The sequence below is a fragment of the Hymenobacter glacialis genome (assembly GCF_001816165.1).
Lineage (GTDB): Bacteria > Bacteroidota > Bacteroidia > Cytophagales > Hymenobacteraceae > Hymenobacter > Hymenobacter glacialis.
Genome location: NZ_MDZC01000010.1, coordinates 57,672 through 155,241, shown reverse-complemented (window position 1 = coordinate 155,241; position 97,570 = coordinate 57,672). Strand labels below are relative to the sequence as shown.

Below are 97,570 nucleotides of genomic sequence, written 5' to 3'. Positions count from 1 at the left end.
TTTTTTCGATGAGTTCCACGGCGATGGGCAGGGCCAGCTCGCCGGCCTGGTAGAGTAGGCTGACGAAATTGAGGCCCTTGACGAAGCGGCCCTTGCTATGGTCCCAGTGGGTGCAAATCAACGCACTCGGGTCCGTGTGGGCCTTTTCCAGGATGGAATCATCCACGAGTAGCACCGCAAAGTCGTCGTCCGCCCGCTGCTGCTCGGCCGCGCGAATCACCGGCTTGGCCTGCTTCCAGACCTGCTCAGAGTCCAGATACGAACTACTCAGCCAGCGCGTGACCTGGTCGTGACTCACGGCCCCATCCAGCAGCCGTGATAAACCCGTGGCCGACGTTTGACCCGTCGAACTAATCAGGTAATCTGTGTACAAATCCAGTGTGCAACTCATCACCAAACGTAAATCACTCCCCTAAATATCCGCGTAACATCAGTCATTAAGTAAACATGCCAAGCTGAAAAAGGCTCATTTAAAGCTTAATGACATTTTATTCACTAACCGCGGTTCTAATGTTGGTGCTATTGGTTTGGTGAATAAAGAAATAAGCAGTGGGAATATTGGCCCACAACTTACTCTTTTAAGGTCTAATCAAGAGGTTTATTACTTGTACCTTAAGAGCATCATGTCATCTCCTATTATTGAGAAACAAGTATTATCTCAGAATAGCGGAAGTGCGATGAATTTCTTTGGTATTGGTGATACATCTAAATTCAAGTTGCCAATACCGCCTCTCCCCGAACAGCAAAAAATAGCCTCTTTCCTAACCGCCGTTGACACCAAAATCCAGCAGCTCACCCAAAAGCAGGCCCTTTTAACCGACTACAAGAAAGGCGTCATGCAGCAGCTGTTCTCCCAGCAACTCCGGTTTCAGGATGAGAATGGGCAGGAGTTCCCGGCGTGGGAGGAAACCCAGTTGAGCCAATTGATGAGCATTCCTAAAAAAATGCAACCTGCTGAGATAGACAGCAATAAATTGTTGACTGTAAAATTGCACCTTAAAGGTGTTTTAAAAAATAATAATACCGAGTCACTGACTTTGGGAGCAACGAATTATTTTGTCAGAAAAAAGGGGCAATTTATTTTTGGAAAGCAAAATTTATTCAATGGCGCATTTAGTATTATACCTGATGAATTTGATGGGTTTTTATCATCAGGTGATATTCCTGTTTTAGATATTAATCCAGGAAAGATGAATCCAAGTTTCTTTCTTTTCTACTTGTCAAGAGAGAGTTATTACAAAAAGCTGGAGAGTATAGCCAGTGGCTCAGGCAGTAAGCGGATTCATGAAAGCACCTTTCTAGGTATTTTAATTGATTTGCCATCTCTTCCTGAACAAACCAAGATTGCCAGTTTCCTTACTGCCATCGACGATAAAATAGCCCTCGTAACCAAGCAGCTCCACCACGCCCAGCAATTCAAGAAAGGCTTGCTGCAACAGTTGTTCGTTTGATTTATTCGCCGCCCCCATGTCTACCCAATCGGAGCAGGTTCTTGAAGACAACCTGGTAAAGCAGCTGCAGGCGCTGGGCTACACCTACGTGGCCCTGCCCGACGAGGCGGCCCTGCTGGCCAACCTCAAAACCCAGCTCGAAGCCCACAACCGCGTCACGCTCACCGCCCCGGAGTTCGGCCGCGTGCTCAACCACCTCCACAAGGGCGGCGTGTTCGACCGGGCCAAAACCCTGCGCGACAAGCTCCAGCTCACCAAGGACAACGGCGAGAGCATCTACCTCGAATTTATCCAGCAGGAGCACTGGTGCCAAAACCGCTTCCAGGTCACGCAGCAGGTGCGGCAGGAAGGTGCCTACAAAAACCGCTACGACGTCACGCTGCTCGTCAACGGCCTGCCCCTGGTGCAAATCGAGCTCAAGCGCCGGGGCCTGGAGCTCAAGGAAGCCTTCAACCAGATAAACCGCTACCAGCGCCACTCCTTCGGGGCCTCGTTCGGCCTGTTCCAGTACGTGCAGGTGTTCGTCATCAGCAACGGCGTCAACACCAAGTACTACGCCAACAACCGCCACCAGACCTTCAAGCAAACCTTCTACTGGGCCGACAAGGCTAACAAGCTCATCACCCAGCTCGAAGCATTCAGCCAGGCGTTTCTGGAGCCCTGCCATCTGGCCAAGATGCTCACCAAATACATCGTGCTCAGTGAGACGCACAAGGTGCTCATGGTGCTGCGGCCCTACCAGTTCTACGCCGCCGAGGCCATCATCGAGCGGGTGCGCACCTCCGACAAGAGCGGCTACATCTGGCACGCCACCGGCTCGGGCAAAACCCTCACCTCCTTCAAGGCCAGCCAGCTGCTCGTGGCCCTGCCCAAGGTGCACAAGGTCGTGTTCGTGGTCGACCGCAAAGACCTCGACTTCCAGACCACCAAGGAGTTCAACAGCTTCTCGGCCGGCAGCGTCGACGGCACCGACAACACCAAAGCCCTGGTGCAGCAGCTGGCCGACGACGGCACCAAGCTCATCGTCACCACCATCCAGAAGCTCAACACCGCCATCAGCCAGTTGCGCTACCTGCCCCGGCTCGAAAAGCTCCAGACCGAGCGCGTGGTCTTCATCTTCGACGAGTGCCACCGCAGCCAGTTCGGCGACACCCATCGGCGCATCAAGGCCTTTTTCGGGGCCGCGCAACTGTTCGGCTTCACCGGCACCCCCATCTTCGCCGACAACGCCGTGCGCAACGAGCTGGGCAAGCGCACCACCCGCGAGCTGTTCGACGAGTGCCTGCACAAGTACCTCATCACCGACGCCATCAAGGACGAGAACGTGCTCCGGTTCTCGGTCGAGTACATCGGCCGCTACCGCGAAAAGGAGGGAAGCCACACCGCCATCGACATTGAGGTGGAGGACATCGATACCAAAGAGCTGCTCGAAGCCCCCCAGCGCCTGGAGAAAATCACCGACTACATCATAGACAACCACGCCCGCAAAACCCACGGCCGGGAGCTCACCGCCCTGTTTTGCGTGAGCAGCGTCGATACCCTTATCCGCTACTACGAGCTGTTCCGGCAGCGCAAGGCCGAAGGCCGCCATCAGCTGAAAATCGCCACCATTTTCAGCTACACCGACAACGAAGCCGACAAGGGCGCCAACGGCCTGCTGCCCGACTTCGACGACGATGACCTGGCCCTGCCCATCGCCGCCGAGCCCGGCCCGGCTCTGGCCTACACCGCCCACAGCCACACCCGCGAAAAGCTCGACGCCTTCATCCAGGACTATAACACCCAGTACAACACCAAGTACTCGACCAAGGATAGCCAGTCGTTCTACAACTACTACAACGACCTATCAAAGCGCGTGAAAAACCGAGAGGTCGACATTCTGCTGGTGGTGAACATGTTCCTGACCGGTTTCGACAGCAAGCCCCTCAACACCCTCTACGTCGACAAGAACCTCAAGCACCACGGCCTTATCCAGGCCTTCAGCCGCACCAACCGCCTCTACACCGAGCAGAAGTCACAGGGCAACATCGTCTGCTTCCGCAACCTCAAGCAGGCCACCGACGACGCCATCGCCCTGTTCTCGAACAAGGATGCCCGCGACATCATCCTCATGGAGCCCTACGAGGACTACGTGGAGAAATTCAACGCCGCCGTGGCCGAGTTATTGAAAGTCGCGCCCACCGTGGCCAGCGTCGATGCCCTCCCCAGCGAGGACGAGGAGCTGGCCTTCGTGAAAGCCTTCCGGGAGCTGATGCGCCTCAAGAACGTCCTCACCTCCTTCGCCGATTTCAGCTTCGACCAGCTGGATATGTCGGCCCAAGGCTTCGAGGACTACAAAAGCAAGTACCTCGACCTCTACGACAAGGTAAAAAACAGCACCCCCAAGGAGAAGGAGTCCATCCTCGAAGATGTCGATTTCGAGCTGGAGCTTATCCACCGCGACGAAATTAACGTGGCCTACATCCTCAAGCTGCTGGCCAAGCTCAACGGCGCCACCGCCGCCGAGCAGCAGCAGCAGAAACAGGCCATCCTCGACATCCTCACCGGCGAGGCCACCCTGCGCAGCAAGCGCGAGCTCATCCAGAAGTTCATCAACGAAAACCTTCCCCACATCGACGACGCCGAAGACGTGCCCGCCACCTTCGAAGCCTTCTGGGCCCAGGAGCAGCAAAAAGCCCTCGACGCCATCAGCAACGAAGAAAAGCTCGACCCCCTCAAGCTCCAGGCCCTGCTGGGTACCTACCTCTTCACCGAGCGCAAGCCCCTAATCGACGAAGTAATCAACATGGTGGAAGAAAAGCCCAAATTCCTGCAGCGCCGGCCAGTCTACGAGCGGGTAGTAAACAAGGTCATCGGCTTCGTCGACACCTTCATCAACGGCATGGGTGCTTAGCCAAAGCTCCTCCCTAAGCTGGCTGACCTACCAATTCACCGCGCTCAGGCTTCATTTTTGCTGCCTCCAATTGTGCTACGGGGCATGCGTAGCCCCCGGCCGCACTACCGCGCAATAAAGCCTGCAAAGCCTACATCAGGTAGCCCGGCGAAACCAGCCGTCAGTTGAACACTATTCCGCTTGCTCAGTCGCTTTCGCCGCTTGAGCTGAATACCAAGGCGAGAGAACGCCATTTCGGAATTTCACCAGCACCCTGGTCGTCAGAAGTGAGGCACTCGAATTCAATGCTCAAAGTAGTTTCCCAGTCATATCCGGCCGTCCGCCAGTGAAAAAAACGAAAAAGGCCATTTCCGATGAGGAAATGGCCTTTTCTTGCAAACTGGCGGTCTGGACGGGACTCGAACCCGCGACCTCCGCCGTGACAGGGCGGCATTCTAACCAACTGAACTACCAAACCGTTTGCCTTGGTGGAGAAGCCGTGTGCTTTTCCGTTTTGGTGATACAAAGGTAGGGCAATAAAACCGCGCCCTGCAAGCGCTGGGCCAAAGTTTTTCTAAAAAGGGGAGGCTGGGAACGGTTGTATGTTGTTTTTCAGGCTCATTAATTTTTGTGGGTTGCTGCTGCGATGGATGTTTTACCTTTGCCATCCGCCTGATGAAAGGCTTTTGCAGGTGAGGGATGTGGTTTTCCTTTGCAAAAGCTTTCCGTGGTGTTCTTCTTTCGTCTTTCCATTTGAAATAGTCCGTATTCCATGCTCCTTGATTTTGAACAACCCATTGCTGCGCTAGAAGGCAAGCTTCTCGAAATGCAAAAGCTGGCCGATGAAAGCGACGTAGACGTGAGCGAGGCCGTGGCGGCGCTGCAAGCCAAAATAAAGGCTCTCAAGAAAGAAACGTATGCCAACCTCACCCGCTGGCAACGGGTGCAGCTTTCGCGCCACCCGGAGCGGCCGTACACCCTGGATTACATAGAGGGCATGGCCGACAAGTTTGTGGAGCTGCACGGCGACCGTACCGTGGGCGACGACAAGGCCATGGTGGGCGGTTTCGGCGAGATAAACGGCCACCCGGTGATGTTTATTGGCCAGCAAAAGGGGCATAACACCAAACAGCGTCAGTTTCGCAATTTCGGCATGCCCAATCCCGAAGGCTACCGCAAGGCTTTGCGTCTAATGAAGCTGGCCGAGAAATTTAACGTGCCGGTGGTGACGCTGATAGACACGCCGGGCGCTTTTCCGGGTTTGGAGGCCGAGGAGCGGGGCCAGGGCGAAGCCATTGCCCGCAACCTCAAGGAGATGTTCATGCTGAAGGTGCCCGTCATCTGCGTCATAATTGGTGAAGGGGCCAGCGGCGGGGCCCTGGGCATTGCCATCGGCGACCGGGTGCTAATGCTGGAAAACACCTGGTACTCGGTGATTTCGCCCGAGTCGTGCAGCAGCATTCTGTGGCGCTCCTGGGATTATAAGGAGCAAGCTGCCGAGGCGCTCAAGCTCACGGCCATCGACATGCAGAAAGCCGGCTTGGTGGACGGCATTGTGAAAGAGCCGCTGGGCGGGGCACACACAGCGCCCGAGCAAATGATTGAAACCCTGAAATACACGCTGCTCAAGACGCTAAAGGAACTGGAAGCCATTGCGCCGGCCGACCGAATTTCGCAGCGCATCGACAAGTTTTCGGCCATGGGCGTGGTGGTGGAATAATTTATTTTAAGCTATTAGCTTATAGCCGTTAGCTGTTAGCAGCTAGTGGTTTTAATGAGGCTAATAGCTATCAGCCAGCAGCCAATCGCTCAAATATGAAAATCCATCCCCTCGACACCGGTCTTTTCAAGCTTGACGGAGGCGCCATGTTTGGCGTGGTGCCCAAGAGCATGTGGCAGAAGCTCAACCCGCCCGACGCAAACAACATGTGCACCTGGGCCATGCGGTGCCTGCTTATCGAAGACGGAGGACGCTTGCTGCTGATTGACAACGGAATTGGAGAAAAGCAGGACGAGAAATTTCGGGGCCATTTCTACCTGCACGGCGACGATACGCTGGAAAAATCGTTGCGGAAGCTGGGGTTTACCAGCGCGGACATTACCGATGTTTTTCTTACACACTTGCACTTCGACCACTGCGGTGGCTCAGTGCAGCGCCAGAGCGACGGCAAGCTGGCCCTGGCATTTCCAAACGCTACGTACTGGAGCAACGACGCGCACTGGCAGTGCGCGCTGCAGCCCAACCCACGCGAGAAAGCCAGCTTTCTGCAGGAAAACATTTTGCCGATTCAGGAGAGCGGGAATCTGAAATTCCTGGACGTGCAAGCCGGGAACTCCTCCGAGCTGCCGCAGTTTCGGGAAATCATAATGGCTGACGGGCACACCGAGAAAATGATGGCGCCATTGATGGACTACAAGGGCCGCACGCTGGCTTTTATGGCCGATTTGCTCCCCAGTACCGGCCATATTCCGTTGCCCTATGTGATGAGCTACGACGTGCGCCCCCTGGTGACCATGACCGAAAAGGAGGCGGTGCTGCGGCGGGCAGCCGATGAAAACTGGGTGCTGGTCCTTGAACACGACCCCATCAACGAGGCCTGCACTGTGCAGCTCACCGACAAAGGCGTCCGCCTGGCCGAAACGCTGCGAATCGCCGACTTATAGCCTTGGCGAGGGGTGCGTAACAACGCGCCTGCGAAGGATGCGGCCGTGGACCAGGGTTGCGAAATCGAATAGAACAGAAAAAAATTAAACTACACCATGGCCCAGCTGGGGTTGGCATTGTCGGGAGGTGGCGCGCGGGGCATTGCCCACCTCGGGGTGCTGGCGGCGCTGGATGAGCTGCAGCTGCCGGTAGGGGAGCTGGCCGGGGTAAGCTCCGGGGCCATTGCCGGTGTTTTTTATGCCGCGGGGTTTGCGCCGCGCGAAATTTTAAAGTTGCTGCTGACCACCAACCTGTTTAGTCTCACGCGGCCTGCTTTTAGCCGCTACGGCTTACTGCGGCTCGATGCCGTGGCCCAGCTTATTGCCCGGCAGCTGGGGAGCAGGGTGAACTTCGAGGACTTGGACGTGCCGATGACGTTGGTGGCAACCGACCTGCTGGCCGGCGAGTCGGTGTATTTCAACTCCGGGCCGTTACTGGCGCCGTTGCTCGCCTCCTCGGCGGTGCCCATTGTGTACCGGCCGGTGGAGTACCAGGGCCGGCAGCTGGTGGATGGTGGCCTACTCAACAACCTGCCGGTGGAGCCGCTGCTGGGCAAGCCGGAGCTACGGGTGGTGGGGGTGAACTGCAACCCAAGCCACGCGGAAACGCATATTCCCAACTTTAGGCGGCTGGTAGAGCGTACCCTGCACCTGGCAATAAATGCAAATACGGCCGCCCGAAAGGGCCAGTGCGCGCTGGTGCTGGAACCCCAGGAACTGCGCCACCACCGGCCCCTGGGCTACAAGCGCGGGGCGGAGCTGTTCGATATTGGCTACCACTACACCATGAGCCAAGCGGCTGCTCTACAGGCGCTGCTTTAGACGGAGCGGCGGGCAATAGCAGCCGGCAGCGCTTACAGTTGGCTGCAACTGCCCATCTTTGCAGATAAATGGAGCGGTACCGACCGGCTACCACTCCCGCTAATTGTTTTTGTCTCATCACCAGTACTGCCTCAATGCCCGCGCGCAAAACCTCTACAACCTGGTACTACATTGCCAAATTCGTGTTTTGGATTTCGGGCTGGAAGCTCGGCGAAATTCGCAATCCGGAAATTAAGAAAAGCATGATGATTGCGGCCCCGCATACCAGCAACTGGGACCTCATCATGGCCCGCGCCGCTTTTTACCTGATGGATGTGGACGTGCGCTTCACCGTGAAAAAGGAATGGACCGAGCACTGGCTGCTGGGGGGCATGGTGCGGGCCGTGGGCGCCCTGCCCGTAGACCGCAGCAAAAACAACAGCCTCGTGGATGGCATGGTGAAGCTATTCGAGCAGCACGAAGAGCTGGTGATTCTCATTACGCCCGAGGGCACGCGGGCCTACCAGCCGCGCTGGCGCAAGGGCTACTATTTCGCCGCGTTGGGTGCCAATGTACCCATTCGGCTGGGGTACTTGGACTACAAAAACAAAGAAGCCGGCATCGGCGAAGCCGTGTACCCAACGGGCGACTACGCGGCCGATGAGGAAAAAATCAAGGCTTTCTATCGCACAAAAACCGGCCGCTTTCCCCAAAAAGGTATCCGGTAATGAGTTGTTAGCTGCTCGTTGTTGGTGCAGATATAGTTCGATGTCTGATAATAGATGGCGAATAACTGCCAATGCGTATGTTGTTAGACTGCTAAGCGAAGTCCCACCATTCCGTACCTTACACCCATGGACGAGTTCAAAACCCTGGTTTGGATACTGCTTGCCATCGGTGCTTTTGTGTACCGAATGATAAAAAAAGTGCAGGAAAACAGTGCACGCGAAAGTCGTGAGCGGCCCGCTGGCGGGGTGGTGCCGGGCTTGCCCACGGCCAGCTTCCAGGAGCTACTGCAGCAAATGCAGGCCCGCAATGCCCCCATGCCAGCTGCGCCGGCCCCGCCAAATTCCACCTTGGCTCCGCTGGCGCCAGCGGAGCGCACGCTGGGCGGGCGCCTGATGCCCCGCGAAATTGCCCGTCCCACGTTTTCAAAGGAGCGCGTCGCGGTGCGCCAGGCCTCATTGGAGGCTCCGGCCACTGCCCGTTCGAGGGCGTTTACCCCATCGGTGGTGGTCCGTCGGGCATCGGACCAGCCGCGAGCGTATACCGAGTCGCTGCTGGAATCCGATAAGCAGGGCAGTGTAGGGCGCTCGGCCGCGCCGCTGAACGAAACCGTACGCCAGATGCTCCAGCAGCCCGATGGGGTGCGGGCTGCGTTTGTACTCAGCGAAATATTCCAGCGCAAGTACTAGCCTTGCGCTCTGCCCCTACGGACGAGCAGGGGCCCAAGCCGTCAGCAAATAATATGAATTTGGGTAGGCGTTGGGATTAATCCTGGGTGAGGGCGTACGCCACCAGGTTGGCGCCCATGCGCAGGGCCGCATCGTGTGCGGCGGGTGTGTCTTCGGGGTAGGTGCCGAGGTCCTCCCAGCCGTTGCCCAAGTCGGATTCGTAGCTGTAGAAGCACACCAGCCGGCCTTTGTAGAGCAGACCGAAGCCCTGCGCGCGCTTGCCGTCGTGCTCGTGGATTTTGGGCAGGCCCCGCGGAAAATCGAACTTCTGGTGGTAGACGGGGTGGGAGAAAGGCAACTCCACAAATTCGAGCTCGGGAAAAACCTTCTTCATTTCGGGGCGAATGAATTTATCCAGCCCATAGTTATCATCTATGTGCAAAAAACCGCCCCCGATGAGGTAGCGGCGCAGGTTTTTGGCTTCGGCGGCCGTGAAGGTCACATTGCCGTGGCCAGTCATATGCACGAAGGGGTAAGTAAGCAGTTCAGGCGCGTCGAGCTCCACGGTCGCTTCGTCGGGAGCGATGTTCGTTTTGAGCGTCTGGTTGCAATATTGGATGAGGTTGGGCAAGGACGTTTTATTGGCGTACCAGTCGCCGCCACCGCCATAGTGCAGCTTGGCGATTTTGAAGCTGTAGGAGGCCGGGCCAGCGGAAGTGCTGACCAGCAGGGCAATCAAAAGGAGCAGGTTTTTGAACATGGGACAGGTGGGCAGTTTCAACAGCCGCCGGCAAAGTAAAAGCGAGCAGCAGGAAGATGGTTCCGTTGGCTGCATGAGGTACACCGTGCCGGCCGTCAGGTTGCAGCCGGTGCAGGAGTTGTTGACTGACCGTGTAGCAGGAGCAGGGAAGAATAAGTCGCAACAGCCTACCGCTCCCGGCTCAGGTGCACGGTGAATGCCGCCGCCAGCGCAGCCGTTTCGGTGCGAAGCCGGGAAGCCCCCAGCGTCACTGGCCGGATGCCACGCTCGCGCGCCTGAGCAATTTCGGCCGGCGTGAAGTCTCCCTCCGGGCCAATGAGCACGCAGCAGCCCGCGCCCGTAGCGGCCACACTAGAAAGGGCGGTGCGCTCGTCATCGGCCAGGTGGGCAATGTAGGCTGTGTCGGGCGCTACATTCTTCACAAAGCCAGCGTAGTCGGCAAGCTCATCGAGTTGCGGCAGCCAGGCCTGGCCCGACTGCTTCATGGCGCTAATGGCAATCTTCTCCAATCGCTCCAGCTTCAGCTCGCGGCGCTCCGAGCGGGCGCAGCGCAGAAAAGTGATGCGCTCGACGCCAACTTCCACGGCCTTTTCCACGAACCACTCCATGCGGTCAAGGTTTTTAGTTGGGGCCACGGCAATGTGGGTGAAATAGGGGCGGGGAGCTACGGTTTCCTGCTGGGTGATGCGCAGCTGGCAGCGTTTGGGATTTGCATCGGCCACGGCCGCCGCGTAGCGACTACCGCGGCCGTCGAGCAGTTCCACGGCATCGCCGGCGCCCAAGCGCAGCACGCGCACGGCGTGCTTGCTCTCGTCTTCGGGGAGGGTGTAAGTGGTACCGCTAAGCTTGGGCGCGTAGAAAGTGTGCATGTGGCAAAGTACGGGCCGAAGCCGTCATGTTCAGGTGGGGTTCCAACTGCGCGGACGCTAGATGAGCATGACCGCCTCGTTTGCTAAGGCTACTTTTTGGTCTACTACTTAACTCGGTCGGCTAGGTGATTGGTTAAAAGCAAAAGCCCCATCAGAGATAACTGACGGGGCTTTTGGATAATAAACGAGTTGCGTTACGCTACCTCAGCAGCTGCCGTTACCTTGGGGGCGCCGGCAAGAATTTCTTCGTTGGCGAAGTCCGCGTATTTCTTGAAGTTCTCCACGAATTTCTCGGCCAGCGAGGCAGCCGTTTTGTCGTAGGCGGCTTTGTCGGCCCAGGTGTTGCGCGGGTCCAGGATTTCGGTGGGCACGCCGGGCACGGCGCCGGGCACGGCTACCCCGAAGGTGGGGTGCTTAGTAAATTTCACTTGGTCGAGCTGGCCGTTGAGGGCAGCCGTAATCATGCCGCGGGTGTAGCTCAGCTTCATGCGGTGACCGGTGCCGTAACTGCCACCGGTCCAGCCGGTGTTGATGAGCCAGACGTTGACGTCGGGGTTCTCATCCATTTTCTTGCCCAGCATCTCCGCGTACTTGGTGGGGTGCAGGGGCAGGAACACGGCGCCGAAGCAGGCCGAGAACGTGGTCTGCGGCTCGGTTACGCCCATTTCGGTGCCGGCCACCTTGGCGGTGTAGCCCGACATAAACAGGTACATGGCGTGGCTCTTGTCGAGCTTACTGATGGGAGGCAGCACGCCAAAAGCATCGGCAGTGAGGAAGAAAATGTTCTTCGGCGCATCGGCCACCGACGGCTCGATGGCGTTGTCGATGAAGTTGATAGGATAGGCGGTGCGGGTGTTTTCCGTCACCGACTTGTTGGCGTAGTCCACGGTGTGGGTGCCGGGGATGAAGCGGGTGTTTTCCACGATGGAGCCGAAGCGGATGGCGTCCCAAATCTGGGGCTCCTTTTCCTGGCTCAGGTCAATTACCTTGGCGTAGCAGCCGCCTTCAAAGTTGAAGATGCCGGCATCGGGCGTCCAGCCGTGCTCGTCGTCGCCGATGAGACCGCGGTTTGGGTCAGCCGAAAGGGTAGTTTTGCCGGTGCCCGAGAGGCCAAAGAAAATGGCCGTGTCACCGGAGTCCCCTACGTTGGCCGAGCAGTGCATGGGCAGGGTTTCGCGCTCGTGGGGCAGCAGGTAGTTCAGCACGCCGAAAATGCCTTTCTTCATCTCGCCAGCGTAGCCCGTGCCGCCAATCAGAATCATCTTCTTGGTGAAGTTGAGGATGGCGAAGTTGGGCTGGCGGGTGCCGTCCACGGCCGGGTCGGCCTCGAAGCCGGGGGCGCAGATGATGCTGAAGTCGGGCAGCCAGCTGGTGTCCGCACCTTCGGCGGGACGCAGGAACATGTTGTAGCAGAACAGGTTGTGCCAGGCCTGTTCGTTCACGATGCGCAGCTTGAGCTGGTAATCGGGGTTGGAGCCGGCGTAGGCTTCGCGTACGTACATCTCCTTATCGGCCAGGTAGGCCACCATTTTCTGGTGCAGCTGGTCGAATTTATCCGCGTCGAAGGGGATGTTGATATCGCCCCACCACACGCTGTTTTCGGTGTTGGCGTCCTTCACCACGAACCGGTCTTTGGGCGAGCGGCCGGTGAACTTGCCGGTGTCGGCCATCAGGGCACCGGTGTCGGTGAGGTGGCCTTCCCCGTTGCGCAAGGCGTGCTCAATGAGCTCAGCAGGCGTCAAATTGAGGTGGACAGTGGCCGTTTCGTTGAAGCCCAGGGCCTGCAAACGATTGGGGGAATCGGAGGCAAGTGTGGAAGGTTCTTGCATGGCAGTTGTGGTGTTGGGTGGGAATTCCCGTGAGTGAGGAGACAAAGGTAGAATTATTCAGCCCAATGGCAGTGAAACAATTCGTTTGTTTAACGGGACAAATTAAACCATGTTTGATTTCTCAGTTATTTTTAAGGCTTGAAGCCCCGGCAGCAAGCCAACTGAGACCCTTGTGGTTTTGTTTGGGCCCCCGCTTAGGTTTGCTTTGTCCCTGCCCCAACCGTCAGTTCGATGACTTCCAACATCGCCAGCTACAATGGCATTTACGGCGATAGCAAGGCGCTGCTCTCGCACGACTACCTGCAGAGCCAGCTCATTGTGCCGCGCCTGCGCCTCACCGACTGGGGCCTCAAGCCGCACCTGCACGAAAACCTGTTCCAGCTGTTTTTTCTCGAAGCCGGCCGGCCGCGTTTGAGGCGCCCGAAATGGTGGAGCTGGTCACGCCCTGCCTGGTCATCATTCCGGCCAACACCGTGCACGGCTTCACGTTTAGCCCGCAGGTGAAGGGCCGCACGCTCACGCTTTCCGAGGCCCTGCTCGATACCATTCTGCAGGCCACGCCCGGCGTGCTGGTCGAGCTGAACAGTGTGCACATTCTGTCGGACTTCAACTCCGAAGTAACCTTTGCCGACCTACAGGCTCTGGAGCAGCAGATTCACGAGGAAATCTACTCAGAGCTGCCCGGCAAGCAGCTGGCGCTAAATGGCTATTTCAAGCTGCTGTTTGTGAAGATATTCCGGCTGCTGCACCACAACCGCCGCAAGGAAGAAAGCCCCAACCGCGCCCTGCACTACTTCCGCGAGTTCCAGAAAGCCATTGCACGCACCGCTCCGTTCGAGAAGAAAATATCGGAGTTTGCCCAGGAGCTCAAGATTACCCAGGTTCACCTCAACCGCATCTGCCAGGCCGTGAAGGGCAAAACGGCCCAGCAGATTGTGCAGGCCCACACCATTCGCAAGGCCCACAACTACCTGCTCTACACCTCGCTTTCCGTAGCCGAAATTGCCTACGAACTGCAGTTCATTGACCCCGGTTATTTCACCCGGTTCTTTCGCAAGCAGACCGGCCTATCGCCCGTAGCCTACCGGGCCAAAGCCTACCGGAACGACTCCGTAGCGCACAATTCGGATGAACGCGCCTTGGCGCGTTCAATAACCGGGCGATGACCAGCTCATGCACCAACCCGTTTGGACTGCATGCCGCCGGGACCCGGTTCAACCATTGCTCGTGCCAAGGCGCGTTCCTATGATAATGGCGAATCTTTCCTAGATTTACCGTGCCCGTACTGCACTAATTCGCGTCCAGGGCCTCATTTCCCGCTAGTTGCCTTCTCACCCCTCACTCTAATTTTGCTCATGCAACCACTTTCTGCCCAGTCCGGGCAACCGCTTTCCGCGGACTCCACGAGCCACCCCCGCGGGCTATACCTGCTGTTCGCCACCGAAATGTGGGAGCGGTTCAGCTACTATGGCATGCGGGCCGTGCTGGTGCTGTTCCTCACCAAGGCCATGATGATGGACAAGGCCTTTGCGTCCAAATTCTACGGCGGCTACACCAGCTTGGTGTACCTCACGCCGCTCATCGGCGGCTTCATATCGGACCGGTACTGGGGCAACCGGCGCTCCATTATCACGGGCGGCCTGCTGATGGCATTGGGCCAGTTCACACTGTTTTTCTGCGCTTCCAACTACGGGCCGGCCGAATCCCACGCCCTTAGCCACTGGCTGCTGTACCTGGGCCTGGGCGTGATGATTGTGGGCAACGGCTTCTTCAAACCCAATATTTCGTCGATGGTGGGCACGCTTTACAGTGCTACCGATAAGCGCAAGGACGCGGCTTATACCATCTTCTACATGGGTATTAACCTAGGTTCCTTTATTGGCAACACCGTCACCAGCCTCATCGGCGACACGGGCAACCCGTCGGACTTCCGCTGGGCCTTCCTGGCCTGCGGCATTGCCATGCTATTGGGCACGGCGGTGTTTAACTGGGGCAAAGACAAGCACTTGCACACGCCCACCGGCGAGCAGGTGGGCCTGACCCCCGTGGAGTCGGGCGGCATCATGGGCGTGTACGCGCTGCTGCCGGTACTGCTGGCCCTCATTCTGGGCATCCTGTGGCTGGACTCGGCTAAGTTTCCCACCATTGCGCCGCTGTTGGGCGTTGCCGTGTTGGGTATCTCCTACATGATTTTTAGCGATAAGTCGCTAAGCGGTGCCGACGTAAAAGGCATCATGGTTATTTTCATCGTGTCGTTCTTCGTGGTGTTTTTCTGGGCGGCTTTCGAGCAGGCCCCGGCTTCGCTCACCTTCTTCGCCGATGAGCAGATGGACCGCATCATTTTCGGCTACACTTTGCCGGCCAGTATCTTCCAGAACCTGAACGCCATTTTCGTGGTAATTGGGGCCCCGCTCATGGCCATGGTCTGGACGGCTCTGGGCCGCCGCGGTGCCGAGCCACCGTCCCCCCTCAAGATGGCCATTGGCCTGGCCTTCCTGGCCGCTGGCTACCTCGTAATGTGCTTTGGCGTAACCAACCTGCAGCCCGGCGTGAAGGTGAGCATGTTCTTCCTGGTGGCGCTTTATTTCCTGCACTCCGTGGGCGAGTTGTGCCTCTCACCCATTGGCCTGTCGCTGGTAAATAAGCTGGCCCCGGTCAAATTCGCTTCCCTGCTGATGGCCGTGTGGTTCCTCGCCAACGCCGCCGCCAACTACCTTGCCGGCTACATGAGCAGCCTCTATCCCGACCCCGCATCCACCGGCCCCGCGCCTGAATTGCTGGGTTTCCAAATCAACAACCTCTACGACTTCTTCATGGTGTTCGTGGTGTCGGCATCCGCCGCGGCAATTATCCTCTTCCTCATTAGCGGTAAGCTGGCTAAGATGATGGACGCCCGCAACTACCCCGCGCCTTTGCCTAAGGCGTAAGGAGCAAGGTGCTGAAAAAAGAAGCCCTGTCGCGTAAGCGGCAGGGCTTCTTTTATGCGCTGACGGTAACCTCACCCCCTGACCCCTGCCGGGCACGGCCCCTCTCCAAAAAAGAGGGGGCACCTGAATTGCTCCCGGCGGGTTCAGTAGAGACAATGCCCTCACGAACCGGTGCCCCCTTGTGCTGGCCGCAGTTTAGCGCGCAGCGCGTAACTGTAGGCCGCCAAGTAAAAGCGAGTTTGTAACTCGCTGTCCGATTAGATGGCGTGGCCGCTCATAGCAGTCACACGGCCGTGAGTCACAGATTCACCTCACCACAGGCTCGCAGTTACGCGCTACGCGCTAAACTGCGGCCAGCTTACGCGAGGTTACCAACAGCCCACAAAAAAAGCCCCGCCGGCTAATGCCAGCGGGGCTTCTATAACTCACAGCAAAGCTGCGAGCAGCTTGATTACATCATGCCGCCCATGCCACCCATACCGCCCATGCCACCGTCGCCGTGGCTATGGCCAGCATCTTTGGGCTCAGGCTCGTCCGAGATAACGGCTTCGGTCGTCAGCAACAGGCCGGCGATGGAAGCAGCGTTTTCGAGGGCCAGACGGGTCACCTTGGTGGGGTCGATGATACCAGCGGCCACCAGGTTCTCGTACCGGTCTTCGCGGGCATTGTAACCGAAGTCACCGCTGCCTTCGCGCACCTTCTGCACGACCACCGAGCCTTCGCCACCGGCGTTCTGCACGATGCAGCGCAGGGGCGCCTCGAGGGCCGTACGGATGATGTTTACACCAGTGCGCTCGTCAGCATTGCGGGTGTCTACCGCGGCCAGTGCCTCCAGGGCACGCACCAGGGCTACACCGCCGCCGGGTACCACGCCTTCCTCAACGGCGGCACGGGTGGCGTGCAGGGCATCGTCAACCCGGTCTTTCTTCTCTTTCATTTCCACCTCGGTGCTGGCACCGATGTAGAGAATGGCCACACCGCCGCTCAACTTGGCGAGGCGCTCCTGCAGCTTCTCCTTGTCGTAGTCCGACGTGGTGGTCTCCATCTGGGCCTTAATCTGGCTGATACGGCCGGTGATGGCCTCTTTCGAGCCCTTGCCGTTCACGATGGTGGTGTTGTCCTTGTCGATGATGATTTTCTCAGCCGTACCGAGGTATTCCAAGGTAGCGTTTTCGAGCTTGTAGCCCTGCTCTTCGCTGATAACGGTACCGCCTGTGAGGGTGGCAATGTCTTCCAGCATGGCCTTGCGGCGGTCGCCGAAGCCGGGAGCCTTTACGGCCGCGATTTTCAGCGAGCCGCGCAGCTTGTTTACCACTAGGGTAGCGAGGGCTTCGCCGTCCACATCTTCCGAGATGATTACCAGGGGCTTACCAGTCTGCAGTACCTGCTCCAATACGGGCAGCAGCTCCTTCATGGTGCTCACTTTCTTGTCGTAGATGAGAACGTAAGGCGAGTCGAACTCAACCTCCATTTTCTCGGGGTTGGTCACGAAGTAAGGAGAGAGGTAGCCGCGGTCAAACTGCATGCCTTCCACCGTTTTAACTTCGGTTTCGGTGCCACGCGCTTCTTCCACGGTGATAACGCCTTCCTTGCCCACTTTCTCCATGGCATCGGCAATCATCTGGCCGATTTCGGCGTCGTTGTTGGCCGAAATGGTGCCCACCTGGGCAATCTCTGCCGAGTTCTCAATTTTCTTCGACTGCGACTTCAGGTTGGCAACTACGGCGATTACCGCCTTGTCGATGCCACGCTTCAGGTCCATCGGGTTGGCACCAGCTGCCACGTTTTTCGAACCAGCCGTGTAGATGGCCTGGGCCAATACGGTGGCAGTAGTGGTGCCGTCGCCGGCCTGGTCGGCCGTCTTCGAAGCCACTTCCTTCACGAGCTGGGCGCCCATGTTCTCGATGGGGTCGCGCAGCTCAATTTCCTTGGCCACGGTCACACCGTCCTTGGTGATGGAGGGCGCACCAAATTTCTTGTCGATAATGACGTTGCGGCCTTTGGGGCCCAGGGTCACTTTCACGGCGTTCGCCAGTTTGTTCACACCGGCCTGCAAGCGGGCGCGGCCTTCGGTGTCGAATTGAATGTTCTTAGCCACTTCTGGAGGGAATTAAGAATTAATAATTAGGAATTTGGGTTTTCGACGGGCTAGAGCACCGCGAAAATGTCCGACTCGCGCATGATAAGCAGGTCCTCGCCGTCAACAGTGATTTCGGTGCCGGCGTACTTGCCGTACAGTACCTGGTCGCCTACCTGCACCTGGGGCTTGATGAGCGAGCCGCTGTCAGCGGTTTTGCCTTCGCCTACGGCTACAACTTCACCGCGCTGGGGCTTCTCCTTGGCCGTGTCGGGGATGATGATACCGGATTTGGTTTTCTCCTCGGCGGCGGCGGCGCGTACAATGACGCGGTCGGCCAGCGGTTTCATGCTAAGTGCCATTCTGTGTGTGTTTGGGTTTAGTAAGATGAAAAATCAGCGTTTACGCCCTAGTCACACTTCCCGTGCCAGCCCCGTAAACCTGACAAAATGGGCACTTTTTGCAGCCACTTGGTGGCAAAAGTGGCGGATAACGGCAGGGCCCTGAGTCAATCGGCCAGTTAGGCCAAATGCAATAAAGCCGGTGGCTCCCTCAGGAACCACGCTTTACGGGTAGCGTAGCGCAAAAAGCGCCGTTACTCTTGTACTGGCGTAGCAGGAGCCGGGGCTGGCTGCGCGGGCGTGGCGGCAGGAGCCGTAGCTGGGGCCGTAGCACCACCTGGGGCAGCAGCCGGAACCGGTGCGCCAGGAGCGGGGGCCGGGGCCGGCAGGCGGGTTTCCAATGCACGCTGCTGGTTCACGCTGCGCACGGGGCCGGAAGTAGTGCCCGTAACCATGTGCGTGCCGAGCGACAACACCACCAAGCCAATGGCGAAGCCCCAGGTGAGTTTTTCGAGCAGGTCGCCGGTGCGCTTCACGCCCATCATGCTGGCGGCACCGCCACCGGCACCAAACTGGCTGGAGAGTCCGCCGCCCTTGGGGTTTTGGGCCAGCACCACCAAGGCCAGCAGGAAGCACACAATGAGAATCAGAACGATGATGAAAATGTACATGACGAACAAAGAAGCTAAAAAGGCGGATTATGCCGGAGGTTGCAAAGACTGTATTTGGGCCGCAAAGTACGCCATTTTTTCCGGCTGTCTCACCATGAGCTTTTCATAAATCTCAATGGCGCGGGCCGTTTTGCCTTGCCGCACAAGGATGCGGGCCAGACTGTCGGATACCAGGTCGGCTTCCGGGCGGGTGCTGCGCACACTCAGGTCGGCCTGGGCGCCGGCCGTGGGCGGCAGCATAGCGGGGCGCGTGAGGCGGGGCTGGCGCCGCAGAAAGTTGTTGATGAGGTCGAGCGACGAGGGCAGCGCGGGGGCCGGCGGGCAATGCGTGGCCCAGTGGTCGAGTAAAAGCGGGTCGGGCTCGAAAAAAGTGCCTGCAGGTGGCAGCGGCGTGGCCGGAGGCTGGGCCGCTGCTATTGCATCGCTGGCGGTACTGGTGCCCATGGCCTTGTCGGTCAGCAGGTTCAGGAGCTGCATGGAAAAGCCCAGGCGGCTGCTTTCGCCAAACCCATAGCCAATGGCCTCATCGCCGGTAAAAGCTGCGGGAGTGAGTGCGGGCTGGGTTGCGTCGCTGGCAATGTGGGCCAGTACTTCCGGGATGGGTTCCAGGCTCCCCAGGCTGCGCGTAACCGCTGAGGCCGCCCACTCATCAACCAAGCCAGGTAATTCGTAGGTGGGCGAAGCCAGCGGCGGCGCATCGGCCAGGCCGAACTCAAAGCGGGCTTCCCCAACTTCCACCGGCGGCCGAATAGCAGGGGCTTGCGCAGGTAAATCTTCTTCAGGTGCGGCTACCTCGGCAGGTATAATCTCCTGCACCGGCTCAGCCGCCAGAATTTCAACGCCCTCTACATCGAGCAGCAGCGAAGCATCTGGTTCCTCTACAACGGGCGATATTTCAGCTTGTGGCACCGCTTCGGGTGTTGTTCCGCTTTCCTCTTTTGGGTATTCAGGGACGCTGATTTCTTCGGCCTGCGGCAGCTCAACTGCGGGTAGCGGGGCAGGAGGGGTGGCTGCAACAGGCTCCGGGGTGATGTCAACCGAAACGGGTGCCGCTACCTGGGCCGCTTCTTCCTGCTCCGCTGCCAAAACGGCGGGGGGCGCGGGAGCCACCGGTACTGCTGCTGGTAATAGCGCTTCGGGTATTACTCTTTCTGCTATTACTGGCTCCGGAGCAGCTGGCTCGGGTGCCAAAGGCTGCGGGACGACCGGGGGCGCAACCTCAAAAGCAGCGCTCTGGGTTGCAGCTGGAGCAATCGGTGGAATCTCAACGGCAACTGGGTCTATCTGCTCAATAAGGCGCCGCAGGAGGGTGCGGTCGGCGGCGTAGGTGGCGGCGCGGCGCAGGCGCTGGCCGGCCAGCATGGTGCCTTGGTCGTGGGCAGCTTTGGCCAGCAGCAAGTGAGCGGTTTGGCAGTAAGGGAAGGCCTGCGCCAGCTGTTCGAGCTCGCGCACTTCCGCCAGACCGATGGCCGAAGTATGGTCGAGAACGTGGAGAAGCGTGGCGCGGGTCACGGGGAAAGCAGCAACGGGTGAGAGAACCAGACGCAGGAGATGATTCCTAAATCAGCGGCTCCGAACGGATTAACGGGGCGCAACATTACGCTAATTTACGCAAACGCCCGCGGTGTTACCGCCGAGTTTGTGCGTATTGCATCCCAGAATCAGTGAATAATAATGGCGCGCTGCCGGCCAACGCATTCGGCGGTTACCAGTTAGCTACCGACTTATTGAAGATGTCGGTAATGATTTTATTGGTGGTGGTTCGCACCGCGTTGGGGTCGCTGTTGATGGTGGCGATGTTGCGGCCGGCCCCGTAGTCATCAAAATTCTGGAAGATTTGCTCGAAGCTCTGCTTGTCGTCCTTGGTGTTGGTGAATCGGATTTTGACTTGAATAGTGAGGCGGTTAGAGCCGGCCTGGTCGATGCCGTCTACTTTCTGGATGGAGGCCGGGGCGAAGTCATACGCCACCACGTTGCCATCAAACTGCAGGTCGCCGTCGCGGGGCACCAGCTTGAGGTTGGTATTGCGCTGGAAGTAGTCCTTCAAGTCCTCGGTGAAGCGCTGGGTGAGGAAAGCCGGCCCGTTGGGCGCATTATTCTGAATGGTACTAATGGAGACCGTCCGGATGGTGGGGTCAATGTTGGTGCCGTTGAAGGAGTAGATGCCGCAGCCACCCAGTAGTGAGCTAATAGCTAATAGCTGATAGCTGATAGCTCTCCTTCGCAGCCCCGCCCAAAAGCTGATAGCTAACAGCTGAAAGCCATCAGCTAACGAATCAAACTTGCTCCAGGTCATACTGCTTCAGTTTACGGTACAGCGTGCGTTCCGAAATCCCCAGGTCCTGGGCAGCGTACTTGCGCTTGTTGTTGTGTTTCTTCAACGCCTTGAGTATCATCTCGCGTTCCTTCACGTCGAGGGAGAGGGTTTCCTCTTCGGTTTCGTGCGGAATGTCTTCCACGGGCGTTTCCTCTTCGTAGTCTGTTTCGGAGTCGTTGTTGTACGACTTGGCCGCTGCGGGCAAGAAATACTCGGAAGCGGCGCCGGCCTCAAACGAGCCGTTGGGCGCGGTATTGTTGAAGAGGTGGCTGTTTTGGCGCAGTAGCTCCTGGGCTTCGTGGGGGCGCTGGCCGGTGGCCAGCTCCAGCACCATTTTCTTCAGGTCCGTCATATCGCGGCGCATGTCGAACAGGATTTTGTAGAGCAGGTCCCGCTCCGAGTAACCGGCCGTGGCGCTGTCCGGAGCACCCTGGCCCAGCAGCATGGGCAGGCGGCTGGTTTGCTCCTGCGGCAGGTAAGGCGCCAGGCGGCGCACATCCAGCTCACGCTCGGTTTCCAACACCGAAATCTGCTCGGCGATGTTCTTCAACTGGCGGATGTTGCCGGGGAAGCGGAAGCGCGTGAGCGCCTGCACCGCATCGGGCAGCAGCGTGATGGGCTTGCTACGGTAGCGCTCGGCCGCATCGGAAGCAAACTTGCGGAACAGCAGGTAGATATCCTCGCCGCGCTCGCGCAGGGCCGGCACCGTGATGGGCACCGTGTTGAGGCGGTAGTACAGGTCTTCGCGGAAGGTGCCGGCCTGCACGCGGTCGAGCAGGTTCACGTTGGTGGCCGCCACCACGCGCACATCGGTTTTCTGCACTTTCGAAGAACCCACGCGGATGAACTCGCCGTTCTCCAGCACGCGCAGCAGGCGGGCCTGGGTGCCAAGCGGCATCTCGCCAATTTCGTCCAGGAAAATGGTGCCGCCGTTGGTTACTTCAAAGTAGCCTTTGCGCGCCTCATTGGCCCCTGTAAAAGAGCCTTTTTCGTGGCCGAACAACTCGGAATCAATTGTGCCCTCGGGAATGGCGCCGCAGTTGATGGCAATAAACTGCCCGTGCTTGCGCGGCGACAAGGCGTGAATAATCTTCGAAAACGACTCCTTGCCCGACCCGCTTTCGCCGGTAATGAGCACCGTCATATCGGTAGGCGCGACCTGCGCGGCTACCTGAATGGCGTAGTTCAGCGCCGGCGCATTGCCGATGATGCCGAACCGGAGCTTAATGGATTGAATTTCTTGTGTAGTCATTAGCACGACCGGATTCGTCGAAGCCAGTCATTTAGGAATCATTTTTTGGGGAAATTCATACGCCATAACAAGCGGATGACTAGGAAGGCAAGAAAACCGCCTACCAAGAGCTGGGCTGCCTGCCAAATGTATAAAGATGTAAATGGAGACATGGGTAGATTGATAAGAAATAAAAAATTACACTTGATGCTATGAGTTCTTGCGAAAAATGAAAGCTTTACTACAATATTCTAATTAGCAGTAAAACAACTGACAGCTACAAAACAACCTCGCCCAGCAAGGTGCTGGCCGATGCCGAATGCACCAGTACATCCACGTAGTCGCCTTTCACAAAGTGTTGCCGCGGAAAAATCACCACCTGGTTCTGGCTGTTGCGGCCACTCAAATGCTCTTTTGAACGCTTTGAGAAGTTCTCGGCTAGTACGCGGTGCACGCGGCCGATGCCGCGCTGGTTGCGCTCGGCGCTGTGTAGCTGCTGCTTGTCGATGATTTCCTGGAGGCGGCGCTTCTTGGTTTCCAGCGGAATGTCATCGGTTAGCTTGCGGGCGGCCAGCGTGCCGGGGCGCTCCGAGTAGAAGAACATGTAGGCCATGTCGTAGCGCACGTAGTCCATCAGGCTCATGGTGTCCTGGTGCTCTTCCTCGGTTTCGGAACAGAAGCCCGATATCATGTCGGAGCTGATGGCGCAGTCGTCGCCCAGAATCCGGCGGATGGCCTGCACCCGCTCCTCGTACCAGGCGCGGTCGTAGGTGCGGTTCATGAGGGCCAGCACGCGCGAGTTTCCGCTCTGGGCGGGCAGGTGAATGAACTTGCAGATGTTCTCGTAGCGCGCCATGGTGTGCAGCACCTCGTCGGTGATGTCCTTTGGGTGCGAGGTGGAGAAACGTACGCGCAGCTCGGGGCTGATGCGGGCCACTTGCTCCAACAGCTGGGCGAAGTTGACGTGCTCCAGGCCGTCGGCGCTGGCCCACTTGTAGCTGTCCACATTCTGACCCAGCAGGGTCACTTCCTTGTAACCGGCGGCCACGAGTTCGGCGGCTTCGCGCAGAATGCTGTGGGCATCGCGGCTGCGCTCGCGGCCGCGGGTGAAAGGCACCACGCAGAACGAGCACATGTTGTCGCAGCCGCGCATGATGCTGATGAAGGCCGACACACCGTTGCTGTTCAGGCGCACGGGCGTGATGTCGGCGTAGGTTTCTTCGCGGCTCAGCAGCACGTTCACGCCCTTCTGGCCGCCGTCTACCTGGCTGATGAGCTGCGGCAGGTCGCGGTAGGCATCGGGGCCCACTACCAGGTCCACAATTTTCTCTTCTTCCAGAAACTTGCTTTTCAGGCGTTCGGCCATGCAGCCCAGCACGCCCACCAGCAGGCCGGGGTTGCGCTTTTTGTGCGAGTTGATTTGTGAGAGGCGCATGCGCACCGTCTGCTCGGCCTTCTCCCGGATGGAGCAGGTGTTGAGCAGCACCAAATCGGCGCTGGCCAGGTCGTCGGTGGTATCGAACCCTTCATCGAATAGAATGCTCGACACGATTTCCGAATCCGAGAAATTCATCTGGCAGCCGTAACTCTCAATGTAGAGCTTGCGCTGCCGGCCCGTGCGGGTAGCGGCCGTCACCCGCACTTCGCCGCTGGGCGTAGCCTCAGGAGCGAGGGTCTCTTTATCTAAGAAATCTAGGGTTAATAAGGCTTGGGACATAGTATAAACGCGTTTCGGCAGAGCACAAAGATACACCGGCAAAGGGTAAAATGACAGAATGGCAGAGTTAATGGTTAGTGATTAGTGGTGAACGGTTAGTGGTTAATAAGCCTCTAGCCACTAACCGTTCGCCACTAATCACTACTCACTAATCATAGCTCCCAGCACTTGCAGCAGGGCTTTGGCTTTGAGCAGGCACTCGTCGTATTCGCGCTCCGGGTCTGAGTCGAAGGTGATGGCGGAGCCCACCTGAAAGCTGAGGTAGCCCGTGTCGCGGCGGTATTGTAGGGAGCGAATCACCACGTTGAGGTCGAATTCACCATTGGGTCCTATGTAGCCCATGCTGCCGCTGTAGAGGCCGCGCTGGCTGTTTTCGTACTGCTCGATGAGCTGCATGGCTCGGATTTTGGGCGCGCCGGTCATCGAGCCCATGGGGAAAGTGGCGCGCAGGATTTCTTCCAAGCGCACATCGGACCGCAGGTCGGCGGTCACCGTTGAAATCATTTGCCAGAGGTGGCGAAAGGGATAGAGGCCGAATAGCTCGGGTACGCGTACGGTACCCGTTTCAGCTACCCGGGCGAGGTCGTTGCGCACCAGGTCCACTATCATCAGGTTTTCGGCGCGTTCCTTTTCGTCGTGCCGCAACGCCTCGCGCTGCTGCTCGTCTTCGGCTGGCGTGGCCCCGCGCCGGATGGTGCCTTTGATGGGCTGTGAAACAATCCGGGTGCCCTGACGCGACAAAAACCGCTCAGGCGACGCACACAGCAGGAAATGGTCGTGCCAGCGCAGGAAGCCCGCAAACGGCGCGGGCGATGCTTCCATCAGCTGCCAAAACACATTGGTGGGGTCCAGGTCAATGGCTTCGGCGTAGAACTCCTGGCACAGGTTCAACTCATAAACTTCCCCATTCAGAATGTTTTCGCGTACGGCAGTCACGGCCCGCAGGTAATCCTCCTTGGGCAGCCGGGGCCGAACTACAGGCACTACCGTGCGCAGCGAAGGTCCCACCGGTTGGGCCATGATTTGGGCCAGCACCCCTTCGGTTTCTCCGTGCAACTCAACCACCTCATCGCGCCAGTAGAGCCAAGTGGTGGGAGTGAAAAAGTGCAGCTGCGGCCAGCCGAACCCAGCAAAGTTCTGGCTGCTCAAGGCTTCGATGTCGTTTTTGACATCGTAGGTCACAAAGCCACAGCGCGGCGCGGCATTCAGAGCTGATAACTCCAATTTCCCCAGCTCCTGCAGCGAGCCCAGGCTGGCGCAATCTGCTGGCGCCACCGCCAGCAGGTGCGCAAAAGGCCCGTGCGGATAGTCCAGCCCATTGGGCTTGAAGTAGGCGCAGTGCGGAAATGCCGCTCCCCATTGCAGGGCGCGCTGCTTAAAGTCAGCGGGCAACTCCGCTACCGGAACCGAGAGAAAAACAGGAGTAGCGGGCAAAGCAGACACAAGGCAGGGGGAAGAAACACGCTGATACGGGCAGCTAACATTGACAACAAAGCAAGCCAGAGAAGGGCTTAGCGCAGCTCGCGCAAGGCCAGATTGGCCTTGGCATCGGTGCTGTTTTTATACTCGTGCCAGGGGTATTTCAGCGCTTTCGAAAAGCATTCCCGGGCCTTGGGTTTGTTGCCTTCCTGCTGGGCCAGGTAGCCCTGTTGCAAGGCCGCCTGGGGCGCAAAATAGTAGGGAGCCGTGGGGCCGGCCACGGTTTGCGTGCGCTCAAAGTAGAACCAGGCCGAGTCGAGCTGGCCCAGGCCCTGGTAGGCGCGGGCCCGGCGGTAGGGATCCTCAATGCGGTCGCGCCACAGGGTGGTGGGTGTTGCATGAAAGCTGCGCAGGGTAGCCAGCGCCTGACGGTTGTAGCCCCCGTCTATCTGCAGGCGGGCCCGGGTGAGCACGGGGTGCAGGGCCTGGGCCTTGTGGTAGTAGTGCTGGGCGTAGTTGTCTTCTTCCACATCGGTGGGGCCGGGCAGGTTGATTTGTTGGCGGTAGCGTGCCACCACCGCCGCGGGCTGCCCGCCCAGCCAGGCCGCCAGGTAGAGTTTAAAAGCCGTGTCTTTGCGGTAATGCTGCCCCCTGAACTCCCGCAAAAATGCCAGGTTCTCACGTTCCGAGGCGGCATAGTCTCCTTGGTACAGGAGCAGGTCGGCGGCCATGTGGTGCAGGTAAGGTACCGCCAGGTAGCCGGGGCCCGTGGGCCGGGCGCGGTACGCGGCCAGGGCCGCCTCGCCCCGGTGCTGGCGCTTGTTCACGCTCATGAGCAGGTAGGCAAAGAGCAGGTTGTTGGGCTGCTGGGCGGCCAGGCGCTCCGCAAGTCGCAGGCCTTCCTCGGGTTTCTTGTAGTAGCTCTCCCGAATCATGGTGAGATAAATCAGGCTTTCGGTATGAAAATCGCTAGGCTGCGCGGCGGCGATGGCCAGGTTTTTCAGGCCGGTCTCCACGCTGGCCGTCAGGCCCAGCAGGCGCAGCAGCCAGCGGTAGCCCTCGGGCAGCGAGCCCACCGCAAACTCGCAGATGCCAAGCGTTTTGCGGGCCGGGGCAAAGGATGGATACCGCTTCACCACAGCTTGCATCTGATGGTAGCCGCTGCGCAGGTGAAACCCGCCCACCACAAGGTGCTTAAACAGCAGCTGGCTAAGGCCCAGATGAAGCGTGATTTCGGCCCGGGCGTAGTCCCGCAGGGCGCTGGCGGGCGCGCGACCCAGTGCCGCCAAGTGAGCTTCCTGCGCGGCCACCAGCGCATCGTACCGGCTGGCATCCTGTGAGATGAGCAGCTCCACGAAATCGGCACAGTTGGCTACCAGCAGGGGTGCGGGCGCGGCCGGGCTGCTGACCAGTTCCTGCTGGAGCAGTTCGCGCGCCGCGCCCAGCCGCAGCTTGAGCACTTCAGCATACGCGCGGCTGCTATTGGAAGTGAGCCGCTCGGGAAGCACTGCGGCAGGCTGCTCCGCCACGCGGGCCGCAGGAGCCACTCCAGAGCCGGAAAACGCCGACGTGCCCACGGCCCCCGTCAGGCACAGCAACACCAAACCCCACCGGCGGGCGGCAGCGGCCCGCCAGCGGCGAAGTACTTCCCGGAAAACAGTAGCCAGAAGAGACATAGGGCATTCAACAAAAAAAGGAACGGCACCCGGCCGTTCCTTTTTACGATTTCAATCAGCAAGCCAGATTTTTGGGTTACCCAAAAGAACCGCTTATACCGCGCGGGCTTCCACGTCGGCCAGAATGCGGCCGCAGTGCTCGCACACGATGATTTTCTTGTGCGAAATGATGTCTGCCTGGCGCTGGGGGGGCACCGTGTTGAAGCAGCCGCCGCAGGCGTCGCGCCGCACCAGCACCACGGCCAAGCCGTTGCGCACGTTGCCGCGGATGCGGGTATAGGCCGTCAGCAGGCGCTCTTCTACGGGCTTGGTTGCCTCTTCGCGCTGGGCCATGATGCTGCGCTCTTCCTCCTCGTTTTCGCCCACGATGGTGTCAAGCTCGCCTTTTTTGTTGTCGAGGTCCTTGCGGCGCTCGTCCAGTTTCGACTTCGTACCGCTGATTTCAGCGTTTTTCACGTCAATCTGATACTGCGACTCCTTGATTTTCTTATCGGCAATCTGGATTTCCAGGCGCTGCAATTCAATTTCCTTGGCAATGGCTTCGAATTCGCGGTTGTTGCGGACGTTCTGCTGTTGCTCGTCGTACTTTTTAATGAGCGACTCGGCGTCTTTGCTGGCTTGTTTGCGGCTCTTAATGAAGTCGTTCAGACCCTGAATTTCCTCGTCAAATTTCTTGACACGAACCTCATAACCAGCAATTTCGTCTTCCAAATCCTGTACTTCCTCTGGCAAATCGCCGCGCACGCGCCGGATTTCATCGAGCTGCGAGTCTAGGTTCTGCAAGGTGAGCAGGGCTTCGAGCTTGGCGGCTACGGGAACGTCGGCAGGAGCCACGGCGGCACTTTTAGCAGTCATATTGAACGGGGTTCGTAGGGGTTTCAGCGATTAAGACCGCAAAAGTACGTTCAAATCCGGCCGTTAGCAAATCTCGGAACACCTCGCTGGTGAACTGTTCGCTTTCAAAATGGCCCACGTCGCAGAGCATGAGCTGTCCTTCGGCCCCAAAAAACTCGTGGTATTTCACATCGCCGGTCACGTAGGCATCGGCCCCGGCAGCCCGCGCCGCGCCAATGAGAAAGGCACCGGCGCCGCCACAAATGGCCACCGTTTTTATAGCGCGCTCAAATGGCGTGTGCCGCACCACCGGCACCAGCAGCCGGGCCTTGAGCATGGCCCGGAAGGCAGCCGGCGCAAGCGCAACGGGCAGCTCGCCCACCATGCCGGAGCCCACTTCGTGGTGCGTGTTTTCTAGCTTGATAAGCTCGTAAGCCACTTCCTCGTAAGGGTGTGCGGTGCGCAACGCCCGCAGCACCGCCGCCTGCTTGTGCAGTGGCAGCAGCACTTCAAGCCGCAGTTCGGGGAGGGTTTCGGGCTGGTGCGGGGCCCCAACGGCGGGCTGGGTGCCGGCACCAGGGGTGAACGTGCCGATGCCTTCGGTGCGAAAACTGCAGTCGGCATATTGCCCCACCTGGCCCGCGCCGGCCGCGTATAGGGCCGCCAATACCCGGCAGGCCACGTCCGTTTGCTGGTCTTCGGGGCGGTGCGGCACGTAGGTGACGAGGCGGGCCAGCGTGCCGGTTTTGGGCGCCAGTACGCGGGTGTTGGTCAGCCCAAGTTTTTCGGCGAGTTTGTCGTTTACTCCCCCGCGTACGTTGTCTAGGTTGGTGTGCGCGGCGTAGATGGCCACATCGTTTTTGAGCGCCGCGATGATGGTTTGCTCTACTTCATTGGCCCCGGTGAGGCGCTTGAGGGGCTTGAAAATGACCGGGTGGTGGCACACCACCACGTTGCAGCCGCGCCGCAGGGCCTCGGCCACGATGGCCGGGGTGCAGTCCAGCGCAATCAACACGCCGGTGACTTGCGCCTGCGGGTTGCCGCACTGCAGGCCAGCATTGTCGTAGCTTTCCTGGTAGGCGAGGGGGGCTGCGGCTTCCAGCAGGCGGGTCAGGTCTTGAACGGTGGGCATGGGCAAAATATTTTGATGGGTAGCGCTACAAATAACTCGCTTTTGGCGCAGCCATCGTCCCGGGGTGGGGTGCCGGGTTACGCCGGGGCAGGGAGCAGGTCCCCCAGTTCGGCCACGTAGTGCGCTATGTTTTGCTCCAGGTCGCGGCGGCGGTACTGCATGAGGTAGCGCGGGTGGTCCAGCACCACAATTCGCTCAAATAATCCCAGTTCGTCGTTTAGCTTGTTGAAAAAAAGCCCGTTGCGCTTGCCCAGGCTCACGGCCACATCCCTTCTCAAGCCCAGGGCCTGCACCTGCTGGCGCAGGGAGCTGCGCATGTTCGGCCACAGCGACTTCAGTAGGGCCGGGGAATCATAATAATTGTAGTTCAGGCCCTCGCGCAGCAGCACCAGCGGGTATACCGAGCCCAAGTAAAAGTGCCGGTAGAACGCCGCAGGACCACCCATCTCATTCACTACCGCATAAATGAATTGCGAGGAAAGCTCTGGGCGCTGCCGGGGCAGGTCGTGGCCGATGCCGCAGTGTTCGGCCAGGGCCGTGGGGTCGGTGAAGGCCACGCCCGTACGGCCCATGCCCAGCCGGCCAGGATTGATGCCCAGGACCGCGACCCGGGGCGGCGCCTCCACGTAATACTGGTGGGCGAACTGAGCCAGCAGCTCCTGCACCGCCGGCTCGCGAAAGGGGCTGGCGGCTGCCACGCCCGCCGGCAGCCCCAGCGGGAGGGGAAACGACGAGAGAAACTTCAGGAGCTGGGTGGCGAATGCGGACATGGACGGGGGGGGGGGGGAGCTGTTGAATAGTAATTAAGAAGCGGAAAGAACTGTCATCCTGAGCTGAGCGAAGGACCTTCTCATAGCTGAACGAAAATCGTTCTATGAATACCCATTTGTGAGAAAGCGCTTCGCTCCGCTCAGGATGACCAACGATTGTGAATTAACTGACTTTCAACGCCTTGATGCCCTCTTTTACTTTCCTCGTTGCCCCAGCGGCAGCACTACGCCCACCGAGCCGGCACCCAGCTGGAGGCGGCTCAGCAAAGGGTAGAGGCTGCGTCCGTGCCGGTGGTGGGTAACGTACTGGAAGCCGTCGAACAACAGCAGAACCCCGCCCTGCAGCAGCAGCGACTGCCCGTAGCCGCGCCACCGCGCCGGGGGGGCGGAGGCCGTGGGGTTGCGCCCTTTTTCGAGCAGATAGAAGCCCGTGGCCAGATAAGCCACGTCGAGGCCCGCGTTGAATATGTACAGGTTTTCGGTGCTTAACTGGCGGCGCACGTTGCCGGCGCGGTCGGTGAGGGGCTGGCGCGTGGCCCGCCGGGCGGCCAGGTAGCCGGTTCCGGCCAGCGCCAGATTCACCACGCCCCAGCCGATGTTCATTTGATGGAAATACCGGGCCGAGCCCTCCGTCTGGCCATAGGCAATGCCGCTTACCAATAGGTTGCTCACGGCCCAGCCGCCCAGTAGCTGCAGGCCGCGCTGGTCCAGGCGGGTGCGCTCCTGGCTAAAAGCGGGGAGGGGCACCATGCTGCGGGTGGTATCGGCGGGGGCTACCGGCTGGCCCTGGGCAGAGAAACCCAGCGCCAGGAGGCCGCTGAGGAGAAGTCGTGAGTGCATAGAAGTGGGGTGCGCTGATTAATACACTGCAGACAACTACTTCGCGGCGTCTTTGTGTGGCCACCCGCAGCAGGGCTGTACTTTTGCCGGCTCTCACTGGAGCATAGCTCTTGCTTATGGCGCGTATGTGGACGTTTTTCCTGCTGCCTTTTTCCTGGCTCTACGCTGCGGTAATGGGCTTCCGGAACTGGCTGTACGAGGCCGGTTGGAAAAAATCGGAGTCGTTTGCCGTGCCGCTGCTCAACGTGGGCAACCTGCGTGTGGGCGGCACCGGCAAAACGCCCCACGTGATGTGGCTGGTGGAGGAGCTACTGCGCCAGGGCCACCGCCCGGCCATCCTGAGCCGGGGCTACGGCCGCCTCACCCGCGGCCCACGCGTGGCGGGCCCATCCGACTCGGCGGCCACTGTGGGGGACGAGCCCTGGCAGTACTTCCAGGAATTCGCCGCTCGGCACGTGCCCGTGGCAGTGGCCGAAAAAAGGCAACTTGGCGTGCGGTTGCTCCTGAAGCAGTACCCCGAAACCACCGTGGTGGTGCTCGACGATGCCTTCCAGCACCGCGCCGTGCGGCCCACCCTCAACGTGCTACTCACCGAATGGGCCCGGCCGTTTTACCAGGACTATGTGCTGCCGGCCGGCCGCCTGCGCGAAAGCCGGCACGGTGCCCGCCGCGCCGATGTCATTATTGTAACCAAATGCCCGCCTGGCCTCTCAGTCGCGGCCCAGGCGCTGGTGCTGCAACGGGTGAGGCATTACAGCCGGCCGCAGGTAGCGGTGCTGTTTTCCAGCTATGCCTATGGCCAGCCGGTGGCCTTGGCGGCAAACGTGGCCGACGCCCCGGCGGCGTTACGACCGGTGTCAGCCAGTGGCCAGCCGGCCTTGCTGCTTACGGGAATAGCCCAGCCCAGCCCTCTGCGCATGTATTTGGAGGAACAGGGCTACGCAATTGAGCACCACGCGGCTTTTCCCGACCACCACGCCTTCCAGCCGCAGGATTTGACCCGTCTGCGGGGCCATTGGCAGCCGGGCTGGCCTATTTTTACAACCGAAAAGGATGCCACCCGGCTGCAGGCGCCCCTGGTGCGGGCGGCGTGGGCGGGGCTGCCGCTCTATACCATTCCGGTGCGCGTTGCGTTTCCGGGAGCCGGAGGTGCCGCTTTGCGTAGCCTGTTGCCCCCGGCACCGGCTGCGGCTTCCTGATTTTATCTACTTCGCTTTGCCGAAGGCTTCCTTAGCCTGCGGCGTATTTATTACTTGTTTGAAGGCTACGAAACGCGGTTTTTTTAGAATGTGGTCCCCGCTGGCCTCGTTGGTGTTGGGGCTGCTGCTGTGCGGCGGGCTGGGTGGTGTCCCGGCCGCGCAGGCGCAGGTGCTCGACGACTCGACCAGGGTGCTTTACGGCCCTAAAACTACGCGCGTCATCTACCAGGCCGAGGTGCTGCGCGACTCTACCTCGGGCACGCCCATCGACACCACGCTCACACGCTGGCCGCAGGCGCGGTTCTGGTTCCACGACACCACGTTTCAGCAGGATTTGGGGGCCGTGGGCTCGGCTTCGCGGCCGCTGCTCTACCAGCCCAACTTGCAGCTCGGGGCCCGGTTTGGCCGCAACGTGTTCGACAAATACGCCCGGGTGGCTGCCGAAATACCTTACTACGATTCCCGCTCGCCGTACTCCTTTTTTCGGCTGGTGCAGTCGGGCTCCGGCGAGCAGGTATTTGAGTTCAGCTACAGCCGGAGCCTGAAAAAGAACTTCAGCGTGGGCATTGCCTACGAGCGCATTGCATCGAATAAAATTCTGGCCGCCCGCTCCTCCCGCGACGGCCTGGTGGAGCACTCCAATGTGCTGCTCTTTAGTCGGTTTCAAACCGATGACGAGCGGTACCACTTGCTGTTCAACTTCTCCAACGTGCGCCACCGTGGCATTGAGCAGGGCGGCATCCGGCCCGCCAGCGACACCCTCGAGCTCAGCGAGCTGTTCAACTACGGCCGGGAGCAGGTGTACCTGACCCGGGCGGCCAACAACGAGGCCCGCGACCAACTCTACCTCACCCAAACCTACCGCCTGCTGGGGCGCGGCCTCACCGTGTACCACACCCTCGACGCCAAGCGCCAGTACAACAGCTACTTCGACCAGGCGCTAAGTGCCGACAACAGCGGCGGCTACCTGTTTTATCCCCCCAACCCAGTACGAAACCGCACGGCCACCCTGGACCGCGCCCAGTACCAGCAGATAGAGAATACGGTGGGAGTGCTGGGGCGTACCAAGACGGTAGAATACCGGCTATACGCCCGCAACCGCCTGGCTTCGCTGGCCAGCAAAACCCTGGATTCGGCGGCCACCGCCACCAACATACGTTTGATAACAGCCGCGCCCACCCGCAATTTCAACCAAGTGTTTGTGGGCGGTGTTGCGTCGTTCAACTACCGCACCATCTACGCCATCGAGACGGCGGGCGAATTGTATGCCCTGTCGCTGTCGAACAAGTACACCAACTACCCCGAATACTGGCTGCGTGGTACCATGCGCACGGGGCCGCTATCGGCCGAAATCCTCCAGACTTCCTATTCGCCCACCCTCACGCAGCAGGAGTTTGTGGGCAACCACTACGAGTGGCACCACCTGCCCGGCACCGCCACCGAGTTTGAGAACGTGAACGCCACGCACCTCACCGGACGCCTGGCCCTGAAAGTGCCCAACTTCGGTAAACTCACCAAGCAGCGCTTCGAAGCCAGCGTGAGCGGCGTGTCCATCGGCAACCTCGTGTATTACGGCACCGGTGGTGCCCCAGCCCAGGAAAGCGACGCCAAAAACCTGCTGATTGGCACTGTGCGCTACCGGTTGCATTTTGGCCGGGTGGGATTTGATAACCAGGCCACCTACACGCGAGGGGGGGACGTGCAGGGCATTCGCATTCCGGAATTGGTCACCAATTCCCGGGTGTTTTACGAAAGCTATATTTTCAAGAAAGCGGTGTTCAGCCAGATTGGTCTGGAGGCGTATTATCAGTCCCGCTACCGGGCATTGGACTATAGCCCCAGCACCCAGCAATTCTACCTGCAAAACAGCTTCACCGTTCGCAACTATTCGGTGGTGGACGCCTTTATTTCGGCTGATATTAAAACGGTATCGGTGTTTCTCAAAGCCGCTTATATAAACCAGGGGCTGCTCTACGACGGATATTACGCCACACCGTATTATTCAGGTTATCCGAGGCGTTTTCAATTAGGAATTAAATGGAATTTCTTTAATTAGAAAATACGATAATGAAAGAAAAAACCATTCTGAAATTAAAGCTGAATACCGACCCGCGGTGGGTAAATATTGCTGAGAAAAATATCGAAGAAATTCTGGTGGACCACGCCTGGTGCGAGCAAAAAGCGGCCAGCACCGGCATCAGCATGATTATCCATTACCCGGAAAAAAACCGCCTGGTTGACGAGCTCACCGACCTGGTGGCCGAGGAGTGGAGCCACTTCGAACGGGTGCTCTTGGAGTTGCGCAAACGCGGTTTTCAGCTGGGCCGGCCGCGCAAAGACGAGTACGTAGTGCAGCTGCTGGCGCACGTGCGCAAAGGCGGCGCCCGCGAGCGCCAGCTCATGGACCAGCTCCTGGTTTCGGCCCTGATTGAAGCCCGTAGCTGCGAACGATTCAAGCTGCTTTGGCAAAATATTGCCGACCAGGAATTGAGTAAATTCTATTACGAATTGATGGTGTCCGAAGCCGCGCATTTTGTGGCCTACGTGGATTTGGCCAAGGAATACTGCGACCCCAAACTGGTAGAAGAACGGTTGCAGGAATTGCTTCTGATTGAAGGCGAAATCGTGACCAACCTGCCGGTGCGCGACGACCGGATGCATTGAGGCGTTGAGGGGCTATGATTGCTCAGCACTTCTGACTTTTTATACCACCTTTTCGCTGGCATGCGGATGGGGTACAGTGTTAATGCGTCATCCTCTTCATGCCACCGGGTTTGCCTCGACCTAGCTGGTCGAGCGCCGCGCGAAATCCTTGGGCCAGTTGCGCTGCCGGGCCACGGCCATAATAGTGCAGAAACATCATGCGGGGCTGGTCGAAGAGCATGTGGTTGTGCACGGCCACTACTTCGAGGTTATGAGCCCGCAATGCTTTAATCACGGGATTGACTTCAGCCTCCAGCATGGCCACGTCGCCGGCAATGTGGGCGTCGGCCTGCTTGCCGGCAAACGCCGCCCAAGAGTTCAAGCCAATGGCGGCGGTCATTTCAGTCCCCATCATGAGGGGTTGCAGGTCGGCTCGGCCCACGGTGTACTTATAGGTTGGGCCGTTTACCACCCCCGGGTAGCCCACCAGCCGGTCCAGCGCCGGCAGGTCAAACAAGTCCTTGCCCGTGGGCGGCCCGGCGCTTGGCGTGGCATTGGTGCCGGCCTGCGCCGGAGCGGGCGCGAGAGCGGGCGGTTGGTTGGCCGGCAACAGCTTGGAATCTTTTAACGTGGCCGCAAACTTCCTGGCCAACTCGGCCGGCGTGCCCATGCCGTGCACGTGCATGTAGAAGATGCGCGGCTCCTCGTAGAAAAAATGGTTGTGCACCGCCCCAATCTCTAGGCCATTGGCCAAGGCGGCCGACATCAGTGGGTTCACCTCTTCTTGTAGCAGCACCGTGTCGCTCATCAACATTGCGGACTTACCGTCCAGGGTGTGCTTGATGGCCACCCACCCCCCGAACCCGAACGAAATGGGCACCGGCTCCCCTTTTATCGTCACTTTCAAATCGTTGCGCGGCAGCGGCGTGGTATGCGTCGCCTGCGCCTCTACGTAGTTTCCCTTCTTGCCTAGGGCCGCTTCAATGGCTGCAATTTCCCCGACGGTCAGCGCCGGGGTTTTGCCGGCGGCTGGGGCGGCAGTGCTGGTTGCAACAGGCAGCGCACCCAGTAGTACTGGGGTGGTGGCAAGGGCCGCCGTTTTGAGCCAGTTGCGGCGGGAAAAGTGGAAATCAGCCATAAGCACGTACGATAAGTAAAGTTGTAAATTATTCCCCTTTCAATTAACTCCCCAGAGAAATTCCAAATTCAAAGCGGATAACTGAGCCAACGTACAAAATGAGTTTAAGAAACTGGTTAGATAAATCTGCGTTCACGAAACTCAATTTGAGAGGATTTTCGTCAACGTTTGATTAAGAACTGATTAAGAACTGATTAAGGCTGGGCAGGCTTATTGTTCGACAGCCGGGAGCACGGTGCCGCGCACCTCGCCAAAGCCGATGCGTACACCGTCTTTCTCGGCGTAGCCGCGCATGGCCACGGTGTCGCCGTCCAGGATGAACTTGCGCTCCGTGCCATCGGGCAATTGCAGGGGGCGGGTGCCGCGCCACGTCAGTTCCAGCATGGAGCCCAAAGAGTCGGGGGTGGTGCCGCTGATGGTGCCGGAGGCGTAGAGGTCGCCGGTTTCCAGGTTGCAGCCGTTGGAGGCGTGGTGGGTGAGCTGCTGGGCCATGCTCCAGTACATGAGCCCAAAATTGGTGCGGCTGATAGTGGTTTCGGGGCCCTGCGCGGGCGTGAGGGCCACTTCAAGGTCAATGTCGAAGTTGTGGGCGCCGTCCTGGTTGAGGTAGGGCAGGGGCGTGGGTTGCTGCACGGGGCCGGCAATGCGGAAGGGCTCCAGCGCATCGAGCGTGACCACCCAGGGTGCCAGGCTACTGCCGAAATTCTTGCCCAGAAAGGGCCCCAGGGGCACGTATTCCCAGCTTTGCAGGTCGCGGGCGCTCCAGTCGTTGAACAGGCACAGTCCGAATATGTGCTCCTCAGCCTCGGCAATGGGCACGGTGCTGCCCAGCGCGGTGCCGGTGCCCACCACAAAGGCCATTTCCAGCTCAAAGTCAAGCTGGCGGCTGGGGCCGAACGTGGGCGTTGCCTCGTCGGGGGCTTTGCGCTGGCCGTTGGGGCGCCGGATGTCGGTGCCGGACACCACGATGCTGCTGGTGCGGCCGTGGTAGCCAATGGGCAGGTGGCGCCAGTTGGGCAGCAGGGCGTTGGCCGGGTCGCGGAACATGGTGCCCACGTTGGTGGCGTGCTCGATGCTGCTGTAGAAATCGGTGTAGTTGGCGGGCTTTACGGGGCGCAGCATGCGCACGTCGGTTTGGCGCAGCAGGCAGTCGCGCACGGCCGCTTCGTTGTCGCGCAACAGGGGCTCGTCGTGGCGCAGCAGCTCGCTCACGCGCTGGCGCACCGCCCGCCACGCCGGCCGGCCCAGGCGCAAAAACGCATTGAGGGAGCGGCGCCGAAATACCTTGGGCTGAGCGGCTCCCAGCTCCGTCAGGTCTTCAAAGAAACCATGCTGGCTGGCCGCGTACAGGTCGAGCACGTAGGCTCCAATGGCCACGGCCAGGCGCGCGCCCCGCTCTTCGGTTTCGAACACGCCAAACGGCAGGTTTTGAATGGGAAAGTCGCTGGTGGGCGGAATGTCAATCCAGGAGCGAAGGGTGGGCGAATTCGGGGCAGTGGCCATGCAGGGCAGGGTGTTTTGTGGGAGAAAGGAAAGAGGGCAAAAAGAACGTCATGCTGAGCGGAGCCGAAGCATCTCGCGTGCAGTAGTAAACTAATCGAAAGGATTACTACCACACGCGAGATGCTTCGGCTGCGCTCAGCATGACGTTCTTACTTTACCAAATAACTGTCAGAAACCGCTTAGCGGGCTTCAACGGCCGTGATTTCGGGCACGGCCTTCTTCACGGTGTCTTCCAGGCCGGCGCGCGTCATCGGCGACATGGGGCAGGCCCCGCAGGCGCCTTCCCATTCGAGCTGGAGCACGCCTTCGGGGGTGATGTTGGCCACGCGCACGTTGCCGCCATCGGTGGCCAGATACGGGCGCAGGCTATCCAATGCCGCCTCAATACGGGGCATCAACGGATGGTCGAAAACGGGGGCAGATGCTGGCATGTCCACGGGATTAAGGGTTCATTTGAACGATGGCCGTTTTAGGGGCCACGTTGTTACGGATGCTGATTTGCCGGGCTACGGATTCGGCCAAAGTAGCAAAGAGCTGGCCCACTTCTGACTTTGGGTCGAGCACCGCTGGCTGCCCCTCGTCGCCGTTTTCGCGAATGCTTTGCACCAGCGGCAGCTGGCCCAGCAGCGGCACGTCGTGCTGCTCGGCCAAGCGCCGGCCGCCATTCTCACCGAAAATAAAGTACTTATTGTCGGGCAGCTCGGCAGGGGTGAACCAGGCCATGTTTTCCACCACGCCCAGCACGGGCACGTTAATCTGGGGCTGGCGGAACATCTGCAAGCCCTTCTGAGCATCGGCCAGGGCCACCTTCTGGGGCGTGGTCACGATAACGGCCCCTGTTACGGGCACCGTTTGCACCATGGTCAGGTGGATGTCGGAAGTGCCGGGCGGCAGGTCGAGGAGCAGGTAATCGAGCTCGCCCCAGTCCACCTCCGTAATAAACTGCTTGAGCGCCGACGAAGCCATGGGCCCACGCCACACAATGGCTGCCTCGGCCGGCGTCAAAAAGCCGATGCTCATCATCTTCACCCCGTATTTTTCGATGGGTTTAATCAGGTTTTTGCCGTTAGGGCCCTGAAAAACGTGGGGGGCTTCGTTCTCCACGCCAAACATGGTGGGCATGCTGGGGCCGGAAATATCAGCATCTATCAGGCCCACTTTGGCGCCCGTGGCCGCCAGCGCCACCGCCAGGTTGGCGGTAACGGTGCTTTTGCCCACGCCGCCTTTGCCCGAAGCAATGGCGATAATGTTCTTAACGCCCGGCAGCAAATCGCCGCGGTTGTTGCGCAGCGTGGTCACGCGCGAGGTCATGGTAATCACCACGTTGGCGTCCTTGTCCACCATCGTGTGGATGGCGCGCTCGCAGGCATCGTGAATGAGCTGCTTGAGGGGGCAGGCAGGCGTAGTAAGCACCACCGTAAAGGCAACGGTAAGGCCATCAATCTCAATGTTCTCAATCATGTTGAGCGTCACGAGGTCCTGGCCCAGGTCGGGCTCTTCCACGTAGCTCAGGGCTTTGAGAACGGCTTCTTGGGTTATGGTCATAGGGCAGGCAATGCGCCGGGAAATGGCGCGCTGCAAAGATAACCCCGGAAGCGGCGGGCAGGTTCGGAACCGTTCAAATTGCTTTTTAACTGCGCTACGGCCTTATTATCCCCAGGCTGACCGTCTTTTCTGCCGCGGGTTTCTCCTGAAATGCGCGCACGTCATCGCCCTCGAGCCGACGAATCTCTCACGGTGGCGGCTACTCCAGAAATTTCATCTGCCGCGAGGCCAATAGCTCGGTCGGTACGCTCAAGGCGCCGGTGTGCGCGTCAATCAGGCCGTTGCGCTCGTCTTCAATGTTGGTGGCCTGGGTGTACACGTCGCCCGCAATCGGGCGTCGGCGCAGCTCCTGCTTGAAGGCGCGGATGCTGCTGGTGCGGGCTTCCGCGTCCTGCGGCCCGCCGTAGTCCGGAAAGCCAAAGCCGCCCCATTCGCTCACAATAAGCGGCACTTGCCGGCGGTAGAAAAAGGCGTCGCCCACCACCAGCGGAAACGCGGCGGTGCCCTCCATCTGGCCGCCCACCAGCCGGTCGAGCAGCTCCTGCCACCGCGCCAGGTCGGGGGTGTAGAGGTGGGCCGTGAGCAGGTCCGACTTGAGCCGGCCGGTGTGGGACACGTGGTGCCAGCCGTCGTTGTCCACTACCAGAAACTGCGGGTAGGTTATCTGCATAAAGTGGTAGGTATCCACGATGTACTGCCGGGTTTCGGGGTTGGTGGCAATGTCCTGGGCGCCCCAGTCCTCGTTGTAAAGGCTCCAGATGATGATGGAGGGGTGGGTTTCGCTCAGGGTCACGAGCCGCAGCAGCTCGGCGCGGTGGTTTTCGCGGCTGCGGGGCGTGGAGCTGTGCGGGCTGGGCACTTCCACCCACAGCAGCAGGCCCAGCTCGTCGGCCAGGTTATAGATGCGCGGGTCGATGCCGGCAATGTGCACCCGCACCAGGTTGCAGCCCAGCGCCTTCATGGCGTGCATGTGCAGCTGCATCTCCTTGTAAGTGGCCTGGCCGGGCTGGTAGAGGATGCCGTCGAGGTAGGTCGACTGATTATTGAGGTACACGTGCCGGCCCCGCGCTTCAATTTTGCGTAGCCCAAACAGCGTTTCGATGGTGGAAGCGTAGCCCTCGCTGTCCACAAGTTGTGCCACCAGCCGGTAGCGGTGGGGCGCTTCCGGCGACCACAACTCGGCGCCGGGCACTTCCAGCACCACGCGCTGCTGCCATTGGCCGGCCTCCAGGCGAACGGGAAAGTCCGAAGCCGCCAGCGGGCTGGTGCGGTTGGGCGTTTTAGGGTCGAACACCTGCAGGCGAATCACGTAATCGCCGGGGTCGTGGATGCGCAGCGTCACGTTGAAGCGCACCAGCTGGTCTTCCACCACGCTCACCACGCCCACGCGGGAGCGCAGGCGGTTGCGCTCCACCACTTCCAGCCACACGCTGCGCACGGCGCCGGTGTAGGTCTGGTACCAGATGCCGCCGCGCTTGTACACGTGCGACTCCTGCTTGCCGCGCGGGGTTTCGCCGTCCATGTTGTCGGCAATGCGCACGGTGAGGCGGTTTACCGGGCGCAGGTATTCCGGGTCCAGCTCGTAGGTGAAGGAGGTGTACTCGCCAAAGTGCACCTCTTCGCCTTCAATGGTGCTGAGCGGGTGGCCGTTGAGCCACACCCGCGTTTCGTAGCCGCAGGCCCCAAACGTGAGCTGCACCATGGAGCAGGGCTGGGGCTCTTCAATTGCCGGCAGGGCAAACTCGCGCTCGTACCACACCACCACCTGGTCGTGCCAGGCGGCGGCACCATGCTGGCCGCGGGCCTGCGCCAAATGCTCTTCTACCGAGCCCGGCCACTGGGCCGTGTGCGCGTAGATGTGTCCGGCCGCCCAGTCCTGTTGCAAGCCCACATCGGCGTCGTCGTGCGCAAACCGCCATTGCCCGTCCAGCAATACGTGGCTGCTCCTGCGAAGCACCGCCCGGGGCAGCGGGTTGGAGTTTTCGGTGGTGGGCGATTCTTCGGGGCGGCTAAACGAGAGCGAGTAGTTCGAAGGGTGCAGGTCTTCCATGCGGGGCGGTGGAATAGGGGGCTGAGCGGGCGTGTGCGAAGAAGCACACAACCATATTAACGGCCACCGCCGCCAGAATGATGCACCCGCACCGAAACCAGCAGAGGCAGCCGGTTGCCGCTCGGGTTGCTCAGGTTTTCTGTTTCTTCTTCTTGGCCGCCGGAAACAGAATGTTGTTCAATATGAGGCGGTAGCCCGGCGAGTTGGGGTGCAGGGCGAGGTCAGTTGGTTCTTCGCCCACCAGGTGCTGATAGTCTTCGGGGTCGTGGCCGCCGTAAAAAGTCCAGGTGCCTTTGCCCAGGGTGCCGTGCAGGTAGCGCGCCTCGCCGGTCTGCTTGGTGTCGCCCATCACTATCACATCCGACTTGATGAGGCGCTTGCGGAAGGCCGTGGTTTGGCCCATAAAGCCGTGGATGGTTTTTTCGTGGTTCTGGCACAGCATGGTGGGCACTGGGTCGTACTTGGCCGAGAAGGTGAAGAGCGAGAAATAATCGTTCTGCTCGCCCAGGCCGCGCTCGTTGGGCTGCATGTCGATGTTGGAGTACTCGTACTCGAAGGGGTTGCGCACCAGCTGGAAATTCTCGAAGGCCAGGCAGCGGTTGAAGTTCAGCTTGGACTGCGCGTTGGGGTCGGCCGGGTCGCCATCGTACATGCTTTCCACCATGTCAATGCCCAGGCCGGCCAGGGCAATGTCGTAGCTGTCGGTGGCCGAGCACATGGCAAACAAAAAGCCGCCCCCGGCAATGAATTCCTGCATTTTCACCGCCACGGTGCCTTTCATCTGGCTCACTTTGCCAAAGCCGTTGCGTTTGGCGGCGGCTTCGGCGTCGCGCACCTGCTGCTGGTACCAGGGGTAGTTGCGGTAGGTGGCGTAGAACTTGCCGTACTCGCCCGTGAAATCTTCGTGGTGCAGGTGCAGCCAGTCGTACTTCGGCAGCTGGCCGGCCAGTACCTCGTCGTCGTAAAGCTGGGTGTAGGGAATCTCGGCGTAGGCCAGCACCATGGTCACGGCATCGTCCCAGGGCTGCTTGCCTTTGGGCGTGTACACCGCAATTTTGGGCACCTTCTCCAGCTTCATCACGTCCATGTTGGCGTTGGGGTCGGCTATTTCCTGGAGGATGGCCGTGTACTGCGCCTCGCTGATGACCTGGAATGAGACGCCGCGCACCGCCAGCTCATTTTCTGCCCCGGCCGTGGTTTCAAAGGCGAACGCGCCGCCCCGGTAATTCAGCAGCCAGTCGACGGGCACTTCGCGCTGCAGCAGCCAAAAAGTGACGCCGTAAGCCTTGAGGCACTCCTTTTGGGTGTTGTCCATGGGCACCAGCACGTGGTTGGCGCGGGCCGCCAGGCCGGTCAGGGCCACCAGCAAAGTCAGCAGAATACGCTTGAGCAGCATCGTTTTTTTGGTAAAGGAAACGCATCCATCCAACCAGGTTGCGTCGTGGGTGGTTCAAGTTAAGCGCTGCGCGTCGAACTTTGACCGGGCCGCCAACCCAAATGGAGTTACCCCGCCAGTCCGGCGTTGCGCGATGCGCATCTTTGCTGCAACTTTTGCACGGCCTTTCCCCCGCCGGGCCACCAGTACTTACCTCCGGTTCAAGCCCTTTCCCATGAGCCCCCTCGAAAACGTTCGCGAAGCATTCCGCTCCATCCGCTCCAATTTGTTGCGCACCATCCTCACGGCGCTCATTCTGAGCATCGGCCTGTTTGCGCTGGTGGGCATTCTCACGGGCATTGATGCCATGAAGAATTCCCTGTCGGAAACTTTCGCCAGCCTCGGCGCCAATTCCTTCGAGATTCATGCCAAGGGGTACAACAACCGGGGCCGGCGCGGGGGCGTGCAGTCCAAGCAGTACACGCCGGTCAATTACCTGCAGGCCACCCAGTACAAAAAAGCCATGGGCGATGACGCCCAGGTAGGCATTTCGGCCTTTGTGGCCGGGGCTGCCGAAATGAAAGCCAACGGCATCAAAACCAACCCCAACATGCAAGTGGTGGCGGGCGATGAGAACTACCTCAAAATTCAGGGCTATAACCTGGCCAACGGCCGGAGTTTTTCGCAGTCCGAGCTGAATAGCGGCGCCAATGTGATGATAGTGGGGGATGAAATTCGCCTCAAGCTGTTTCCCAAGCAAAGCCCTGTGGGCAAGTACGTGTCGGCCCTGGGCCGCCGCTTCCTGATAGTGGGCCTGTTGGAGAAGAGCGGCAGCAGCATGGGCGGGGGTGGCGCCGACCGCCTGGCCCTGCTGCCCCTGGAAACCGGCAACCAAATGCCCCGGCAGCGCGCCCTCACCTACGACATTAAAACGGCCACCGACCAGCAGGGCACCCTCGACTTTCTCATCGGGCAGGCTACCGGCGTGATGCGCGCTGTGCGGCACGACAAGCTGGGGCGGGAAGACAGTTTCGTGGTGGAGAGCAGCGAATCGCTGGCCAACGACCTGAATTCGATTTCCGGTAAAGTGAAGGTGGGGGGCACCATTATGGCCTTTATCACGCTGCTCGGGGCCAGCATTGCCCTCATGAACATCATGCTGGTATCGGTGACGGAGCGCACCCGTGAGATTGGGATTCGCAAGGCCCTGGGCGCTACGGCAGTTCAGATCCGCCGGCAGTTCCTCATCGAAGCCATTGTTATCTGCCTGATGGGCGGCACGCTGGGCATTGTGCTGGGCGTGCTGGGCGGCAACGGGGTGGCTACGTTTGTGGGTTCCGGCTCGTTTCTGGTGCCGTGGGGCTGGATTGCCACGGGCTTGGTCATTTGCGTGGGCGTGGGGCTGGCGTCCGGGTATTACCCTGCCAGCAAAGCCGCCGCGCTGGACCCCATCGAATCGCTCCGCTACGAGTAGCAGCCAGGGAAACTGCAGAGAAGATGCGAATAGGGGTTTTGAGCTTATTCTTGCTGGTAGCCATGCCCGGCGCTGCCCAACCCGGGCCGGGCCTGCAGGCGCAGGTAGTGGCCTTGAGCGGGAAAGGCAAAGGAGCCACGTTTAAACTGCCGCAAGTGGCGCTGGAAAATCGCGCGGTGGCCGAGCTTATCAATCGCCAACTGTTGCGGCGCATTATCGCGCCTAATGTCGACAGCCCGATTGACACCATGGGCACCCCGGCGCAGCAAATTCGGCGGGCCGCTGCCCTGGACTGCTGCTTTAGCGGCACGAACTACACCGTGCTGCTCAACCAAGGCGCCCTGCTTTCGCTGGAGCTCACCTTCGAATACCACGGCACCTATTACTACGAGCGCACGGACCACATCACCTTCGACCTGAACACCGGCCAGGTTCTGGCCCTGGCCGATGTGATAGCCGATGCTCCCAAAACATTGAGCAGCCGCTTGCGCAGCGCCATCAGCCGCCGAATATCCGAGGAATTAGCCCGGGCCACCGCCGAATACGGCGATTCCGCTACTGTTGCCGATTTGAAGCAGCGTTTTGGGTGGAATGCCAAAACCCGGCAAGTCGTATTTGCCCGCGACGCCCGGCCGGCCGGTGCCCCCGAGCCCAGCCTGACCGAATTTGCGCTTTCGCCGCACGCTGTGCTTTTGTACTACCGCGTGGGGTTGCCTCCCGGCCTCTTGAATTTCACCCCCAACGAAACCTATGCCTTTCCGTGGAGCGGGCTGCGACCGCGAGGGCCGGCCCAGCAGCTGGTTCCGCCAGTTACGGCTGCACCCAAGCGGTAATAGTCCGGCGGTGGTATACATTTGCGTATCTACTCATTTGTGGAAATGCTATGACTACCCCCGTTCCCGTACCCATCGACCAGCGCTTTGCCCAACTCATTCAGCAGTTTGGCCTCACCAAAAACAGCTTTGCCATCTCCCTGGGTAAAACTGCCAGCGTGGTGCAGCACCTCATTGATGGCCGCAATAAGCCGGGCTACGACCTTCTGTGCCGGGTATTTGAGATTTATCCAAATGTGTCGAGGGACTGGCTGTTGTTGGGGCGTGGCCCGATGCTGGTGAGCGGTGAACCCACCGCGAAGCCAGCCGCACCAGCAGCGCCGGCTGCATCCCAAGAGCCGCCTCTGGAACCCATCGATTTGACTGATGTGGAATTGGCCCCGTTGCGGCGGAGCGTGCCGGGCGTGGCCGGCACCCGCCTGCAGCCCGCCGAAATTGCCGCGACGCTGGCCCTGGCCGCCGCCGCCAACCAGCCGGCCCGTACGTCGGCCACCGCTCCCGTCGAAATGCCAAGTACGCCCTCCAGTACTGCCCAGCCGGTACCAGCCACGGCGCAGCCATCTACATCCTCTGCTCATAACACGCCGCCGCCTGCGCCGGTGATGGCTGCTGAAACAGCTCCGCCAATAGGCGGTAGCCAGCCCCCAATCGTGCCGCCAGCCGCGCCCGTTGCTACCCCTCAGCAAGGGCCCGTTGCCGCGCCACCCGCGCCGGCAGCAGTGACTGGACCTGAAACCTATGTTGCTGTTGCCTTGCATGCGCAGCACCTGCAGCATCAACTGGCCCTCGCGGAGTTGCGCAATATGCACCTGCAGGAGCAGCAGCAAATGCTGCGCGAAATGCTGGCCATGGCCCGTCAGGGCATGGTTTAGGACACCGTCCTAATCGGTTAAGACCAGAATGCCCATTTCCTCGGCGTCCATCAGGCCCAGGGCATTTACGCCGGTCAGGCGGAGGGTTTTCATTTCGCCCACCAGCAAAGGGTCATATTTGGCGTTTACGCGGATGTAGTTAGGTGTGAAGCCTTCCATGCGGCCATCGGTCACGTCGTCTTCAAACAGCACGTCGGTTTCCAGGCCCAGGTGCTGCTCGTAGAAAAAGCGCTTTTTCTTTTCCGATAAGCTCCGCAGCTGGGTGGTGCGCTCGTGGCGCACCCGGTCCTGCACCCTGCCGGGCAGGGTTGGGGCCAGCGTATCGGGCCGCTCCGAATACGGAAATACGTGCAGGTAGCTAATGGGCAACTCGTTGAGGAAGTTGTAGGTGTCGAGAAAGTCCGCGTCGGTTTCGCCCGGAAAGCCCACTATCACGTCGACGCCAATGCAGGCGTGGGGCATCAGCTCCTTGATGCGGGCTACGCGGCTGGTGTAGAGCGCACGCTTGTAGCGCCGCCGCATCAGGCCCAGAATCTTGTCGGAGCCGCTTTGGAGCGGGATGTGGAAATGGGGCATAAACCGCGCCGAGTCCGCTACCGTCTCCAGAATACCGTCGGTGAGCAGGTTGGGTTCGCAGCTGCTGATGCGGAACCGACGAATGCCCGCCACCGCATCCAGGGCCCGTACCAGTTGAGTGAAATCCTCGCGCCGCTCGCGCTCGGGACCCTGCACGCCGAAGTCGCCCAGGTTTACTCCAGTCAGCACGATTTCCTTTACGCCGGTTTCGGCTAGTTTTTCTACCCGTTCTACCACGCTCGCTATGCTGCCCGAGCGGCTGGCGCCCCGGGCCAGCGGAATAGTGCAGAATGAGCAGGAGTAGTCGCAGCCATCCTGCACCTTCATAAACGTGCGGGTGCGGTCGCCAAACGAATGCGCCGCGTGAAACTCCGTGGCCTCGGAAATAGGAGAGGCGTGCACCTGGCCCGGCTGCCCGGCCGCAGGCTTCTTGAAATCGGCCAGGATGTCGACCAGCTGGAATTTCTCGGCCGCGCCCAATACGGCACTCACGCCCGGAATGGTGGCAATTTCCTGGGGCTTAAGCTGGGCGTAGCAGCCCACAATGGCCACAAAAGCTTCGGGATTGTGCTTGAGCGCCTGCTGCACCACCTTCCGGCACTTGCGGTCGGCGTGGTCGGTCACAGAACAGGTATTGATAACGTACAAATCGGCGCCGGCTTCAAAAGGAAGCTTTTGGAAGCCTTTCTCCTCAAACTGCCGGCCAATGGCCGACGTTTCGGAAAAGTTGAGCTTGCAGCCGAGGGTATAAAAGGCAACGGATTGGGGGGTGGGCATAGTCCCGCAAAGGTAAGGAAGAAGGCGGGGAGAGGTAATGCAGCGGGCCGCTCCCAACCGGAAATGTCCGGTGCTACTTGCGCTCGAAGTCCTGCAGGGTGAGCTGCTGCATGGCTTTGCCCAGCTCAATCTGCGCTTGAGTCACCTGTGTGTCGCGCTCCCACACCTGCCGGCTCACGTTGTCGTAAGTCATTAGCCCGGCCGATGAAACCGCACCGAAGCCGTTGTTAAAGCAGTAATAAGCGAATGGAACGGGGTTGGCAGCCAGCAAGTCGCGGCTCCACACAAAGTCGTCGGCCGGCAAATTCAACTGGTGCAGGAGCGTAGCTGCCACGTCTGTTTGCGAGCCAATGGTGCCCACCACTCGCCCGCGCGCCTCGGGGCGGATGGCGCCGCCGGCCAGCAGCAGCGGAATATGGAACTTGCCGGCCGCCTGGTTGGCAGAGTTGCCGGGCTGCTGGTGGCCGTGGTCGGCTACCAGCACAAGAAGCGTGTTGGCGTACCAGGGTTGTTTCTTGGCCTCCCGCAGGAATTTGCCGAGTGAATTATCCGTGTAGTAAACCGAGTTGCGAAACAGGTTGGCTTCGCTGGTGCCAGGGAATTTATTCTTCATCGGCACAGTGAAGGGTTCGTGGCTGCTTAGGGTGAAAGCGGTGACGAAAAAGGGCTGTGGCTGCTGCTTTAAATCCCTAAGCATGCGGGTAAACAGCACACCATCGTGCGCGCCCCACTTGGAGTTTTGCTCAGCCATAGCAAAGTCACTGCGCTCGGTTATGTGTTCGTAGCCTGCCGTCTGCACGTAGCTTTTCATGTTAGCAAACGCCAGCTCCCCGCCATAGTAGTAGTGAGAGCGGTAGCCCGCCGCGCCCATAATCCGGCCCAAATGGGGCAAATGCTCCGTTTTGCGCGGGTACTTGATGATGCTGGTGGTGGGCTGGTTAGGGTAGCCCGAGAGCAGCGCCACCAGCCCTTTCTGGCTGCGGTCGCCGGCGGCGTATATATCGGTAAAAAGCACGCCCGTTCGGGCCAGGCTGTCCAGCGTGGGGGTCACGCCCCGCTCGCCGCCCACACTGCCCACCAGCTTGGCCGTGAAGCTCTCGAGGATGATGAACAGCACGTTCGGGCGCGGCTGCATCAGCACGACCGGGCTGGTCTGGGGCAGGGGCGGGGCTCCCACCGCCAGCGGGTAGATGCCCGACACCAGCCGCCGCGCGGTGCTGTCGGGCATGAAAGGCTGCGGGGACTCTGCGCGGGACCGGAGCACCAGGGCACTCATCAGGTTCCAGGGCGCATTCAGGGCCGCGTGGTTGGCGAAAGCGGTGCGGGAGAAGTATACGTCGCTTTGGTTCACGGGTATCTGCTGGGTGCCGCCCCGCAGGGGCACCACCAGCAGGGCCGCGTACAGGAGTCCCGCCAGTGCCGCCCGGCCGCGGCCAAAGCCTCTGGCCAGCGGTGCCGGGCGCCCTAGCAAAACCTTGTATAAGGCCCAACCCAATAGTACCAGCCCCAGAAACAATCCCAGCAGCAACCCCACCGGCGCCGTGCCGGCCGATGCCACCATCTCCTTGGGCGAGCTTAGGTACTGCAGGGGGGTATCGTCGAGCCGGAACCCCCAAGTGCGGTATAGCTCCAAATCGGCCGTAATCAGAACCGCCAGAAACGTGCCCATGGCCGCCGTGTAGCCCGCCACCACCTGCCGGAAAGGAAACCGGGGCCACAGACTCCACACCACAAAAAGCACAAACGGCACAAGGCTTACATACGCCCCCGCCGAAGCATCCAGCCGCAGGCCGTAGCCGAAGGTGCCCAGCAGCGTGGTTGCATCCAGCTGCGAAGCCGCCTCGTGGTGGTATCCTAAAAAAAAGGCCCGACTAATGCCAAAAAACAACAGCCAGACAAGGAAGTAGCGCGGTTGAAACGCAAATCGGTTATTCACTCAACAAAGATAGAGGGGAGAGACATCTGGTATATGATGATAAAATTAGGGTAACAATGAGCGATAAGTAAGTTTTTGGCTGATTAGGGTTGTAATAGGATAGGGGTTTTTGCTAATAATTATCGTTTTTCTGAAAAATGCCCTGTGATTTTAGGGCCATTTGAAGTGAAAGTACTTTCGTTGCTTTATCTTTGCTTCCAGATAATCCATTATTGGTACCAACTATTCCCGCTCGGTTACTTCCTCCATGGCCATTCTCCGTTTCAAAGCCCTAGAACTCGTCAATCAGCGCCGCCCCATTAAGGTGATTCCCGCCGCAGCGCGCCGCTCCGATAGTTTCGGGCAAAATGTATTTAACCTGGAGGCCATGCGGGCAACCATGCCCGGCGATTACTTCAAAAAGCTGCAGGCGGCCATCAAGCAGGGCGCCACGGTGGAGCGCAACGTGGCCGACGCTGTGGCTTCGGCCATGAAAACCTGGGCCATGGCCAAGGGCGCCACCCACTACACGCACTGGTTTCAGCCCCTCACGGGCTCAACGGCTGAAAAACACGACTCCTTCTTCGACCTGAACTCGGATGGCCGGCCGATTGAAAATTTCAAAGGCTCCGCACTGGTGCAGCAGGAACCCGATGCCTCGTCTTTCCCCAACGGCGGCATTCGCAACACCTTTGAGGCCCGCGGCTACACGGCCTGGGACCCCACTTCGCCCGCTTTCATCATCGAAACGGTAGGGTCCAGAACCCTATGCATTCCCACCATCTTCGTGGCCTACACCGGCGAGGCGCTCGATTATAAGGCGCCTTTGCTGAAGTCGCTGGGCGTGCTCGAAAAAGCTGCCCTGGAGGTGTGCCAGTACTTCGACAAAGACGTGAGCCGCGTGAGCACCACGTTGGGCATTGAGCAGGAGTACTTCCTGGTTGACAAGGCGTTGTACGATGCCCGCCCCGACCTGGTGATGACCGGCCGCACCGTGTTTGGCCACGCGCCTGCCAAGGGCCAGCAGCTCGACGACCATTACTTTGGCTCCATTCCGGCGCGGGTGCACGGTTTCATGGTGGAGTTTGAGGAGGAATCCAACCTACTGGGCATTCCGCTCCGCACGCGCCACAACGAGGTGGCCCCCAATCAGTTTGAGTGCGCCCCCACCTTTGAGGACGCTAACCTGGCCATCGACCACAACCAGCTGTTGATGGACGTGATGGACCGCGTGGCTGAGCGCCACAACTTCAAGGTGTTGCTGCACGAGAAGCCCTACGCCGGCGTGAACGGCAGCGGCAAGCACAACAACTGGGCCCTGAGCACCGACACCGGCGTAAACCTGCTCGCGCCCGGCCGCCGGCCCAAAGAGAACCTGCAGTTCCTGGCCTTCCTCATCACCACCATTCAGGCCGTGCACCGCTACGCCGACCTGCTGCGAGCCAGCATCGCCTCGGCCAGCAACGACCACCGCCTCGGTGCCAACGAAGCGCCGCCCGCCATAATGTCGGTGTTTCTGGGCTCGATGCTGGACTCGGTGCTCGATGAGCTGGAGCGCACCGCCAAGCTCCCGCTCGACAAAGGCGACAATATTTATATGAAGCTGGGAATTGATAAAATTCCTGCTATCTTGCTAGACAACACGGACCGTAACCGGACTTCCCCGTTCGCCTTCACCGGCAACAAGTTTGAATTCCGGGCCGTGGGTTCATCGGCCAACTGCTCGTCGGCTATGACGGTGCTCAACACGATTGTAGCCGACCAGCTCATTGACTTTAAGGAATCAGTTGATGCCCTCATCAGTGAAGGCAAAAAGAAGGAAGTAGCCATTGTGGAGGTGCTGCGCGAGTACGTCATCAGCTCCAAGGCCATTCGCTTCGAAGGCAACGGCTATTCGGACGGGTGGAAGCAGGAAGCCGAAAAGCGGGGCTTAAGCAACATCGCTACTACGCCCCAGGCCCTCGACGCCATTGTGCGGGCCGATGCGGCTGAGCTGTTTGCACGCCACGGCATTTTCACGGAAGTGGAGCTGCATGCCCGCCACGAAATATTGCTGGAAGAATACCAGAAAAAAATTCAAATTGAAAGCCGCGTAATGGGCGATTTGGCCATTAACCACATCATCCCCACGGCGCTTTTGTACCAAACCAAGCTGGTAAACAACGTGCGCGGCCTGCGCGAGCTGGGCCTCGACGACGAAAACAGCCAGGTGACAATTGAAATGATTAAAGCCATTTCCCGCCACGTCACCACCATTAAAACCAATACCGATGCCATGATTGAGGCACGGAAACGAGCAAACAAACTCGGAGACGCCCGCACACTGGCCGTGGCGTATTGCGAAGAAGTAAAACCAAAATTCGACCCCATTCGCCGCGCTGTTGACAAGCTCGAGCAAATGGTGGCCGACGAGGACTGGCCCCTGGTAAAATACCGCGAACTGTTGTTCAGCCGGTAGTCAGGGGACGGAATCGGGTCCGGTGTTGGGTGGGAATTCTCGCCGCGCCCCGGTTTTTAAAGAGGTGCCTCCGTGAGGCGCCTTTTTTTGGAAGAGCGCCACAATCGTTTGCGGGATTATTTCGCTAAAACACCGCTCGTTTCACTGCTCATTTTGCTGGTTTTGCACTTTTTGCGGGCGCTGGGCTAGAAGCTGCCAACAGCAGCGGCAGCCGAGGGCTAAGTCCATCATCAGCTATTTCTTCGGCGCTGGTGCCGGGGTCGGGCACCAGTATTTTCCAGGTGGCCCGGCGCAGCTCGTCCAGCTTTTCCAGCGATTCGCTCACCGTAGCATTTGCCCGGAGCTTGTCGAACATGCCACTCTTGTGGCCGGCCACCAGCAGCTTTTCCAGCACCAGGGGCAGCACCCAGCCCACTACGTTGGAGGCCAACGCACCGCGCAGCCCCAGCCGCACCAGCAGCCTAACGGTCATTTGTTCCACCAGGATGACGCGGGCGGCGGGCAGGGCTTTATCGGCCAGGAAATCAGTCACCAGTTTCAGGTTGCCTTTCTCCACTTCGGCCCGCAGCACGTCCTGCACGCTGTCGAGCGCCCGGGCGGCCAACTGCCGGAACAAGCGGCCGGTTTGCCAGGCCGCCAGGCCGGTGAATCGGGCAGCGACCAACAGCGCCGGGACAAAACGTGGGGTTTTCATGAATTTTTGAGCAAGACTAGCCTGAATGCGCCGGTCAAAGAACGTGCTATTTCGCACTTGGGTTGAGCTTAGAAGCGGTTTGGCTTGGTATTTCTACTCCCTGCGGCGCTACAATGATTCGGCCGGTGCCTGCCACAGCCTTTGCTTGATTTCAACTTACAACAACTGCCCGGCGCTTACTTCAGCGGCGAGCGGCGAGTAGCCAAGTGTTTTCTAGAAATGAAACGTAAAAGGGCCTCCGGAAAAGGCCCTTTTACGTTTCATGAGCTTGCGGGCTTGGTTTTGAGGCCCCATCAACCCCTTTATGATGAAAGCAGTCGTTATTCAAGCGCCCGGCGGGGCCGAAGTTCTGCACGTGCAAGAACGCGGCCGCCCGCTGCCCGCGCCCCACCAGGTGCTCGTTCGGGTGCTGGCAGCCGGCGTCAACCGGCCCGATGTGCTGATGCGGCAGGGCAAGTATGCCGGCAGCGGCGAGGTGAGCGGGCTGGTACCGGGCCTGGAAATTGCGGGCGTGGTGGAGCAATGCGGTGCCGCCGTTGCGCGCTGGCAGGCGGGCGATGCCGTTTGTGCGCTGTTGCCTGCCGGCGGCTACGCCGAGTTTGCCGTGGTCGACGCCCGGCATTGCCTGCCGGTGCCCGAGGGACTTAGCATGATTGAGGCAGCAGCCCTGCCCGAAACCGTGTTCACGGTGTGGCACAACGTGTTTCAGCGGGGGGCATTGCAGGCTGGTGAAACGCTGCTAGCGCACGGGGGCAGCAGCGGCATTGGCACTACAGCTATTCAGCTGGCAAAAGCCCTGGGTAGCCGGGTTGCTATCACCGCCGGGGAGGATGCCAAGTGTGCGGCCTGCGCGGAACTGGGGGCCGACTGGACCGTTAATTACAAGACCGAAGACTTTGAGGAAGTGCTTAAAGACGTGGGGATGGACGTGATACTCGACATGGTGGGCGGCGAATACATTGCCAAAAACCTACGCTTGCTGAATGACGACGGGCGCCTGGTATTTATCAACGCCATGCAGGGGGCGGCCGGTGAGTTCAACGCCCTGGACGTCATGCGGCGCCGCCTGAGCATTACGGGCAGCACCCTGCGGCCCCGCTCCGACGATTTTAAAGCCGCGCTGGCCGCCGAGGTGGAACGGCACGTGTGGCCGCTGATAGCGGCCGGCAAATTCCGGCCCTTGATTGACAAGACTTTTCCCCTGGCTGAAGCTGCCGAAGCGCACCGCCTCATGGAAAGCAGCGCGCACATTGGCAAGATTGTGTTGGAAACGGGTTCTTTTTAGTCACCTACAATATTAAAACGTCATGCTGAGCTTGTCAAGCATCTCTACTGCGTAACTAATCAATTTTAGTATCGCGGTAGAGATGCTTCGACAAGCTCAGCATGACGTTCTTTTAGCTACTAGAGCTACAAAATTGCCGGCTGATTAAGCCTGCTTTTTCCACTTAATGGTGCAGCCAATGGCTTTAGTGGAATTAGTAGTGGCGGGCTTGCCGGCCATGATTTCGGTCATGGCGTTTTCCACGTATTTGGTTTTTACGAGGGTGGCATCTTCGGAATTGTCATCAATGGCGCCGATGTAGGAAACCACAAAGTCGTTGCCCTGGCGCTGCAGCACGTAGAGCTGCGGGGTGCGGGTGGCACCATAGGCTTTGGCTATTTTCTGGCTTTCGTCCTGCAAGTAAGGGAAGGCGTATTTCTTGGTTTGCATGGCAGCGTAGGAGTCGCCGGGAGCCACGCCAGGGTCGTTCGGGTTGATGGCCACTACGGGGTAGCCCTGGGCGGCGTATTTCTGGTTGAGGGCGATGATGCGGGCTTCGTAGGCCTTGGCGTAAGGGCAGGTGTTGCAGGTGAATACCACGATGTAGCCCTTAGCGGTTTTGTTGTCGGCCAGGGACACCATTTTGCCGTCGATGTTCTTCAGCTTGAAATCGGTGGCTTTGTCGCCTACCTGGTAGCCCTCGGATTGAGGCCGCAGGATGAAGCTGCTCAACAGCAAAGCGAAGCAGAGCAGGGAGAGGGGCAGTATTCTTTTCATGGCACGAAGAAGGTTGGGTTGATGATAAAGAGAGAACCGGGGCACAACTGGCTGTGAGTCTGCCATTAAATTACAAAAATTTCCGAAGGGCAGCTGTAAGCTCGGCTTTGGAGAGCTCCTGCTCGAAGGTGGCGCGCTGCTTGGTTTTGTTGTTGATGATGAGCGTGAAAGGGATGGAGCCCGTCCACTGGGCATCTACCTGCCCCAGCCAGGAGTTCGGGTCGGGTTCATTGAGAAGCACCACTTCGGACTTGAGGCCGCGTGCCTTCACGAAGGGCTTCACTTTTTTGTCCAGTTGCGAGGCGTAATCAAGGCTTACGAGCAGCACCTTTACTTTCTTGTTGGCATTGGCGCTGCCCACCTGCTCGAAGTTGGGCAGTTCCTTCACGCAGGGGCCGCACCAGGTGGCCCAGAAATTGACCACGTACGTGGTGTCGGTCTGCCGGGTCAGGCGCTTTTGCAGCTCGGGAAACTTGATGACGGCCACCTGCTGGCCGAAACTGGGAAGTGTTGCACTCAGTCCGATGCCCAGAAGTAAATATTTGAAAGAGAGCATAATATATGGCGTTTGGAATGCGACTTCTTTGGTCCCTGCGGCGCAGGTAGGTGCGGAGTAACACAGACAGCGAACCCCAGCCAGAAGTTGCGCCGGCAGGGGTGGCGCCCGCCGCTGCCCGCTTTACCTTTGTGTCACGGCGCAACTTTCGCCTTCCCTCCCTAGTTTTCGGGTTATGAATAAAACGTATTGCCCCAGCCTGACCGAGTACAAACGCCGTGTAGCCCGCGTGGTGAACATTGGCGATATTCCGCTGGGCGGCAATTACCCCATTCGGGTGCAGAGCATGACCACCGTGGACACCATGGACACGCTGGGCTCGGTGGAGCAGACGCTGCGCATGGTGGAGGCCGGCTGCGAGTACGTGCGCATCACCGCGCCCAGCATGAAAGAGGCCCAAAACCTGCTGGAAATAAAGAAAGAGCTGCGCAAGCGCGGCTGCAACGTGCCGCTCATCGCCGACATTCACTTCACGCCCAACGCCGCCGAGCTGGCCGCCCGCATCGTGGAGAAAGTGCGCGTGAACCCCGGCAACTACGCCGACAAGAAGAAATTTGAAGAAATAGAATACACCGACGCCACCTACGCGGCCGAAGTGGAGCGCATCCGCGAGCGGTTTCGGCCACTGGTTCAGATTTGCAAGCAGTACGGCACCGCCATGCGCATCGGCACCAACCACGGCTCGCTGTCGGACCGCATTTTGAGCCGCTACGGCGACACCCCGCTGGGCATGGTGGAGTCGGCGCTGGAGTTTCTGCGCCTATGTGAGGAAGAAAACTACTACAACGTGGTGCTGAGCATGAAGGCCAGCAACACCCAGGTAATGGTGCAGGCCTACCGCATGCTGGTGCAAAAGCTCGACGAAGAAGGCCTGCAGCCCTACCCGTTGCACCTGGGCGTGACCGAAGCCGGCGAAGCCGAAGATGGTCGCATCAAGAGTGCCGTGGGCATCGGCACGCTGCTGGAAGATGGCCTGGGCGACACCGTGCGCGTGAGCCTGACCGAAGCGCCGGAAGCAGAGGCTCCGGTGGCCAAAATGCTGATTGACCGCTACACGCACCGCGCGGAGTTGGCGCAGCCTATCGCGCCGGTGGTAGGTGAGGAACCAATCAACCCCTTCCAATACTTCCGCCGCGTGACGCGCGAAGTAGAGAACATCGGCGGGGCCAACGTGCCCCGGGTTATCGCGGATTTATCGCGCCTGCAGGGCCTGGAATTCGCCGATTTGCGTGCGGCCGGCCAGCTGTACTCGCCTTTTCTCGACAAGTTTCAGATGTCGGATTTGGGCGCTGACTACATCTACACCGGTCAGGTGCCTTCGCCCTTTATGCTGCCCAATGGCCTGAAGGAAATAGTGGACTACAGCGCTTGGCGCGACGCCGGCCACCGCGCCGACCATTTCCCCGTGCTCACGCAGGCTGAATACGCCGTGGCCGCCATGAAGCACCCGACGCTGAATTTTGTGTTTCACAACCTGGCGTCTCTGACGGCACCGGCCCTCAACCAATTGCGCGAAGACCGCACGGTGGTGGTGTTTTTGTACACCGAAAACGCCCACGCCATGCCGGAAATCCGGCGTGCCTTTTTTGAGCTGATGAACGCGGGCGTCAATTGCCCGGTCATCATCAACCGGCAATATCCGGCCCTGCGCGATGAGCAAACCCAGCTCTACGCCGCTACTGATGTGGGCGGCCTGTTGCTCGACGGCCTCGGCGACGGCATCGTGCTGAGCACCGAGCTGCTGCCGGAGCGCCCCAAAGCCGAATGGCTCACCACCATCGACAGCCTGAACCAGCTCTCGTTTGGCATCCTGCAGGCGGCCCGCACCCGCATGAGCAAAACCGAGTACATCAGCTGCCCCAGCTGCGGCCGTACCCTGTTTGACCTGCAGGAAACCACCGCCATGATTCGCAAGCGCACCGACCACCTTAAGGGCATCAAAATCGGTATCATGGGCTGCATCGTGAATGGCCCCGGCGAAATGGCCGACGCCGACTACGGCTACGTGGGCGTAGGCAAAGGCAAAATTGCCCTCTACCGCGGCCAGGAAGTCATCAAGAAATCAGTGCCCGAAGAAGCCGCAGTGGACGAGCTAATTGAGTTGATGCGCGAAGACGGGCGTTGGATTGAGAAGGAAGTTGTAGAGGAGCCGGTGGGTGTGTAGGTTCATAACAACATCATGCAGCTTTTGCACACACTATTTATTTGGTTTTATTGCGCAGCGCATCGAACCAGATGGTCCGATGGCACGCAAAGAGCTACTGCTGCGATGAGCTTGTTTTTTGGCTTTCTATTATTCGACGTATTACTTGTGCTAACTAAGATTGTTCGTGTTGACTTGCAAATAAGTAGCGTTGCGACTCTGTTTGTTTTGATAATTCCGGTCCTAGTTATCTTTCATTTCTTAGAAAAATTCTACGATAAAAAACACCGAAGAATAGTAAGGCAAGCTTCTGAAATTCATGGTGAATCACGCTTGGTTCGCGGAGTATTTGCTTTGGCTCTAACTCTAGGGGCTGGTGTAATCCCAGTTTGGCTGGATTTTAAGCCAATTAATTAAAAACAGCTGCATGCCAGGGCTTTATCGGCACTTCTCCTTGCGGCGCGTGTCAATAACGTGCGCAATTTTCCAGCCGTCGGCCAGCTTCACCAACTGAAACGAATTGTAGCCGCAGTGGCTGAAGGTGCCGCCTAGGTAGAACTCGTAGGGCGTCCAGACGCTGGCCAGGTTGGCATCGATTAAAATATTGGCGAAGGTGATGCGCTCATCCCAGACTTTAGGGTGCGGCGTGCCCACGGCTTTGAGGAAAGCTAGCGGGCTCTCGGGCGCTAGTTTGGTGACGCCGGCTTTGGTCCCGATGGTGTGGAACACCGCCCCAGGAGCCAGGGTGCGGCGCACGGCGGTGCTGTCGCCCTGGCGCATGCCCTCGAAAAAGGCGGTGATGGTTTTCTTGACGTCGGCGGTTTCGGCGGCGGTGGCTTGAGCGCGGCTTTGAAGGCTGGCGCCGCAAAGCGCAATACCAATGAATGGGGTGAGCAGTTTTTTCACTAGGAGGGAAGGCATGGGAGCTGCTAAAGGTAGCATGAGCACGAAATTGCGGCCTTCGTCCTTGAATGATGCCTGCTACGTCTGCCCCAGGTAGCCGGGCAGAGTAGCGTGTTCACAATTACCTTCGCCGGACAGCCGCGCAATTCACTGTGGCTCGCGTATCATTCCTGACTCAGACACAACGGATTGCGGCCTGACCGCATGGCTTGATTTAGCTGCAGAAATATGCAATAAATCGGGCCATTAGCCAATCATTCTGCCCCGTCTTTTGTTACCTTTCTGAACCCAAATACCTGCTACCATGAACGGTAAGAACCTCTTTAATTTCGGTCCGGTCCTCGGTTATTACTTCCGCGGCAAGGACGCCAACCGCAAGAACAACTTCAACATGAAGACCATGCACTTCATCAATAAGCTCAGCTTGGCGATGTTTCTGGTGGGCCTGGTCGTGATGTTTTTCCGCTACGTGGTGTAGCGCTGAATTTAATGAATATTGAGGATTTCCGCGATTATTGCCTGGCCAAGGCGGGCGTGACCGAGGAAACCCCTTTCGGTCCCGAAGTCCTCGTGTTTAAGGTGGGCGGCAAAATGTTTGCCCTCACCGATATTGATACCTTCGGCAGCATCAACCTCAAGTGCGACCCCGAGCGGGCGCTGGAACTGCGCGACGCCCACGACTACGTGCTGCCCGGCTACCACATGAGCAAAAAGCACTGGAACACCGTGCTCATTGGCACCGGTGTTCCGCTGGCCCAGCTCCGCGAGCTGATTGACCATTCGTACGCGCTGGTGCGGGCCTCGCTGCCCAAAGCAGCCCGTGAGGCGATAGGCGAGGGCACTGGGATAGAATAAAAAAAAGACGGTCATGCTGAGCGCAGCCGAAGCATCTCTACTGCATAAGTAATCTAGTTACTATTGCGGTAGAAACGCTTCGGCTGCGCTCAGCATGACCATTTTTGTTGTCGGCTTTCGGTGCGCCTCTGGTGGTCAGCTTCGCTGAGCTTTACTGCCCTACCAAAAATAATGCGTTGCCGAAGAGCATTTTGCCGCCTTGCCAGAAGGCCCGGAACAGTGGGTTATCGCCCAGGTATACCACCTGGCCGCGGCCCATTTCTTGAGTGCCCACCACAAACGTATCGGTCAGCTCTTTGCGGGCTTTGGCCCCGATGAAACCGGCCGAGTAGCTGTCTTTCTTGATAACGCCCACGTTCCAGCCGCCCTTGCCTAGAAACTGGTAGTTGAGCGGGGTGCGCACCAGGGCGAAATAGGTGCTGCCGTAGCCAAAGGCCAGCGGGTGGGTATTGTCGAGCTGCACGCGGTACACGCTGCCCTGTACCACATCGCCGGCTTCCTCACGGTCGGAGTCGCCGTAGCGGCGCAGCAGCTTGTAGGGATTGGCCTTTGCATCTTTTTTGATGGCGACGGAATCAGCGACTTTGGTTTTGAGCAGGAAGTCTTTTTTGTTGGCCAGGAACCGGGAGGCACCTTCCATGGCAATGAGCTTGCCGCCGCCGCGCACCCAGGCTTTCAGGCCTTCGAGGCTGCGGTCGTTGTAAATATCGGTGTAGTTGCCGTTGGGCAGCACCAGCACGTCGTATTTCTGCAGAGGGACACGACTGAGGTAGTCGGTGCCCAGCACCGTGACGGGGTAGCCCAGCTGCTGCTCAAAAAAGTGCCACACCTCGCCAAAGGCCGTGGCGTCGACGCCGGGCCCTGCCAACACGGCTACTTTGGGTTGCTGCACAAAGTGCACCGTGCCGGAGCCCAGGTCGCGGCCCGTGGTGGAAAAGCCAGATTTCACGGCCGTCACCACCGTGCCGGCCGAATCGGCCTGCGCTCGTACCAGCTGGTCGAAGCGCGTGCCCATGGCCTCGTTGCCGGTGCGCGTGATAACCAGCGTGCCGGGTGCGTATTTCTGGCCTTCCGATTCAAACTCCTTTTCGGCATAACGCACCTTCACTTTTTGCTGCAGCAGGCGGCTCAGAAAGCGCATGTCCTGAATGGTGTTCCAGGGGGCCAGGTAGGCGTAGGGACGCTCCGTGGCGGCGGCGCTACCGCGTACCATGGCCGTGGTGGGAGCCGGGGCCGTAGCGCTTAAACGGCCGGGGAGGGCGTAGGCTTTCATGCCAAACGCGTAGGGCAAGGCCCAGGACGTGATGTCGTAGGTGAGCGAATCTTCCAGCTGGGGGCGGGGCTCAAACAGCACCTTCACCAGCGTCGACTTGGGCTGGTACATGCTCACCACCACGTCGCGGGGCTGGATTTCGACCGTTTCGTTTTTTCCGGAAATGTAGTTGTAGCCCTTGGTGCGGGTGCGCTTGTCGGCAAAGCCGTAGCTGATTTGGTTGCGCTCCAGGTACTGCGTGAGGGCGCGCAACTGGCCGGGGTCGTTGCCGGCCGAGAGCACGTAGGACTTGTACTCGCCCTGGGGCCTGGTGCGGGCCGTGGTAAAGTAGGTTTCAAACTCGCGCAGCAGGTCGTCGTGGCGTTCGGCGGTGGCCTGAATGGTGGCGCGGCTGGCGGCGTGGTGGTGGGCAATGCGCTGGTCCAGGGTCAGGGTGTCGCCGTCGAGGCGGGCGTAGGCCACGCCGGCCGGGCCGCCGCCGCCCTGCTCATACGTCATGCCAATGGCCCCGTTGAAGGTCGGCCAGGTGTCGCCGTAGGTAGGGGCAAACAGGTCGTAGGTCTCGCGGGTGAAGTACAGCCAGTTGTTCTTGTCGAAAGCCACCTTGTTGTACTCGCCCAGCACGTCCTGAAACTTGCGTTGCCAGGGCGTGATGTCGGCGTGGTAGGGCTTGGCGGCGGGGGAGAAGTAGTAGGTGTTGTTCGGCCCCATCTCGTGGAAGTCGGCGTGCACGGCCGGCAGCCACTGGTTGTAGAGGGCAATGCGACTTTTGGATTCCACCTGGGTTTGCCAGGCCCAGTCGCGGTTCAGGTCGAAATAATAGTGGTTGAAGCGGCCGCCGGGCCAGGGCTCGTGGTGCTCCCAGGAGTCGGGGTTGGCGTTCACGCCGCGGTTGCGCACGCGGTTGTACCAGTTGGTGTAGCGGTCGCGGCCGTCGGGGTTCACGCAGGGGTCTACGATGACCACGGTGTTTTTCAGCCAGTCCTGCATCTGCTGGTCCTGGGGGTTGGCCAGGTCGTAGAGTACCTGCATCACGGCTTCGGAGCTCACGGCCTCGTTGCCGTGCACGTTGTAGCTCAGCCAGCACACGGCTGGCTGCTGGCGCTGCCCGGTGCCGGCTTCCAGACCGGCTAGCTTCAGGTTGTTGTGGCGCACGTCATCGAGCCGGCCGAAGGTCTCGGCGCTGGCAATCTGCACCACTTCCAGGGGGCGGTTCTCGTAGGTTTTGCCGTAGGGCACCAGCTTCATGCGGCCGGGCGTGTGGGCCACCACGTGGTCTACGTAGCGCAAAATCTCGGCGTGGGTGGTGAACTGCGTGCCCAGTTTATAGCCCAGAAACTGCGTGGGCGTGAGCAGGGGCCCTTGGGCGGCAGCATTCTGAGCGGAGCCGGTGAATGGCAGTACCAGCAGTGCCCCCAACGCCAGGCAACGGCCAGCAGCCCGCGCAATGACAGGAGAATGAGAAAGTAGGCTTCGAAGCATCATAGGGTAAAAAGACAAGAATTGCGAGGACAAAAACGACTTGCCCGAAGCAAAGATGCATTAGCGACGCGAGGTTGTGGGCGCTGCCTGTGTGAGCCTCACATTTGGGGCAGCAATGTGAGGCGATGGTGTACTTTCTATTCGGGAGTGCGATTAGGCAACGGTGCGCTTGTTTATTCTGTCATGCTGAGCGCAGCGAAGCATCCTATTACTGACGAACGAATCGTTGGGGCTTGATAGGATACTTCGCTGCGCTCAGCATGACAGAAGGATTGGGGAAGATGTGAAAAAAAGGCCCGCTACCATCGTAGCGGGCCTTTTTCGTGTCAGTCAATCAGATGTCATTACACCACCACGTTTACCATGCGGCCGGGCACCACAATTACCTTTTTGGCCGACTTCCCTTCGCCGAACCGGGCCAGGAAATCCGAGGCCAGCACGGCGGTTTCAATCTCGGCAGCGGTGGCGGCAGCGGCGAACTGCATTTGGTCGCGCACCTTGCCATTGATGGCCAGCGGGTAGGTCACGGTGTCTTCCACCAGGTATTCCTCGCGGAACTCCGGGTAGCGGGCGCTACTCACGCTGCCGGCCTTGTGGCCCAGCTCCTGCCACAGCTCCTCGGCCAGGTGCGGCGCAAACGGGCTCACCAGCAGCACCAGCGGCTCCAGAATGGCGCGCTTGTGGCATTTGAGGGCCGTGAGCTCGTTCACGGTAATCATGAACAGGCTGACGGAAGTATTGAAGCTGAACTTCTCAACGTCCTCCTTCGCCTTCTGAATGGCTTTGTGCAGGGCTTTCAGCTCGGCGGGCGTAGGGGTATCGTCGGTTACGGCCAGGTCGCCGTCCTCGGGGTGGAAGAGGCGCCAGAACTTCTTGAGGAAGCTGCCCACGCCGCTGATTCCGTTGGTGTTCCAGGGCTTGTACTGCTCCAACGGACCGAGGAACATCTCGTAAAGGCGCAGGGCGTCAGCACCGTATTTGCTAATTAGAACGTCGGGATTAACAACGTTGTGCTTTGACTTCGACATTTTCTCTACTTCAGTGCCGCAAACGTATTTACCGTTAGGTTCGGTAATAAAGACTGCGTCTTCAAAATCGGGACGCCATTTTCTGGCTGCTTCAACGTCTAGAATATCATCATTAACAATGTTTACATCTACGTGAGCAGCAAACGAATGCTCATAACTTATGGCGCCAGGATAGTAGTCTCGGTTATGCTTTTTGCTCCAAGATGCGGTTGCAGTTTTAATACCTGATTTGACTAATTCTTCATCCTCATTCGTTTGTTTTCCGGCAAGAAAACGGTCAAGCAATGGTTTGGATATGTAAATAAGGGGTGTAGGTACTTTAGTAGCATCCTCATCCCCAAGGGAAGTGCTCCATATCACATTCAGGAAATACAAGAAATTCGACCGCCCCAGAATCATCCCCTGATTAATCAGTTTCTGAAACGGCTCGTTGCTGCTGACGAGGCCCAAATCCTTCAGAAACAGGTACCAGAAACGCGCATATAGCAAGTGGCCGGTGGCGTGCTCGGCACCGCCCATGTAGAGGTCCACGTTGCCCCAGTACTGCTCGGCTTCTTCGCTCACGAAGCGGGCTTCGTTGGTGGGGTCCATGTAGCGCAGGTAGTACCACGACGAGCCCGCCCAGCCGGGCATGGTGCTCAGCTCGTAGGGGTACTGGTCGCGGTAGAGCCAGTTTTGGGCGCGGCCCAGGGGTGGCTCGCCGGTCTCGGTGGGCTTGTACTCGTTGATTTCGGGGAGCACCAGCGGTAGGTCGCTTTCGGCAATGCCATACGCGGTGCCGTCCTTGTAGTAAATAGGAATGGGCTCGCCCCAGTAGCGTTGGCGGCCAAAAATAGAATCGCGCAAACGGAAATTTACCTTGCCGCGGCCCAATCCTTTCTCTTCGAGGTAGGCAATGAGCTTCTGCGTGGCCTCCTTGTAAGTGAGGCCGTTGATGATGCCCGAGTTGATGTAGCGGCCTTCCTTGGTAGGGTCGGCCTGCTGGTCGAGGTTCTGCTGGGCGTCGGAAATGGCCGGAATGGGCAGGCCGAAGTGCGTGGCAAACAGGTAGTCGCGCTGGTCGCCGCTGGGCACGGCCATCACGGCGCCGGTGCCGTAGCCGGCCAGCACGTAGTCGGCCAGCCAGATTTGCACGGGCTCGTTGTTCACCGGGTTCAGGCCATAGGCGCCCGTGAATACACCCGACACGGTTTTGGTATCGGCCATGCGGTCGCGCTCCGAGCGGCGCTTGGTGGCGGCAATGTACTCGTCCACGGCGGCGCGCTGGTCCGGCGTGGTCAGCTGGTCCACCAGCTCGTGCTCGGGTGCTAGCACCAGAAACGTGGCGCCGTAAATGGTGTCTACCCGCGTGGTGTACACCTTGATTTGCGCGGTTTCGGAGCCCTGCACCGGGAAGGTTACTTCGGCCCCGATGCTGCGGCCTATCCAGTTGCGCTGCATTTCCTTCACCGCGTCGGGCCAGTCCAGGGTGTCGAGGCCCTGCAGGAGGCGGTCGGCGTAGGCGGTGATGCGCAGGTTCCACTGGGGCATGAGGCGGCGTTCAACGGGGTAGCCGCCGCGCTCGCTCAGGCCGTCCTTCACCTCGTCGTTGCTGAGCACCGTGCCCAGGCCGGGGCACCAGTTCACGTAGGTGTCCTGCTGGTAGGCCAGGCGGTAGGAGTGCACCGCCGCTAGCTTCTGGTGCTCGTTGAAGAGCTGCCACTGCCCGGCCGAGAAGCTGAGGCGGTCGGCCTCGTCGCCAGCCGCGCGAATGCCCTCGCTGCCGCGCTCGGCAAAGCGGGCCGTCAGCGCCGTCAGCGGTTCAGCTTTGTTGGTGTCGAGGTTGTACCAAGAGTTGAACAGCTTGAGGAAAATCCACTGCGTCCACTTGTAGTAGCTGGCGTCGGAGGTGCGGATTTCGCGGCTCCAGTCGTAGCTAAAGCCCAGGCTGCTGAGCTGCTTGATGTAGGTTTCAATGTTCTGGTCGGTGGTCAGAGCCGGGTGCTGGCCGGTCTGGATGGCGTACTGCTCGGCGGGCAGGCCAAACGAGTCGAACCCCATGGGATGCAGCACATTAAAGCCCTGCAGGCGCTTGAAGCGCGTCACGATATCGGAGGCAATGTAGCCCAGCGGGTGCCCTACGTGCAGCCCCGCGCCAGACGGGTATGGAAACATATCGAGCACGTAGTACTTCGGCTTCTCGGAGTGGTTGCGGGCCTGGAACGTGCTGTGCGCTTTCCAGTGGGCCTGCCACTTCTTTTCAATTTCTTCGGGACGGTATGCGGGCATCTTGCGCGGAGTTTATTCCGGGCAAAGGTAGGACGCAGGAGAAAGTAGGGCGAAATTTGTTGTGGCGGCACTGTTCGCGTGTCAACCTCACCCCCTGACCCCCTCTCCAAAAAAGAGGGGGCACCGGACTTGCTCCCAACCAGTCCACACGTGCAGTTATCCTCACGAGCCGGTGCCCCCTCTTTTTTGGAGAGGGGGTCAGGGGGTGAGGTTGACACGCGAACGATGCCGCCAGAAGCTTCATTCCCGCCCCCAGATGGCCCGCATTCCCAAAGAACTAGTAGACCACATCATCCAAACCGCCGACATCGTGGAGGTAGTCGGCGACTTCGTGCAGCTCAAGCGCAAAGGCCAGAATATGTGGGCGCCGTGCCCGTTCCACAACGAAAAATCCCCGTCCTTTTCCGTCAATCCGGCCAAAAGCCTGTACAAGTGTTTCGGCTGCGGCAAGGCCGGCGGCGTGGTGCAGTTTGTGATGGACGTGGAGGGCACCAGCTACGTGGAGGCCCTGAAATACTTGGCCAAGAAATACGCCATTGAGATTCAGGAGGAAGAAAAAACGCCTCAGCAGCAGCTGGAGCAGAACGAGCGGGACTCGCAGTTCATCGTTTCCGACTGGGCCAAAAACCACTTCCACCGTCTGCTGCTCAACTCCGAGGAGGGCATGAGCATCGGCTACGGCTACCTCAAGGAACGGGGCCTGAACCTGGCCACCATCCAGCAGTTTGAGCTGGGCTACTCCCTGGATAGCTGGGACGACCTGCTGAAGGCGGCCGAAACCGGCGGCTACGACAAGAAATACCTCGAAAAAACCGGCCTCACGGTCATCAAAACCGACGACCAGGGCCACGACACCGGCCGGCGCTACGACCGGTTCCGGGGCCGCGTGATGTTTCCCATTCACAACATCAGCGGCCGGGTGGTGGGCTTCGGGGCGCGCACCCTGAAGCGCGACGACAAGATGGCGAAGTACCTCAACTCGCCGGAGTCGGAGATTTACCACAAGTCGGATGTGCTCTACGGCCTGTTTCAGGCGCGGCAGGCCATTCGGACGCAGGAGGTGTGCTACCTCGTGGAAGGCTACCTCGACGTGCTGAGCCTGTATCAGGGCGGCATCAAAAACGTGGTGGCCTCGTCGGGTACCTCGCTCACCGAGGGGCAGATTCGGCTCATCAAGCGCTATTCCGACAACGTGACGGTGCTCTACGACGGCGACGCCGCCGGCATCAAGGCCTCCCTGCGCGGCACCGACCTGATCCTCGAAGGCGGCCTGAACGTGCGCGTGGTGCTCTTTCCCGACGGCGACGACCCCGACAGTTACATCCGCAAAGTGGGCGACCAGCGCTTCACGGAGTACATCGAAACCAAGAGCCAGGACTTTATTTCCTTCAAAACCACGCTGGTGGCCCGCGAGGCCAGCAACGACCCGGTGAAGAAGGCCGAAGCCATTCGCGACGTGCTGCACAGCATTGCCAAAGTGCCCGACGCCATCAAGCGGCAGGTTTTTTTGCAACAGACTTCGGCCACGTTCGGCATCGACGAGCAGGTGCTCATTACCGAATACAACAAGCTGGTAAAATCGCCCTCCAAGGCGGCCGGCGGCAGCTCCGGTGGCAATGCCGGCAACTACGGCCAGGGCGCGGGCAGCGCCAATACCGGCTATCAACCTAATTCCGGCAGCCGGCCCGCCCCCGCCAGCCGCCCGCTTTCCGACGAAGAAGAGGCCGAAATGCTGATGTACGGCGGCCAGGAAGCCACCGTAGAAATCCTGGGCGCAGGCATTTCCTACCAACCAGCCAAGGCCGCCGCCGAGGAAGAGGACGACCAGACCGACGTGCTCAAGCTCTGCGAGCGCGAGGTATTGCGCCTGCTGGTGCTCTACGCCGGCCGCGAGGTGGAAGCCGAAACCAGCGTGGCGGCCTACCTGCTGGGGGAGCTGGGCGAAACCCCGCTCACGGTGCCGCTTTTTGCCGAGATGTGGGAAATTTGCCGGCAGGAGCTGCTGGCCGGCCGCTTCCCCGACGCCCGCCTGCTGGCCCAGAACGAGCGCGCCGACATCCGCAGCCTCATCACGGACCTGGCCACCGAACGCTACGAAATCAGCCCGAACTGGCGCAACAAGGAAATCTACGTTTTCAACGAAGTGGACCTGCCCAAGCTGGCCTGCGACAACGCCGTGCTGCGCCTCAACAAGGTGCACGTGCAGCGCGAGCTGGACATTTGCCTCGAAAAGCTGCGCCACCCGCTGGAAGACGCCGAGATGTTTGAAATTCTGGGCGACATCAAACGCCTCAAAGAGCTGGACAACGAACTGGGGGCCCTGCTGGGCACCGTGGTGGGCCGCAGCGCGTAATCCTTCTCTAATAAAAACCGAACGTCAGCCGCCGTTGCGCATCTTTGTGGCACCGGCCGGCCCGGTTTCCGCGGGCCTCGCCTCTCGGAAAACGGCTTCGGATTTGTGCCAAAATAAAAATGCTAAGTCGCTTCGACATCAACCGCCTGCTGCTGGCCCTCATCCTCACGGTGCTGAGCCTGGTGTTTGGCATGACGGGCTTTATAGTGGTGGAGAACTACGGCATTATCGACGCCTTTTACATGACCGTGACCACCGTGGCCACGGTGGGTTTTGGCGAAATTCACACCTTTTCGCAGGAGGGGCGGCTGTTTGTCTCGTTCTACATCCTCTACAACCTCGTGGTGGTGGCGTACCTCGTGTCGGTGTTCTCCACGTTTATATTTGACGGTGAACTGCGTAAAATATTTAAGATGTATCGGGTAGACCAGGAAATTAAGCGGTTCAGTGGGCACGTAATTTTGTGTGGCTTTGGCCGCAACGGCCGCAAAGCCCATCATGACCTTGTGATGAACGGCGCGCGGGTGGTCGTAATTGAGCAGGACGAGCAGCTAATCAAAAGCCTCAACGACGGAGAAAACGAAGAAGACCCCATGGCTACAGGCCGCATCTTTGCAGTTTTCGGCGACGCCACCAACGACCTCGTGCTCCAACAAGCCGGCGTGGCCAGAGCCTCTGCTCTCATCACGGCCCTGCCCTCCGACGCCGACAACGTCTTCGTGGCCCTTTCGGCCCGTGCCCTGAATTCGCGGTTAAACATTATTGCCCGCGCTTCCTACAAAACGTCGGAAAGCAAGCTGATTTCGGCCGGGGCCAACTCCGTAGTGATGCCCGACGAAATTGGCGGCTCGCACATGGCCAACCTGGTGGTGCGGCCCGAAGTTATCCGCTTCCTCGACCTGATTTCGGGCCTGAGCGCCGATAAGCTGCGGCTCGAAGAGCTGTCCTACGCGCAAATTCGCCAGGACCGGCAGGGCCAAAGCATTCGCGAGCTCGACATCCGTTCCCGCACCGGCGCCACCATCATCGGCCTGCGCCAGCACAACGGCTCCCTACTGGTCAGTCCCTCGCCTGACTATGTGCCCGCGCCCGGCGATGTGCTGCTCGTGCTGGGCAGCGAAGCGCAAATTGAGAGTTTTGAGGTACAGTACCGGCAGCTCTAGTGGGAATTATGAATGATGAGTTACGAATTATGAATTGGCCGATACGCCCCGAATAATTCATTACTCAAAATTTATAATTCATAATTCAACCAAATGCACATCCTCCAGCTTTGTCCGCGCGTTCCGTTTCCGCCCCACGACGGCGGCGCCATTGCCATGTACGATGTGGCGGCCGGACTGGTGCAGGCCGGCCACCAGGTCACGCTGCTGGCCATCAACACGCCCAAGCACCGCCAGCCCGCCAATGCCCTTGCGCACCTGGGCCCCGGTTTGCGGCTGGTGCTGGTGGACGTGAACACGGATATTGCTCCCGCCAAGGCGCTCAAAAACCTGCTTTTCAGCCGCCAGCCCTACAACGTGGAGCGCTTCATGAGCCCCGCAGTGGGCGAGGCACTATTGGAAATTCTACGCACCGAAAAAGTGGACATCGTGCAGATGGAAGGCACGTTTGTGGCCTGGTACGCCGAATTGCTGGGCCGCCAGCACCGCGCCGATTTTCGGGTACCACCCCTGGTGCTACGGGCTCACAACGTGGAATACACCATCTGGCAGATGCTGGCCCGGCGCGAACCCAACGCGCTAAAGCGGTTTTTCCTGCAAACCCTGGCCACTAGGCTCGAAACATTTGAGCGGCGCTACCTGCGACAGTTCGACGCCGTGGCCGCCATCACCCCCGGCGATGCTACCCGCCTGCGGGCCCTGCACTGCCCCGAGCCGGTGGTGTTCATCCCCGCCGGCGTCGAGTTGAGCCGCGTGCAGCCCGACCCCGCCATCCGGGCCCGGCCGCGCACGCTGTTTATGATAGGCTCCCTCGACTGGCTGCCCAACCAGGAGGGCGTCGAGTGGTTTTTGCGCGAAGTGTGGCCCATTTTCCACGCCGAAGCGCCCGATGTGGAACTGCACATTGCCGGCCGTAACACGCCGGCCCACCTGCTGGCCCCGCGCACCGACAACGTCTTCGTGCAGGGCTTCGTGGAATCAGCACCCGATTTTATGCAGCAGTACGAGCTGATGCTGGTGCCCCTGCTCAGCGGGGGCGGCATGCGCGTCAAAATCATCGAGGGCATGACCCTGGGCAAGGCCATTCTCAGTACCAGCCTGGGGGCCGAAGGCATTGCCGCGCACGATGGGCAGAACCTGCTGCTGCGCGACGGCGCCGCCGCCTGGCTACAGACCCTACGGGCCTGGGCGCGCGGCGAACTCGACCTGACGCGCATTGGCGCCGAAGCGGCCCGCACCGCCACCGACGTCTACGACAACCGCCGGGTGGTGGCGCAGTTTGAGGCCTTGTACCAGCGACTGCTGCTGCCGGCCCCGGCCGGCACGCCCGCGCATTCCCCGCCCGCATGAGGCTGCTGGTGCTGCTTTCGCGTTTCCCGTATCCGCTCGACAAGGGCGACAAGCTGCGTGCCTACCACCAGCTGCGCTACCTGGCCACTCGCCACGAAATTGCCCTTTTCGCGCTGTCTGATGAGGAAGTATCCGCCGAGGGTGATGCTGCCGTGCGGCCGTTCTACCGGGGCGGCGTGGTGGTGCACCGGCTGCACCGGCCGGGCATAGCCCTCAACATGGCCAAAGCCTTGGCCACGGGCCGGCCGCTGCAGGTGGGGTATTTCTACGATGCCGCCGCCCAGCGGCAGCTGGATGAGTTGATTGCCGCCTTTAAGCCGGAGCACATCTACTGCCAGCTTATTCGCATGGCCGAATACCTGCGGCCGCAGGTCGGCCGCCTGCCCATGACGCTGGATTACATGGATGTGCTATCGGCGGGTATGGCGCGCCGGGCCACCCAGGCTCCCTGGTGGCAGCGCCCCGTGCTGGCCCTCGAAGCCCAGCGCCTGCAGCAGTACGAGGCGGAAGCGTTTGGCTGGTTTCAGCACCACACCATCATCAGCGACCAGGACCGGCAACTCATTCAGCACCCCCGGCGCAACGAGGTGAGCATCGTGCTGAATGGCATTGACACCGAATTCTTCCAGCCTCAGCCTTTAGCCCGTAAGCAGTACGATGTGCTGTTTTGCGGTAACATGGGCTACCACCCCAACGTGGACGCCGCCTGCTTTCTAGCTGAAGAAATAATGCCGTTGGTGCGCGCCCGGCATCCGGCGGCACGGCTGCTCATTGCCGGCACCACGCCCGCGCCCCGGGTGCAGGCGCTGGCCTCGGCGCAGGTCGAAGTAAGTGGCTGGGTGCCGGATATTCGGGCGGCCTACGCGGCGGCCCGGGTATTTGTGGCCCCTATGCGGGTGGGCACGGGCCTGCAAAACAAGCTGCTGGAAGCCATGGCCATGCAGCTGCCCTGCGTGACCACGCCCCTGGCCAATAATGCGCTGGGCGGTAGCAGCGGGGAGCAGCTCTGCGTGGCCGAAGGCGGTGCGGCCCTGGCCGACGCCATCAGCACGCTGTTAGACGACTCGGCCGGGGCCGCGCAGCTAGCTACCCGCGGGCTGGACTTTGTAAAGAACAGCTACAATTGGGCCGCCGCCACCTCCCGCCTCAACGCCCTGTTTGGGTGAGGACCCGCGGGGTGGGCTAACTTTGCACCGGCTGCCGCTGTTATGTCCCGAAATATCCCCACCCATGCTTGATACCATCGAATCCGCCATTGCCGACATCCGCGCGGGCAAGGTTGTTATTGTTGTTGACGACGAAGACCGCGAAAACGAAGGCGACTTCATTTGCGCCGCGCAGTGCGCCACCCCGGAAATCATCAATTTTATGGCCACCCACGGCCGGGGCTTGGTGTGCGCCTCCCTGCCCGAGCAACGCTGCGAAGAGTTGGGCCTGGACCTGATGGTGGGCTACAACACTGCCCTGCACGCCACGCCTTTCACGGTATCGGTGGACTTGCTGAAGAACGGCGTGACCACCGGCATATCCGCTTCCGACCGCAGCAAGACCATTCTGGCCCTCATCGACCCCGCCACCAAGCCCGAAGAACTGGGCAAGCCGGGCCACATCTTCCCCCTCAAAGCCCGCAAAGAAGGCGTGCTCCGCCGCGCCGGCCACACCGAAGCAGCCGTAGACCTGGCCCGTCTGGCTGGGTTTGAGCCCGCCGGAGTGCTGGTTGAAATTCTAAAGGAAGACGGCGAGATGGCGCGCCTGCCCGACCTTGAAATCGTGGCCAAGAAGTGGGACCTGAAGCTGATTTCAGTGCAAGACCTTATCAAGTTCCGCCTGGCGCACGAGAGCCTGATTCACCGCGACATTTCCGTGAAAATGCCCACCGAGTGGGGCGATTTCGACCTGTACGCCTATACCCAGCGCAGCAACGGCGTGCAGCACCTCGCCCTGGTGAAGGGCGACATCAGCGGCTCCGAGCCGGTGCTGGTGCGCGTGCACAGCTCCTGCGTGACCGGCGACATTTTCGGTTCCTGCCGCTGCGACTGCGGCCCGCAGCTGCACCAGGCCATGCGCCAGATTGAGCGCGAAGGCCGCGGCGTGGTCGTGTACATGAACCAGGAAGGCCGCGGCATCGGCCTCATCAACAAGCTCAAAGCCTACAAGCTCCAGGAGCAGGGCCGCGACACCGTGCAGGCCAACGAAGAGCTAGGTTTCAAGAGCGACGAGCGCGACTACGGCGTGGGCGCCCAAATCCTGCGCGACCTTGGCATCACGGAAATGCGTCTGCTTACCAACAACCCGCGCAAGCGCACGGGCCTTGTGGGCTACGGCCTGATAATAGTGGACACGCTGCCCATCGAAATCGACTCCAACCCGCACAACGAGGCTTACCTGACCACCAAGCGCGACAAGATGGGCCACGAAATAATGCGCAAGCTGCCCAGCGACCAGCCCAAAGTGGCGTAGGTATTAGAAACTACAATTGCATAAAGCAACGGCCCCGGTTCCAATTGGAACCGGGGCCGTTGCTTTTAGGGAGTCGTGCAAGAGTAGCCGTATTGCGTTTTGTTATGCCGAGCGCAGCCGAGGCATCTCGCTCGCACCGTCTAACGAAGCACGCGAGATGCCTCGGCTACGCTCGGCATGACGGCTTACACCTGCTTCTGAGCCAGCTGCTGATGCAGCAGGGTGAGTAGCGACTGGGCGGCGTATTCCACGTTGAGGGCCCGGCCGCGGTCCAGCACGTACTCTTTGCTGATGGTCTGGGTGGCATCGGCGTAGGCCAGGCACACGGTGCCCACCTTTTTGGTGCCGGTGGCGCCGCCGGGACCGGCTATGCCGCTGGTGGCCACGGCCACGTCCACGCCCAGGCGCAGGCGGGCTCCTTCGGCCATCTCGCGCACGGTGGCCTCGCTCACGGCTCCAAACTGCGCCAGCGTTTCGGACTTTACGCCCAACTCCTGCTGCTTAATGTCGTTGTGGTAGGCCACGATGCTACCCCGGAAATACGCCGAGCTGCCCGGCACGCCCGTGAGCCGATGCGCCACGAGGCCGCCCGTGCAGCTTTCGGCCGTGCCCACGGTCAGGTTCTGGGCGGTCAGCAATTTGCCGATGGCGGCCTCCAGGGTGGTTTCTTCTTCCGCAAAAATGTACTCGCCGATGCGCTCACGCAGCACTGGCAGCAGGGCCAGCATGCGGCCGCGCAGGTCGGGCAGGCCGTCGGCGGTGCCGGTTAGGCGCAGGCGCACGGCGCCGAAGCTGGGCAGGTAGGCCAGTTTGATGTTGGGGGGCAGGGCGTCCTCCCAATCCGCTATTTTGGCGGCCAGGAATGATTCGCCCAGGCCGGCGGTCATCACCACCACGTGCTCGATGGGGGCCAAATCGTATTGCGCCTGCAGGCGGGGCAGCACGTGGTCGGTCATCAGGCGTTTCATTTCGAAGGGCACGCCGGGCATGCTCACAAACACGGTTCCCTGGTCGTAGAACCACATGCCGGGCGCGGTGCCCACGGCGTTGTGCAGCACCGTGCAGTTGGCGGGCACCAGAGCCTGCTGGCGGTTCGCGTCGAGCATGGGCCGGTCGTAGCGGCGGAATATTTCCTCCACGTGGTGCAGCGTGGGCTCGTGCATCACCAGCTCGGTGCCAAAGTAGCGGGCCAGCACGTGCTTGGTCAGGTCGTCTTTGGTGGGGCCCAGGCCGCCGGTGATGAGCACTACCTGGGCCCGCTGCCGGGCCAGGTCCAGCGCCGCCGCCATTTCATCGGCCCGGTCCGACACCGACGATATTTGGCGCACCCGCAGCCCGATTTTCCCCAATTCCTGCCCCATATAGGCCGAGTTGGTATCCACAACCTGACCATATAGCAGCTCGTCGCCAATGGTCATTATTTCAACGTCCGGCGGCGCGGTAAGGTGAATGGGCGTATCGGAAAAGTGGCTAATTGGGGCAGGGGAGGGCATATGGGGGAGCTGAAAATAGGTTTGGCCGCAAAATTGTCTTCAATTTGCACACGCGGCGGTCCAAGGACAGCCACAGGGGCCATCCGGTTTTCCCGTCGCAGTAGTTTATTCCATGTTAACTCGAATTGCCAGCGCCCTGCTGGTGGCTGGCCTGCTGGCCACTGCGGCCCCCGCCGCCCACGCCCAAACCACTGCCGCCAAGAAAGCGGCCGCCACCAAAGCCGCCGCGGCCAGGACCGCCGCCGCCAAGAAAGCCGCTGCCACCAAAGCCGCTGCTGCTAAGACGGCTGCTGCCAACGCGGCTGCCGCCGATGCCGCTGCTGCCAGAGCTGCCGCCGCCACGCCGCCACCCGCGCCCCTCACCGAGTCGCAGGCCAGCGCCGGCATCAAAGAAGCCCTGAACAAAGGCATTCTGAAGGCGGTGCAGTTCGCCTCCGAGCCCGATGGCTTCAATACCAACGACGACATCCATATTCCTTTCCCCGAGGATGCCATCCTGATGAAAACCACCCTGAGCAGGTTTCCGGGCATGAATACGCTGATTGGCACCTTCGAAACCCAGCTCAACCGGGCCGCCGAAGCCGCCGCTCCCAAGGCCAAGGATATTTTCCTCAACGCCCTGGCCAACATCAGCATCACCGATGCCCTGACCCTGGTTACCAGCAGCTCCACCGATGCGGCCACCCAGTTCCTGCGCAGGTCTACCGAGGCCCAGCTCATTGCCGCGTTCCAGCCCGACATCAGCGCCGCCATCGACCAGGTAGGGGCTGGTAAGGCCTACGCCAGGATGACAAGCCAGTACAATCGCATTCCGCTTATGACGCCCGTGCAGACCGACCTCACGGCCTACACCACCCAGAAGGCAGTAGATGGATTATTCATCCTGTTGGCCAAAGAAGAAGGCAAGATTCGTAAGAATCCCGCTGCCCGCACCACTGACTTGCTTAAGCAGGTTTTTGGCAGGAAATAAAGGGTAGGTGCTCGGTAGCAGTTGCCGGGAGGCAGGCGATACCTCGCTGGGCTATCGGGCATCCAATTAATTCTCGCTTACGCCTCTTGTATTGCGAACACGAAACCAAAAAAGCCCGTCTGCAGCTGCAGACGGGCTTTTTTGGTTTCGTGTTCGGGTGTTTTGGGGTGCGTAGCTTAGTAGTCGTCGCTGTCGAAGCTGGAGCCGCGGCTGTTGCGCCGGCCGCTGCTGTAGCCTTCGTCGGCGTCGTCGTCGTCGTCATCAGCGAAGTCATCGTCGTCGTCATCAAGGCTGGTGAAACCGCCGCGGTCGGAATTTTCGGCCCGCTCGGCTTCCACAAATTCCTCTTCGGTCATGTTGGCGAGGTCCAGCGCTTCGTCGTGGGTGGAACCCGTATCCGTCCACATCAGGTAGTCGGCGTATTTAGCCGAAAGTCGGTCCTCCGTATTGCCCAGCGCGGCCGCGCCGCCTTTTGAGGCGTAGGAGTCCAAGTTGTCGTCGTCGTCGAGCAAGTCGTCGTCCAGGTCGTCGTTATCTATCATGGCCGGGGCGGGATTGGTTGAAGTGAATAATTGTGTCTTTGGTGCAGGCGAAGATACGGCGCGGGCTCATTTCAGATTGAATATCCAAGCTCGGAACTGAGCGGCTAAAAGAACCGTGCCGCCCGCCCAGGCCGCATTATTGCTGAGGAGTAGTGCTCGATTATCCCAATAAATTAGCCACTTGCGTGGCGCTATAACGCTACGCTAGGCCGTAGGTTTTTGGTAGTCCGTCACCAACAATTGCTCGTCGCAAAAGGCATATTCTGCTGGCACGTTGGAGCTCAGCAGCAGGGTGCGGCCGGCTTTGGTGGCTTGCACGTGCTCCTGGTACCAGGCCACGCCGGTGGCGTCCAGGTTGGTGGTGGGCTCGTCGAGCAGGAGCAGTGGCGCGTCGGCGTACAGCGCCAGCCCCAGCTTAAGGCGCTGCTTCATTCCCGAGGAAAACTCGCGTACCAGCTGGTGGCGGCCCCGCTCCAGGTACATCAGGCCAATCAGCTTATCGAGCGTGACCAAAGGCCGCAGGGGCTTGAAGCGCGTATGAAACTGCAGCAGCTCCAGCAGCGTCAGCTCTTCGAGCAGCTCCAGGTAGGGAGCTGCGTAGGCCAGGTGCTGCGGCACGTCCTCTACGGCCACGGCCCGGCCTGCCACGGTGTAGGTCACAGTGCCATCGGTGGGTAGCAACTGACCCGACAAGGTATTGAGTAGCGTGCTTTTGCCGGCACCGTTGGGCCCCAGCACGGCAGTGGCGCTGCCGGGCCGGAACGTGCGCGTGAGGCCCCGGAAAATCCAGTCGCGCTGAAAGCGCTTGCCCAGGCCCGCGGTGGTAATCTGCATGGTGAACCGGGACTAATCGGCGTCGCCGTCGAGGTCGGTCCGTTCGCGCTTGGGGCCTTTGATAATGCCCCTGGTGGCAGCCCGCACAAAGTCCAGCGCCAGGTCACGTTCGGTCGAAGGACGGATTTCTGCCTCAATGCGAGCCAGGGCGTCCTGCGTATTCATGCCGCCCAGAAAAAGCAGGCGGTATAGGTTGTGCAGTTCATTCACCTGCTCCTCGGAAAAGCCACGCCGGCGCAGGCCCACCGAGTTTATTCCGGCGTAGGTGAGGGGCTCGCGGGCCGCTTTCACAAACGGCGGGATGTCTTTGCGCACCAGGGAGCCACCGCCCAGAAAAGCGTGCGCTCCAATTGTTACAAATTGATGAATAGCAGAGGTGCCGCCCAGAATGGCCCAGTCGCCCACCGTGACGTGCCCGGCAATCTGCACCGAATTGGAAACCACGCAATGGTCGCCGATGATGCAGTCGTGCGCCACGTGCACGTAGGCCTGCAGCAGGCAGTGGCTGCCCACCACGGTGCGGCCCCGGTCCACGGTGCCGCGGTTCACGGTCACGCACTCGCGCAGCACGGTGTAGTCCCCGATTACGGCCGTGGTTTGCTCGCCGGCAAATTTCAGGTCCTGGGGTACGGCACTCACCACGGCACCAGGAAATATCTGGCAATGTTTCCCAATTCGGGCCCCGTCCATGATGGTGACATTCGGCCCAATCCAGCTGCCTTCCCCAATTTCGACATCAGCGGCGATGGTCGTAAACGGTTCAACGGTTACGCCCTGCGCGAGGCGAGCTGAGGGATGGATGTAGGCGAGGGGGGAAATCATTCTTCTTTCAGAAAATTATAAATTATTAATTATGAATTATGAGTTGCGAATGGACCTAAATAAACAAGTCATTCATAATTCATAACTCATAATTAAAAATTACGCGTCTTTGCGAACGATGGCGGCGCTCATTTCGGCATCCATCACCACTTTGCCATTCACGAAGGCCTGGCCGCGCATTTTGGCAATGCCGCGCTTGATGGGGGCCAGTAGCTGGCAGTGAAACAGGATGGTGTCGCCGGGCAATACTTTTTTGCGGAAACGGCAATTTTCAATGCCCAGGAAATACTGCCAGTAGTTCTCGGGGTCGGGCACGGTGTTCATCACCAGAATGCCGCCGGTCTGGGCCATGGCCTCTACCTGCAGCACGCCGGGCATGATGGGGTTGCCGGGGAAGTGGCCCTGAAAGAACGGCTCGTTCATGGTCACGTTCTTCACCGAAGTCACCATCTGGTCGTCGAGGTGAATGATTTTGTCAATCAGCAGGAAGGGGTAGCGATGGGGCAGTACCTGCATAATGCGGTTGATGTCCATCACCGGCTCGCGGCTGGGGTCGTACTGCGGCACGGGGTTGCTGTGGGCCTCCAGCATTTTCTTCTTGATGCGTTTGGCAAAGGCCACGTTGGCCGCGTGGCCGGGGCGGGCGGCCAGAATCTGGCCTTTCAGGGGCCGGCCTACCAGGGCGAGGTCGCCCACGAGGTCGAGCAGCTTGTGGCGGGCAGGCTCGTTTTTGTGGCGCAGGTCCACGTTGTTCAAAATGCCTTCTTTCTTCACCGACACGCGGGGCTTGCCCAGCATTTTGGCCAAGTCGTTGAGTTCGTCGTCGGTCACCACGCGGTCTACCACCACAATGGCATTGCTCAAATCGCCGCCGCGGATGAGGTTGTTTTTGTAGAGCATTTCCAGCTCATGCAGAAAGCAAAACGTGCGCGACGAGGCAATCTCGGCCCCAAACTGGCCAATGTCGGCCAGCGTGGCGTGCTGGGAGCCCAGCACCGGCGAGTTGTAGTCCACCATCACCGTGAGGCGGTAATCAGACAGGGGCAGCGCGGCAATCTCCACGCCGCGGGCATTGTCCACGTACCGAATGCTTTCCGGAATTTCGTAGTAGTTGCGCAGGGCGTTTTGCTCCTGCAGGCCCACCGATTCCAGCGCCTTGATAAACTCAGCCGACGAACCGTCCATGATGGGCGGCTCGGGGCCCGAGAGCTGAATCAGTACGTTGTCGAGCTGCATGCCCACCAGCGCGGCCAGCGTGTGCTCCACGGTGTTGATGCGGGCGCCGTTCTGCTCGATGGTGGTGCCGCGGCTCAGGTCCACTACATTGTCCACATCGGCGTCTACCACCGGCTGGCCGGGCAAATCCACGCGCTGGAACTTGAAGCCGTGGCCCACCGGCGCGGGGCAAAACGTCATGGTGGCTTCTACGCCGGTGTGGAGACCAATGCCGCGCACCGTAACGGGCGCCTGGATAGTGTGTTGCTTGTCGTTCATTCTTTAGCTGGTAGCTAATAGCCGTTAGCTGTTAGCTCAAAATTAAGCGGGGCCAGACTGCGAGGAAAAACGAAGCTAATAATTAATGGCTATTAGCTAACAGCTCAACCCGGCTGCAAAGCTAGGGCTTTTCCGTTGTGCTTTTTGCCTTCTCCAGGCGTTCGACGCGATGCTCCAGCTCGGGCAGGCGCCGGAAAACGATTTGGGCGCGCTGGTTTTGCTTGAAGTCGAAGGCCGTGGAGCCCTGCAGAATCAGGCCTTCCTGCTTCACGTTTTTGCCCACGCCCGACTGGGCCGTAACCGTGGTTCGGTTGGCCAGCGTGACGTGGCCGGCCATGCCCACCTGCCCGGCCAACACGCAATGGTCACCGATTTTGGCCGAGCCGGCGATGCCGCTCTGCGAGGCAATAACGGTGTGCTGCCCAATTTCAACGTTGTGGGCCAGCTGCACCAGGTTGTCAATCTTACTGCCCCGGCCGATGCGCGTAGAACCCAGCGTGGCGCAATCGATGGTGGCATTGGCCCCGATGCTCACGAAGTCTTCCAGCACCACGTTGCCAATTTGAGGGATGGCCTTGTAGGAGCCGTCGGGCTGGGGCGCGAAGCCGAAGCCGTCGGTGCCAACCACGGCGCCGGCTTTCACCACACAAAACTGGCCAATGACCGTATCGGCGTAAATTCTGGCGCCGGCGTGGATAATGCTGCCCGCCCCGATGGTGACCCGGTCGCCGATGTAAGCCTGTGGGAAAATGAGGACGTTTTCGCCCAGCTTGCAATTCTCGCCGATGTAAGAAAACGCGCCACGGTAATGCCCGGGGCCGATTTCCGAGGTTTCGGCCATGAAAGAAGGCTGCTCGACGCCACGCTTGCCCGTGCGGGTGGCCTGGGCGTAGAATTCGAGCAGCTGGCTAAATGCCGAGTAGGGGTCATCGACCCGGATAAGGGCGGAGTTAATGGCGTGCCGCAACTCCAGCGTGCGGGCCACAATGACCACTGAGGCCTTGGTTTCGTACAAAAACGCCTCGTACTTGGCGTTGGAAAGGAAAGTAAGGGAGCCGGCCTGGGCTTCCTCAATCTTGGCCAGGCTGCTGATGCGCTGGGTGGCGTCGCCTTCCACGCTGCCGTTGAGGACTTCGGCGATTTGCTGAATAGTAAATTCCATGGGCGGCAAAAGTAGTGGTGAGTGGTTAACGGTTAATGATTAGTAGTGAGCAATTAGCGGTGAGCGGTAAATCGAGGAATGAAAAGACACTGACCACTAACCACTCACAGTTAACCACTACTAAACAATCTCCTTGGGGTAGCAGATGTAGAATTTCTCGACGCGCTGACTGAGGGCCCGGATATTGGGCAGGTCAGAGGCTTCCATCACGTTCACCACGTCGCCTTTCTTGGTCAGGATTTCGATAGGTTCCTGGCTTTCGGCGTTATAGGCGCTGTTGCTCAAGCGGCCGGGAATCATGAGCAAAGCGGCTTCTTCGGGCGGCAGGTTGAATTTTTCCTCAATCAGCTCCTGAATTCCCAAGCGAAAGTCTTCGTCGAAGGGCTCCGGGGCCAGCACTATTTTGAGCAGGTTGCGGTGCAGGATGCTTTGGGCAAGGTAGCTGAGGACTTTATCGGGGTGGCTGGCCCAGTTTTTTATAGCCGACCAAAAGTCGTGGTCGTCCAGCTCCACGAAATGGCTGAGGATTTTGTCGTCGCGCTCGAAATCGCTGAGGTTTACGGCGCGGCCCAGAAAGTAGCCCAGGCAGGAGTTGGCGGGCACGTCCACGCCCTGGCGGGCCAGGTCGCGGGCCCGCTGAATTACCCGTATCACCATTTGCTCGGCGCTGGTCACGGTTTTGTGCAGGTACACCTGCCAGTACATCAGCCGGCGGCTCACCAGGAAATTCTCCACGGAGTACACGGCTTTTTCTTCCAGCACCAGCCGCTCTTCGTGCACGCGCAGCATTTTAATGAGGCGGTCGGCGCCGGGCCGGCCTTCTTCCACGCCAGTGTAAAAGGAGTCGCGGTTGAGGTAATCAAGCCGGTCCATGTCGAGCTGGCTGCTCACCAGCTGATGAAAAAACGGCCGCTTGTAAGTTCCCTTAAACATCTCGATGGCCAGCGTCAGCTTGCCTTCAAACTCCACGTTGAGCCGTTCCATCAGAAACAGAGACAGCTGCTCGTGCGGCACGTCCTGAAAAATGGCGGTTTCCAGGGCGTGGGAGAGCGGGCCGTGGCCGATGTCGTGCAGCAGAATGGCAGCCAGAGCGGCTTCGCCCTCGGCCGCCGAAATTTTCACACCCTTGTCCTTGAGTGTGCGCAGGGCCAGCGACATGAGGTGCATGGCGCCCAGCGCGTGGTGAAAGCGGGTGTGCAACGCCCCCGGATACACAAACCCGGTGAGCCCCAGCTGCTGAATCCGGCGCAGCCGCTGGAAATACCGGTGCTCGATGAGGTCAAATAAGAATTCCGTAGGAATGGTGACGAACCCGTACACCGGGTCGTTGAAAATTTTCTTTTTATTCATAGGGGGCGTCAGCAGCACGCCAACGAGACGGGGTAACAATAGGAATCGTGCTGCAAAAGAACAACACCCGCGTGGGGTTTGGCCGTGGTAGGAAATTGTTAGCCAAATGCGAGTGAAGGGTGACCTTCGGAGCCAAAGGGCTTTACTACTGATGAGCTGCTTTTAAATCAACAACCAAACCGCCATGTTTGCGGTAATGTATTGCGGCGTGAACAGTGGGCAAGGCACTAGTACTTGCATTCCACCGTTCTATCCGTAAGCTGGACCTTTATTCGGCAACAATTCACCCGCGAACGCCTCTTACGGCGCGTTCCGCCTAATCGCCTTTTTACTACTGGCGCTATTCCATGCAACAAACCACCATTCTTTGGGCCGACGACGAAATCGACTTGCTCAAGCCCCATTTGCTGTTTTTGAAAGAAAAAGGCTACGACGTAACGCCTGTGAACAGCGGCGCCGATGCCATTGAGGAGATTCAGGAAAAGAGCTACGACCTCGTGTTTCTGGATGAGAACATGCCCGGCCTGACGGGCCTGCAAACCCTCACCGAGATTAAGGCCATTCGGCCCACGGTGCCCGTGGTGATGATTACCAAGAGCGAGGAAGAGCACATCATGGAGTCGGCCATCGGCGCCAAGATTGCCGACTACCTCATCAAGCCCGTGAACCCCAGTCAGATACTGCTTTCGGTGAAAAAGGTGCTCGACAACAAGCGCCTGGTGAGCGAGGCCACTAATAGCGGCTACCAGCGTGACTTCCGCCAGCTGGGCATGCAGCTCTCCGACCGCCTCACGCCCGCCGAGTGGGCCGATGTGTACAAGAAGCTGGTGTACTGGGAGCTGGAAATCAACGAGACGGAAGGCAAGAGCATGGCCGAAGTCTTCAACATGCAGAAGGACGAGGCCAATACCTACTTCGGCCGCTTCATTACCGAAGATTACGAGGACTGGGTGAACGGCGACGACAAGAACGCGCCGCTCATGTCGCACCAGCTGTTTAAGGAGCGGGTGTTCCCTACCATGAAGGCCACCGGCGACACGCCCGTGTACTTTGTGCTCATCGACAACCTGCGCTACGACCAGTGGAAGGTGCTGGAGCCCATCATCACCGAGCTGTTCACGGTGGACAGTGAGGAGATGTACTACGCCATTCTGCCCACCACCACCGCCTATGCCCGCAACGCTATTTTCTCGGGCATGATGCCGAGTGAGATTCAAAAGAAATACCCCAACCTGTGGGTGGACGACCAAGACGACGAAGGCAAAAACCTGCACGAAGCCGAGTTCATGGAAATCAATTTCCAGAAGAACAACCAGAAGGCCAAGTACAGCTACCACAAGGTGACCAACCTGCAGGCTGGCAAGGACTTGCTGGGCAAGATGAGCAACCTGCACAACAACTACAAGTGCAACGTCATCGTGTACAACTTCGTGGACATGCTCTCGCACGCCCGCACCGACATGGCCATGATTCGGGAGCTGGCGGCCGATGAGTCGGCCTACCGCAGCATCACCCGCTCGTGGTTCCTGCACTCGCCGCTGTATGAAATGATGCAGCAGATTGCCGATAAAAAAGGCAAGCTCATCATCACCACCGACCACGGCACCATCCGCTGCAAGCGCCCCTACAAGATTGTGGGCGACCGCAACACCAACACCAACCTGCGCTACAAGCACGGCAAAAACCTGGGCTTTGAGGACTCGCGCGACGTGTACGTGGTGCGCAAACCGGAATCCATTTTCCTGCCACGCGAAAACGTGAGCACGGCTTATGTGTTCACCATCGGCGACTACTTCTTCGCCTACCCAAACAACTACAACTACTACGTGAACTACTACAAGGACACATTCCAGCACGGTGGCATCTCGCTGGAGGAGTGCATCATTCCTTATGTGACGCTCACGGCCAAAGGCTAGCGCGCAAGGTTTCGCAAAGTTTAAAAAGGGAAGTCTCGCAAAGGATGATAGAGCATCAAGCTTTGCGAGACTTCCCTTTTTAAACTTCGCGAAACTTAGCGCGCTAGCTTATCCAGCGCCGCCCGCAGCCGGGGCAGGGCGGCCTGAATCGACTCTACTGTTTCGGCGCCCACCGAGGCACGGAACCAGGGCTCCGTGGCGGGCGAGCCGAAGGCGCTGAACGGCACCAGCGCCAGCTTGGCTTCGGAAATGAGGTAGGAAGTGAGCTCGGCAGTGGTGGTGAGCACGGTGCCGTCGGGCGCGGTGCGGCCCAGCACGTCGATTTTGGCGGTGAGGTAGATGGCGCCGGCCGGCACTACGGCATCGACCGGGTAACCCTGGGCCTGCAACTCCTTTAGGCCCGCGAAAAATGCTTGCAGGGAGTTCTGCAGCTTGGTTTTCATGTCGGCTATGAAGGTGTCCACGGCGGCGGCTTCGGGGAGGTAGTGGGCGGTGGCTACCTGCTCGGCCTTGGGCGCCCAGGCCCCAACGTGGCCCAGGATGGACTTCATCTTCTCGATGATGGCCGTGGGGCCGAAGCCGTAGCCCACGCGCACGCCGGTAGCGGCAAAGCACTTCGAGATGCCATCAATGTAAACCACATAGGGCCGGAGCTCGGGGCGCAGGCTTACGGGGTCGTGGTGCTGGGTTTCGCCGAAGGTGAGCAGCCAGTAAATCTGGTCGTAGAGGACGTAGAGCGGCTTTTCATCGGGGCCGCGGCGCTGGTTCTCGGCCAGTACCAGGTCGCAGATTTCCTGCAGGCCGGCTTTGGTGAACACCGTGCCGGTGGGGTTTAGTGGGGAGCACAGGGCCAGGAGCGTGGCGCCGGCCAGGTGCGGGGCCAGGTCGGCCGCGGTGGGCATGAAGTTGTTTTCAGGCCGCGTGGGCACCGCCACGGGCGTGGCCCCGGTGAGGTGGCAATAGTGGTTGTTGTTCCAGCTGGGCAGGGGGAACACCACCCGGTCGCCGGGGTCGACCAGGGCGCGGTAGGTGGCGTAGATGAGCGGCCGTGAGCCCCCGGCCACGAGGATGTCGTTGAGGCCGTAGTCCAGGCCCTGGCGGGTTTTCAGGAAGGCTGAAACGGCCTCGCGCAGCTCCACGATGCCCGCGGCGGGTGGGTAGTTGGTGTGGCCGGCCCGGTAGGCTTCCGTAATACCCCGGTTCAGCTCGGCGGGAATGGCAAAAATGCTGGGGTCGAAATCGCCAATGGTCAGATTGCAGATGTTGGCGCCCTGACGCACCTGCTCGCTTACCTGGTTGCCTATTCTTATAATCTCGGAGCCGCTTAGGCCGGCCGCCATTTGGGATACTTGCATGAAGGAAAACAGAAAATAAATTGCCACCTCGGCCCACAAAGGTAATTAGACCGTGCACGAAGTACCCTGAAGATGTCGCGTCTCTGCCCCGCTGTAACTGCGAACTATTACTGCCCGGCAGCGCGACGCAGCTCTTCCTCGGCGCCGGCGGCTCGTCGGCGGGCGCTGGCTACTTTGCTGTTGCCGAAGCGGTAGGTGAGGGCGGCCGTCACCACGCGGTTATCCTGGGCAGTGGTGAAGGTTTCGGTGAAATTGATAAAAGTGGAGGTGGCCGTGACGGGCGTGGTGTAGAATACGTCGGCCACATTCAGCCGGAAAGTCCCTTGCTTTTTCCAAAGGCTTTTTTGCACGCCGGCCGCTACCTGGCCCCGCGGCCTGACCAGCTGGAACCCGTACACTTCGCGCGATTCGTAAAAGGCATTCAGGTCCGCCGACCAGCCGTTGGGCAGCGTGAAGCTGTTGTTGGCGGTGAGGTTGCATGCCACCTGGCCCCGGTTGAGGCGAGTGTTGGAGAGCTGGCCCTGGTAGCGGTTGTAGTAGAAAAAGCCGTTGGCGTACAGCGTCCACCATTTTGTGAGCTCCAGCGGGGCGGCCAGGGTGAGGGTGTAAAGGTGCTGCGTGCTCAGGTTCACGTCGCGGTTCACCACAATGCGCCCGCCATCGTCCGAGGGCTGCACCGCGTTCACGAAGGGCCGGTCGGTGCGGGCGTAGGCCAGGGCGGTGGTAAACTTCTGGCGGTAGGTGTGCGACACCTCGAAGTTGTAGCTGGTCTGGGGCACCAGGTCGGGGTTGCCGGCCCGGTAAGAAGTGGCATCCAAGTATTCACGCAGCGGGTTCAACTGCGCGTAGCTGGGCCGGTCGATGCGCCGGGCCAGGGACATAACCAAGGCGTGGCGCTCGCTGAGCTTGCGCTGCAGCGAGGCGCTCGGGAACAGCTGCAGGTAGTGCCGCTCCCGCGACGTGCCGCCTTCCACCTCCGCCAGGGTGTTGGTTTGTTCGGCCCGCACGCCCACTTGCAGGGCGTTGCCGGCCACCTTGCCCTTGAGGTTCAGGTAGGCTGCGTTCACGTTTTCATCGTAGCGAAACCGGTTCGAGATGGCAGGGTCAAGTACCGCCACGTCGCGGGTGGTTCGCACAAATGCCACGTCGTTGTCGGACGTCACCTGCGTCACTTTGGCGCCGGCTTCCAGGCGGGCGCGGTGGGGCAGGGGCTCGCTGAAATCCACCTTCACCGACTGGATGGTGAGAAGGCTGCGCTGGTCCCCGTCGAGCAGGGCAGCGGGGCGGGCGGGCTGCTCGAAGAGGCTGATAAGGGCCAGCAGCCGGGTGGTGCGGTAGCGGGCGTAGTCGGCGTCGGCGGCCAGCGTGCGGGCCGTGGCAGAGTCGGCAAACGCGTGGCGCAGGTTCAGGTTGGCCGCGCCGTTGGGCCGGTCCACGTCCTGGTTGCCGAGGGAGGTATAGCGGGTGGTGGGTTCACCGGCCGGCCCGTAAAACTGCGCTTTGCTGTCGATGCGGCTATCCGTCTGGCTGGCTAGCCCGGACACCGACACGCCCAGCGTGGTTCTTTTGGTAGGCGCAAAGTCCAGCCCCACCCGCCCGGTGTGCGACCGCAGTTCCGTGAGTCGCTCATTGTCTATTACAACCCTGGCGGCCACCTGCTGCGGCCCCGCGAGAAAGTGCCGGTCCAAATCCAGCCGGATAAAGCCGTCGCGGTTGGTATAAGCATAGTTGCCAAACACGTTCACCTTTTTGCTGCGGTGGTTCAGGGACAGGCCGCTCGTGAACTTGCCGTATTCGCCGCGGCCATAGCTGGCGTTGGCGCTGCCGTTGGTGCCCAGGCGCTGGTCTTTTTTGAGGTTGATGGCAATGACCCCGGCTCCGCCCTGGGCGTCGTACTGCACGGGCGGGTTGGTGATGAGCTCAATGCTTTGGACTTGCTCGGCGGGGAGGGCCCGTAGGTATTCGGCCAGTTCAATGCCGCTCATGGGCTGGCGCTTGCCGTCGATAACCACCAGCACGCCCTGCCGGCCGCGCAGGCTAAGGTTGTCGCCCGCGCCCAGGGTCACGCCCGGCGAGCGGCCCAGCACGTCCAGGGTAGTGGCCCCGGCCGAAAGGGGGCTGTCGGCCACGTTCACAATGGTGCGGTCGGCTAGGCGCTCAAACTGCGGCTTGCGGCCTTTCACTTTCACTTCCTTCAGAGCCGTGGCCTGGCTGGCGGTTAGCTTTATGGCTCCCAGCGTCAGGCCTTCGGCGGGCAGGGCCAGCACCGGGCTCCAGTACCGCTCAAAACCCACTTGCGCCGCCGAAACCAGGTAGCGGCCACTCGCGGCTTCGATGCGGAAACCGCCCTGCCCGTCGCTGAACTCCGTTTTGACAACTGCAGAATCAGCGGCGCGGTGCAGGGTGATGGTGGCGTATTCGATGGGCGCGCCGGTGGTGCCGGCCACGGTGCCCGTGAGGGCGGGCCGCGACTGGGCCAGCAGCGAGAACGGCGCAGCGAGCACCAGGCTCAGCAACGACCAACGCAAATAGGTATGGGGCGCAAAGCCAGGCCGGGCCGGGGCAACGTAGGGCATGAACGAAGTACTGGGTAGAAGTAGAAGGCGCAAATAGAACCGGGCTGGGGCGAACGATAAATTTACGGCCGGGCTGCCCGCTAGGGAATTGCCAGCGCCGCGATTATCTCTTGTCCTGAATGGGTTAAGCCCGAACCTGAAGTGTAAAGGTGCTGGATAGGCGGCGATAATCCAAAAGCGCAGGCGGGCATCTCGGCCGCAACGGGTAATTTCGCTGCATGTTCCCCCAAACCATTGTTGTACCCACCCTGGCCCACCTGCCGGCAGCTGCCCGGCAGCTCCACGCGGCCATTGCCCAAGCCGACTGCCGCGTAATAGCCCTGGAAGGGGAGATGGGCGCCGGCAAAACCACCCTTATTCGGGCTCTGGCCCAGCCCCTGGGCGTGGCCGATGAAGTGAGCAGCCCCACGTTTGCCCTGGTAAACGAGTACCGCGACGGTGACAATAAGCCCGTTTTTCACTTTGATTTCTATCGAATTGATTCCATCGACGAAGCAGTGCGAATTGGCGCTTCCGAGTACCTCGATTCCGGGTATCTTTGTTTGGTGGAATGGCCCGCCCGGGTGGCGGAGTTATTGCCCACGCCCCGACTCGAAGTCCGCATTGACGTGCTGAGCGCCGAAGCCCGTGAGATTCACTTGAAAATTATAAATTAAGAATCAGAAATTGGTTGATTAAAGGTTGGTAAACGATGCCCAAAGCACTCATTACTAACCAGTAATTAATAAGTTCTAATTCTATCCAAGCTATGGCCGAACAGCTACCTTCCGGTTTTGAGTCTTTGGCCACGAGCCGCGCCTATTTCACCCAGGAATCGATGCTGGCCGTGGAAACGCGCAAGCGCAAGCTGTTCATCGGCCTGCCGCGGGAGACTTCCCTGCAGGAAAACCGCATCGGCCTGACGCCCGAAGCCGTGCAGCACCTCGTGAACGAAGGCCACGAAGTAGTGATGGAAGCCGGTGCCGGCGAGCCCAGCAAGTACGCCGACCACGCCTTTTCCGAGGCCGGCGCCCAGATTGCCTACTCACCCGAGGAAGTATTCAAGGCCGACGTGCTGCTAAAAGTGGCCCCGCCCACGCTCGAAGAAATTGAGCTGCTGCACCCTGGCCAGACCCTGATTTCGGCCCTGCAGATGGGCTCCATGACCCAGGAGTACATCATGGCCCTGGCCCGCAAGAAAATCAACGCCATCGGCTTCGAGCTGATGAAAGACCCCAGCGGCGCCCGCCCCGTGGTGCGCGCCATGAGCGAAATAGCCGGCTCCACGGTCATGCTGATTGCGGCTGAGTACCTGGCCCGTTCCAACGAGGGCAAGGGCATCATCCTAGGGGGCATTACGGGTGTGCCGCCGTCGCAGGTGGTCATTCTGGGGGCGGGCACGGTGGCCGAGTACGCCGCCCGCGCCGCCACCGGCCTTGGGGCTGAAGTGAAGGTATTTGATAACCACCTCTATAAGCTGCGTCGCCTCAAGCACAACCTGGGCATGCAGCTCTACACCAGCACGCTGGATACGTATGCCCTGAGCCAGCAAATCCGGCGGGCCGACGTGGTCATCGGGGCCCTGACGGTGGAGGACGGCCGCATTCCCTTCATGGTGAGCGAGGAAATGGTGGCCAGCATGGCGCCCGGTTCCATCGTCATCGACGTGAGCATCGACCAGGGCGGCTGCTTCGAGACCAGCGAGATGACGAGCCACAGCAAGCCCGTGTTCCGCAAGTACGACGTGGTGCACTACTGCGTGCCCAACATCGCCTCGCGCGTGCCCCGCACCGCCACCAACGCCCTGAGCAACATCTTCACGCCCATCCTGCAGGAAATCAGCCAGCACGGCGGCATCAACGAGGTGCTCTTTACGAACGAGCATTTCCGCAGCGGCGTCTACATTTACCGCGGCTCGCTGACTAATTCCATGATTGCCAAGAAGTTCAACATGCGCTACAAGGAGCTTGGGTTGCTGATTGCGGTGCGGAATTAGGGAGGAGGGGCAGCGTCTCATCGCAGTGCTTGGGTTCTTATATTGACTTTGCTTTTGACTGGTCTACTTTGCATAAGCGTCCAGCCAGCTCATCTTATCAGCGCTTTACTCGGGTGGCTTTATGAGTTGGATTAAGCGGGTCGTACGAATTGGTGTTTTGAGTGCCGCCTTGCTCAGTTTAGGGACGGGTTTGTTGCTGGCTTCGCCGGCTGGGCGGTTGCTCGACCAGGCGCTAACGGCTCACTTCGCTGCCATGAACCAGCGGCGGGAGCAGCAGCAACTGACTTGGTGGGATGGAATCCAGTGTCAGCTCCTGTACACGGGCATTGCAGGTGGTGGGCGCTTATTTTTCCCGGAAGGAGGGAAAATCATCTGGCACTACCTTCACGGGCATGGTACCGACCTGTGGCTCAGCCCCAATTACATTCGTGCCTCGCCCGTTATCCTGCGCAGTTTGGCGCAGTTAAAAGAAGGCGAGAGCCGGCAGTTCAGGTTCCGTCAATCTGAGGACTGGCGGTTGAGTTACGCCGTTAATCCGTTCAGTCTAAAAAAGAACTCGGGGAATGTCCTCCTGTGGCAGCTGATGGAATTTGAGACCGGCGCAGAAACCTTTACCACGCTGAATTATGGCATGGGGCAATTTCAGCTTCCAGATGCGCTTATCTATTCCCTGCATCCCCAGACATACACGGTGTACTGCAAGTGGCAGTTGTAAGCGGCGGTCAAACCATCATTAGGGCTGATGTTTCAAATGTGCCGGTGCCAATGTTCACCACCATTGCATAAATCTGCCCCGACACCCTTATTCCCTGGGCGTGCTGCCGCACCTGATGAATGGCGCAAAGCAGTAACTTGCCTCATTCCCGGCGGATAGACGCACCTGGCAAGCGAGGGGTACTGCCCAACTCGCCCTTCTTGGCGCCACGCGCGACTCCAGCACCCCGGCCTGCGTATACCAGACAACGAGCGGCGTAGGGCCGCTGGCCGCGTTGCAGCCGGCCATGCACGGCGCCCTTACGGCGCGGGCATGGTTGCCTAAATCATTCTATCAACGCCTCCTTATGGAGTACTACCTGACCCCCGTGGCCGATGTGGCCGCTGCGCTAATGGCTTCGCCAGCCGGCCTCGATGCGGCCACGGCGAAGCAGCGCCTGGCCGAGCACGGCCCCAACCGGCTGGAAGACGCGCAGAAAAAGACCATGTGGCAGCTGCTGCTCCACCAGCTGGCCGATGTGATGATTCTGGTGCTGATAGCCGCAGCCGGGGTGTCGGTGCTCATTGGCGAAGCCAAGTCGGCCTACGTCATTCTGGCCATTGTGGTGCTGAACGCCGTCATCGGGTTTGTGCAGGAATACCGGGCCGACAAAGCCATGGAGGCCCTCCAAAACATGGCCGCCAGCCACGCGCTGGTGCTGCGCGACGGCCAGCCGCAGCAGGTGCCCACTGCTGAGCTGGTGCCCGGCGACGTGGTGCTGCTGGAAGCCGGCAACGTGATTCCGGCCGATGTGCGCTTTCTGGAAACCCACGCGCTGAAAGTGGACGAGTCGTCGCTGACCGGCGAATCGACGAACGTGGAAAAAAACACCGAGGCGCTGCCGCCCGGCGAATACCCACTGGGCGACCGGCTCAACCTGGGCTACAAGGGCACGTCCGTTACCAACGGCCGGGCCACGGCCTACGTGGTGGCCACCGGCATGCACACCGAGCTGGGTAAAATTGCCGCCCTCATCCAGACGCCCGAGATGCTGACGCCCCTGCAGAAGCGGCTGGCCACGCTGGGCAAGCGCCTGTCGGTGGTGGCGCTGGCGGTGGGGGGACTGTTTTTTGGGGTGGGCTGGCTGCGGGGCGATGGGTGGGAAGAATTGGTGCTGGTGTCCATCTCGCTGGCCATTGCGGCGCTGCCCGAAGCGCTGCCGGCGCTGGTCACCGTGTCGCTGGCGCTGGGGGCGGGTCGGCTGATGAAGAGCCACGCCCTCATCCGCAAGCTGCCCGCCGTGGAAACGCTGGGCTCGGTTACCTACATCTGCACCGATAAAACCGGCACGCTCACCCTCAACCAGATGACGGTGCAGGACCTCTACGAAGTGCCCGGGGTAGCGCTGCCCGGCCTGGGCGACCGCAACGCCCTGCTCACGGCCATGGCCCTAAATACCGACGCCGCCTGCGACGCCGACAACCAGTGGCTGGGCGACTCCACCGAAGTGGCCCTGGCCCGGTACGCGACCGAGCAAGACCATGCCCGTCCTGCGCTGGAAGAACTGTTTCCGCGTGTGGCCGAGCTGCCCTTCGACTCGGACCGCAAGTGCATGACCACGCTGCACCAAACCGCACAGGGCGTGCTGGTGCTCACCAAAGGGGCCGCCGGCTCCCTCTATATTAAACTTACCGATAGCCAGCAGGCCAGCATTTCCGACCTGCAGCAGCGGGTCGATGCGCAGGCCGCGCAGGGCTATCGGGTGCTGGCCTACGGTGGTAAATTGCTGCCCGAACTACCGGCCGACCTCACGCCGGCTACCGTGGAAACTGGCCTCACGTTCCTGGGCTTTGCCAGCCTGATGGACCCGCCCCGTGAGGAGGCCCGCCAGGCTGTGGCCGAGTGCAAAACGGCCGGCATTATCCCCGTCATGATTACCGGCGACCACAAGCTCACGGCCAAGGCCATAGCCGAGAAGCTGGGCATCATTTCTTCCGATGCCGAGCTGGTGATTACCGGCCCCGAGCTGACGGCACTGGACGAGCCCGGCTTTGCGGCGGTGGTGGAAAAGGTGCGCGTGTACGCCCGCGTAGACCCGGCCCAGAAGCTGCGCATCATCAGTGCCCTGCAGGCTCGTAAGCAGTTTGTGGCCATGACCGGCGACGGCGTGAACGACGCCCCGGCCCTCAAAAACGCCGACATTGGCATTGCCATGGGCATCAACGGCACGGAAGTGGCCAAGGAAGCCTCAGCCATGATTCTGCTCGACGACGACTTTGCGACCATTGTGGAGGCCGTGCGGCACGGGCGGCGCATCTACGATAACATCCTCAAGTTCATCCGCTACATTCTGGCCGGCAGCGCGGGGGAAATATTCGCCTTGTTTTGCGCGCCTTTCTTCGGCTTGCCCGTGCCGCTGCTGGCCATTCACGTGTTGTGGATTAACCTGATAACCGACGGCCTGCCCGGTTTGGCCCTGGCCTACGAGCCCTCGGAGCAGAACAGCATGCGGCGTCCGCCCATCGACCCGCGCCAGACCATTTTCGCCGACGGCCTGGGCTGGTTTATCCTGTTCATCGGGCTGCTGGTGGGCGGCCTCACCATAGCCACGCAGGCCTGGGCTCTTGGGCAGGGCCTGTCGCACTGGCAAACCATGGCGTTCACGGTGCTTTGCTTTAGCCAGCTGGGCATGTCCTTGGCCATTCGTTCGCGGAGCGATTCCATTTTCAGCCTCGGCCTGCTCTCCAACAAAGCCATGTTGGGAGCAGTGGTGCTCACCGCGGCCCTGCACCTGGTTATCCTGTACGTGCCTTTCTGCAATGAGCTGTTCAGCACGCAGCCGCTCACCCTGGCCGAGCTGGGCATTGCCGTGGCCGTGGCCAGCGTGGTGTTCTGGGTGGTGGAAATCCAGAAGCTCATTATCCGAAGGCGCGGGGACGCCCCGGTGCCGCAACATCATTTTCCATCCCCAGCCTCAACAACTGGCCATGCCAACTAAATAGCGTTTCTTACGCCCTGCTCAGCGCAATGTGCCACCTGGCTGACAGGCGCTGCTTACTACCCGATTGCCATGCCGAATATCCGATTCTTCCGCCCGCTGATACGGCCTTTCGCCTATTTTTTTCGGAGCCAGGGGGCCAGCTGCCTGCTGCTGCTGGGCAGTGCCGCGCTGGCCCTGCTGCTGGCCAATACCAACTGGGGCCCGGCCAAGTATTTCCCGGGCGTGTGGAATGAACACCTGCGCATAACCCTGCACCACGTGGTGCTGGACCACACGCTGCTGGACTGGCTGAACGATGGGCTGATGACCCTGTTTTTTCTGATGGTGGGCCTGGAAATCAAGCGCGAAGTGCTGGGGGGCGAGCTGGCCTCGCTGCACCAGGCGGCCCTGCCCATGGCCGGGGCGCTGGGCGGCATGCTGGTGCCGGCGCTGCTGTTCACACTTTTCAATTATGGCACCCGCACGGCCGGCGGCTGGGGCATTCCCATTGCCACCGACATTGCCTTTGCCCTGGCCATGCTGCAGCTGCTGGGGCCGCGTGTGCCGTTGGGTCTCAAGGTATTTCTTACGGCCCTGGCCATCGTCGATGATTTGGGGGCCGTCATCGTTATTGCCATTTTCTACACCAAAACCCTGCACCTGCACTACCTCTACCTGGCGTTTGGGACCTGGAGCCTGTTGCTGTTCTTTAACTACCTGCGCTTCCGTAGCTTGTGGGCCTTCCTGCCACTGGGCGTGGTGCTTACTTACTTTATGCTGGAATCGGGCATTCATACCACGCTGGCGGGGGTGCTGCTGGCCGTGGCCATTCCTTACCGGGCCACCCGGCCGCGCCCCGACATGCTGCAAAAGCTGAACCAGCAGCTGAGTCGGCTACGCAACAAAACTCACTGGAGAGATGCCGACCCACACCGCATCAGCGCCGAGATGGAAGTGCTGGGCCGCCTCAGCAGCTCCCCGGCCCAGCGCCTGGAGGGCCAGCTGCACAAGCTGGTGGCTTTCTTCGTCATTCCTCTGTTTGCCTTCGCCAACAGCAGTCTGGTAATTGCGCCGACTGCGGTGCAAGGCCTGGTTACACCATTGGGGCTGGGTATTTTGCTGGGGCTGGTGGTGGGCAAGCCCCTGGGCATTGGAACCATGTGCTGGCTGACCGTGCGCCTGGGCTGGGCCGAGCTGCCGCCCGGTGTGAACTGGCGGCAGGTGTGGGCGGTGGGCATTTTGGCGGGCATTGGGTTCACCATGTCCATCTTCATCACCCTGCTGGCCATGGGCCATCACTCGCCCGATACCGACACGGCCAAGCTGGCTGTGCTGGTGGGGTCTGCCTGCGCCAGTGCGCTGGGCTATATGCTGCTGCGCAGCACGCTGCCCGCGCCAAAGTGAGGGCTTGCGCCTGACACGTGCACATATTTACCATCTGTAGGTGCGGGGTAATTTCTGGCCGTTGGGGGTGAGCACGACAGTCCGGCTGAAGTAGCTTTCGCAAGTGGCCATTTCGTAAGTAATGGCTCCGGTATGCGTGTTCAGCACCTTGTAGGCCTGGCAGAATTTCCGGCTCGGAAAATGATTGGTGAGCGTGTAGCGCACGGGTTCCGGCAGTGCTTCGATGGGCATATCATCGCCGGTTGCCTGCACGTCGCCGTTGGCGTCGAACCGCACCAGGTGCTGGGTCTGGTTCTGGGAGTAGCTGGCCTGGTACCAGCCCTGGCTGCGTTTCCACTTCACCTCCCGGGCCTGCGGGTACAGCTGCTGCAGGGCCACAAAGGTGAGCGGGGGCACCTGGGCCGGCGGAATGGACTGCGCACGCCCCGCCGGCCCCCACAGGAGAAATGCAAGCAGCAACAGGAGGGGAGATTTCATGGGTGCCCTTATCTGGCCGGGTAGCCCGACTATTGGTGAGAGTGCGTGGGCCCACATAGACTTTGCTTTGCGCTACCTGGCTGCACTGTTCAAAGGTGAGAACAACTGCGCCTGTTTTGGTTGACAAAACTCACCCCCGAAGCATGAGTTTTGTTAAGCGTAGCCGGAGCACCGGGTGCCGGCCACCAGGCAGGAGCCGCTTGCAGAAGCCCGCGCCGGCCGGCGCAACGCTACCAATGCGCGCGGCGGAGCTTCTCGGGTTCCAGCACTCGAATGGTATTGGGCGTGAGGGCAATAAAACCGGCCTGCTTGAACTCGTTGAGCGTGCGGCTAAGCGACTCCGGAGCGGTGCCCACCATGGCAGCCATGTCGTCGCGGGTGAGCTGGATGCCCGTTTCGGCGGCCTCGGTGCCCATCTGCTGCTGGTGCAGCTGCACCAGCGTGTCGGCCACGCGCCGCCGAATGGAGTTGTAGGCCATGGCCAGCAGCAGTTCGGCCTGCCCGCTCACCTGGCCGGCCAGCAGGCGCACAAATTGCTGGCCCACCTCGGGGTTGCGCAGCAGCAGCTCCGTGAAATCGTCCTTCGGAATGTAGAGCAGCTCCGACTCGTCTACGGCAATGGCCGAGTCGCAGTGGGGCGTGTGCTGCAGCAGGGGCAGGTAGCCGAAGAATTCGCCGGGGCCGTAGAGGCCCACAATCAGCTCCTTGCCGCCGTCGGTGGTTTTCACGGTTTTCACCCGGCCGCTCTGCACGTAATAGAGCCGGGTCGATTCGTCGCCTTCGAGGTAAATATCCTGTTTCTTGCGAATGAGGTGCGCTTTGCGGTCCAGGGAGAGGCTGGCCAGGTCGCCGGCCTGCTGCGCTTCGTCCAGGAAAATGCCCAGGCGTGATCCGTCGGGGTCGGGTTTCAGGTATTGAAAACGGCTGAGCCGCCCGCTCACGGCGCTGAGCAAATCTGCCTTTTCGAAGGGCTTGCTCAGGTAGTCATCGGCCCCCAGGGCCATGCCACGCCGCCGGTCTTCCCTGTCGGTTTTGGCGGTGAGGAAAATGAACGGGATGCCCGTGAGCTGCGGGTGCTGGTTGAAAATCTGGAGCACGCCGTAGCCGTCCAGCACGGGCATCATGATGTCGCAGATAACCAGGTCGGGCCGGGTGCTCAGGGCCAGCTGCACGCCCAGCTCGCCGTTTTCGGCCGTGAGCGTGGTGTAGCCGGCCAGCTCCAATAGCTGGGCCGTATTCTCCCGAATGATTTGATGGTCTTCAATGAGTAAGATGGTGGCCATGACGGGAGTGTTTTGAAAGGTCGGTTCAGGGGCTTGTACTTCGGTTTGCCTTGCGCCCTGGCTGGTCAGTTATGGTGCTGCATCGCCCTGGTCGGGCGTAGCGAGCGGCAGCTTGATGGTGACGGAAGTGCCCTCATTAAGGACGCTTTGCAGGTCGATGGTGCCACCCATCAGCTCCAGGTATTTGGCAATAATATACAGCCCCAGGCCGGTGCCGGGCACGCTGACCACGGTGGGAGCCCGGTAAAACTGCTCGAACAGGTGGGCCTGGTCTTCGGTGGAAATGCCCAAGCCCCGGTCCTTTACAGTAATAGTAAGCTCCTGCAGCAGGCAGCTGGCCCGCACGGTAATCACGGAGTTTTCTCCCGAGTACTTGAGGGAGTTGGAGAGCAGGTTCATCAGGATTTTGCGCAGCAGCGAAGCGTCCAGTCGCACGGGAATGGGGCAATCTACCTGCCAGTCGATGACCTGGCCGGATTTGAGCAGGCTCTGCATGTCGGCCACGGTGTCGTGCACCAGGCTGGTTAGGTTAAGGTTGCTGGGGTGGGCCTCGATTTTGCCATCCTCGATGCGCCCCACCGACAGGAACTCCTCCAAAATGGTGTTGAGGTGCTGCACCGAGGTGCGGATGTGGTTGATGTACTTAAGGCGCTGGGCCTGCTGGTGGCCGCCGGGAAACTCTTCAATTAAATCGGCGGAGGAGAGCACGGCCGTGAGGGGCGTGCGGAACTCGTGCGAGGCCATGCTCACAAAGCGCGACTTTAGCTCGCCCAGCATCTGCTCGGCCTGCAGGGCCTGGGCCAGCTCTTCGCTGCGGTTTTCCAGCTGGTGCAGGGTCAGCATCAGGGCGTTGGTGCGGTCCACCACTTTTTGCTCCAGCTCGGCGTTGAGGCGGGCCACGCGCTGGTGCTGGGCTAGTAGTTCCTGCTCGGCGGCTTGCTTGGCGGTGAGGTCCACGAGGTAGGCCACCACGTAAAGCTCTTCATCGAGGTAGAAATAGCTCAGGCTGGCCTCCACGGGAAACACGGAGCCGTCGCGCCGCTGGCCGGCCAGCGGGCGGTTGTGGCCCATGGGGCGCACCTGGGGGTCGCCGTTGTAAGACTGGCGCAGCTGGGCGTGGTGCCGGCCGGCGGCATCGGGCACCAGTACTTCTATTTGCTGGCCCAGCAGCTCGGGTGGGGCGTAGCCAAACAGCTGCCCCGCGTGGGCGTTCACGGACAGGATGCGGCCCGGCTGGTCGCAGACGATAATGCCCAGCGTGGCGTTTGTAAACACGGCCTCGAAGCGGCGCACGCTGTGGGCCAGGGCGCGCTCGGCCTGTTGCAGCCGGCTGTGCTCGGTGATGTTGACCAGAAACAGGGCCCGGCCGTCTATTTCAAAATACGTCAGTTTCACATAGGCGCGGAACGGCTCGCCCACGTGGCGGCGAATGTCGGCTTCCAGCTCGTGGTGGCCCTCGCGGCGGGTAATGTCGCACAGGCGCTGCCACTGTTCGGGCGTCCAGGGCGGTATGCGCAGCGAGTGGTTGGCGTCGGCGAGCAGTGCTTCCTCCGAGGGATAGGCCAGCAGCTCCACGCCGGCCGGGTTTACGTGCGTAAACCAGCGCAGGTCCAGGTCGTAGATGCCCGCCATTTCCCCGGAGTGGGCATACATTAACTCGGAAAGTACGGCCGTGTAGGCAACCGGAAGGGTAGGCATGGGGACGTATTAGCGGTGCGAAGAACTCAAAGACAGCAGGCACCGCGAACTTACGCCACCCAACTTGACAAACGTCACCCCGATGCCCTGATATGCATCATGAGCGCCGGTGGGGGGCGCGGCTACTTTTACGGCCACTTATCCGATGAGCTTGCCACCCGTTGGGGTGCTGTTTACCATTGGCCCATGTTCCTTCCCGCCATTTTTCCCTCGCTGCCCACTCACCCGGCTATGCTGCTGGTGCTGCTGCCCACCGTGGGCTCCGGCATTCGGCAGGAAAGCCAGCTTGCGCGCACGGCTACCAACCGGCTGCTCCACGGCCTGCAGCTTCGGCTTGGCTCAGCTATTCACGTGCTGAAAGTAGACGAAAGCAGCCACCCCGCCGTGGTGCACGCCTTCGAGGGGCAGGGCGTGCCCGCCTTCGTGCTCCTGCGCGATGGTGCCGAGCTGTGGCGCCAGCAAGGCCTGCCCGAAGGCGAATTGGTGGCGGCCCTGCTGCTCAGCAAGCTGGAGGAGACCGCGAAGTAGCCGCGCTGGCAAAACCCCGGCGGCGGCGGCAGGAAACTTGTCCAACGTCAAGCCAAGGGGATGATTTTCGTCAACGCAGCGGGGTTGGGGGGGGCGTACTCTTGTGGTGGGCCTAACCCAGGCCAGCAATTCTGCTCACTCTATGGACATATCCCTGCAATTTCTGGGGGCCGCACACTGCGTTACCGGCTCCAAATACCTGCTCACGCTCGACCACAACGCCACCCAGCGCCACCAGGTAATGGTGGATTGCGGGCTGTTTCAGGGGCTGAAAGAGCTGCGGATGCGCAACCGCGAGCCGCTGCCGCTGCCGGCAGCCGACGTGGAGCTGGTCATCCTCACCCACGCTCACATCGACCACAGCGGCTACCTGCCAAAGCTCGTGCGCGACGGTTTCCGGGGCCGCATCCTGTGCACCGAAGCCACGGCCGACCTGCTCAGCATCATGCTCCTCGATTC

Annotated in this window: 79 protein-coding genes and 1 tRNA gene (1 of these 80 running past the window's edge); 35 read left to right on the top strand and 45 right to left on the bottom strand. The window is 60.1% G+C overall.

Translation table 11 applies throughout. The features are described from left to right. On the bottom strand, positions 1-391 hold a 391-nt coding region (locus BEN48_RS00635; protein WP_141764570.1), incomplete at its 3' end, for a transposase. 64 nt (positions 392-455) lie between these two features. On the opposite strand from BEN48_RS00635, the gene BEN48_RS00630 reads away from it, so the two are divergent. Then, positions 456-1,451, top strand: coding sequence for a restriction endonuclease subunit S (locus tag BEN48_RS00630; RefSeq protein WP_262490065.1), 996 nt, complete (start codon positions 456-458; stop codon positions 1,449-1,451). Positions 1,452-1,467: 16 nt separating this feature from the next. Next, positions 1,468-4,344: a type I restriction endonuclease subunit R gene (locus tag BEN48_RS00625; RefSeq protein ID WP_070731895.1), complete on the top strand. Its 2,877-nt coding sequence runs from the start codon at positions 1,468-1,470 to the stop codon at positions 4,342-4,344. 380 nt (positions 4,345-4,724) lie between these two features. Here BEN48_RS00625 and BEN48_RS00620 read toward each other — a convergent pair. Together BEN48_RS00620 and BEN48_RS18935 are read right to left on the bottom strand one after the other, a co-directional pair. After that, positions 4,725-4,801, bottom strand: a tRNA-Asp gene (locus BEN48_RS00620). A gap of 143 nt (positions 4,802-4,944) precedes the next feature. Beyond that, complete coding sequence (locus tag BEN48_RS18935) at positions 4,945-5,097, bottom strand: hypothetical protein (RefSeq protein WP_158010059.1); 153 nt, start codon at positions 5,095-5,097, stop codon at positions 4,945-4,947. Between BEN48_RS18935 and BEN48_RS00615 the strand changes: the two genes are divergently transcribed. From BEN48_RS00615 to BEN48_RS00595, 5 genes are all read left to right on the top strand, one after another. Further along, positions 5,096-6,043, top strand: coding sequence for an acetyl-CoA carboxylase carboxyltransferase subunit alpha (locus BEN48_RS00615; protein WP_070731893.1), 948 nt, complete (start codon positions 5,096-5,098; stop codon positions 6,041-6,043). The two genes, BEN48_RS18935 and BEN48_RS00615, sit on opposite strands and share 2 nt — an antisense overlap. Positions 6,044-6,138: 95 nt before the next feature. After that, on the top strand, positions 6,139-6,987 hold the full coding sequence (locus BEN48_RS00610) for an MBL fold metallo-hydrolase (RefSeq protein WP_070731891.1): 849 nt from the start codon (positions 6,139-6,141) through the stop codon (positions 6,985-6,987). 96 nt (positions 6,988-7,083) lie between these two features. Then, positions 7,084-7,848, top strand: coding sequence for a patatin-like phospholipase family protein (locus BEN48_RS00605; protein ID WP_070731889.1), 765 nt, complete (start codon positions 7,084-7,086; stop codon positions 7,846-7,848). A 134-nt stretch (positions 7,849-7,982) separates the two neighbouring features. Next, positions 7,983-8,555 (top strand): 1-acyl-sn-glycerol-3-phosphate acyltransferase, encoded by a 573-nt coding sequence (locus BEN48_RS00600; RefSeq protein ID WP_070731888.1) that lies wholly within the window; start codon positions 7,983-7,985, stop codon positions 8,553-8,555. 126 nt (positions 8,556-8,681) lie between these two features. Then, positions 8,682-9,242: a hypothetical protein gene (locus tag BEN48_RS00595; RefSeq protein WP_070731886.1), complete on the top strand. Its 561-nt coding sequence runs from the start codon at positions 8,682-8,684 to the stop codon at positions 9,240-9,242. Between the two features lie 76 nt (positions 9,243-9,318). Here BEN48_RS00595 and BEN48_RS00590 read toward each other — a convergent pair whose 3' ends face one another. From BEN48_RS00590 to pckA, 3 genes are all read right to left on the bottom strand, one after another. After that, entirely contained in the window at positions 9,319-9,981 is a 663-nt protein-coding gene (locus tag BEN48_RS00590; RefSeq protein WP_083320617.1) for a DUF4159 domain-containing protein, read from the bottom strand. Between the two features lie 167 nt (positions 9,982-10,148). Continuing rightward, positions 10,149-10,850 (bottom strand): 16S rRNA (uracil(1498)-N(3))-methyltransferase, encoded by a 702-nt coding sequence (locus BEN48_RS00585; RefSeq protein WP_070731884.1) that lies wholly within the window; start codon positions 10,848-10,850, stop codon positions 10,149-10,151. Between the two features lie 194 nt (positions 10,851-11,044). Next, positions 11,045-12,679, bottom strand: coding sequence for a phosphoenolpyruvate carboxykinase (ATP) (pckA, locus tag BEN48_RS00580; protein ID WP_070731883.1), 1,635 nt, complete (start codon positions 12,677-12,679; stop codon positions 11,045-11,047). 231 nt (positions 12,680-12,910) lie between these two features. Here pckA and BEN48_RS18930 point away from each other — a divergent pair, with 231 nt between their 5' ends. The 3 genes from BEN48_RS18930 (at position 12,911) to BEN48_RS00570 (ending at position 15,606) form a co-directional block, all read left to right on the top strand. Next, a complete protein-coding gene (locus BEN48_RS18930) occupies positions 12,911-13,183 on the top strand; it encodes a cupin domain-containing protein (protein WP_158010058.1) in 273 nt (90 codons plus the stop codon). Further along, a complete protein-coding gene (locus BEN48_RS00575) occupies positions 13,105-13,845 on the top strand; it encodes an AraC family transcriptional regulator (RefSeq protein WP_070731882.1) in 741 nt (246 codons plus the stop codon). The genes BEN48_RS18930 and BEN48_RS00575 overlap by 79 nt, the downstream gene beginning before the upstream one ends. Positions 13,846-14,034: 189 nt before the next feature. Further along, positions 14,035-15,606 (top strand): peptide MFS transporter, encoded by a 1,572-nt coding sequence (locus BEN48_RS00570; RefSeq protein WP_070731880.1) that lies wholly within the window; start codon positions 14,035-14,037, stop codon positions 15,604-15,606. Between the two features lie 451 nt (positions 15,607-16,057). On the opposite strand, the gene groL is transcribed toward BEN48_RS00570, so the two are convergent. The 13 genes from groL to BEN48_RS00505 form a co-directional block, all read right to left on the bottom strand. Continuing rightward, positions 16,058-17,704 carry a chaperonin GroEL gene (gene groL / locus BEN48_RS00565; protein WP_070731878.1) on the bottom strand — a complete coding sequence of 549 codons (1,647 nt, stop codon included), beginning with the start codon at positions 17,702-17,704 and terminating at the stop codon, positions 16,058-16,060. A 50-nt stretch (positions 17,705-17,754) separates the two neighbouring features. Beyond that, on the bottom strand, positions 17,755-18,045 hold the full coding sequence (groES, locus tag BEN48_RS00560) for a co-chaperone GroES (protein ID WP_035563022.1): 291 nt from the start codon (positions 18,043-18,045) through the stop codon (positions 17,755-17,757). Positions 18,046-18,278: 233 nt separating this feature from the next. Then, on the bottom strand, positions 18,279-18,695 hold the full coding sequence (gene secG / locus BEN48_RS00555; RefSeq protein ID WP_070731876.1) for a preprotein translocase subunit SecG: 417 nt from the start codon (positions 18,693-18,695) through the stop codon (positions 18,279-18,281). A gap of 27 nt (positions 18,696-18,722) precedes the next feature. Then, positions 18,723-20,207: a hypothetical protein gene (locus BEN48_RS00550; RefSeq protein ID WP_070731874.1), complete on the bottom strand. Its 1,485-nt coding sequence runs from the start codon at positions 20,205-20,207 to the stop codon at positions 18,723-18,725. A 193-nt stretch (positions 20,208-20,400) separates the two neighbouring features. Further along, complete coding sequence (locus tag BEN48_RS00545) at positions 20,401-20,991, bottom strand: LptE family protein (RefSeq protein ID WP_083320616.1); 591 nt, start codon at positions 20,989-20,991, stop codon at positions 20,401-20,403. Then, entirely contained in the window at positions 20,972-22,264 is a 1,293-nt protein-coding gene (locus BEN48_RS00540) for a sigma-54 interaction domain-containing protein (protein WP_070731873.1), read from the bottom strand. The genes BEN48_RS00545 and BEN48_RS00540 overlap by 20 nt, the downstream gene beginning before the upstream one ends. Before the next feature lie 256 nt (positions 22,265-22,520). Then, the gene (gene miaB / locus BEN48_RS00535; protein WP_083320615.1) at positions 22,521-23,960 is read right to left on the bottom strand and encodes a tRNA (N6-isopentenyl adenosine(37)-C2)-methylthiotransferase MiaB; all 1,440 of its coding nucleotides are present in this window, start codon (positions 23,958-23,960) and stop codon (positions 22,521-22,523) included. 141 nt (positions 23,961-24,101) lie between these two features. After that, the gene (gene pabB, locus BEN48_RS00530) at positions 24,102-25,403 is read right to left on the bottom strand and encodes an aminodeoxychorismate synthase component I (RefSeq protein ID WP_241502121.1); all 1,302 of its coding nucleotides are present in this window, start codon (positions 25,401-25,403) and stop codon (positions 24,102-24,104) included. A 68-nt stretch (positions 25,404-25,471) separates the two neighbouring features. Next, the gene (locus BEN48_RS00525; protein ID WP_083320614.1) at positions 25,472-27,055 is read right to left on the bottom strand and encodes a tetratricopeptide repeat protein; all 1,584 of its coding nucleotides are present in this window, start codon (positions 27,053-27,055) and stop codon (positions 25,472-25,474) included. 93 nt (positions 27,056-27,148) lie between these two features. After that, entirely contained in the window at positions 27,149-27,910 is a 762-nt protein-coding gene (locus BEN48_RS00520; RefSeq protein WP_070731868.1) for a zinc ribbon domain-containing protein, read from the bottom strand. Next, on the bottom strand, positions 27,900-29,021 hold the full coding sequence (locus BEN48_RS00515; RefSeq protein WP_070731866.1) for a Nif3-like dinuclear metal center hexameric protein: 1,122 nt from the start codon (positions 29,019-29,021) through the stop codon (positions 27,900-27,902). The genes BEN48_RS00520 and BEN48_RS00515 overlap by 11 nt, the downstream gene beginning before the upstream one ends. A 77-nt stretch (positions 29,022-29,098) precedes the next feature. Continuing rightward, positions 29,099-29,791, bottom strand: coding sequence for a uracil-DNA glycosylase family protein (locus BEN48_RS00510; RefSeq protein ID WP_070731864.1), 693 nt, complete (start codon positions 29,789-29,791; stop codon positions 29,099-29,101). 195 nt (positions 29,792-29,986) lie between these two features. After that, on the bottom strand, positions 29,987-30,631 hold the full coding sequence (locus BEN48_RS00505; RefSeq protein WP_070731861.1) for a DUF6992 family protein: 645 nt from the start codon (positions 30,629-30,631) through the stop codon (positions 29,987-29,989). A gap of 125 nt (positions 30,632-30,756) precedes the next feature. On the opposite strand from BEN48_RS00505, the gene lpxK reads away from it, so the two are divergent. The 3 genes from lpxK (at position 30,757) to miaE (ending at position 34,494) form a co-directional block, all read left to right on the top strand. Beyond that, positions 30,757-31,830: a tetraacyldisaccharide 4'-kinase gene (gene lpxK, locus BEN48_RS00500; RefSeq protein ID WP_070731931.1), complete on the top strand. Its 1,074-nt coding sequence runs from the start codon at positions 30,757-30,759 to the stop codon at positions 31,828-31,830. Positions 31,831-31,918: 88 nt separating this feature from the next. Then, positions 31,919-33,886 carry a putative porin gene (locus BEN48_RS00495; protein ID WP_070731859.1) on the top strand — a complete coding sequence of 656 codons (1,968 nt, stop codon included), beginning with the start codon at positions 31,919-31,921 and terminating at the stop codon, positions 33,884-33,886. Between the two features lie 11 nt (positions 33,887-33,897). Beyond that, positions 33,898-34,494 (top strand): tRNA-(ms[2]io[6]A)-hydroxylase, encoded by a 597-nt coding sequence (miaE, locus tag BEN48_RS00490; RefSeq protein WP_070731858.1) that lies wholly within the window; start codon positions 33,898-33,900, stop codon positions 34,492-34,494. 79 nt (positions 34,495-34,573) lie between these two features. Here miaE and BEN48_RS00485 read toward each other — a convergent pair whose 3' ends face one another. The 6 genes from BEN48_RS00485 to BEN48_RS00460 form a co-directional block, all read right to left on the bottom strand. Continuing rightward, complete coding sequence (locus tag BEN48_RS00485; protein WP_070731856.1) at positions 34,574-35,611, bottom strand: DUF1259 domain-containing protein; 1,038 nt, start codon at positions 35,609-35,611, stop codon at positions 34,574-34,576. A gap of 210 nt (positions 35,612-35,821) precedes the next feature. Next, entirely contained in the window at positions 35,822-37,114 is a 1,293-nt protein-coding gene (gene fahA, locus BEN48_RS00480) for a fumarylacetoacetase (protein ID WP_070731854.1), read from the bottom strand. Between the two features lie 179 nt (positions 37,115-37,293). Beyond that, positions 37,294-37,545 carry a NifU family protein gene (locus BEN48_RS00475; RefSeq protein WP_070727744.1) on the bottom strand — a complete coding sequence of 84 codons (252 nt, stop codon included), beginning with the start codon at positions 37,543-37,545 and terminating at the stop codon, positions 37,294-37,296. Positions 37,546-37,555: 10 nt separating this feature from the next. Then, on the bottom strand, positions 37,556-38,659 hold the full coding sequence (locus BEN48_RS00470) for an Mrp/NBP35 family ATP-binding protein (protein ID WP_070731852.1): 1,104 nt from the start codon (positions 38,657-38,659) through the stop codon (positions 37,556-37,558). Between the two features lie 199 nt (positions 38,660-38,858). Beyond that, positions 38,859-40,709 (bottom strand): glycoside hydrolase family 2 protein, encoded by a 1,851-nt coding sequence (locus tag BEN48_RS00465; protein ID WP_070731850.1) that lies wholly within the window; start codon positions 40,707-40,709, stop codon positions 38,859-38,861. Between the two features lie 130 nt (positions 40,710-40,839). After that, positions 40,840-42,105 (bottom strand): asparagine synthetase B, encoded by a 1,266-nt coding sequence (locus tag BEN48_RS00460; protein WP_070731848.1) that lies wholly within the window; start codon positions 42,103-42,105, stop codon positions 40,840-40,842. A 214-nt stretch (positions 42,106-42,319) separates the two neighbouring features. Here BEN48_RS00460 and BEN48_RS00455 point away from each other — a divergent pair, with 214 nt between their 5' ends. The 3 genes from BEN48_RS00455 (at position 42,320) to BEN48_RS00445 (ending at position 45,263) form a co-directional block, all read left to right on the top strand. Beyond that, positions 42,320-43,558 carry an ABC transporter permease gene (locus BEN48_RS00455; RefSeq protein WP_070731929.1) on the top strand — a complete coding sequence of 413 codons (1,239 nt, stop codon included), beginning with the start codon at positions 42,320-42,322 and terminating at the stop codon, positions 43,556-43,558. Positions 43,559-43,620: 62 nt separating this feature from the next. Further along, positions 43,621-44,391: a hypothetical protein gene (locus tag BEN48_RS00450; RefSeq protein WP_125932402.1), complete on the top strand. Its 771-nt coding sequence runs from the start codon at positions 43,621-43,623 to the stop codon at positions 44,389-44,391. Between the two features lie 50 nt (positions 44,392-44,441). Continuing rightward, positions 44,442-45,263, top strand: a complete 822-nt coding sequence (locus BEN48_RS00445) for a helix-turn-helix transcriptional regulator (protein WP_070731844.1) — start codon at positions 44,442-44,444, stop codon at positions 45,261-45,263. Between the two features lie 9 nt (positions 45,264-45,272). On the opposite strand, the gene mtaB is transcribed toward BEN48_RS00445, so the two are convergent. Next, on the bottom strand, positions 45,273-46,616 hold the full coding sequence (gene mtaB / locus BEN48_RS00440; protein ID WP_070731842.1) for a tRNA (N(6)-L-threonylcarbamoyladenosine(37)-C(2))-methylthiotransferase MtaB: 1,344 nt from the start codon (positions 46,614-46,616) through the stop codon (positions 45,273-45,275). A 73-nt stretch (positions 46,617-46,689) separates the two neighbouring features. Further along, positions 46,690-48,552, bottom strand: coding sequence for an LTA synthase family protein (locus tag BEN48_RS00435; RefSeq protein ID WP_070731840.1), 1,863 nt, complete (start codon positions 48,550-48,552; stop codon positions 46,690-46,692). Between the two features lie 247 nt (positions 48,553-48,799). On the opposite strand from BEN48_RS00435, the gene BEN48_RS00430 reads away from it, so the two are divergent. Next, positions 48,800-50,989, top strand: coding sequence for a glutamine synthetase III family protein (locus BEN48_RS00430; protein ID WP_070731838.1), 2,190 nt, complete (start codon positions 48,800-48,802; stop codon positions 50,987-50,989). A gap of 148 nt (positions 50,990-51,137) precedes the next feature. Here the strand turns inward: BEN48_RS00430 and BEN48_RS00425 are convergent, their stop codons facing one another. Next, positions 51,138-51,683, bottom strand: a complete 546-nt coding sequence (locus BEN48_RS00425) for a hypothetical protein (RefSeq protein WP_125932401.1) — start codon at positions 51,681-51,683, stop codon at positions 51,138-51,140. Positions 51,684-51,987: 304 nt separating this feature from the next. Between BEN48_RS00425 and BEN48_RS00420 the strand changes: the two genes are divergently transcribed. Beyond that, on the top strand, positions 51,988-52,968 hold the full coding sequence (locus BEN48_RS00420) for an NAD(P)H-quinone oxidoreductase (protein WP_317043656.1): 981 nt from the start codon (positions 51,988-51,990) through the stop codon (positions 52,966-52,968). A 144-nt stretch (positions 52,969-53,112) separates the two neighbouring features. Here BEN48_RS00420 and BEN48_RS00415 read toward each other — a convergent pair whose 3' ends face one another. Continuing rightward, a complete protein-coding gene (locus tag BEN48_RS00415; RefSeq protein WP_070731831.1) occupies positions 53,113-53,724 on the bottom strand; it encodes a thioredoxin family protein in 612 nt (203 codons plus the stop codon). Between the two features lie 70 nt (positions 53,725-53,794). Further along, positions 53,795-54,280, bottom strand: coding sequence for a TlpA family protein disulfide reductase (locus tag BEN48_RS00410; protein ID WP_070731829.1), 486 nt, complete (start codon positions 54,278-54,280; stop codon positions 53,795-53,797). Between the two features lie 175 nt (positions 54,281-54,455). Here BEN48_RS00410 and ispG point away from each other — a divergent pair, with 175 nt between their 5' ends. Further along, positions 54,456-56,444 (top strand): (E)-4-hydroxy-3-methylbut-2-enyl-diphosphate synthase, encoded by a 1,989-nt coding sequence (ispG, locus tag BEN48_RS00405; RefSeq protein ID WP_070731828.1) that lies wholly within the window; start codon positions 54,456-54,458, stop codon positions 56,442-56,444. A 417-nt stretch (positions 56,445-56,861) separates the two neighbouring features. On the opposite strand, the gene BEN48_RS00400 is transcribed toward ispG, so the two are convergent. Then, positions 56,862-57,344, bottom strand: coding sequence for a nuclear transport factor 2 family protein (locus BEN48_RS00400; RefSeq protein ID WP_158010057.1), 483 nt, complete (start codon positions 57,342-57,344; stop codon positions 56,862-56,864). A gap of 286 nt (positions 57,345-57,630) precedes the next feature. Between BEN48_RS00400 and BEN48_RS19260 the strand changes: the two genes are divergently transcribed. Continuing rightward, positions 57,631-57,804, top strand: a complete 174-nt coding sequence (locus tag BEN48_RS19260) for a DUF6728 family protein (RefSeq protein ID WP_193408643.1) — start codon at positions 57,631-57,633, stop codon at positions 57,802-57,804. 11 nt (positions 57,805-57,815) lie between these two features. Next, on the top strand, positions 57,816-58,181 hold the full coding sequence (locus BEN48_RS00395; protein WP_070731826.1) for an MmcQ/YjbR family DNA-binding protein: 366 nt from the start codon (positions 57,816-57,818) through the stop codon (positions 58,179-58,181). A gap of 151 nt (positions 58,182-58,332) precedes the next feature. On the opposite strand, the gene BEN48_RS00390 is transcribed toward BEN48_RS00395, so the two are convergent. Continuing rightward, a complete protein-coding gene (locus BEN48_RS00390) occupies positions 58,333-60,939 on the bottom strand; it encodes a M14 family metallopeptidase (protein WP_094122905.1) in 2,607 nt (868 codons plus the stop codon). A 341-nt stretch (positions 60,940-61,280) separates the two neighbouring features. Then, the gene (locus BEN48_RS00385) at positions 61,281-64,232 is read right to left on the bottom strand and encodes a leucine--tRNA ligase (protein WP_070731824.1); all 2,952 of its coding nucleotides are present in this window, start codon (positions 64,230-64,232) and stop codon (positions 61,281-61,283) included. 256 nt (positions 64,233-64,488) lie between these two features. Here BEN48_RS00385 and dnaG point away from each other — a divergent pair, with 256 nt between their 5' ends. The 5 genes from dnaG to BEN48_RS00360 all read left to right on the top strand — a co-directional run bounded on the left by dnaG (position 64,489) and on the right by BEN48_RS00360 (position 71,558). Further along, positions 64,489-66,585, top strand: a complete 2,097-nt coding sequence (gene dnaG / locus BEN48_RS00380; protein WP_070731822.1) for a DNA primase — start codon at positions 64,489-64,491, stop codon at positions 66,583-66,585. Between the two features lie 119 nt (positions 66,586-66,704). Beyond that, positions 66,705-67,748, top strand: coding sequence for a potassium channel family protein (locus tag BEN48_RS00375; RefSeq protein WP_070731820.1), 1,044 nt, complete (start codon positions 66,705-66,707; stop codon positions 67,746-67,748). Positions 67,749-67,841: 93 nt separating this feature from the next. Further along, positions 67,842-69,098 carry a glycosyltransferase family 4 protein gene (locus BEN48_RS00370; RefSeq protein WP_070731819.1) on the top strand — a complete coding sequence of 419 codons (1,257 nt, stop codon included), beginning with the start codon at positions 67,842-67,844 and terminating at the stop codon, positions 69,096-69,098. Beyond that, the gene (locus BEN48_RS00365) at positions 69,095-70,264 is read left to right on the top strand and encodes a glycosyltransferase (protein WP_070731817.1); all 1,170 of its coding nucleotides are present in this window, start codon (positions 69,095-69,097) and stop codon (positions 70,262-70,264) included. The genes BEN48_RS00370 and BEN48_RS00365 overlap by 4 nt, the downstream gene beginning before the upstream one ends. Positions 70,265-70,328: 64 nt before the next feature. Continuing rightward, on the top strand, positions 70,329-71,558 hold the full coding sequence (locus BEN48_RS00360) for a bifunctional 3,4-dihydroxy-2-butanone-4-phosphate synthase/GTP cyclohydrolase II (RefSeq protein WP_070731815.1): 1,230 nt from the start codon (positions 70,329-70,331) through the stop codon (positions 71,556-71,558). Between the two features lie 185 nt (positions 71,559-71,743). On the opposite strand, the gene BEN48_RS00355 is transcribed toward BEN48_RS00360, so the two are convergent. Next, on the bottom strand, positions 71,744-73,051 hold the full coding sequence (locus tag BEN48_RS00355) for a competence/damage-inducible protein A (protein WP_083320610.1): 1,308 nt from the start codon (positions 73,049-73,051) through the stop codon (positions 71,744-71,746). Positions 73,052-73,163: 112 nt separating this feature from the next. On the opposite strand from BEN48_RS00355, the gene BEN48_RS00350 reads away from it, so the two are divergent. Further along, positions 73,164-74,021, top strand: a complete 858-nt coding sequence (locus BEN48_RS00350; protein ID WP_083320609.1) for a DUF4197 domain-containing protein — start codon at positions 73,164-73,166, stop codon at positions 74,019-74,021. A gap of 176 nt (positions 74,022-74,197) precedes the next feature. Here the strand turns inward: BEN48_RS00350 and BEN48_RS00345 are convergent, their stop codons facing one another. From BEN48_RS00345 to BEN48_RS00320, 6 genes are all read right to left on the bottom strand, one after another. Beyond that, positions 74,198-74,563 (bottom strand): hypothetical protein, encoded by a 366-nt coding sequence (locus BEN48_RS00345; protein WP_070731813.1) that lies wholly within the window; start codon positions 74,561-74,563, stop codon positions 74,198-74,200. A gap of 204 nt (positions 74,564-74,767) precedes the next feature. Next, the gene (locus BEN48_RS00340; RefSeq protein WP_070731811.1) at positions 74,768-75,397 is read right to left on the bottom strand and encodes an ABC transporter ATP-binding protein; all 630 of its coding nucleotides are present in this window, start codon (positions 75,395-75,397) and stop codon (positions 74,768-74,770) included. 12 nt (positions 75,398-75,409) lie between these two features. Beyond that, positions 75,410-76,219: an acyl-ACP--UDP-N-acetylglucosamine O-acyltransferase gene (gene lpxA, locus BEN48_RS00335; protein WP_070731809.1), complete on the bottom strand. Its 810-nt coding sequence runs from the start codon at positions 76,217-76,219 to the stop codon at positions 75,410-75,412. Positions 76,220-76,318: 99 nt separating this feature from the next. Continuing rightward, positions 76,319-77,713, bottom strand: coding sequence for a bifunctional UDP-3-O-[3-hydroxymyristoyl] N-acetylglucosamine deacetylase/3-hydroxyacyl-ACP dehydratase (locus tag BEN48_RS00330; RefSeq protein WP_070731807.1), 1,395 nt, complete (start codon positions 77,711-77,713; stop codon positions 76,319-76,321). Positions 77,714-77,834: 121 nt separating this feature from the next. Next, complete coding sequence (gene lpxD / locus BEN48_RS00325) at positions 77,835-78,875, bottom strand: UDP-3-O-(3-hydroxymyristoyl)glucosamine N-acyltransferase (protein ID WP_070731805.1); 1,041 nt, start codon at positions 78,873-78,875, stop codon at positions 77,835-77,837. A gap of 120 nt (positions 78,876-78,995) precedes the next feature. Next, on the bottom strand, positions 78,996-80,225 hold the full coding sequence (locus tag BEN48_RS00320) for an HD domain-containing protein (protein ID WP_070731918.1): 1,230 nt from the start codon (positions 80,223-80,225) through the stop codon (positions 78,996-78,998). Between the two features lie 347 nt (positions 80,226-80,572). On the opposite strand from BEN48_RS00320, the gene porX reads away from it, so the two are divergent. Continuing rightward, entirely contained in the window at positions 80,573-82,141 is a 1,569-nt protein-coding gene (porX, locus tag BEN48_RS00315) for a T9SS response regulator signal transducer PorX (protein ID WP_070731803.1), read from the top strand. Positions 82,142-82,236: 95 nt separating this feature from the next. On the opposite strand, the gene BEN48_RS00310 is transcribed toward porX, so the two are convergent. Both BEN48_RS00310 and BEN48_RS00305 read right to left on the bottom strand, forming a co-directional pair. Then, positions 82,237-83,496, bottom strand: coding sequence for a pyridoxal phosphate-dependent aminotransferase (locus BEN48_RS00310; protein WP_070731916.1), 1,260 nt, complete (start codon positions 83,494-83,496; stop codon positions 82,237-82,239). Between the two features lie 107 nt (positions 83,497-83,603). After that, positions 83,604-86,072: an outer membrane beta-barrel family protein gene (locus BEN48_RS00305; RefSeq protein WP_083320608.1), complete on the bottom strand. Its 2,469-nt coding sequence runs from the start codon at positions 86,070-86,072 to the stop codon at positions 83,604-83,606. Positions 86,073-86,290: 218 nt separating this feature from the next. Between BEN48_RS00305 and tsaE the strand changes: the two genes are divergently transcribed. The 5 genes from tsaE (at position 86,291) to nhaA (ending at position 93,125) form a co-directional block, all read left to right on the top strand. Next, positions 86,291-86,728 (top strand): tRNA (adenosine(37)-N6)-threonylcarbamoyltransferase complex ATPase subunit type 1 TsaE, encoded by a 438-nt coding sequence (gene tsaE / locus BEN48_RS00300; protein WP_070731801.1) that lies wholly within the window; start codon positions 86,291-86,293, stop codon positions 86,726-86,728. Between the two features lie 92 nt (positions 86,729-86,820). Next, positions 86,821-88,047: an alanine dehydrogenase gene (locus tag BEN48_RS00295; RefSeq protein WP_070731800.1), complete on the top strand. Its 1,227-nt coding sequence runs from the start codon at positions 86,821-86,823 to the stop codon at positions 88,045-88,047. A 121-nt stretch (positions 88,048-88,168) separates the two neighbouring features. Beyond that, the gene (locus BEN48_RS00290; protein ID WP_070731798.1) at positions 88,169-88,762 is read left to right on the top strand and encodes a hypothetical protein; all 594 of its coding nucleotides are present in this window, start codon (positions 88,169-88,171) and stop codon (positions 88,760-88,762) included. A 346-nt stretch (positions 88,763-89,108) separates the two neighbouring features. Then, a complete protein-coding gene (locus BEN48_RS00285; protein WP_070731796.1) occupies positions 89,109-91,739 on the top strand; it encodes a cation-translocating P-type ATPase in 2,631 nt (876 codons plus the stop codon). Positions 91,740-91,811: 72 nt separating this feature from the next. Beyond that, the gene (gene nhaA, locus BEN48_RS00280; RefSeq protein WP_070731795.1) at positions 91,812-93,125 is read left to right on the top strand and encodes a Na+/H+ antiporter NhaA; all 1,314 of its coding nucleotides are present in this window, start codon (positions 91,812-91,814) and stop codon (positions 93,123-93,125) included. Positions 93,126-93,152: 27 nt separating this feature from the next. Here the strand turns inward: nhaA and BEN48_RS00275 are convergent, their stop codons facing one another. The 3 genes from BEN48_RS00275 to BEN48_RS00265 form a co-directional block, all read right to left on the bottom strand. After that, positions 93,153-93,602, bottom strand: coding sequence for a hypothetical protein (locus tag BEN48_RS00275; protein ID WP_070731793.1), 450 nt, complete (start codon positions 93,600-93,602; stop codon positions 93,153-93,155). A gap of 230 nt (positions 93,603-93,832) precedes the next feature. After that, positions 93,833-94,885 (bottom strand): response regulator, encoded by a 1,053-nt coding sequence (locus tag BEN48_RS00270; protein ID WP_070731791.1) that lies wholly within the window; start codon positions 94,883-94,885, stop codon positions 93,833-93,835. A 69-nt stretch (positions 94,886-94,954) separates the two neighbouring features. Further along, positions 94,955-96,583, bottom strand: a complete 1,629-nt coding sequence (locus BEN48_RS00265) for a sensor histidine kinase (RefSeq protein WP_070731789.1) — start codon at positions 96,581-96,583, stop codon at positions 94,955-94,957. 186 nt (positions 96,584-96,769) lie between these two features. Between BEN48_RS00265 and BEN48_RS00260 the strand changes: the two genes are divergently transcribed. Both BEN48_RS00260 and BEN48_RS00255 read left to right on the top strand, forming a co-directional pair. Further along, positions 96,770-97,111, top strand: a complete 342-nt coding sequence (locus tag BEN48_RS00260; RefSeq protein WP_070731786.1) for a YbbN family protein — start codon at positions 96,770-96,772, stop codon at positions 97,109-97,111. A 142-nt stretch (positions 97,112-97,253) separates the two neighbouring features. Beyond that, a protein-coding gene (locus BEN48_RS00255) for an MBL fold metallo-hydrolase RNA specificity domain-containing protein (protein WP_070731784.1) crosses the window boundary here: on the top strand, positions 97,254-97,570 show its 5' end (the start). The gene runs 1,087 nt beyond the window's last position; only the first 317 of its 1,404 coding nucleotides appear in the window; the start codon lies at positions 97,254-97,256; the stop codon falls past the right edge of the window.

What these genes read in the sequence shown, in the direction of transcription:
- BEN48_RS00330 (WP_070731807.1), bottom strand. Translation starts at nt 77,713, where the DNA reads ATGAACGACAAGCAACACACTATCCAGGCGCCCGTTACGGTGCGCGGC.
- BEN48_RS00310 (WP_070731916.1), bottom strand. Translation starts at nt 83,496, where the DNA reads ATGCAAGTATCCCAAATGGCGGCCGGCCTAAGCGGCTCCGAGATTATA.
- BEN48_RS00265 (WP_070731789.1), bottom strand. Translation starts at nt 96,583, where the DNA reads ATGCCTACCCTTCCGGTTGCCTACACGGCCGTACTTTCCGAGTTAATG.
- lpxA (WP_070731809.1), bottom strand. Translation starts at nt 76,219, where the DNA reads ATGATTTCCCCCCTCGCCTACATCCATCCCTCAGCTCGCCTCGCGCAG.
- porX (WP_070731803.1), top strand. Translation starts at nt 80,573, where the DNA reads ATGCAACAAACCACCATTCTTTGGGCCGACGACGAAATCGACTTGCTC.
- BEN48_RS00540 (WP_070731873.1), bottom strand. Translation starts at nt 22,264, where the DNA reads ATGACTACACAAGAAATTCAATCCATTAAGCTCCGGTTCGGCATCATC.
- secG (WP_070731876.1), bottom strand. Translation starts at nt 18,695, where the DNA reads ATGTACATTTTCATCATCGTTCTGATTCTCATTGTGTGCTTCCTGCTG.
- BEN48_RS00590 (WP_083320617.1), bottom strand. Translation starts at nt 9,981, where the DNA reads ATGTTCAAAAACCTGCTCCTTTTGATTGCCCTGCTGGTCAGCACTTCC.
- BEN48_RS00570 (WP_070731880.1), top strand. Translation starts at nt 14,035, where the DNA reads ATGCAACCACTTTCTGCCCAGTCCGGGCAACCGCTTTCCGCGGACTCC.
- BEN48_RS00375 (WP_070731820.1), top strand. Translation starts at nt 66,705, where the DNA reads ATGCTAAGTCGCTTCGACATCAACCGCCTGCTGCTGGCCCTCATCCTC.
- BEN48_RS00600 (WP_070731888.1), top strand. Translation starts at nt 7,983, where the DNA reads ATGCCCGCGCGCAAAACCTCTACAACCTGGTACTACATTGCCAAATTC.
- BEN48_RS00460 (WP_070731848.1), bottom strand. Translation starts at nt 42,105, where the DNA reads ATGCTGCTCAAGCGTATTCTGCTGACTTTGCTGGTGGCCCTGACCGGC.
- BEN48_RS00575 (WP_070731882.1), top strand. Translation starts at nt 13,105, where the DNA reads ATGGTGGAGCTGGTCACGCCCTGCCTGGTCATCATTCCGGCCAACACC.
- BEN48_RS00625 (WP_070731895.1), top strand. Translation starts at nt 1,468, where the DNA reads ATGTCTACCCAATCGGAGCAGGTTCTTGAAGACAACCTGGTAAAGCAG.
- BEN48_RS00495 (WP_070731859.1), top strand. Translation starts at nt 31,919, where the DNA reads ATGTGGTCCCCGCTGGCCTCGTTGGTGTTGGGGCTGCTGCTGTGCGGC.
- BEN48_RS00290 (WP_070731798.1), top strand. Translation starts at nt 88,169, where the DNA reads ATGAGTTGGATTAAGCGGGTCGTACGAATTGGTGTTTTGAGTGCCGCC.
- BEN48_RS00305 (WP_083320608.1), bottom strand. Translation starts at nt 86,072, where the DNA reads ATGCCCTACGTTGCCCCGGCCCGGCCTGGCTTTGCGCCCCATACCTAT.
- BEN48_RS00515 (WP_070731866.1), bottom strand. Translation starts at nt 29,021, where the DNA reads ATGCCCACCGTTCAAGACCTGACCCGCCTGCTGGAAGCCGCAGCCCCC.
- groES (WP_035563022.1), bottom strand. Translation starts at nt 18,045, where the DNA reads ATGGCACTTAGCATGAAACCGCTGGCCGACCGCGTCATTGTACGCGCC.
- BEN48_RS00350 (WP_083320609.1), top strand. Translation starts at nt 73,164, where the DNA reads ATGTTAACTCGAATTGCCAGCGCCCTGCTGGTGGCTGGCCTGCTGGCC.
- dnaG (WP_070731822.1), top strand. Translation starts at nt 64,489, where the DNA reads ATGGCCCGCATTCCCAAAGAACTAGTAGACCACATCATCCAAACCGCC.
- BEN48_RS00475 (WP_070727744.1), bottom strand. Translation starts at nt 37,545, where the DNA reads ATGCCAGCATCTGCCCCCGTTTTCGACCATCCGTTGATGCCCCGTATT.
- BEN48_RS00420 (WP_317043656.1), top strand. Translation starts at nt 51,988, where the DNA reads ATGATGAAAGCAGTCGTTATTCAAGCGCCCGGCGGGGCCGAAGTTCTG.
- BEN48_RS00425 (WP_125932401.1), bottom strand. Translation starts at nt 51,683, where the DNA reads ATGAAAACCCCACGTTTTGTCCCGGCGCTGTTGGTCGCTGCCCGATTC.
- mtaB (WP_070731842.1), bottom strand. Translation starts at nt 46,616, where the DNA reads ATGCCCACCCCCCAATCCGTTGCCTTTTATACCCTCGGCTGCAAGCTC.
- BEN48_RS00400 (WP_158010057.1), bottom strand. Translation starts at nt 57,344, where the DNA reads ATGCCTTCCCTCCTAGTGAAAAAACTGCTCACCCCATTCATTGGTATT.
- BEN48_RS00545 (WP_083320616.1), bottom strand. Translation starts at nt 20,991, where the DNA reads ATGACCTGGAGCAAGTTTGATTCGTTAGCTGATGGCTTTCAGCTGTTA.
- tsaE (WP_070731801.1), top strand. Translation starts at nt 86,291, where the DNA reads ATGTTCCCCCAAACCATTGTTGTACCCACCCTGGCCCACCTGCCGGCA.
- BEN48_RS00505 (WP_070731861.1), bottom strand. Translation starts at nt 30,631, where the DNA reads ATGCACTCACGACTTCTCCTCAGCGGCCTCCTGGCGCTGGGTTTCTCT.
- BEN48_RS00430 (WP_070731838.1), top strand. Translation starts at nt 48,800, where the DNA reads ATGGCCATTCTCCGTTTCAAAGCCCTAGAACTCGTCAATCAGCGCCGC.
- BEN48_RS00595 (WP_070731886.1), top strand. Translation starts at nt 8,682, where the DNA reads ATGGACGAGTTCAAAACCCTGGTTTGGATACTGCTTGCCATCGGTGCT.
- BEN48_RS00525 (WP_083320614.1), bottom strand. Translation starts at nt 27,055, where the DNA reads ATGTCTCTTCTGGCTACTGTTTTCCGGGAAGTACTTCGCCGCTGGCGG.
- BEN48_RS00605 (WP_070731889.1), top strand. Translation starts at nt 7,084, where the DNA reads ATGGCCCAGCTGGGGTTGGCATTGTCGGGAGGTGGCGCGCGGGGCATT.
- BEN48_RS18930 (WP_158010058.1), top strand. Translation starts at nt 12,911, where the DNA reads ATGACTTCCAACATCGCCAGCTACAATGGCATTTACGGCGATAGCAAG.
- BEN48_RS00370 (WP_070731819.1), top strand. Translation starts at nt 67,842, where the DNA reads ATGCACATCCTCCAGCTTTGTCCGCGCGTTCCGTTTCCGCCCCACGAC.
- nhaA (WP_070731795.1), top strand. Translation starts at nt 91,812, where the DNA reads ATGCCGAATATCCGATTCTTCCGCCCGCTGATACGGCCTTTCGCCTAT.
- miaE (WP_070731858.1), top strand. Translation starts at nt 33,898, where the DNA reads ATGAAAGAAAAAACCATTCTGAAATTAAAGCTGAATACCGACCCGCGG.
- BEN48_RS00410 (WP_070731829.1), bottom strand. Translation starts at nt 54,280, where the DNA reads ATGCTCTCTTTCAAATATTTACTTCTGGGCATCGGACTGAGTGCAACA.
- BEN48_RS00270 (WP_070731791.1), bottom strand. Translation starts at nt 94,885, where the DNA reads ATGGCCACCATCTTACTCATTGAAGACCATCAAATCATTCGGGAGAAT.
- ispG (WP_070731828.1), top strand. Translation starts at nt 54,456, where the DNA reads ATGAATAAAACGTATTGCCCCAGCCTGACCGAGTACAAACGCCGTGTA.
- BEN48_RS00510 (WP_070731864.1), bottom strand. Translation starts at nt 29,791, where the DNA reads ATGTCCGCATTCGCCACCCAGCTCCTGAAGTTTCTCTCGTCGTTTCCC.
- miaB (WP_083320615.1), bottom strand. Translation starts at nt 23,960, where the DNA reads ATGTCCCAAGCCTTATTAACCCTAGATTTCTTAGATAAAGAGACCCTC.
- BEN48_RS00355 (WP_083320610.1), bottom strand. Translation starts at nt 73,051, where the DNA reads ATGCCCTCCCCTGCCCCAATTAGCCACTTTTCCGATACGCCCATTCAC.
- BEN48_RS00585 (WP_070731884.1), bottom strand. Translation starts at nt 10,850, where the DNA reads ATGCACACTTTCTACGCGCCCAAGCTTAGCGGTACCACTTACACCCTC.
- BEN48_RS00615 (WP_070731893.1), top strand. Translation starts at nt 5,096, where the DNA reads ATGCTCCTTGATTTTGAACAACCCATTGCTGCGCTAGAAGGCAAGCTT.
- pckA (WP_070731883.1), bottom strand. Translation starts at nt 12,679, where the DNA reads ATGCAAGAACCTTCCACACTTGCCTCCGATTCCCCCAATCGTTTGCAG.
- BEN48_RS19260 (WP_193408643.1), top strand. Translation starts at nt 57,631, where the DNA reads ATGAACGGTAAGAACCTCTTTAATTTCGGTCCGGTCCTCGGTTATTAC.
- BEN48_RS00455 (WP_070731929.1), top strand. Translation starts at nt 42,320, where the DNA reads ATGAGCCCCCTCGAAAACGTTCGCGAAGCATTCCGCTCCATCCGCTCC.
- BEN48_RS00485 (WP_070731856.1), bottom strand. Translation starts at nt 35,611, where the DNA reads ATGGCTGATTTCCACTTTTCCCGCCGCAACTGGCTCAAAACGGCGGCC.
- lpxK (WP_070731931.1), top strand. Translation starts at nt 30,757, where the DNA reads ATGTGGACGTTTTTCCTGCTGCCTTTTTCCTGGCTCTACGCTGCGGTA.
- fahA (WP_070731854.1), bottom strand. Translation starts at nt 37,114, where the DNA reads ATGGCCACTGCCCCGAATTCGCCCACCCTTCGCTCCTGGATTGACATT.
- BEN48_RS00285 (WP_070731796.1), top strand. Translation starts at nt 89,109, where the DNA reads ATGGAGTACTACCTGACCCCCGTGGCCGATGTGGCCGCTGCGCTAATG.
- BEN48_RS00320 (WP_070731918.1), bottom strand. Translation starts at nt 80,225, where the DNA reads ATGAATAAAAAGAAAATTTTCAACGACCCGGTGTACGGGTTCGTCACC.
- BEN48_RS00345 (WP_070731813.1), bottom strand. Translation starts at nt 74,563, where the DNA reads ATGATAGATAACGACGACCTGGACGACGACTTGCTCGACGACGACGAC.
- BEN48_RS00275 (WP_070731793.1), bottom strand. Translation starts at nt 93,602, where the DNA reads ATGAAATCTCCCCTCCTGTTGCTGCTTGCATTTCTCCTGTGGGGGCCG.
- BEN48_RS00295 (WP_070731800.1), top strand. Translation starts at nt 86,821, where the DNA reads ATGGCCGAACAGCTACCTTCCGGTTTTGAGTCTTTGGCCACGAGCCGC.
- lpxD (WP_070731805.1), bottom strand. Translation starts at nt 78,875, where the DNA reads ATGGAATTTACTATTCAGCAAATCGCCGAAGTCCTCAACGGCAGCGTG.
- BEN48_RS00365 (WP_070731817.1), top strand. Translation starts at nt 69,095, where the DNA reads ATGAGGCTGCTGGTGCTGCTTTCGCGTTTCCCGTATCCGCTCGACAAG.
- BEN48_RS00450 (WP_125932402.1), top strand. Translation starts at nt 43,621, where the DNA reads ATGCCCGGCGCTGCCCAACCCGGGCCGGGCCTGCAGGCGCAGGTAGTG.
- BEN48_RS18935 (WP_158010059.1), bottom strand. Translation starts at nt 5,097, where the DNA reads ATGGAATACGGACTATTTCAAATGGAAAGACGAAAGAAGAACACCACG.
- BEN48_RS00260 (WP_070731786.1), top strand. Translation starts at nt 96,770, where the DNA reads ATGTTCCTTCCCGCCATTTTTCCCTCGCTGCCCACTCACCCGGCTATG.
- BEN48_RS00465 (WP_070731850.1), bottom strand. Translation starts at nt 40,709, where the DNA reads ATGGAAGACCTGCACCCTTCGAACTACTCGCTCTCGTTTAGCCGCCCC.
- BEN48_RS00385 (WP_070731824.1), bottom strand. Translation starts at nt 64,232, where the DNA reads ATGCCCGCATACCGTCCCGAAGAAATTGAAAAGAAGTGGCAGGCCCAC.
- BEN48_RS00395 (WP_070731826.1), top strand. Translation starts at nt 57,816, where the DNA reads ATGAATATTGAGGATTTCCGCGATTATTGCCTGGCCAAGGCGGGCGTG.
- BEN48_RS00610 (WP_070731891.1), top strand. Translation starts at nt 6,139, where the DNA reads ATGAAAATCCATCCCCTCGACACCGGTCTTTTCAAGCTTGACGGAGGC.
- BEN48_RS00415 (WP_070731831.1), bottom strand. Translation starts at nt 53,724, where the DNA reads ATGAAAAGAATACTGCCCCTCTCCCTGCTCTGCTTCGCTTTGCTGTTG.
- BEN48_RS00360 (WP_070731815.1), top strand. Translation starts at nt 70,329, where the DNA reads ATGCTTGATACCATCGAATCCGCCATTGCCGACATCCGCGCGGGCAAG.
- BEN48_RS00340 (WP_070731811.1), bottom strand. Translation starts at nt 75,397, where the DNA reads ATGCAGATTACCACCGCGGGCCTGGGCAAGCGCTTTCAGCGCGACTGG.
- BEN48_RS00445 (WP_070731844.1), top strand. Translation starts at nt 44,442, where the DNA reads ATGACTACCCCCGTTCCCGTACCCATCGACCAGCGCTTTGCCCAACTC.
- BEN48_RS00520 (WP_070731868.1), bottom strand. Translation starts at nt 27,910, where the DNA reads ATGACTGCTAAAAGTGCCGCCGTGGCTCCTGCCGACGTTCCCGTAGCC.
- BEN48_RS00390 (WP_094122905.1), bottom strand. Translation starts at nt 60,939, where the DNA reads ATGATGCTTCGAAGCCTACTTTCTCATTCTCCTGTCATTGCGCGGGCT.
- BEN48_RS00470 (WP_070731852.1), bottom strand. Translation starts at nt 38,659, where the DNA reads ATGACCATAACCCAAGAAGCCGTTCTCAAAGCCCTGAGCTACGTGGAA.